The sequence below is a fragment of the Caballeronia fortuita genome, assembly GCF_001544835.2.
Taxonomy (GTDB): Bacteria; Pseudomonadota; Gammaproteobacteria; order Burkholderiales; family Burkholderiaceae; genus Caballeronia; species Caballeronia fortuita.
In genome coordinates this window covers 57,134-172,476 of the sequence record NZ_FCNX02000016.1, presented here as the reverse complement: position 1 = coordinate 172,476, position 115,343 = coordinate 57,134, and the positions used below count along the sequence as shown (strand labels likewise).

98 protein-coding genes, 3 tRNA genes and 2 pseudogenes (2 of these 103 running past the window's edge) are annotated in these 115,343 nt (G+C 63.5%); 51 read left to right on the top strand and 52 right to left on the bottom strand.

Translation table 11 applies throughout. The features are described from left to right. The 5 genes from AWB77_RS27190 to AWB77_RS27170 form a co-directional block, all read left to right on the top strand. Window positions 1-449, top strand: partial view of an ATP-binding protein gene (locus AWB77_RS27190; RefSeq protein WP_061137589.1) — the 3' portion only. 1,924 nt of this gene lie to the left of the window's left edge; the window shows 449 of its 2,373 coding nt (coding positions 1,925-2,373); its start codon lies beyond the left edge, outside the window; it ends in the stop codon at window positions 447-449. Next, window positions 442-906, top strand: coding sequence for a response regulator (locus AWB77_RS27185; protein ID WP_061137558.1), 465 nt, complete (start codon window positions 442-444; stop codon window positions 904-906). Before AWB77_RS27190 ends, AWB77_RS27185 begins: the two co-directional genes overlap by 8 nt. A gap of 74 nt (window positions 907-980) precedes the next feature. Continuing rightward, window positions 981-2,918, top strand: a complete 1,938-nt coding sequence (locus AWB77_RS27180) for a hybrid sensor histidine kinase/response regulator (RefSeq protein ID WP_061137557.1) — start codon at window positions 981-983, stop codon at window positions 2,916-2,918. A gap of 156 nt (window positions 2,919-3,074) precedes the next feature. Beyond that, complete coding sequence (locus tag AWB77_RS27175) at window positions 3,075-3,545, top strand: VOC family protein (RefSeq protein ID WP_061137556.1); 471 nt, start codon at window positions 3,075-3,077, stop codon at window positions 3,543-3,545. Window positions 3,546-3,574: 29 nt separating this feature from the next. After that, window positions 3,575-4,051 carry a VOC family protein gene (locus AWB77_RS27170; RefSeq protein ID WP_061137555.1) on the top strand — a complete coding sequence of 159 codons (477 nt, stop codon included), beginning with the start codon at window positions 3,575-3,577 and terminating at the stop codon, window positions 4,049-4,051. A 34-nt stretch (window positions 4,052-4,085) separates the two neighbouring features. Here AWB77_RS27170 and AWB77_RS27165 read toward each other — a convergent pair whose 3' ends face one another. Together AWB77_RS27165 and AWB77_RS27160 are read right to left on the bottom strand one after the other, a co-directional pair. Then, window positions 4,086-4,901, bottom strand: a complete 816-nt coding sequence (locus tag AWB77_RS27165) for an ABC transporter permease (RefSeq protein WP_061137554.1) — start codon at window positions 4,899-4,901, stop codon at window positions 4,086-4,088. Further along, a complete protein-coding gene (locus AWB77_RS27160) occupies window positions 4,898-5,620 on the bottom strand; it encodes an ABC transporter ATP-binding protein (protein WP_061137553.1) in 723 nt (240 codons plus the stop codon). Before AWB77_RS27160 ends, AWB77_RS27165 begins: the two co-directional genes overlap by 4 nt. 78 nt (window positions 5,621-5,698) lie before the next feature. On the opposite strand from AWB77_RS27160, the gene AWB77_RS27155 reads away from it, so the two are divergent. Beyond that, complete coding sequence (locus AWB77_RS27155; protein WP_061137552.1) at window positions 5,699-8,071, top strand: AsmA family protein; 2,373 nt, start codon at window positions 5,699-5,701, stop codon at window positions 8,069-8,071. A 26-nt stretch (window positions 8,072-8,097) separates the two neighbouring features. Here the strand turns inward: AWB77_RS27155 and AWB77_RS27150 are convergent, their stop codons facing one another. The 7 genes from AWB77_RS27150 to AWB77_RS27120 form a co-directional block, all read right to left on the bottom strand. After that, window positions 8,098-10,185, bottom strand: a complete 2,088-nt coding sequence (locus AWB77_RS27150) for a TonB-dependent receptor family protein (RefSeq protein WP_061137551.1) — start codon at window positions 10,183-10,185, stop codon at window positions 8,098-8,100. 167 nt (window positions 10,186-10,352) lie between these two features. Next, window positions 10,353-10,754 (bottom strand): DUF2946 domain-containing protein, encoded by a 402-nt coding sequence (locus tag AWB77_RS27145; RefSeq protein WP_061137550.1) that lies wholly within the window; start codon window positions 10,752-10,754, stop codon window positions 10,353-10,355. A gap of 489 nt (window positions 10,755-11,243) precedes the next feature. After that, a complete protein-coding gene (locus tag AWB77_RS27140) occupies window positions 11,244-11,486 on the bottom strand; it encodes a DUF2795 domain-containing protein (protein WP_061137549.1) in 243 nt (80 codons plus the stop codon). Between the two features lie 38 nt (window positions 11,487-11,524). Further along, entirely contained in the window at window positions 11,525-11,791 is a 267-nt protein-coding gene (locus tag AWB77_RS27135; protein WP_061137548.1) for a hypothetical protein, read from the bottom strand. A gap of 227 nt (window positions 11,792-12,018) precedes the next feature. Next, complete coding sequence (locus AWB77_RS27130; protein WP_061137547.1) at window positions 12,019-13,755, bottom strand: ClcB-like voltage-gated chloride channel protein; 1,737 nt, start codon at window positions 13,753-13,755, stop codon at window positions 12,019-12,021. Between the two features lie 156 nt (window positions 13,756-13,911). Further along, window positions 13,912-14,715 carry an aldo/keto reductase gene (locus AWB77_RS27125; RefSeq protein WP_061137546.1) on the bottom strand — a complete coding sequence of 268 codons (804 nt, stop codon included), beginning with the start codon at window positions 14,713-14,715 and terminating at the stop codon, window positions 13,912-13,914. 26 nt (window positions 14,716-14,741) lie between these two features. After that, the gene (locus tag AWB77_RS27120) at window positions 14,742-15,476 is read right to left on the bottom strand and encodes a glutathione S-transferase (protein WP_061137588.1); all 735 of its coding nucleotides are present in this window, start codon (window positions 15,474-15,476) and stop codon (window positions 14,742-14,744) included. A 193-nt stretch (window positions 15,477-15,669) separates the two neighbouring features. Between AWB77_RS27120 and AWB77_RS27115 the strand changes: the two genes are divergently transcribed. Next, window positions 15,670-16,911, top strand: a complete 1,242-nt coding sequence (locus AWB77_RS27115) for a cystathionine gamma-synthase family protein (protein ID WP_061137545.1) — start codon at window positions 15,670-15,672, stop codon at window positions 16,909-16,911. A 21-nt stretch (window positions 16,912-16,932) separates the two neighbouring features. Here AWB77_RS27115 and AWB77_RS27110 read toward each other — a convergent pair whose 3' ends face one another. The 4 genes from AWB77_RS27110 to AWB77_RS27095 form a co-directional block, all read right to left on the bottom strand. Next, window positions 16,933-17,871, bottom strand: a complete 939-nt coding sequence (locus AWB77_RS27110; RefSeq protein ID WP_061137544.1) for a dimethyl sulfoxide reductase anchor subunit family protein — start codon at window positions 17,869-17,871, stop codon at window positions 16,933-16,935. 19 nt (window positions 17,872-17,890) lie between these two features. Next, complete coding sequence (locus AWB77_RS27105) at window positions 17,891-18,607, bottom strand: 4Fe-4S dicluster domain-containing protein (RefSeq protein ID WP_061137543.1); 717 nt, start codon at window positions 18,605-18,607, stop codon at window positions 17,891-17,893. A gap of 11 nt (window positions 18,608-18,618) precedes the next feature. After that, entirely contained in the window at window positions 18,619-21,549 is a 2,931-nt protein-coding gene (locus AWB77_RS27100) for a molybdopterin oxidoreductase family protein (RefSeq protein WP_061137542.1), read from the bottom strand. Window positions 21,550-21,624: 75 nt separating this feature from the next. Next, window positions 21,625-22,698 carry a YeiH family protein gene (locus AWB77_RS27095; protein ID WP_061137541.1) on the bottom strand — a complete coding sequence of 358 codons (1,074 nt, stop codon included), beginning with the start codon at window positions 22,696-22,698 and terminating at the stop codon, window positions 21,625-21,627. A gap of 115 nt (window positions 22,699-22,813) precedes the next feature. On the opposite strand from AWB77_RS27095, the gene AWB77_RS27090 reads away from it, so the two are divergent. The 8 genes from AWB77_RS27090 (at window position 22,814) to AWB77_RS27055 (ending at window position 31,120) form a co-directional block, all read left to right on the top strand. Continuing rightward, entirely contained in the window at window positions 22,814-23,704 is an 891-nt protein-coding gene (locus tag AWB77_RS27090; protein ID WP_061137540.1) for a LysR family transcriptional regulator, read from the top strand. 139 nt (window positions 23,705-23,843) lie between these two features. Continuing rightward, window positions 23,844-24,653 carry a sugar phosphate isomerase/epimerase family protein gene (locus AWB77_RS27085; RefSeq protein WP_082852765.1) on the top strand — a complete coding sequence of 270 codons (810 nt, stop codon included), beginning with the start codon at window positions 23,844-23,846 and terminating at the stop codon, window positions 24,651-24,653. A 71-nt stretch (window positions 24,654-24,724) separates the two neighbouring features. Next, the gene (locus AWB77_RS27080) at window positions 24,725-25,726 is read left to right on the top strand and encodes a sugar kinase (protein ID WP_061137538.1); all 1,002 of its coding nucleotides are present in this window, start codon (window positions 24,725-24,727) and stop codon (window positions 25,724-25,726) included. A gap of 65 nt (window positions 25,727-25,791) precedes the next feature. Next, entirely contained in the window at window positions 25,792-27,075 is a 1,284-nt protein-coding gene (locus AWB77_RS27075) for an MFS transporter (protein WP_061137537.1), read from the top strand. 689 nt (window positions 27,076-27,764) lie between these two features. Continuing rightward, window positions 27,765-28,733, top strand: coding sequence for a 2-hydroxyacid dehydrogenase (locus AWB77_RS27070; protein ID WP_061137536.1), 969 nt, complete (start codon window positions 27,765-27,767; stop codon window positions 28,731-28,733). A gap of 99 nt (window positions 28,734-28,832) precedes the next feature. Next, window positions 28,833-29,924, top strand: a complete 1,092-nt coding sequence (locus tag AWB77_RS27065) for a LacI family DNA-binding transcriptional regulator (RefSeq protein WP_061137587.1) — start codon at window positions 28,833-28,835, stop codon at window positions 29,922-29,924. Continuing rightward, window positions 29,925-30,716, top strand: coding sequence for a YhfC family glutamic-type intramembrane protease (locus AWB77_RS27060; protein WP_061137535.1), 792 nt, complete (start codon window positions 29,925-29,927; stop codon window positions 30,714-30,716). A gap of 38 nt (window positions 30,717-30,754) precedes the next feature. Beyond that, on the top strand, window positions 30,755-31,120 hold the full coding sequence (locus AWB77_RS27055; protein WP_061137534.1) for a DUF3022 domain-containing protein: 366 nt from the start codon (window positions 30,755-30,757) through the stop codon (window positions 31,118-31,120). A gap of 7 nt (window positions 31,121-31,127) precedes the next feature. On the opposite strand, the gene AWB77_RS27050 is transcribed toward AWB77_RS27055, so the two are convergent. After that, the gene (locus AWB77_RS27050; RefSeq protein ID WP_061137586.1) at window positions 31,128-31,556 is read right to left on the bottom strand and encodes a PGDYG domain-containing protein; all 429 of its coding nucleotides are present in this window, start codon (window positions 31,554-31,556) and stop codon (window positions 31,128-31,130) included. A 117-nt stretch (window positions 31,557-31,673) separates the two neighbouring features. Next, complete coding sequence (locus AWB77_RS27045) at window positions 31,674-32,192, bottom strand: Spy/CpxP family protein refolding chaperone (protein ID WP_061137533.1); 519 nt, start codon at window positions 32,190-32,192, stop codon at window positions 31,674-31,676. Window positions 32,193-32,351: 159 nt separating this feature from the next. Here AWB77_RS27045 and AWB77_RS27040 point away from each other — a divergent pair, with 159 nt between their 5' ends. From AWB77_RS27040 to AWB77_RS27030, 3 genes are all read left to right on the top strand, one after another. After that, entirely contained in the window at window positions 32,352-33,242 is an 891-nt protein-coding gene (locus AWB77_RS27040) for a LysR family transcriptional regulator (RefSeq protein ID WP_061137532.1), read from the top strand. Window positions 33,243-33,391: 149 nt separating this feature from the next. Further along, the gene (locus tag AWB77_RS27035; RefSeq protein ID WP_061137531.1) at window positions 33,392-33,847 is read left to right on the top strand and encodes an Lrp/AsnC family transcriptional regulator; all 456 of its coding nucleotides are present in this window, start codon (window positions 33,392-33,394) and stop codon (window positions 33,845-33,847) included. A 150-nt stretch (window positions 33,848-33,997) separates the two neighbouring features. Next, the gene (locus tag AWB77_RS27030) at window positions 33,998-35,107 is read left to right on the top strand and encodes a saccharopine dehydrogenase family protein (protein WP_061137585.1); all 1,110 of its coding nucleotides are present in this window, start codon (window positions 33,998-34,000) and stop codon (window positions 35,105-35,107) included. Here AWB77_RS27030 and AWB77_RS27025 read toward each other — a convergent pair. Further along, on the bottom strand, window positions 35,089-35,682 hold the full coding sequence (locus AWB77_RS27025; RefSeq protein ID WP_074168974.1) for a P-loop nucleotide/nucleoside kinase family protein: 594 nt from the start codon (window positions 35,680-35,682) through the stop codon (window positions 35,089-35,091). The genes AWB77_RS27030 and AWB77_RS27025 overlap by 19 nt on opposite strands. Before the next feature lie 31 nt (window positions 35,683-35,713). Further along, window positions 35,714-37,027, bottom strand: a complete 1,314-nt coding sequence (locus AWB77_RS27020; RefSeq protein ID WP_061137529.1) for a cation:proton antiporter — start codon at window positions 37,025-37,027, stop codon at window positions 35,714-35,716. Window positions 37,028-37,288: 261 nt separating this feature from the next. Between AWB77_RS27020 and AWB77_RS27015 the strand changes: the two genes are divergently transcribed. Then, entirely contained in the window at window positions 37,289-38,671 is a 1,383-nt protein-coding gene (locus AWB77_RS27015) for an FAD-containing oxidoreductase (protein ID WP_061137528.1), read from the top strand. Between the two features lie 667 nt (window positions 38,672-39,338). On the opposite strand, the gene lysM is transcribed toward AWB77_RS27015, so the two are convergent. The 4 genes from lysM to gcl form a co-directional block, all read right to left on the bottom strand. Then, window positions 39,339-39,833, bottom strand: coding sequence for a peptidoglycan-binding protein LysM (gene lysM / locus AWB77_RS27010; protein ID WP_061137527.1), 495 nt, complete (start codon window positions 39,831-39,833; stop codon window positions 39,339-39,341). Between the two features lie 304 nt (window positions 39,834-40,137). After that, complete coding sequence (locus AWB77_RS27005; protein WP_061137526.1) at window positions 40,138-41,046, bottom strand: 2-hydroxy-3-oxopropionate reductase; 909 nt, start codon at window positions 41,044-41,046, stop codon at window positions 40,138-40,140. Window positions 41,047-41,073: 27 nt separating this feature from the next. Then, complete coding sequence (hyi, locus tag AWB77_RS27000; protein ID WP_061137525.1) at window positions 41,074-41,874, bottom strand: hydroxypyruvate isomerase; 801 nt, start codon at window positions 41,872-41,874, stop codon at window positions 41,074-41,076. 69 nt (window positions 41,875-41,943) lie between these two features. Further along, the gene (gene gcl, locus AWB77_RS26995; protein ID WP_061137524.1) at window positions 41,944-43,719 is read right to left on the bottom strand and encodes a glyoxylate carboligase; all 1,776 of its coding nucleotides are present in this window, start codon (window positions 43,717-43,719) and stop codon (window positions 41,944-41,946) included. A gap of 168 nt (window positions 43,720-43,887) precedes the next feature. Here gcl and AWB77_RS26990 point away from each other — a divergent pair, with 168 nt between their 5' ends. The 8 genes from AWB77_RS26990 to AWB77_RS26955 all read left to right on the top strand — a co-directional run bounded on the left by AWB77_RS26990 (window position 43,888) and on the right by AWB77_RS26955 (window position 49,821). After that, window positions 43,888-44,829 carry a LysR family transcriptional regulator gene (locus tag AWB77_RS26990; RefSeq protein ID WP_061137523.1) on the top strand — a complete coding sequence of 314 codons (942 nt, stop codon included), beginning with the start codon at window positions 43,888-43,890 and terminating at the stop codon, window positions 44,827-44,829. A gap of 128 nt (window positions 44,830-44,957) precedes the next feature. Next, window positions 44,958-45,329 (top strand): 30S ribosomal protein S6, encoded by a 372-nt coding sequence (gene rpsF / locus AWB77_RS26985; RefSeq protein ID WP_061117413.1) that lies wholly within the window; start codon window positions 44,958-44,960, stop codon window positions 45,327-45,329. A 30-nt stretch (window positions 45,330-45,359) separates the two neighbouring features. After that, window positions 45,360-45,659, top strand: a complete 300-nt coding sequence (priB, locus tag AWB77_RS26980; protein ID WP_061137522.1) for a primosomal replication protein N — start codon at window positions 45,360-45,362, stop codon at window positions 45,657-45,659. Window positions 45,660-45,661: 2 nt separating this feature from the next. After that, entirely contained in the window at window positions 45,662-45,937 is a 276-nt protein-coding gene (gene rpsR, locus AWB77_RS26975; protein WP_007000150.1) for a 30S ribosomal protein S18, read from the top strand. 28 nt (window positions 45,938-45,965) lie between these two features. Then, window positions 45,966-46,421 (top strand): 50S ribosomal protein L9, encoded by a 456-nt coding sequence (gene rplI, locus AWB77_RS26970; RefSeq protein ID WP_061137521.1) that lies wholly within the window; start codon window positions 45,966-45,968, stop codon window positions 46,419-46,421. Between the two features lie 123 nt (window positions 46,422-46,544). Beyond that, a complete protein-coding gene (locus tag AWB77_RS26965; protein ID WP_061137520.1) occupies window positions 46,545-47,933 on the top strand; it encodes a replicative DNA helicase in 1,389 nt (462 codons plus the stop codon). A 139-nt stretch (window positions 47,934-48,072) separates the two neighbouring features. Next, entirely contained in the window at window positions 48,073-48,699 is a 627-nt protein-coding gene (locus tag AWB77_RS26960) for a DUF47 domain-containing protein (protein ID WP_061137519.1), read from the top strand. A 111-nt stretch (window positions 48,700-48,810) separates the two neighbouring features. Further along, the gene (locus AWB77_RS26955) at window positions 48,811-49,821 is read left to right on the top strand and encodes an inorganic phosphate transporter (protein WP_061137518.1); all 1,011 of its coding nucleotides are present in this window, start codon (window positions 48,811-48,813) and stop codon (window positions 49,819-49,821) included. A 39-nt stretch (window positions 49,822-49,860) separates the two neighbouring features. Here AWB77_RS26955 and AWB77_RS26950 read toward each other — a convergent pair whose 3' ends face one another. From AWB77_RS26950 to AWB77_RS26895, 12 genes are all read right to left on the bottom strand, one after another. After that, entirely contained in the window at window positions 49,861-50,667 is an 807-nt protein-coding gene (locus AWB77_RS26950) for an SDR family oxidoreductase (protein ID WP_061137517.1), read from the bottom strand. Window positions 50,668-50,725: 58 nt separating this feature from the next. After that, entirely contained in the window at window positions 50,726-51,730 is a 1,005-nt protein-coding gene (locus AWB77_RS26945) for a C40 family peptidase (RefSeq protein WP_061137516.1), read from the bottom strand. A gap of 192 nt (window positions 51,731-51,922) precedes the next feature. After that, complete coding sequence (locus AWB77_RS26940) at window positions 51,923-53,788, bottom strand: PhoH family protein (RefSeq protein ID WP_061137515.1); 1,866 nt, start codon at window positions 53,786-53,788, stop codon at window positions 51,923-51,925. 396 nt (window positions 53,789-54,184) lie between these two features. Continuing rightward, complete coding sequence (locus AWB77_RS26935) at window positions 54,185-54,646, bottom strand: peroxiredoxin (protein ID WP_061137514.1); 462 nt, start codon at window positions 54,644-54,646, stop codon at window positions 54,185-54,187. A 96-nt stretch (window positions 54,647-54,742) separates the two neighbouring features. Further along, window positions 54,743-55,639, bottom strand: a complete 897-nt coding sequence (locus AWB77_RS26930) for a polysaccharide deacetylase family protein (protein WP_061137513.1) — start codon at window positions 55,637-55,639, stop codon at window positions 54,743-54,745. 9 nt (window positions 55,640-55,648) lie between these two features. Then, entirely contained in the window at window positions 55,649-56,695 is a 1,047-nt protein-coding gene (locus AWB77_RS26925) for a bifunctional UDP-4-keto-pentose/UDP-xylose synthase (RefSeq protein ID WP_061137512.1), read from the bottom strand. Further along, window positions 56,692-57,678 (bottom strand): formyltransferase, encoded by a 987-nt coding sequence (locus AWB77_RS26920; RefSeq protein WP_061137511.1) that lies wholly within the window; start codon window positions 57,676-57,678, stop codon window positions 56,692-56,694. Before AWB77_RS26920 ends, AWB77_RS26925 begins: the two co-directional genes overlap by 4 nt. After that, window positions 57,675-58,712, bottom strand: coding sequence for a glycosyltransferase (locus AWB77_RS26915; RefSeq protein WP_061137510.1), 1,038 nt, complete (start codon window positions 58,710-58,712; stop codon window positions 57,675-57,677). The genes AWB77_RS26920 and AWB77_RS26915 overlap by 4 nt, the downstream gene beginning before the upstream one ends. Before the next feature lie 29 nt (window positions 58,713-58,741). After that, the gene (locus tag AWB77_RS26910; protein WP_061137509.1) at window positions 58,742-59,899 is read right to left on the bottom strand and encodes a DegT/DnrJ/EryC1/StrS family aminotransferase; all 1,158 of its coding nucleotides are present in this window, start codon (window positions 59,897-59,899) and stop codon (window positions 58,742-58,744) included. Window positions 59,900-59,941: 42 nt separating this feature from the next. Next, window positions 59,942-60,313 carry an SMR family transporter gene (locus AWB77_RS26905; RefSeq protein ID WP_061137508.1) on the bottom strand — a complete coding sequence of 124 codons (372 nt, stop codon included), beginning with the start codon at window positions 60,311-60,313 and terminating at the stop codon, window positions 59,942-59,944. A 97-nt stretch (window positions 60,314-60,410) separates the two neighbouring features. After that, window positions 60,411-62,084 (bottom strand): glycosyltransferase family 39 protein, encoded by a 1,674-nt coding sequence (locus AWB77_RS26900; protein ID WP_061137507.1) that lies wholly within the window; start codon window positions 62,082-62,084, stop codon window positions 60,411-60,413. Window positions 62,085-62,452: 368 nt separating this feature from the next. Beyond that, a complete protein-coding gene (locus AWB77_RS26895; protein ID WP_061137506.1) occupies window positions 62,453-62,827 on the bottom strand; it encodes an Mth938-like domain-containing protein in 375 nt (124 codons plus the stop codon). A gap of 432 nt (window positions 62,828-63,259) precedes the next feature. Here AWB77_RS26895 and AWB77_RS26890 point away from each other — a divergent pair, with 432 nt between their 5' ends. From AWB77_RS26890 to AWB77_RS26875, 4 genes are all read left to right on the top strand, one after another. Then, window positions 63,260-64,498 carry a pyridoxal phosphate-dependent aminotransferase gene (locus AWB77_RS26890; protein WP_167354184.1) on the top strand — a complete coding sequence of 413 codons (1,239 nt, stop codon included), beginning with the start codon at window positions 63,260-63,262 and terminating at the stop codon, window positions 64,496-64,498. A gap of 25 nt (window positions 64,499-64,523) precedes the next feature. Next, the gene (locus AWB77_RS26885; RefSeq protein ID WP_061137504.1) at window positions 64,524-65,846 is read left to right on the top strand and encodes a homoserine dehydrogenase; all 1,323 of its coding nucleotides are present in this window, start codon (window positions 64,524-64,526) and stop codon (window positions 65,844-65,846) included. 9 nt (window positions 65,847-65,855) lie between these two features. Next, on the top strand, window positions 65,856-67,301 hold the full coding sequence (gene thrC / locus AWB77_RS26880; protein WP_061137503.1) for a threonine synthase: 1,446 nt from the start codon (window positions 65,856-65,858) through the stop codon (window positions 67,299-67,301). Window positions 67,302-67,481: 180 nt separating this feature from the next. Next, the gene (locus AWB77_RS26875; RefSeq protein WP_061137502.1) at window positions 67,482-69,074 is read left to right on the top strand and encodes an ABC-F family ATPase; all 1,593 of its coding nucleotides are present in this window, start codon (window positions 67,482-67,484) and stop codon (window positions 69,072-69,074) included. Between the two features lie 68 nt (window positions 69,075-69,142). Here the strand turns inward: AWB77_RS26875 and AWB77_RS26870 are convergent, their stop codons facing one another. The 3 genes from AWB77_RS26870 to AWB77_RS26860 all read right to left on the bottom strand — a co-directional run bounded on the left by AWB77_RS26870 (window position 69,143) and on the right by AWB77_RS26860 (window position 72,143). Further along, window positions 69,143-69,346, bottom strand: a complete 204-nt coding sequence (locus AWB77_RS26870) for a DUF1289 domain-containing protein (RefSeq protein ID WP_061137501.1) — start codon at window positions 69,344-69,346, stop codon at window positions 69,143-69,145. Window positions 69,347-69,418: 72 nt separating this feature from the next. Beyond that, on the bottom strand, window positions 69,419-70,687 hold the full coding sequence (locus tag AWB77_RS26865; protein ID WP_244158663.1) for a phospholipase A: 1,269 nt from the start codon (window positions 70,685-70,687) through the stop codon (window positions 69,419-69,421). A 124-nt stretch (window positions 70,688-70,811) separates the two neighbouring features. After that, complete coding sequence (locus tag AWB77_RS26860) at window positions 70,812-72,143, bottom strand: Nramp family divalent metal transporter (protein ID WP_061137500.1); 1,332 nt, start codon at window positions 72,141-72,143, stop codon at window positions 70,812-70,814. Window positions 72,144-72,734: 591 nt separating this feature from the next. Here AWB77_RS26860 and AWB77_RS26855 point away from each other — a divergent pair. The 4 genes from AWB77_RS26855 to AWB77_RS26840 all read left to right on the top strand — a co-directional run bounded on the left by AWB77_RS26855 (window position 72,735) and on the right by AWB77_RS26840 (window position 76,833). Next, window positions 72,735-73,826 carry a polyamine ABC transporter substrate-binding protein gene (locus tag AWB77_RS26855; RefSeq protein WP_374728720.1) on the top strand — a complete coding sequence of 364 codons (1,092 nt, stop codon included), beginning with the start codon at window positions 72,735-72,737 and terminating at the stop codon, window positions 73,824-73,826. A gap of 114 nt (window positions 73,827-73,940) precedes the next feature. Beyond that, window positions 73,941-75,113, top strand: a complete 1,173-nt coding sequence (locus AWB77_RS26850) for an ABC transporter ATP-binding protein (protein WP_061137498.1) — start codon at window positions 73,941-73,943, stop codon at window positions 75,111-75,113. Further along, window positions 75,110-76,018, top strand: coding sequence for an ABC transporter permease subunit (locus tag AWB77_RS26845; protein ID WP_061137583.1), 909 nt, complete (start codon window positions 75,110-75,112; stop codon window positions 76,016-76,018). The genes AWB77_RS26850 and AWB77_RS26845 overlap by 4 nt, the downstream gene beginning before the upstream one ends. Beyond that, complete coding sequence (locus AWB77_RS26840) at window positions 76,018-76,833, top strand: ABC transporter permease subunit (protein WP_061137582.1); 816 nt, start codon at window positions 76,018-76,020, stop codon at window positions 76,831-76,833. The genes AWB77_RS26845 and AWB77_RS26840 overlap by 1 nt, the downstream gene beginning before the upstream one ends. 106 nt (window positions 76,834-76,939) lie before the next feature. On the opposite strand, the gene AWB77_RS26835 is transcribed toward AWB77_RS26840, so the two are convergent. The 4 genes from AWB77_RS26835 to mfd all read right to left on the bottom strand — a co-directional run bounded on the left by AWB77_RS26835 (window position 76,940) and on the right by mfd (window position 85,773). Beyond that, the gene (locus AWB77_RS26835) at window positions 76,940-78,523 is read right to left on the bottom strand and encodes a hypothetical protein (RefSeq protein WP_061137497.1); all 1,584 of its coding nucleotides are present in this window, start codon (window positions 78,521-78,523) and stop codon (window positions 76,940-76,942) included. Between the two features lie 788 nt (window positions 78,524-79,311). Further along, a complete protein-coding gene (locus AWB77_RS26830; RefSeq protein ID WP_061137496.1) occupies window positions 79,312-80,334 on the bottom strand; it encodes a threonine/serine dehydratase family protein in 1,023 nt (340 codons plus the stop codon). A gap of 8 nt (window positions 80,335-80,342) precedes the next feature. Further along, complete coding sequence (gene argE, locus AWB77_RS26825) at window positions 80,343-81,569, bottom strand: acetylornithine deacetylase (RefSeq protein WP_061137495.1); 1,227 nt, start codon at window positions 81,567-81,569, stop codon at window positions 80,343-80,345. 730 nt (window positions 81,570-82,299) lie between these two features. Then, on the bottom strand, window positions 82,300-85,773 hold the full coding sequence (mfd, locus tag AWB77_RS26820) for a transcription-repair coupling factor (protein WP_061137494.1): 3,474 nt from the start codon (window positions 85,771-85,773) through the stop codon (window positions 82,300-82,302). 138 nt (window positions 85,774-85,911) lie between these two features. Between mfd and ispD the strand changes: the two genes are divergently transcribed. Together ispD and ispF are read left to right on the top strand one after the other, a co-directional pair. Further along, window positions 85,912-86,634 carry a 2-C-methyl-D-erythritol 4-phosphate cytidylyltransferase gene (gene ispD / locus AWB77_RS26815; protein ID WP_061137493.1) on the top strand — a complete coding sequence of 241 codons (723 nt, stop codon included), beginning with the start codon at window positions 85,912-85,914 and terminating at the stop codon, window positions 86,632-86,634. A 26-nt stretch (window positions 86,635-86,660) separates the two neighbouring features. Continuing rightward, window positions 86,661-87,152 carry a 2-C-methyl-D-erythritol 2,4-cyclodiphosphate synthase gene (gene ispF / locus AWB77_RS26810; protein ID WP_061137492.1) on the top strand — a complete coding sequence of 164 codons (492 nt, stop codon included), beginning with the start codon at window positions 86,661-86,663 and terminating at the stop codon, window positions 87,150-87,152. On the opposite strand, the pseudogene AWB77_RS26805 reads toward ispF, so the two are convergent. From AWB77_RS26805 to ompR, 4 genes and pseudogenes are all read right to left on the bottom strand, one after another. Then, window positions 87,134-87,400 (bottom strand): annotated as a pseudogene (locus AWB77_RS26805) (carboxymuconolactone decarboxylase family protein); the annotation flags it as partial. The gene ispF and the pseudogene AWB77_RS26805 overlap by 19 nt on opposite strands. 98 nt (window positions 87,401-87,498) lie before the next feature. Further along, window positions 87,499-88,047, bottom strand: coding sequence for a peroxiredoxin (locus AWB77_RS26800; RefSeq protein ID WP_061137491.1), 549 nt, complete (start codon window positions 88,045-88,047; stop codon window positions 87,499-87,501). A gap of 93 nt (window positions 88,048-88,140) precedes the next feature. Then, a complete protein-coding gene (locus tag AWB77_RS26795) occupies window positions 88,141-89,505 on the bottom strand; it encodes a two-component system sensor histidine kinase GluS (protein WP_061137490.1) in 1,365 nt (454 codons plus the stop codon). 62 nt (window positions 89,506-89,567) lie between these two features. Beyond that, a complete protein-coding gene (gene ompR / locus AWB77_RS26790; RefSeq protein ID WP_008349770.1) occupies window positions 89,568-90,293 on the bottom strand; it encodes a two-component system response regulator GluR in 726 nt (241 codons plus the stop codon). Window positions 90,294-90,538: 245 nt separating this feature from the next. Between ompR and AWB77_RS26785 the strand changes: the two genes are divergently transcribed. Together AWB77_RS26785 and AWB77_RS26780 are read left to right on the top strand one after the other, a co-directional pair. Beyond that, window positions 90,539-90,910 (top strand): hypothetical protein, encoded by a 372-nt coding sequence (locus AWB77_RS26785; protein WP_061137489.1) that lies wholly within the window; start codon window positions 90,539-90,541, stop codon window positions 90,908-90,910. A gap of 16 nt (window positions 90,911-90,926) precedes the next feature. Continuing rightward, a complete protein-coding gene (locus AWB77_RS26780; RefSeq protein ID WP_061137488.1) occupies window positions 90,927-91,775 on the top strand; it encodes a DUF1501 domain-containing protein in 849 nt (282 codons plus the stop codon). On the opposite strand, the gene AWB77_RS26775 is transcribed toward AWB77_RS26780, so the two are convergent. Both AWB77_RS26775 and AWB77_RS26770 read right to left on the bottom strand, forming a co-directional pair. Then, window positions 91,772-92,614, bottom strand: a complete 843-nt coding sequence (locus AWB77_RS26775; RefSeq protein ID WP_061137487.1) for a squalene/phytoene synthase family protein — start codon at window positions 92,612-92,614, stop codon at window positions 91,772-91,774. The two genes, AWB77_RS26780 and AWB77_RS26775, sit on opposite strands and share 4 nt — an antisense overlap. Window positions 92,615-92,793: 179 nt before the next feature. Next, window positions 92,794-92,880: transfer RNA gene (locus AWB77_RS26770), tRNA-Leu, on the bottom strand. Between the two features lie 274 nt (window positions 92,881-93,154). Between AWB77_RS26770 and AWB77_RS26765 the strand changes: the two genes are divergently transcribed. After that, window positions 93,155-93,526 (top strand): DUF2946 domain-containing protein, encoded by a 372-nt coding sequence (locus AWB77_RS26765; RefSeq protein WP_061137486.1) that lies wholly within the window; start codon window positions 93,155-93,157, stop codon window positions 93,524-93,526. A 166-nt stretch (window positions 93,527-93,692) separates the two neighbouring features. Beyond that, window positions 93,693-95,132 carry a PepSY-associated TM helix domain-containing protein gene (locus AWB77_RS26760; RefSeq protein ID WP_061137485.1) on the top strand — a complete coding sequence of 480 codons (1,440 nt, stop codon included), beginning with the start codon at window positions 93,693-93,695 and terminating at the stop codon, window positions 95,130-95,132. Window positions 95,133-95,147: 15 nt separating this feature from the next. Here AWB77_RS26760 and AWB77_RS26755 read toward each other — a convergent pair whose 3' ends face one another. Next, entirely contained in the window at window positions 95,148-96,296 is a 1,149-nt protein-coding gene (locus tag AWB77_RS26755; RefSeq protein ID WP_061137484.1) for a glycerate kinase, read from the bottom strand. 527 nt (window positions 96,297-96,823) lie between these two features. On the opposite strand from AWB77_RS26755, the gene tig reads away from it, so the two are divergent. The 8 genes and pseudogenes from tig to AWB77_RS26715 all read left to right on the top strand — a co-directional run bounded on the left by tig (window position 96,824) and on the right by AWB77_RS26715 (window position 106,025). Further along, window positions 96,824-98,170, top strand: coding sequence for a trigger factor (gene tig / locus AWB77_RS26750; protein ID WP_061137483.1), 1,347 nt, complete (start codon window positions 96,824-96,826; stop codon window positions 98,168-98,170). A 139-nt stretch (window positions 98,171-98,309) separates the two neighbouring features. Then, complete coding sequence (clpP, locus tag AWB77_RS26745) at window positions 98,310-98,963, top strand: ATP-dependent Clp endopeptidase proteolytic subunit ClpP (RefSeq protein ID WP_008349755.1); 654 nt, start codon at window positions 98,310-98,312, stop codon at window positions 98,961-98,963. A gap of 176 nt (window positions 98,964-99,139) precedes the next feature. Beyond that, window positions 99,140-100,411: an ATP-dependent Clp protease ATP-binding subunit ClpX gene (clpX, locus tag AWB77_RS26740; RefSeq protein ID WP_008349753.1), complete on the top strand. Its 1,272-nt coding sequence runs from the start codon at window positions 99,140-99,142 to the stop codon at window positions 100,409-100,411. A gap of 186 nt (window positions 100,412-100,597) precedes the next feature. Beyond that, a complete protein-coding gene (gene lon, locus AWB77_RS26735; RefSeq protein ID WP_061137482.1) occupies window positions 100,598-103,021 on the top strand; it encodes an endopeptidase La in 2,424 nt (807 codons plus the stop codon). Window positions 103,022-103,296: 275 nt separating this feature from the next. Further along, window positions 103,297-103,581, top strand: a pseudogene (locus AWB77_RS26730) (HU family DNA-binding protein); the annotation flags it as partial. 75 nt (window positions 103,582-103,656) lie between these two features. After that, a tRNA-Val gene (locus tag AWB77_RS26725) sits at window positions 103,657-103,732 on the top strand. 25 nt (window positions 103,733-103,757) lie between these two features. Then, window positions 103,758-103,834: transfer RNA gene (locus tag AWB77_RS26720), tRNA-Asp, on the top strand. A gap of 268 nt (window positions 103,835-104,102) precedes the next feature. Next, a complete protein-coding gene (locus AWB77_RS26715; protein WP_061137480.1) occupies window positions 104,103-106,025 on the top strand; it encodes a SurA N-terminal domain-containing protein in 1,923 nt (640 codons plus the stop codon). A 101-nt stretch (window positions 106,026-106,126) separates the two neighbouring features. Here AWB77_RS26715 and AWB77_RS26710 read toward each other — a convergent pair whose 3' ends face one another. After that, complete coding sequence (locus tag AWB77_RS26710; protein WP_061137479.1) at window positions 106,127-106,468, bottom strand: hypothetical protein; 342 nt, start codon at window positions 106,466-106,468, stop codon at window positions 106,127-106,129. Between the two features lie 125 nt (window positions 106,469-106,593). Then, window positions 106,594-107,262, bottom strand: a complete 669-nt coding sequence (locus tag AWB77_RS26705; RefSeq protein WP_061137478.1) for an arylesterase — start codon at window positions 107,260-107,262, stop codon at window positions 106,594-106,596. Between AWB77_RS26705 and AWB77_RS26700 the strand changes: the two genes are divergently transcribed. Next, window positions 107,219-107,962, top strand: coding sequence for an ABC transporter ATP-binding protein (locus AWB77_RS26700; protein WP_374728719.1), 744 nt, complete (start codon window positions 107,219-107,221; stop codon window positions 107,960-107,962). The two genes, AWB77_RS26705 and AWB77_RS26700, sit on opposite strands and share 44 nt — an antisense overlap. A 47-nt stretch (window positions 107,963-108,009) precedes the next feature. Here AWB77_RS26700 and pgi read toward each other — a convergent pair whose 3' ends face one another. From pgi to AWB77_RS26685, 3 genes are all read right to left on the bottom strand, one after another. Continuing rightward, entirely contained in the window at window positions 108,010-109,644 is a 1,635-nt protein-coding gene (pgi, locus tag AWB77_RS26695; RefSeq protein ID WP_061137476.1) for a glucose-6-phosphate isomerase, read from the bottom strand. Between the two features lie 203 nt (window positions 109,645-109,847). Next, entirely contained in the window at window positions 109,848-111,410 is a 1,563-nt protein-coding gene (locus tag AWB77_RS26690; RefSeq protein WP_061137475.1) for an NAD(P)H-hydrate dehydratase, read from the bottom strand. Between the two features lie 75 nt (window positions 111,411-111,485). After that, entirely contained in the window at window positions 111,486-112,778 is a 1,293-nt protein-coding gene (locus AWB77_RS26685) for an FAD-dependent oxidoreductase (protein ID WP_061137474.1), read from the bottom strand. 461 nt (window positions 112,779-113,239) lie between these two features. On the opposite strand from AWB77_RS26685, the gene purL reads away from it, so the two are divergent. Next, window positions 113,240-115,343, top strand: partial view of a phosphoribosylformylglycinamidine synthase gene (gene purL, locus AWB77_RS26680; protein WP_061137473.1) — the 5' portion only. 1,934 nt of this gene lie beyond the right edge of the window; the window shows 2,104 of its 4,038 coding nt (coding positions 1-2,104); its start codon is at window positions 113,240-113,242; its stop codon lies beyond the right edge, outside the window.

The window sequence follows — 115,343 nt, the reverse complement described above, 5'->3', positions numbered from 1 at the left end:
GCTCGGGGCGCCGCATCGAATGGGTGATCGGCGCGCTGCCGCGCGTGACCGGCGATGCGGCTTTCCTCCAGCTTGCGGTGCGCAACCTGATTTCGAACGCGGTGAAATATACGCGGACGCGGGAATCGGCGAAAATCGAGATATTCGCGACCCGTAGCGGCGATGAACACGTGATCGGCGTGCGCGACAACGGCGTCGGCTTCGACATGAAGTACGGCGCGAAGCTGTTCGGCGTGTTCCAGCGGCTGCATCGCGCGGAAGAGTTCGAGGGCACGGGCATCGGGCTCGCGAACGTGCGGCGCATCATCGAGCGTCATGAAGGGCGCACGTGGGCCGAGGGGCGGCTGGGAGAGGGCGCGGTATTCTATTTCTCCCTGCCGGTCGTGTTCCGCAATGCGAATGGAACGCAGGGCGCGCCAGGTACAAAGTCAAGAAGAGACCATGCTTAAACCGATACTGCTCGTCGAAGACAATCCGAACGATCTCGAGCTCACGCTCGTCGCGCTCGACAAGAGTCAGCTTGCCAACGAAGTGATCGTGGCGCGCGACGGTCAGGAAGCCATCGACTATCTCACCTGCGAGGGCGAGTGGAAGGAACGCGCGCCCGGCAATCCGGCTGTCATCCTGCTCGATCTGAAGCTGCCGAAGATCGACGGCCTCGAAGTGCTCGACATGATCCGCTCGAATGCGTCGCTGAAAAGCGTGCCGGTCGTCATGCTGACGTCCTCGCGCGAGGAACAGGATCTGATACGCAGCTACGAGCTGGGCGTAAACGCCTACGTGGTGAAGCCGGTGGAATTCGCCGAGTTCGTCGAGGCGATCAGCGATCTCGGCGTGTTCTGGGCCGTGCTCAACGAGCCGCCGCCGGGCTCGACGCGCTTTCGCCGTCCGCCGCCCGCGCAATGACCGCAGCGCCCATGCTCACGCAACCGCTCAATCCGCCGCGCCCGCAGGCGCCCTTCGAAGAGGGCGCCTGAATCATGCAGCCTCTGCATCTGCTTCTCGTCGAAGACAACGCACTCGATGCGGAGCTCACGATCGCCCAGCTCGAACGCGCCGATTACGCGGTGGAAGCGTCGATCGTCTATGACTCCGCGGCGTTCATCGCCGAGCTGGAGAAGAAGCGCTTCGACGTGATCCTCGCCGATTTCGTCATGCCGACGTTCTCGGGCATCGAAGCGCTGACCATCGCGAGCGAGCGCTCGCCCGACACGCCGTTCATCTTCGTGTCGGGCCTGCTGGGCGAAGAGCATGCCGTCGACATGCTCAAGCGCGGCGCGACCGATTACGTGCTCAAGCAGCGCCTGCAACGTCTGCCCGCCGTCGTGCGCCGCGCGATGCGCGAGAGCGCCGAACGCGCGCAGCGCATCGCGGTCGAGCGCGCGCTGCGCGAAACGGAGACGCATTTCCGCCTGCTCATCGATGCGCTGAAGGATTACGCCGTCATCACGCTCGATCCCGAGGGGCGCATCCGCACGTGGAACGCGGCGTCCGAGCGCATTCTGGGTTTTCCGGCGCAGGACGTGCTCGGCCAGTCCGCGAACATCTTCTATGCGCAGGAAGATCGCGAGGGCGGCGTGTTCGAAGCGGAACTGGAAACGGCACGGCGCGAAGGCAGCGCAAGCGACGACCGCTGGCTCTGGCGCAAGGACGGCCATTCGTTCTTCGCCTCGGGCGTGACGACGGCGATCCGCAGCGAGCACGACGAGCTGATCGGCTTCTCGAAGATCGTGCGGGACGCGACCGACGCGCACATGGCCGCCGACGCGCTGCGGCTCGCGAAGGATCAGGCCGAATCCGCGAATCGCGCGAAGGACCATTTCCTGGCGGTGCTGTCGCATGAGTTGCGCACGCCGCTCACGCCGATTCTCGCGGCCGTGCGTCTGCTCGAAATGAAGCATTCGCTGCCGCGCGAGGCGCATCCGACGCTCGATCTCATTCGCCGCAATGTCGAACTCGAAGCGCGTCTCATCGACGATCTGCTCGATCTCACGAGCATCGCGCGCGGCAAGCTCTCGCTCAATTTCGCGAGCGTCGCGCTCGATACCTTGCTCACGAGCGCGCTCGACATGTCCGAGGCCGATCTGCGCACCAAGAACCTCACGCTCGAAACGCATTTCGATGCGGCGCGGATCATCGTGCTCGGCGACGCCGCGCGGCTCCAGCAGATCGTCTGGAATCTGATGAAGAACGCGGTGAAGTTCACGCCGGCGGGCGGGCGCATCGACGTGCGCACGTGGAATCCCGATCCGGCGACGATCGCGGTGTCGGTGACGGACAGCGGCATCGGCATCAGCGCGGAAGCGTTGCCGCGCATTTTCTCGGCGTTCGAACAGGCCGACGATTCGATCACGCGCTCGTTCGGCGGCCTCGGACTCGGGCTTGCGATCGCCAGCACGCTCGCGCAGAAGCACGGCGGCACGCTCTCGGCGTATAGCGAAGGGCGCGACGCGGGCGCGCGCTTCACGCTCACGCTGCCGCTCGCGAAACTGCAGCCCGCGCACGAAGACGCGCCGCTCGTGGAAGCCGCGCGCGACGAGCAGGGACGTGCGTTGAAGGTGCTGCTCGTCGAGGACAACGAGCAGACTTCGTCGGCGATGGCCGAAGTGCTCGAAATGCTCGGCCACGAAGTGACGGTCGCGGTGACCGTCGGCGAAGCGCTCGAACGCGCGAAGAGCGGGCCGTTCGATCTGCTGGTGAGCGATATCGGCCTGCCGGACGGCAGCGGGCTCGACATCGCGCGCGCGTGGCAGAACCTGCAGCCCGACAAGCCGTCTGTTGCGATCACCGGTTACGGCATGGACGAGGACATCCGCCGCTGCCGCGATGCGGGCTTTCGCGATCATCTGACCAAGCCCGTCAATTTCTCGCGGCTCGAGGCGCTGATTCAATCGCTCGCGGAGCAGCATTCGAAATAAGCTATTTGCGCGACCGTACGCAAACGCGGGTCGAGAACGCGGCTACAAAAAATTTGACAGCCGCGTGAGGCGCGATGTCGATCGACGGCCGCCCCGTTCGTTGTAGGGTATGAGCTGCGCCGACCCGGCGCGCTTCATTCACTACACGGAGCCGATATGTCCAATTCCGCCGTCAAGCCGATTCCCGAAGGCATGCATTCGCTGACCCCGCATCTCGTGTGCGCGGGCGCGGCCGAAGCCATCGAGTTCTACAAGCGCGCGTTCAACGCCGTCGAACTGGGCCGCATGCCCGGTCCGGACGGCAAGCTCATGCACGCGATGGTGAAGATCGGCGATTCGACGCTGATGCTCGTCGATGAATTTCCGCAGTTCGGCTCGGTCGGTCCGAAGGCGCTGAACGGATCGCCAGTCACCCTTCACCTCTATGTCGAAGACGCCGACGCCACCGTCAAGCAGGCCGAAAGCGCCGGCGCGAAGGTGACGATGCCCGTCGCCGACATGTTCTGGGGCGACCGCTACGGGCGTCTTGAAGACCCGTTCGGTCATCAATGGTCGGTCGCCACGCACAAGCGCGACATGACGCCCGAAGAAATGAAGCAGGCGATGGGACAGCAGCCGTGCGCCTGACGCGCGCAACCAGAAACGGAGACACGCACATGCACAAGATTTCGCCCTGTCTGTGGTTTCAAGGCGGCAACGCCGAAGAGGCCGCGAATTTCTACGTCAGCACGTTCAGGAACGCGCGCATCAAGGACATCATGCGCAGCACGGAGTCGGGGCCGAGCCCGGTCGGCAGCGTCATCGCGGTGATGTTCGAGCTCGAAGGCGAGGACTTCCTAGCGCTGAACGGCAATCCGGAATTCAAGTTCTCGCCCGCGCTTTCGATGTTCATCAAATGCGAAACGCAGGATGAAATCGATCACTACTGGGATGCGCTGCTCGAAGGCGGACAGTCGATGGCGTGCGGCTGGCTCACGGACCGCTTCGGCGTGACGTGGCAGATCGCGCCCACGCGGCTGCTCGGCATGTTGCAGGACCCGGACAAGGCCAAAGCCGATCGCACGATGAAAGCGATGCGCGACATGATCAAGCTCGATCTCCCGGCGCTCGAGCGCGCGTACAAAGGCGACTGAGCGGCGAATGAGCGGCGGATGACTGGCGCATGAGCTACGCGGCGCGTTTGCGTGCCTTTCGTTCGACGAGCTTCGACGCCATGAACCGATGGTCCCGCGAAAACAGCCGCCGATACGTCAGCACGACCGCGCCGACCACGCCGAGCCCCGAGCCCGCCGCGATCAGAAACATGATGACGATCTGATAGCGCACCGCCTGCAAAGGCGACTGCCCGGCGAGCACCTGACCGGTCATCATCCCCGGCAGGCTGACGAGGCCGACCACGGCCATCTGATTCAAAGTCGGGATCATGCCCGCGCGCACGGCTTGGCGCGCGGGCCCCTGCGCCGCTTCCCAGCGCGACGCCCCGAGCGCGAGCGACATCTCGACCGCCCCGCGTCCCGACGTCAGTTCCTCCGTCATGCGCTCGATGCCGAGCGATACACCCGTCAGGCAGTTGCCGAGGATCATGCCGAGGATCGGAATCGCGTATTGCGGCTCGTACCACGGATGGATCCGGATCACGACGAAAAGCCCGAACGCGCCGATCAGCCACGAACTGCCCCAGATCGACACGATGCTGTCCGCGCGCTGTCCGGCATACGTGCGCCGCCCGCGGTCGGACGCGGCGAGTCCGGCGATGACCGTCATCAGCGCCATCAGCGGCAGCACCACATACCAGCGATCGAACGCGAACACCCAGCCGAGCACGTAGCCGATCAGCAGCAGTTGCACGATCGTCCGGATCGCGGCGATGAAGAGCTTGCGCTCCAGCCCGAGATCGAGCGCGACCGACAAAGCGCCGTTCACGACGATCAGCGCGGCCGCAAGCCCGATATCGAAGAGACTGAGATTCTGATAGCCGCTCATTGCGTGTCCTCGCCGAGTACGCCCGCGTTCATCGTCAGGTGACGCGTCGCGACGCGCGCCGCCTGTTCGGGATCGTGCGATACCCAGATGCACGCGCGCGCCGCATCGGCGTCGAACCATGCGGAAACGAGCGCTTCGATCGAACGCGCCGATGCAGGATCGAGCGATGCGGTCGGTTCGTCGAGCAGCAGCACGTCGGGCGCAAGTTGCAGCACGCGCACGAGCGCCGCGATCTGCGCCTCGCCGCCCGACAGATCGCTCGCGAACTTGTCGAGGAAATCCGCGCCGCGTCCGGCGGCCTGCGCGAGTCGCATCGCGATATCGCGATCGAAATGCGTGTCGTGATAACTCTTCAGCGAAAAGGGATAACGCAGATTGTCCTCGACGGTCCCGTCGAGCATCGCGGGCCGTTGCGCGATATACGCGACGCGCCGCCGGTACGCCGGAATCTCCGCTCGCGCGATGCGCTCGCCGCGCCAGCTCACGTAGCCCGCGTCGCACGCATCGAGCAGCGCGAGCGTGCGCAGAAAGACGCTCTTGCCGGAGCCCGAAGGACCGGTGATCGCCGCGCGCTGGCCCGAGCGCAGCGTGAAATCGGCGGGATGCAGGAGCACCGTTCCGCGCACGGCATCGCGGCGCTCGACGCCGTGCGCCGCGACGAGTTCGGTCGATGCCGCATCGGGCAAGGTGCTTGTGGGTATCGTTATTTGAGTGGCCATGAATGACGTCGGACGTGAAACTGGCGGGCACACTATGTGCTGCCGCAATCATAATCAGAAAAAATGGATGGAGCCGTCATGGCGCAGGCCCGAACGACCGGAAAAATTGGAAGGATCGTCGCATGGATTTTTGCTGTTCTGGCGGTTCTGATTGCAATTTTGGTGGTGATCTTCCTGACGTTCGACTGGAACCGGCTGCGGCCCTGGGTGGATGACAAGGTATCGGAAGCGATCGGCCGCCGCTTCGAGATCACGGGCGATCTGAAAGTCGGCTGGCATCGGCCGCCGAACGAAACCGGCTGGAAGCGCTGGGTGCCGTGGCCGCGTTTCTCCGCTGAGAAAATCACCATCGCGAATCCGGACTGGGCGCGCCAGAAAAACTTCGCGACGCTCGACGAGATCGACTTTCAGGTGGCCGTGCTGCCGCTGCTTGCGCACGACATCGTGATTCCGACGATCAATCTCGTGAACCCGTCGATCGATATCGAGCGGCTCAAGGACAATCGCAACAACTGGACCTTCAAATTCAAGCAATCGACCGAGCCTTCTACGTGGAATCTGAAGCTCGGCGACATCTCGCTCGCGAAGGGCACCGTCGACGTACACGATGAAGTCACGAAGGCGGAGATGAATGTCGTCATCGATACGCTCGGGCAGCCCGTGCCGATCGGCGAGGTCATGAAGCAGCAGGAGTCGGCGTCGGCGAAGTCGTCGGCGGAGATGGTCGGCAAGAACGGCGCGGCAAAGCTCAACAAGCAGGCCGATGCAGCGGCGGCGTGCGAAGCGTCGGCGGCATCCGCTGCGTCGGCAGCGGCCGCGGCGAACGCATCGGCGCCGAATCCGGCGAGCACGTCGGCCAATACCAGCATCACGACCAAGGAAGGCCCGAAGCCGCCGGTTCCGCCTTACGCGTTCGGCTGGACCGTGAAGGGCACGTACAACAACGGCAAGGTCTCGGGCAACGGCAAGCTCGGCGGCGTGCTCGCCGTGCAGGACGCGACGCGCCCGTTCCCCGTGCAGGCGGACGTGCGTCTCGGCGATACGCACATCGCGTTCGTCGGCACGGTTACCGATCCGGCGCATCTCGCCGCGCTCGATCTGCGCCTGTGGGTTCAGGCGGTGAGCATGGCGCATCTTTATCCGTTCACGGGCGTCACACTGCCCGAGACGCCGCCGTTCGCAACCGAAGGGCGGCTGACCGGCCAGTTCCGCGAAGACGGCAACGTGTTCCATTACGAGAATTTCACCGGACGCGTGGGCGGCAGCGACATCAACGGATCGCTCGTCTATGCGGGCAAGAAGCCGCGTCCGCTGCTGCAAGGCGAACTCGTGTCTCATCTGCTGCAGTTCAAGGATCTCGCGCCCATCATCGGCGCCGATTCGAACGCGAGCAAGGCAAAGCGCGGCGAGACGGAGAAGCAGCCGTCGTCGAAGGCGCTGCCGACCGAAGAGTTCAAGACCGATCGCTGGAAGGCCATCGACGCCGACGTGAAGTTCACCGCCCAGCGCATCATCAAGGATCCGGATCTGCCGATCACCGATCTATACACGCACGTCATCATGAAGGACGGCGTGCTGTCGTTCGAGCCGCTCAAGTTCGGCGTGGCGGGCGGCTCGCTCGCATCGAACATTCATCTCGATGGCAGCGCCGCGCCGCTCAAGGGCCGCGTATCGGCGCAGGCGCGGCATCTGAAGTTGAAGCAGCTTTTCCCGACCGTGAAGACGATGCAATCCGCGCTCGGCGAGGTCAACGGCGACGCCGCGCTGTCCGCCACCGGCAATTCGCCCGCGGCGCTCGCGGCGACTTCGAACGGCGAGGTCAAGGCGCTCATCACGCAAGGCACCGTCAGCCGTCTGTACATGGAAGCGGCGGGTTTGAACGTGGCGAACGTGGTCTACGAAAAGCTCTTCGGCAAGCGCGACGTGAACATCAACTGCGCGGCGGCGGATTTCGTCGTGACCGATGGCGTGCTCGATTCGCGCGTCTTCGCGCTCGATACCGACGACGCCGTCATCAACGTCGACGGCACCATCAATCTGAAGACCGAGGACATGGACCTCGGCATCCATCCGCATACGAAGGGTCTGCGCATCTTTTCGCTGCGCTCGCCGCTTTACGTGAAGGGCACGTTCAAGGACCCGCACGTCGGCGTGAGCCCGGTGCTCGCGCTGCGCGGCGCGGCCGCCGTGGGCCTCGGGCTCATCAATCCGTTCGCGGCGCTGATTCCGCTCATCGCGCCGAGCAACAACAAGCCGCTGCCTTGCCAGCAGATGCTCGCCGATATCGGCAAGCCGCCGACCGCGCCGCCCGCCGGGCAGAAGCAGAAGGCGAAGGCGGCGCCGGCTTATATGTCGTCCGATGCCGCAGCGAGCGGCGCGGCGAAGGACAAGAGCACGAAGAAGCCGGCGGCGCCGGCGCCGGCCAGCGCCGCGCAGTATCGCGGCAGCTAAGGTGCTGTCGCGGCGCTGACAACGCGTTAGAACGCGTAGCGCATGCCCGCGAAGATGCTGCGTCCTTCGCCCGGATAGAAGATCGCCGTCGACGATGCGGTCCGCGCATCCGCGATCGTGCTGATGTCGCTCACGTAGCGCTTGTTGGTCAGATTGCGCGCGTCGAGAAACACCGAGAGGCCGTTGCGAAAGTCCATCCCCGCCTGCACGCCGAGGAGCGTGTAGCCCGGCACGCGCAACGTGTTGGCGTCGTCGGCCCATGCGCCCGCCGGCACCCAGTCGACCGATGCCGATACGTGAAAGCCGTTCGGCCGCGAATAGCCGAGCATCGCGCGGATCACGTTCACCGGCACGCCCGCGATGCGGTTGTTGCCGTACTGCGGATCGTCCTTGAAGCGGAAGTCGCTCAGGTTCCACACGCCCGAGAGCGTCAGCTTGTCGCCCGCGCCCGCGCGCGTGATGTCGCGCCATACATCGACCGACACGCCCGCCTCGATGCCCTGCAGCACCGTCTTGTTCGCGTTGAACGTCGATGCGGGAATGTCGGGATTCGTCGTGTACTGAAGCAACTGATCGCGCACGAGCGAGCGATACGCGCTCACGTCCCAGCTCACGCGATCGCGCGTGCCGCGTGTGCCGAGTTCCAGCGTCCACGCGTGTTGCGATGCGAGCGGCGTGAATTGCGTCGTGGTCGGAAACGTCTGCGTGAGATCGCCGAAATCCGGCACGTCCTGGCTGCGCGTGATGTCGACATACGCCTGAATCTCGCGGTTCGGTTGCCACATCAGGCCGAGCTTCGGATTCACGCCGCTGAACGTCTGGCTCGCCGACTTGTAGTTCGGATCGGCCGCGAGCCCGCCATGATCGACATACTTGCGCACGTCGCGCAACGCCTTGAAGCCCGCCATCAGCGCGACCGTCGGCAGGAAGAAGAGACGGTCCTCGACATACGCCTCGTAGTTATAGGCGCTTTGCGTCGAATCGAGCGTCTGCGTGCCTTCGTTGCCCGACACGTTGACGTACTGGCGCGCCTGCGTGTTGCCGCCAAAGAAGCGCGCGCCCGCGATGACGTCGTTGCGCATGCCGCTCACGTTGAAGGTCGCGGTATAGCGCGGCGCGAAGCCGTAGGTCCAGCCGTCCTGATCGATGACCTGAAAGATCGGGTGATAGAGACTCTTGTGGATCGCCCACGTGACGATGTCGAGCTGGCCGACATCGAGCTTCACGGTCGTCTTGTTGGCGATGCGTTCGGTGCGCGTGTCGCGCGCCTGGTCGCCTGCAAGCGCGCTCGCGGATGCCTTCGTCGGATTGTTCAACGCATCGCTCAGACTCAAGGTGCCCGGAAGCTGCTGATCGACGATATACGCGCCGAGATAGAAGCGCGTCTCCACATCCGGCGAGAACCGATAGCCGATATTTGCGTTGAACTGCTCGTACTGGCCGCGCTCGTGATCGCGGTAACCGTTCGCATGATTCACCGAGAACGTGCCGATGAAATCGAGCGGGCCCATCACGCGCGAGAACTGCGCGCTGCCTCGTACCGTGCCGAAGCTGCCGCCTTCGAGCCGCAGGATGTTGGGCGCATCGGCGGTGTAGGCGGAGGGCGTGACGAAGTCGATCGCGCCGCCCATCATCGACGATCCGTACGCGAGGCCGTTGCCGCCCTTGTACACATCGACCGATTGCAGCGCGAGCGGATCGATCTGATAGTAGTCGCCGCTGCCGTCGGCGAGATTGGTCGGAATGCCGTCCTGCAGGATCTCCAGTCCGCGCGTGTGATAGCCGCGCGCAAGGCCCGAGCCGCGAATGGACAGGCGCAACTCCTGTCCGTAGCGGTTCTGCACGAATACGCCGGGCACGTTCTTGAGTACGTCGCGCAACGTGAAGGCGTAGGTGTTCTGATAATCGGCGCTGTCGACGAAGCCGACGGAGCCGACCGTCGCATCGAGCGCGCGCTTCTGATTAGCGACGTTCTGCGACGTCAGCGAATGGTCCGCCTGTCCCTGCACGATGACGGCGGGCAGTGTCGCGGGCTCGCTCTGCGCGAACGCGCGTGTCGCGACGAGCGCGGTGATGCCCGTCACGAGGGCGCTTTGCCTGGCGAGCCGCTTCATGGCAGCGTCCTCGCGTGAAGGCGTGCGGGTAAGGGCGACAAAGGGCCGCCACGTGCTGAAAGAGTGAGCATGGTTCTTCTCGAAGTCGTGATGAATGGGCGTGACGCGGCTTTATCGACGCGCGACGCCATCCGATGCCGCGATGGCATCGATGTTTTCGGACGAAATCAGACGAGAACCGGAGGCGCGCGCGGCTGCGCGTGCGTGAAGGGAGAGGCGGGACGCTCGACGCGAAGCAGCTCGACAGCGACGCTGCGCCGCACGGGGACATCGAGCGTTGCGGGGGCGCGTACGTCGGAGATCGCGGGCGCGTGGGCGAAGAAGTGACAGTAGCCGCAAGCCTGATCGTCGAGGTGCGCGAGCGCTTCTGTCGAATGCGTCGAAGGCGTCGAATGATGAGCGCCAGAACGCTCGATCGCCGGCGCATGCGCCGAACACAGCTCGGCGGTCAGTTCCTCGGGCTGCGCGTTTGCCGCGAGCAGTTGCGAGACCATCGGCGCGAACGTGATCAGCAGCATTGCGAGCAATGCCAGCAGTGAACCCGTTCGTCGATGGAAGCGACCGCGCATGAGTACGATGTTTTGCAGATTCCGAGTGCGGGGATTATGCCCGGCTTACTTGGTATTACAAAGCAAAGCGGACATGAATTCCCGGAATCAGCGTCCGGGCATACGGCGGCCGGTTATCCCCAGGAACTGGGGAGCACCCTGTTGAAAACGCACCGAAAAGTCTGCTAAACGATTGACGTTCAAGGGAAAGTCAGGCGCGCTCGACGTTGCATCGGCACGCGCCGACACTTGCATAACTTATCCCCAGCGCACGGGGAAAGGGTTGTGGAAAACCGCTTGGCGACTCATCTAATTTCTTGATTTCGCGCGGAAAACGCCTTGCGGCGCGGATCGCGCCACTTTCTTGATGTCGATGAGCGCCTTCGCCCGATGCCCGACTTATCCACAATTTCTGTGGATAGAAGTGTTGAAAAGGCGCGCGTACCTTCATTAAGTGTTTGATGAACAACGATTTGTACGACCTGACTGCGCGCGTTCGCGCTGCGGCGGTCAGATCGATATGCCGGGGCCGCCGTTGCTGCCGAGCAGTTGCTCTACCGAATCGGCATCGTTGTAGTCCTGTTCCGGCAGTGCGTCGAACACCGTGATGACGTCGTTGGAGACGCCCGCGTCGCGCGCCGCATCGACGATTGCGTCCTTGTTCGCGGGATACTTCACGAGACGGAGAACCTGCGCGATCTCGTCGTTGATCGGCTCATCGTTCAAGGCGTGTTTTGCGTTCGTGTCGGTCATTCCGAGGTCCGTATGAAGTCGGTGAACGAGGAGGGCGCTCAGGTCTGCACCTGGATCGTCTGGCTCGCCATGCCGTGGCTCGGCGCGCGCGACTTCGGCAGCGGAACGTGTCGCCAGCGGGCGTGATCGAGATCCTGCGCCGATATTTCCGGCGCGGGCGGCGAGACGGGCGCGGCGTTCACGCGCAGCGCGGCGCGCGTCGCGGCAACGGCGGCGACGGAGCTATCGGTCGAACTCGTGTGCAGCGGCGCGGCGTAGCACGAGACGGACACCAGAGCCATCGACAACAACGTTGAGGTCTTCATCGGGCAGCCCTCCTCACGTAGGCAGCGAAGAGCATCTAGCAAAGCCTATGCCGATGAATCCCGACGCTAGCCGCCGTGCGCGCGGTCCGTGCGAACCGTTCACGCACGGGCGCGACGAGCGGGCGTCGCGCGAACGTACTTCGAGTGAATTGTGAAGTCGATCCGGCTCGCGCAACGCATATGCGCGCGCATTGGCGCGCGCCGCGAAATTGCACGGCTGCGCAGTTTCAGCGCGAAGCCGGATTCAAACGGAAGTATGCGTCGAGAAGCGACGTTTTGTACACGACGCCAAGCAGGAGCGGCTGCGTCTTTTTTTCGATGACCGGAAGGCGTTCGCCCTGGAACGCGAGGAAGTGCTGAAGCGCTTCGCCGAGCGACATGTCGGGTGTGAGCACGTCGAATTCCGGCTGAAGATAGTCGGCGGCGGTCTTGGATGCGCAGGTCTTGTCGTCGAGCAGATCGGACGTGATGTTCTTCAGCGCGACTACGCCCTGAAAGCGCCCGGCTTCATCGACGACATACAGATACTTCACCGGATATTCGAGGAACACGCGCGTCATGTCCTTGATGTTCGCGGTGAGCGGCACGACGGTATCGGCGGGCTTGACGAGCTCGCGCATCTGCGTCGCGGCGAGACGCAGGCGCTCTTTCTCCTCACGATTGCGGCGCAGCGTGACCTCGTACATCGACGTCTGCTCGGACGTGCGCGCGATGAAGTAGGCGATCACGCACGACACCATCAGCGGCAGCATGACCTGATACGAAAGCGTCATCTCGAAGATCATCAGGATCGCCATGAGCGGCGCGTGCGTGGCGGCGGCGAGAAACGCACCCATGCCGACCATCGCGTATGCGAAGGGCGCGGAGGTGGCGTCCGGCCAGATCGAATGCACGCCGATGCCATAGAGACAGCCGAGCACCGCGCCGACGAAGAGCGTTGGCGTGAAGATGCCGCCGACCGCGCCCGAGCCCGCCGTGGCCGCCGTCGCGATGATCTTGAAGACGAGCACGGTGAGGAGCGCGGTCCACGTCCACGGTTCGTGCAGGAGCGAGTTCACGACTTCGTAGCCGTTGCCCCAGACCTCGGGCCACCGGATCGAAATGATGCCGACGATCAGGCCGCCGAGCGCGAGACGCACTGGCAAGGGCAAGGGCAGCGTGGCGAAGCGCTTTCTCGACGCCGCGAGCAGCCGCAGGAAGTGCGGCGCGAGCACGCCGCAAAGCAGCCCGAGCACGACGAACAACAGCACTTCGATGCCGGTGACGGTCGGAAAGACGGGCATCTCGTACGGCGGCCTGTAGCCGGCGAATTCGCGCATCGTGATGTTGGCGACGACCGACGACACGACGATCGGCCCGAAGCTTTCCATCGCCATCGAGCCGAGCACGAGTTCGGTGACGAAGAACGCGCCCGCGATCGGCGCGTTGTATGCCGACGTGATACCGGCCGCCGCGCCGCACGCGACGAGCAGACGCAGGCGCGGCGGATCGAAGTGGACCCAGCGCCCGATCAGCGACGACACGAGCGCCGCGAGCTGCACCATCGAACCTTCGCGGCCGATCGAGCCGCCGCTCGAAATGGTGATGAGCGAACTGAGACTGCGCCACACGCTCTGCCACACCGGCACGACGCCATCGCCGATGGTGACGGCTTCCATGTAATCGGTGCTCGCGTTCCTGCTCGCACGCTTGCGCGCGATCAGGAGACAAACGCCCGCGATGAGACCGCCCGCCGCCGGCAACAGCACGCGCACCGGCCACGGCAGGCTGCGCGCGAGCGCGACGAGCCCTTCCGAATGATTGCCCAGCAGCCGTTGCAGCATCTCGATGCCTTCGCGAAACACGGATGTGGCGAACGCCCCGGCCACACCGACGACGACCGCCCAGACGAGCATCGTATGCGAGTCCGACAGACGGAAAACGCGTTGGGCGCGTGTGCGGAGCTTGAGCAGGAATGAGAGCACTTTTGCGAAATCGTGGAAAGCTTAGAAGCAAATGGAATAAAGGACTCGCAAGGATAGCATTGCGGCGCGGCGGCGGAACGCGGCAATGCATGCGGAATGGACGAAAAAAAAGCCCGGCGCGCGTTCGGGCCGGGCTCTTTATCGGAAAGGCTGTCGCTACCACTTCGGCGCGAACGGCGGATTCGCGTTGCGCTTGCCTTCGTCGAGCGCGTCGATCTTCGAGATGTCGTCGGCGTCGAGTTCGAGTTTTTGCGCGTCCCAGTTGGCCTTTTGATGCTCCGGATTCGTCGATGCCGACAGCACCACGATATCGCGCGACAGGAGCCAAGCGAAAGTCACCTGCGCGGGCGTCGCGCCGTGCTTCTTCGCGATCGCTTCGAGCGTCGCGTCGGTATGCGCGCGGCCTTCGCCGAGCGGCATGTATGCGGTCACCTTGACGCCGAGCTTCTGCGTCGCATCGACGAGCGCGCGGTTCGCGAGGAACGGGCTCACTTCGATCTGGTTCGTGACGATCTCCTTGCCACCGGGCGCGTTCAGCGCATCTTCGAGCAGCGGCGCGGTGAAATTCGACACGCCGTAATGACGGATGAGGCCGAGCTTCTGCGCTTCCTGCAACGCTGCGATCGTCTCCGCGATAGGCACCGCGCCATCGGGCGACGGCCAGTGCACGAGCGCGAGATCGATCGTGCCGATGTCGAGCTTCGCGTGACTGTCCTTCAGGCTCGCGACGAGGGCATCGCGGGAGAGCCTCTCCCACCAGACTTTGGTCGTCACCCAGATGTCGTCGCGCGCCACGCCCGATTCGCGCACGCCCGCGCCAACGGCCGCCTCGTTGTTGTAGTACTGCGCGGTGTCGATATGCCGGTAACCGGTCTGCAATGCGCTTTTCACGGCGTTCGTGGTCTTCGCGGCGTCGACGCGAAACGTGCCGAGACCGAATGAAGGAATCGTTTCTACCATGCTGGCTCCTGTTGAGTGTCGAGGTATCAAGCGTCCTGATCGAGTTCGGGATAGTGCCTGAAAATGCCCGACTCGTTGAACGGAATGCGTCTGTCCGAATCGACATAGGCGGCGATGTTCGGCCGTTGCAGCACCGCGTCGTGAAGCGCCGCGACACGCGGATACTGCGCGCGGAACCTGCTCATCGCGCGCGGGAAGGCGTAATGCAGGCCATCGACGATCTGAAAGATGGACAGATCGACGTACGTCGCCGTATCGCCGATCGTTTGGGTGTCGCCCTGCGGATTCTGCTTCAGCACGCGCTCGAAGTAGTTCATGAACTTCGGTACGCGCTTCTCCAGAAAATTCTGCGTGCGGATCTTCGCCGCATCCTTCTGATCCTCGTAGTACAGATCGGTTGCGAGCGGATGATGCGTGTCGTGCACTTCCGCGACGAAATCAGCAATCGTCAGTTGCAGGCCATGCGCCACATAGCGCAAGCCTTCGTCCTTCGGCGCGAGTTTCAGTTTCGGCCCGAGATAGAGAAGAATGTTCGCGACGTGCGGCACGATCAGTTCGCCGTCTTTCAGAAACGGCGGTGCGAACGGGATATGCGGCTCGGTCTTGCTGTTCAGGACTTTCATCATCGCGTCCATGCCGTATCCGCTTTTCTTCGATTCGCGCGCGACATCGACATATTCGGCGCCCGCATCTTCGAGCGCGAGCCGCACGAATTCGCCGCGGCCCTGCAATCCGTCCCAGTAGTAGAGTTCGTAAGCCATGAGAAAGGGCTCCTCGTCGGGGCATGCCGCATCGGCGGCAAAAGCGTGAGTGTGCGCGTTTTTCGCTTGCCGTTGAAACGCGCGGACGAGGAAGCGGGCGAGCAACACGCGTTCCTGTTTCGCGTGCGCGCCATGAACGGGCGCGAATCGTGCAAAATCGATGTTTTGCGTTTTCGACGTAAGCGGAGAAGGGATGGACAAGCAAGGTTTCACTACAGGCATCGTTCACGGCGACCGGACCGTGGGCGTCGAGCACGGCGGCGTGCGCCAGGCGATCCACACATCGGTCCAGTACGGATTCGAGCGCGTGGAAGATCTGATCGGCGTCTTCCAGGGCACGAAAAAGGGCGGCTTCAATTACGCGCGCCAGGGCACGCCGACAACGGCCTCGCTCGAACGCAAGATCACGAGCCTCGAAGCGGGCGTCGGCACGATCTGCTTCAGCACCGGCATGGCGGGCATATCGGCCATCTTTCTGACCTTGCTGCGCGCGGGCGACCATCTCGTGTCGAGCCGTTACGTGTTCGGCAACACGAACAGTCTTTTCGGCACGCTGCGCACGCTCGGCATCGAAGTGACGATGGTCGACGCCACGTCCGCCGACAACGTCGCGAACGCGCTCAAGCCGAACACGCGGATGGTGTTCGTCGAGACCATCGCGAATCCGGGCACGCAGATCCCCGATCTCGAAGGCATCGGCGTGCTGTGCGGCGAGCGCGGTCTCGCGTATGTCGTCGACAACACGATCACGTCGCCGGCGCTATTCCAGCCGAAGACGGTCGGCGCGAGCCTCGTCGTCAATTCGCTGACGAAGACGATCGCGGGACACGGCGCGGCGCTCGGTGGCGCGGTGACGGACACGGGACGCTTCGACTGGAGCGCGTATCCGAATATCGCCGATGACTATCGCAAGTCGCCGTCGAAGGAGCAGGGCCTGCTGCAAATCCGCAAGAAGGGGCTGCGCGACATGGGCGCTTCGCTGTCGTCGGAGCAGGCGCATTCGATCGCGATGGGCGCTGAAACGCTGGCGCTGCGCGTCGCACGATGCAGCGAGAATGCGCTCGCGCTCGCGCAGTTTCTGGAGCAGCACGAGGCCGTCGGACGCGTGTTTTATCCGGGGCTTGAGAGCCATCCGCAGTACGGGATCGCGCAGTCTCTGTTCAGGGGCGCGTCGTGGCTGCTGTCGTTCGAACTGCGTAACGCGGATCGCATGATCGATGTCGTCAACGCGCTGCAATTGCCGGTGAAGGCGACAGGATTGGGCGACACGCGCACGCTCATCATTCCCATCGCGCCGACGATCTTCTTCGAAGCCGGCCCCGAAGTGCGCAAGTCGATGGGCATTTCGGACGGTATGTTGCGACTGTCCGCGGGTATCGAGGATACCGACGATCTCATCGCGGATTTCGAGCAGGCGTTGAAGCTTGCGGTGTGAGGGGAGCGCGCGCCTCGTGAACTACGAGGCACGCGCGTAGTAGATATTCTGCGGATGCCGCGCCTCCGCAAAGAAGAACCACCGCTCGGCAACGAGCCCCAGATACTGCGTAAGCGCCGCGAGACAAAAGAGCGCGAAGGACTGCGCGCCGATCCCGATCAGCATCAGCACGAACGGCACCCCGAACGCGCCGGCGAGAAACGTCCACTTGATACGCTCGATCGCTTGCGGCGATCGTCCGTGAAAGAACTCGCGCAGATTGAACGCGCCCGCCGTGAAGCCGCGCGATTTCTGCACGACGTTCGGCCCCTTGATGCCCGTCGCGCTTTGCACTGTCGATTTCGGCCGCAGCTTCGCATTGCGTTTCAACGCGGCGACGCGCGTGGCGCAACCCGCGAGCGTGAGCGTGCACGCGCAGGCAGCAAGACCCGCCGCGAGCGATGGCGCGAGCCAGGCGGCGCACGCGGTCGCGAGCGTGAACCCGGACGCGCAGCCGAGCAGCACGAAGTTGACCATCGTGAGCGGCGTCGCCCATTCCTGCAGGAAGCGCAGGCAAGCGTAGATCATCGCGGTGCAGACGAACAGCGCCGCCGATGCGATCACGCCCACCGCACCGATCGCAAGCGACCACGGCGCGCCGATCCAGTGCGCGAAGCCATACGAAGCGGCGCACGCGAGAAACGCGGGCAGGCACAGGCATTCGCGCGACAGCCACGAGGTGCGCCACATCGCGATCGCGCGCCACGCGCGTTCCGGGTGCCCGAGATGGAAGAACGAAGCGACGAGCCCGAGCGCGCCCAGCACGACCGACAACGCGGCTCCGGCGACGAACAACATCTGCGAGGGCGACGCGATCACACCGAGCTTCGCGAGCGTTTCGATACCGACGAGCGCGATCAGCAAGCCTTGCGCGGCGCCGCTCAATGTCGTGAGAAACACGACGGAAAACGCGGGTTTCATGTTCGAGCTCCGATGAGAGTCAGACGCGCACGGCCATCGATGCGAGATTGAGTTCGCCGTGCGCATCGGATGTATCGGCGTCTTGCGACTGACAGCCGCACGCGCCGCTGCCGCACGCGTTCACGGGACGTCGCGGCAAATAATGATTCGCGGGCTTCGTATCCCATTCGGGCATCAACTGATAGCCGCCGCGCTCCTGAATCGCCTTCGATACGACCGACTCCGGATCGTGGATATCGCCGAAAAGCCGCGCCGATGTCGGACACGCGAGCACGCACGCCGGCTTGCGATCGCGCTCGGGCAGCGCCTCGTTGTAGATGCGATCGGCGCATAGCGTGCACTTCGTCATCTCCTTGCGCTCTTCGTCGAGCTCGCGCGCGCCGTACGGACATGCCCACGCACAGTACTTGCAGCCGATGCACTTGTCGAAATCGACGAGCACGAGGCCGTCTTCCTTGCGCTTGTAGCTCGCGCCGGTCGGACAGACGGGCACGCACGGCGGGTCCTCGCAGTGCAGGCACGACTTCGGAAAGTGGATCGTATCGGCAAGCGGAAATTCGCCCGCTTCATACGTCTGCACGCGATTGAAGAACGTGCCGGACGGATCGGCGTCGTAAGGGCGCTGGTCCGCGAGGCTGCCCGCTTCACCGGACGTGTTCCACTCCTTGCAGCTCGTCACGCAGGCGTGGCAACCAACACAAACGTTCAAATCGATCACGAGGGCCATTTGAGTCATGACGGTCTCCTTCAGTTCTTGGCGTCGCGCTTGATGACGTTGCGCAAGCGCGCCGCGAACTCGCCGCGTCCCGCGAAGTACGTCTGCACGGCGCGTTGAATCGATCCCGTCATGCCGGGCGACGGATGCATCGGCGCGAATTGCGGCAGCGTGTGATCGGCATCGTGTTCGGCGGGATAGACGCGCACGCGCACGTCGTACCACGCGGCCTGTCCGGTGATCGGATCGGAGTTGGAGAAGCGCATGCCTTCTCGCGCGGACGCGGGCAGTTCATCGGTGATGAGGTGATTGAGCAGGAAGCCGCGCTGCGATTCGTTCGCGTCGGGACCGAGGCTCCACGCGCCCGATGCCTTGCCGATCGCGTTCCACGTCCAGACGGTGCCCGGCTCGACCGCTTCGCTGTATCGCGCCATGCAGCGCACCTTGCCCCATTGCGATTCGACGTAGATCCAGCCGCCGTCTTCGATGCCGTTCGCTTTCGCCATGCGCGGATTCATGTACAGCAGGTTTTCGCCGTGAATTTGCCGCAGCCACGCGTTCTGCGAGTCCCACGAGTGATACATCGCCATCGGGCGCTGCGTGACGGCCGCGAGCGGATACCGCGCGAGATCAGTCGTATCGAGTTCGAGCGGCGCATACCAGAACGGCAGCGGATCGAAATACTGTTCGATGCGTGCGCGCAAATGCGCAGGCGGCTGTCTGCCTTGCGTGCGTCCCTGTGCGGCAAGGCGAAACTTCTGCATGACATCGGAATAGAGCTGGATCAGGATCGGCTCGTTGAACTTGCGAAAGCCTTTATCGACGGCGAATTGCAGATACGGCCCGTTCTGGCCGCGCATGTATTGCAGTGCTTCGGGCAGCGTGTAGTGATAGACGCAATCGTGCTTCGCGTACTCTTCCCACTGATTCGGATTCGGCTCGCCGACGAGCGCATCGCGGCCGTCCTTGCCGCGCCAGCCGATCAGAAAGCCGACACCCGAACCCGGCGCCGTCTGATGATTGACGATGAAATCCGGATAGTCGCGATACTTGCGCGTGCCTTCGGGCGTCGTGAACGCGGGCAGTTTTAGACGGCTGCCGAGTTCGACGAGCACTTCCTGAAACGGGCGGCATTCGCCGGTGCGCGGCACGACCGGCACGCGCACCGAATCGACGGGACCGTCGAACTCGGAGATCGGTCGATCGAGCATCGACATCGCGTCGTGACGTTCGAGATAGGTCGTGTCGGGCAGGATCAGATCGGCGAACGCGGTCATCTCCGACTGGAACGCGTCGCACACGACGATGAACGGAATCCTGTATTCGCCGGCCTCGTTTCTGTCCGCGAGCATCTTGCGCACTTCCATCGTGTTCATCGACGAATTCCACGCCATGTTCGCCATGAAGATCATCAACGTGTCGATGGGGTACGGATCGCCGCGCCACGCGTTCGTGATGACGCTGTGCATCACGCCGTGAACCGCGAGCGGATACTCCCACGAGAACGCCTTGTCGATGCGAACCGGCGTGCCGTCGTCGTGGATGAAGAGGTCTTCGGGTGCGGCGGGCCAGCCGAGCGGACCGCTTGCGAGCGGCGTGTTCGGCTGCACCTGATCGGGATGATTCGGCGGCTTCGCCGATGGCGGCACCGCGCGCGGAAACGGCGACTTGTGACGGAAGCCGCCGGGCCGGTCGATCGTGCCGAGCAGCGACATCAGCACGGCGAGCGCGCGGATCGACTGGAAGCCGTTCGAGTGCGCGGCGAGTCCGCGCATCGCGTGAAAAGCGATCGGGTTGCCAGTGACCGTGTCGTGCTGCTTGCCCCAGCAATCGGTCCATTGAATCGGCAGCGTGATCTTGTGATCGCGGCTCACGTCGATCATTTCGGCGGCGAGGCGCTCGATCGTCGCGACGGGAATGCCGGTGATGTCCGCGGCCCATTCCGGCGTGCACGATGCGACTTGCTCGCGCAAGAGCGCGAAGGACGGCGCGACCGGCGTGCCGTCGTCGAGCGTATAGCGGCCATCGAGCGCGGGCTCGGCGTCGTCGGCATGATGGGCGACCGCGCGATTGCGCTTCGTGTCCCACCACAGATGATTTTGCGGAAAGAGCGGGTTCGATTCGCGCGCGTTTTCGTCTTTCACGAAAAGGCCGAACGTGTCGCTCGCTTCGTTCATGTCGAGCAATTCGGCCGCGTTCGTGTAGCGCGTGACGAACTCGTGATCCCAGGCATTGGCGGCGATCAGCTCGTGGATCAGCGCCATGAAGAGCGCGCCGTCGGTGCCGGGGCGGATCGGCACCCATTCGTCGGCGATGGCGGCATAGCCCGTGCGAACCGGATTGATCGCGATGAAGCGGCCGCCCGCGCGCTTGAATTTCGATATCGCGATCTTGAGCGGATTCGAGTGATGATCCTCCGCCGTGCCGATCATGAAAAAGAGCTTCGCGCGGTCGAGGTCCGGACCGCCGAATTCCCAGAACGAGCCGCCGATCGTATAGATCATGCCCGCCGCCATGTTCGCCGAGCAGAAGCCGCCGTGCGCCGCATAGTTGGGCGTGCCGAAGTTCTTCGCGAAGAGGCCGGTCAGCGCCTGCATCTGATCGCGTCCGGTGAAGAGCGCGAATTTCTTCGGATCGGTGGCGCGAAGGTGCGCGAGGCGTTGTTCGAGCGTATCGAGCGCGGCCTCCCACGAGACCGGCTCGAACTGCGCTTCGCCGCGCAGTGCGCCGGGTTTGCGCATGAGCGGTTGCGTGAGACGCGCGGGCGAGTACTGCTTCATAATGCCCGACGCGCCTTTCGCGCAGATCACCCCTTGATTGAGCGGATGGTTCGGATTGCCGTCGATGTATCGGACTTCGCCGTCGCGCAGATGTACGCGGATGCCGCAGCGGCACGCGCACATGTAGCACGTCGTGGTCTTGACATCGAGCTTCTCGTTCTGGGTGCGAGCGCCGTGTTCCATGAGTGCTCCTTCTGAAGCTTTCTTGCGTGACGGGGACGTTCACGCGATCGGTACTTCACTGCATCGTCGAGCCAATCACCCGAAAAAACGTTCGACGCCGATCGTGATCGCCAGGCCGCCGCCGACGAGCCACGCATACAGGATCGCGCCGGTCGCGAGCGCACGCGGACCCGCCTGACGAATCTGCGCGATGCGCGTTTCCATGCCGAGCGCCGTCATGGCCATCGTGAGGGCGAAGGTATCGAGCGTGTTGATCGTGCTGGTGGCGGCATCGGGCAAAACGTGCAACGAATTCACGACGACGAGCGCGAGAAAGCCGAGCGCGAACCAGGGCACCGCGATCTTGCCTTTGCCCTGCGCCGCACTTTCCGCCGACGCGTTGCGCGACCGGTTGATCCAGAAGCCGATCACGAGCAGCACCGGTACGAGGAGCATGACGCGCGTCATCTTGACGATGGTCGCGATATGCGTCGCCTCCGGGCTCACATTGCTCGCCGCGCCGACGACCTGCGCCACTTCGTGAATCGTGCCGCCGAAGAAGAGGCCCGCGCCGAGCGTATCGAGATGCAGCCAGCCGGCGTTGAGCATCAGCGGGTAAAGGAACATCGAGAGCGTGCCGAACAGCACGACGCTGCCGACCGCCATCGCGCTCTTGTGCGGCTTCGACTGCAACGTCGATTCGAACGCGAGCACTGCCGCCGCGCCGCAGATCGCGCTGCCGGCCGCCGTGAGAAGTGCGGTGTCGCGATCGAGTTTCATCAGCTTCATCCCCGCCCACGTGCCGATGACGAGCGTGCTCACCACGACCAGCACAGACACCGTGAATCCCGGCACGCCCACTTGCGCGATTTCCTGAAGACTCACGCGCAGCCCGAAAAACGCGACCGCGATGCGCAACAGCTTGCGCGCCGAGAAGTTGACGCCGGCAGCCCAGCTTTCCGGCATCCCGTGACGCAACGCGTTACCGTAGATCGCCCCGGCGACGATGCCGACGATCAGCGGGCTGATCCCAAGGCCGGAAATGGCGGGCACGGACGCGATGCGCATGACGGCCGCCGCGAACAAGGCGACGAAGAGAATGCCGTTGAGTTGCCCGCGCGTGGACGACGCGGCTGGCGCCAGAGTTTGAGCGGACGGAAGCGTGGACATGGAAGAACCCGTTGTAAATTGAGTGATGCGATGGACTAATCCTATTCTCGATATATGAATATGAAAAATCGTGATTTAGAATGAGAAGTATCGGTTAAATTGATACTTGACGTGCATGACCCCGGAACAGCTTATAACCTTCGCAACAGTTGCGGAGCACGGCAACATCAGCCGCGCGGCGGTGGCGCTGCATCTGTCGCAGCCCGCCGTCTCCGGCCAATTGAAGCTGCTGCAGGACGAGTTCGGCGAGCCGCTGTATCAGCGCGACGGCCGCGGCGTGCGTCTCACCGCAGCCGGCGAACAACTGCTCGGCCACGCGGAACGCCTGCGCGAGACCTTCCGCGCGGCGCACGCGCTGCGCGACGCGTTGCGCGGACTGGAGCGCGGCACGTTGCGCATCGGCGCGAGCACGACGCCCGCGAGCTATTTGCTGCCGTATCTGATCGCGGCGTTCCACAAGCGCTTTCCGGACGTGCTCGTCACTACCATCGACGGCAATACGGCCGATATCGTCGCCGCGCTCGGCACGCTCGATATCGCGCTGGTCGAAGGTTCGCCCGGTCACGATCTGCCGCTCGGAACGACGGTCACGCCATGGCGCGAGGACGAGATCGTCGCGATTCTGCCTAACGGCCATCCGCTCGCCGACGGGCGCGATGCTGTCACGCTCGACGAACTCGGCACGCATCCGCTCGTGCTGCGCGAGCCGGGTTCGGGCGTGCGGCAGGTCGTCGAGCGCGCGTTCGCCGATTGCGATGCGCCGATGCGCGTCGCGCTCGAGATCGCGGGCGTGGAGGGCGTGAAAGAGGCGGTGCGCGCGGGCATGGGTATCGGCTTCGTGTCGGCGATGTCGATACGTCATGAAGACAGCGCGCTGCGGCGCGTGCGTATCGCGCCGCAGCCGCTTACGCGGCGCTTTTCGATCCTGTTGCCACATGCGGCGACGCCATCGCGTGTCGCGGCCCGGTTTCTCGAGTTGTGCGACGAAGAGGGGCTGTTCGGCTAGGGATTTCCACTATGGCGCGTCGACGGCGCCCTGACGCACCATTCGTTCTCGACACAGGCGCTGCGGCGTCTTTTTTGAAATTTCGTTATGGAACCGGTTCCAACGGTTTTCATCAGCAGAAATTCGAGGTGTGAAGCAAGTGAGCGAGATTTCCCGGACAGTTGAGCATCGCGCCGACATCGTGATCGTCGCGAGCGCGTTCGGCGCGGACGCAATCCGTCGCGATGGCCACGCCGTGTGGGCCGCAGCCGCAGCGCGCGCGGGGGCGGACGGTTTCGAGGTGCGCCGCGAACTGTTTGCGAGCGACGCCGATGCGCAACCCGAAGCGCTCGCGCAGCTCGGCCAACGGATTCGCGCGCACGGCTTGTGGTCCGTCTACTCGACGCCCGCGATGCTTTTCCGAGACGACGGCGCGCTCGATGCCGCCGCGCTTTCGCTCGCGATCGACGAGGCATCGGCGCTCGAAGCGCGCATCGTCAAGCTGCAACTGGGCGGTACGGAAAGCGGCGTCGCGACCGATCCGGCGGCGCTCGACCGGCTGATGTCAGGCATTGCGGCATCGAGTGCGCGGGTCGTCGTCGAGAACGGACAACTGAAGGCTGGCGGCACGATCGCCGCGTTCGCCGCGCTCTTCGCGGCGCTGCCTGCGCAAAGCGGTCTCGCGATGACCTTCGACACGGGCAACTGGCATTGGGCGGAGCAAGACCCGCTCGACGCGGCGAAGCGCCTTGCGCCGCACGTCGGCTATGTCCACTGCAAGGCGGTGATGGGCGAGGGCGCGCGCCGTTTCGCCGTCGCGCCCGCCAATGGCGATGCGCGTTTCGCTACGCTGCTCGCGCACCTGCCGGGCGATGTGCCGCGCGGCATCGAATATCCGTTCATTCCCGGCGCCGACGTTTCGCTCGACGCCGACGCCGCGCGCCAGGTCGCCCGTGTTGCGGCATTCTGAATTGCGACATTTTGAATGCCAATTTGAATAATGCATTTTGCATTCAGCATTCATCTGGAAAGGAAACCGACATGCATGCCAAGCCCGAAGCCCTCGACGTCGTGACCTACGGCGAAGCGATGACGATGTTCGTCGCCGCCGTCACCGGCGATCTCGCGAAGGCCGGTCAATTCACGAAGCGCGTCGCGGGTGCGGATTTGAACGTCGCGATCGGCCTGTCGCGCCTCGGCTTCAAGGTTGGCTGGATGAGCCGCGTCGGCAACGATTCGTTCGGCCGATACGTGCTCGATGTCCTCGCGTCCGAAGGCATCGACGCGCGCCGCGTGACGATCGACGAGCGTTATCCGACCGGCTTCCAGCTCAAGGGCAGATGCGACGACGGCAGCGATCCGGCGGTCGAATATTTCCGCAAGGGCTCGGCGGCGAGCCATCTGTCGCTCGACGACTACTGCGCCGACTACGTGCTTGGCGCGCGTCATCTTCATCTGACGGGCGTTGCGCCGGCGATCTCGGCGACGTCGCGCGAACTTGCTTTCCACATGGCCCGCGAAATGCGTGCGGCGGGCAAGACGATTTCGTTCGATCCGAACCTGCGCCCGACCTTGTGGCCGTCGCGCGAGGCGATGGCGGCGTCGCTCAACGCGCTCGCTGCGCTGGCCGACTGGGTGCTGCCGGGCGTGTCGGAAGGATTGACGTTGACGGGCTATGCGAAGCCCGAGGACATCGCGGCGTTCTATCTCGATCGCGGCGCGAAAGGCGTAGTCGTCAAGCTGGGCGCGCACGGTGCGTACTTTCGCACGGCCGGCGGCGAGCAGGGCATCGTGCCGGGCGTGCCGGTCGAGAACGTCGTCGATACGGTCGGCGCGGGCGATGGCTTCGCGGTCGGTGTCGTGAGTGCATTGCTCGAAGGGCGCGACGTGCGTCATGCGATCGCGCGCGGCAACCGTATCGGCGCGCTGGCAATTCAGGTGATCGGCGACAGCGAAGGTTTGCCGACGCGCGCCGCGCTCGATCTGCTCGAAGTACGGGATTTCAACGACAAGACGGCCAAAGCCGCAATCGATCTGGCCTGAGGCCATCAGCCCGGACTCAACCAGTAATCAACCGGGACCTAACCGATTTGCGTTCGGAGACAACCATGCAAAGTTCTTCCACACCCACGCTGGCCGTGCGCCGCTGGTGGGCGATCATGCCGATCGTGTTCATTACGTACAGCCTTGCCTATCTCGACCGCGCGAACTATGGCTTCGCGGCTGCGGCGGGCATCAATCAGGATCTTGGCATCAGCAAGGGGCTGTCGTCGTTGATCGGCGCGCTGTTTTTTCTGGGCTATTTCTTCTTCCAGATTCCGGGCGCGATCTACGCCGAGCGGCGCAGCGTGAAGAAGCTCGTGTTCTGGAGTCTTGTTTTGTGGGGCGGATGCGCGACGCTGACGGGCATGGTGAGCAACATACCGTCCTTGATGGCGATTCGTTTCGTGCTCGGCGTCGTCGAGGCGGCGGTGATGCCGGCGATGCTCGTCTTCATCGCGAACTGGTTCACGAAGTCCGAGCGCTCGCGCGCCAATACGTTTCTGATTCTCGGCAATCCGGTGACGGTCTTGTGGATGTCGGTTGTGTCGGGCTATCTCGTGAATTCGTTCGGCTGGCGCCACATGTTCATCGCGGAAGGCTTGCCTGCGGTGGTATGGGCGGTGATCTGGTGGTTCATCGTGAAGGACAAGCCCGCGCAGGTGAGCTGGCTCACGGAGCAGGAAAAGAACGATCTCGATGCGACACTGCGCGCCGAGCAGGCCGCGATCAAGCCGGTGAAGAACTATCGCGAGGCGTTCAAGTCCCCGGCGGTGATCAAGCTGTGCGCACAGTATTTCTGCTGGAGCATTGGGGTATATGGTTTCGTGCTGTGGCTGCCGTCCATTTTGAAGAGCGGTTCGACGCTCGGGATGGTCGAGACGGGATGGCTTTCGGCGGTGCCGTATCTTGCCGCGACGATCGCGATGCTGCTGGCTTCGTGGGCCTCCGACAAGCTTCAGGCGCGCAAGGCTTTTGTGTGGCCTTTCCTGCTGATTGGCGCGGTGGCGTTTGCGGGATCGTATCTGCTGGGTTCGACGAACTTTTGGGCTTCGTATGCGTTGCTCGTGATCGCGGGGGCGGCGATGTATGCGCCTTATGGGCCGTTCTTTGCGATCGTGCCGGAGTTGCTGCCGAAGAATGTCGCCGGCGGGGCGATGGCGCTCATCAATAGCATGGGTGCGTTGGGGTCGTTCGTCGGGTCGTATTTCGTGGGGTATCTGAATGGGGCTACCGGGTCGCCGGCTGCTTCTTATGTTTTCATGAGCGTCGCTCTTTTGCTCGCTGTTTGGCTTACGTTGGCGGTTAAGCCGCAGGCTGGGGTTCGGGGTGGGGTTGTGGTTAGGTCTTGAGGGTTTTTTTATCGCCGGATCCCATTTTGTTATCGGTTTATTAGCGTTGCCCCTGTGCGGGGCGGCAGTCACTTTCTTTGCTGCTGCAAAGAAAGTAACCAAAGAAAGCAGCTTTTCAGGCCCGCGGTCACACGCAGTTTGGGTAGTTTTCTCGTCCCAAGTGGCACTCGCCTAAGTGTCGCGCTCATAGGCCCAATCGTGCTTGGATCGCGCACGGTCTGACAAGCCAGGAGTTTTAGGACGCTGGTTCAGCACGAAATAGTTCCAGCACTGCGCTGCGCGCTGCCGTGGAGTACGCGAGGGAAACCGATGGTGCGCGTGCGCGGTGAGATGGTGGCTTCAGGTAGAAGCACATGCACACCGATTGACCCATCGGCCGCGAAGCGGGGCCGGCGCTATTTGGTGCTGAACCAGCGCCCTAAAACTCCTGGCTCGTCAGACCGTGCGCGATCCAAGCCCGGTGATTGTGATGAGGGCACACGTAAGGCGAGTGTCACGGAGGACGAGAGAACTACCCAACGTGCGTGTGACCGCGGGCGTGAAAAGCTGCTTTCTTTGGTTACTTTCTTTGCAGCAGCAAAGAAAGTGACTGCCGCCCCGCACAGGGGCAGAGCCAATAGACCGACAAGACAGCAGGATTCCATAGCAGCCCAAAGTAAAACGTCGAACCAAACGAGAAACTCAAAACCATGCCCAAAAAAATCGTAGCCTATAAAGCGTTGCCAAGCGACATAGAAGCCTACCTCCGCACCCACGCGGAAGTGGAAGCGGTGGACCCGAAAGACCACAAGGCCTTCGTGCAAGCACTAAAAACAGCCGACGGCGCGATCGGCGCAAGCATAAAGATAACCCCCGACATGATCGAAGGCGCAACCCGCCTGAAAGCACTGTCGACGATCTCAGTAGGCTTCGACCAGTTCGACGTAGAAGACCTCACGCGCCGCGGTATCGTACTCACGCACACACCCGACGTGCTGACGGAGTCAACCGCCGATACCGTCTTCGCATTGATCCTCGCAAGCGCGCGCCGCGTCGTCGAACTCGCGGAATGGGTCAAGGAAGGCCAATGGAAAGCAAGCATCGGCGAAGCGCATTTCGGTGTCGACGTGCAAGGCAAGACGCTCGGCATCGTCGGATTGGGACGCATCGGCGGGGCGGTCGCACGGCGCGCGGCGCTCGGCTTTCGCATGAACGTGCTCTACACGAACCGCAGCCCGAACGAACAGGCCGAAAAGGAGTACGGCGCAAAGCGCGTCGAACTCGATGAACTCCTCGCGCAATCCGACTTCGTCTGCCTGCAAGTGCCGCTCACGCCGCAAACGCGCGGTCTAATCGGCGCAAAGGAGTTGCAGAAGATGAAACGGTCCGCGATTTTGATCAACGCCTCGCGTGGCCCGACCGTCGATGAACACGCGCTCATCGAAGCGCTGCAAAACGGCACGATTCGCGGCGCCGGCCTCGACGTCTTCGAGCAGGAACCGCTGCCCGCCGACTCGCCGCTGCTCGCGATGAAGAACGTCGTCGCGCTGCCGCATATCGGCTCGGCCACGCACGAAACGCGTCATGCGATGGCGCGCAACGCCGCCGAAAATCTCATCGGCGCACTGGACGGCACGCTCACTGCGAACATCGTCAATCGCGACGTGCTCGCGCGCTGAAAACCGTGGGTCGCGCGGGCATGCGCTAACATGCGCGAGGAGAACGATAATGACGGCATCGCGCCGCGCCCCGAGGCGAAGCGCGCGCCCACGACCACTATGTCCGACGATCCCACACTGACGAACCGCCCGGGCGCATTCGGCACACGCCGCGCGACGATCACCGATGTCGCCCGCGAAGCCGGCACGGGCAAGACGAGCATCTCGCGCTATCTGAACGGCGAAACGGGCGTGCTGTCGCCCGATCTGCGCGAGCGTATCGAGGCGGCAATCGCCAAGCTCGACTATCGGCCGAATCAGATGGCGCGCGGCCTGAAGCGCGGGCGCAACCGGCTGATCGGCATGCTGCTCGCCGACCTCACGAATCCGTATTCCGTCGAAGTGCTGCAAGGCGTCGAAGCCGCGTGTCACGCGCTCGGCTATATGCCGCTCATCTGTCACGCGGCCAACGAAATCGACATGGAGCGGCGCTATCTGCAACTGCTGACGACGTATCGCGTCGAAGGCGTCATCGTCAACGCGCTCGGCGTGAAGGAGGAACTGCTGCAAGGCTTCGCGCGCGGCGGCATTCCGGTCGTGCTCGTCGATCGCTCGGTCGAAGGCTTCGTCACCGACATGGTCGGGCTCGACAATCCCGCCGCCGTGCAGATCGCGACGCGTCATCTCGTCGATGCAGGTTTCGACGAACTGCTGTTCATCGTGCAGCCCGTCACGCATGTCAGCTCGCGGCGCCTGCGCGAGAGTGCGTTCCGCGAGACCGTCGCGGCGCTGCGTGCGAGCGGCTCGACGCTCGTGATCGATCTCGCCGATGCCACGCCCGCGCTCGCCGAACTCGATGCGCGCGTGGCGGCGGCCAAAGCGGCGGGCAGGCGCGTTGCGCTTTTCGCGGCGAACGGGCCGGTCGCGTTGCGCGTCGCCGTGCATCTGAAGGAACATCATGGCGTGGACTGGCAGGCGAGCGTCGCGTTGATGTCGATCGACGATTCCGAATGGGCGCAGCTCGCCGGCATGACGACGGTCCGTCAGCCAACTTACGATATCGGCCGGCGCGCGGTCGAATTTCTCCACGAACGTCTCGGCGGCGCCGCGATGTCCGCGCGCGAATGTCTGCTGCCGGGCGAACTCGTCGTGCGCGCATCGACGACGCGCGCCCATCACGACGACACACAACCTGCATCACAAGGAATCTGAATGGTCAGTGTCACGACGTTGCTGAGCCTCGCGCTCGCGACGCTCATCATCGCCGCAATGCCCATCGTGCTTTACAGGAAGCTGCGACCGCGCTTTGCGCTCGTGCCGCGCTACGCGATTCTCGGCATCGCGGTGTTCGCGCTGTTTGCGATGGTTATCGAACGGGCGCTGCACGGTTTCATGCTGAGCAATCCGGCGACATCCGCCTGGCTCGCGAATCCGGCGGTATTCGTGATTTACGGCGCGATCGCGGCGGGCCTGTGCGAAGAAGCCGGACGCTTTCTCGCGATGAAGTGGCTCATTGCGCGCGAGCCCGGCGCGCTCGAGCGCCACGGGCCCGCGCTCGGTTACGGCATCGGGCACGGCGGGGCGGAAGCGTGGATCGTCGGCGTGCTCGTGCAGACGCAATGGATCGTCTATGCGGTGCTCGCGAATCGCGGCACGCTCGACGCGCATTTCGCGACCGCGCCGCTCGAAGCCATTGCGCGCATTCATCTCGTGCTGATGAGTTTGTCGCCGGTGTCGGCGGGCATCTTTCTCGTCGAGCGCGCGAGTGCGTTCGTGCTGCAACTCGGCTTTTCCGCGCTGATGTGGCAACTGCTGCGCGAACGCTCGCGCCATGCGCTTGCGTTGCTCATCGCGGCGCATGCGCTCGTCGGCTTGCCTGCTGCGTTATTTCAGGCGCGGCTCGTGCCGCTCATCGCCGCCGACGCGGTGTATCTCGTGCTCGGCGTGATCGTCGCGGTGGCGCTCGTGCGCTACTATCGGCGGGCCGCCGTGCAGAATGCATGACGCAATCGAGCAGCGCATCAATCGACTATCGACATCGAATGGACGACTATCAATACGACTGTCCGAGCGCGGATATCGACATGCTCGCGCATGTGATCTGCGATCTCTTTCCCGAGCAGACGCAATTCGCCGAGCGCCGCGACGATGAAGGCCGCACCTCGCTCGTGATTCATTATGTCGCGATGCGCTTCGGTTCGAGCGCGCGGCGCATCACGATCGACGTGCGCTTCGATCCCGCGGCGCTCGCGCGTTATCGCGCGCTGCCGCCGCGCATGCACGCGCGCAGCTATGCGGTGCTGCGTGCGTATGTGGAAGCGACGCTCGGATCGCTCGAAGAGATGTACGCGGACGGGCAGACGGTGCCGCGTGAAGTGCAGATCGAAATGGGCGAGGACTTCGCCTGAGCATCGCTCAGACGATGCGATAGACCTTCGCGAAGCGCGCCGCCTTCACGACGCCGTAGTCGCCCGGCGCGTATTGCATGACCCAGTCGCCTGCGTCGCCGGTGAGGATGTCGCCGGCAGCGGACCGCGCGATCGAGAATGGCTCGTGCATCTCCCTGGCGAGCACGACGCTCGGACGATTGCGATACGTGCCCGCCACGCCATGCGCGATGCCGCCTTCCGGCACGTACTTCGCATCGAAGCGTTCGCGCGACACGACCCAGCGTTCGCCGCCGCTGCCGGTGACGATCGCATCGCCGCTCGCATAGCGGTTCGGCCCTTCGAGGCTCATGAGTTCGCCCGGGGCGGCCGCGAATTCGACGGCAACGGCTTCGTCCTTCACGACGCGGCGAGCGTCGGGGTCGGCCGCGAGATCGAGTTGTGAAAGCTGGAGCATGGTGTAATCCGCGATGGCTTCGGGGAGCGGGATCGTAACGGGATTCGCGTCATTTTGCACCGGTAAAAACAAAAAAACCCGCATCGCGCGATGCGGGTTTCCGGTTTCGACGCATGCTCAGGGCTTCGTCGCCGATGCCGCGTCCGCGCCCGACGCACGCGGACTACGATGCGCGCTCGCGTGACGCTTCTTGCCGTGCTCTGAGCGGAAGCTCGTGTCGGCCAGCTTCTTCTGCTCGGGCGAAAGGCTCGTGTAAAGCGGCTCGAAAGCTTCGACGAGACGCTTCGTGCCGTCGGCGTTCGCTTGCGTGATCTGCTCGTATTGCTTCATGTCGTCGAGCGCGGACATCGTGTCGCGCTGCGCGATGCGCTGGCGGTAGAGATCGGCCATCGTGCGGCCGTTTTCGCGCATCACGTCGGCGAACTTCGCCCACTGTTCTTCCTGCTGCGGCGTGATCTTGAGGCTCGAATGCAGTTCCGCGATACGTTCCTCGACGCGGGCCTCGCGCTTGTTGGCGGCCGGCGCGGATGCCCCGGCCTGTGCTGCCGGCGCGGATGCCGCCACGGGCGACGACGACTGAGCGAAAACCGGACTGAGTGCGCAGAATGCGGCCAATGCAACGAGTGTTCTTTTCATTCGGTATACCTTCGGTCGATATGGGAAGCGGCGTGCATCGTCTGCGTTGAAAGTCATGCGACGATCACGCCATCGGCGGATATTAGTATCACGATTGCATGCGGATTCGCCCGCATTGCGACAACTGCTTACATTAGAAACGTCTCTGGAAAAAACGCAGTGGATACCTTGTTGAGCATGCGGGTCTTCGTCGCCATTGTCGAAGCGGGCAGTCTGAGCGCCGCCGCCGAGCGTTTTTCGATCTCCGCGCCGATGGCGGGCAAGCATCTACAGGCGCTCGAAGCTCGGCTCGATGCACGGCTCATCGTGCGCACGACTCGCCGTCAGAGCCTGACGGAAATCGGCCGCGAATACTACGAGCGCTGCCGCCGCATTCTCGCGGAAGTCGATTCGGCCGATTCCCTTGCCGAATCGATGAGCGCGACGCCGCGCGGCACATTGCGCGTCACTGTGCCGCTCACGTACGGCGCGCAGTTCGTCACGCCCGCCGTCACCGAATTCCTCGCGGCGTTCGCGCAGATCACGGTCGAGCTCGATCTGACGAACCGCATGGTCGATATCGTGGAGGAAGGGTTCGATGCAGCCGTACGCATCGGTGCGCTCGCCGATTCGAGCTTCGTCGCGCGTCCGCTCAAGCCCTACGCGATGACGGTGTGCGCGTCCCCTGATTACCTCGCGCGCGCGGGCACCCCGGCCACGCCGGCCGATCTCGCGAGCCACGAGTGCCTGGGCTTCGTGCATCTGGGACGCGAAGCGGGCTGGCGGCTCGAAGGCGAAGACGATGCGATGCACGCGCGCCGTACGCAATCCGCGCGCTTTCGCGCGAACAACGGGCAGGCGTTGAAAAAGGCCGCGCTTGCCGGCTTCGGCCTCGTGCTTCAGCCGCACGCCCTCGTCGAAGATGAACTGGGCAGCGGCGCGCTCGTCGCCGTTCTCGCGGACTGCTTGCCGAAGCCGTCGCCGGTGCATTTGGTCTATCCCCGCGACACGCGTGCGACGCCCAAGCTCGCGAGTTTCGTCGAATTCATGGTGAATAAGCTCGGCGTGTGAGCAGGCGTTTTTCGCTACGTCTCGGCGATAATGCGAAACACGAGAACCGCACGACGCACCACGCACGACGTGCGCAATGCAGAATGCAAGATGCCGGATGGCATTCAAAACGCATAACGCAAAACACAAAATTCAAGGACGACGCCCCTATGAGACCGCCGCGCCTCGATCAGCTCGATGACATCGATCGCAATCTCGTCGCGCTCCTGCAAATGAACGCGCGCGAGAGCGTGGCGAACCTGGCGCGCCAACTGGGCATCGCGCGCACGACGGTCATCGCGCGCATTGCGCGGCTCGAAAAGAACGACGTGATCGCGGGCTACGGCGTGAGGCTAGGCCAGGACGTGCTCGATGCCAGTATTCAAGCGTATGTCGGCATCAAGCTCATGCCGAAGTATGGCCGCGACCTGCAGAAGCGCTTCGCGCGTATGCCCGAGATTCAACTGCTGTGCGCGGTGAGCGGCGAATTCGATTATGTTGCGTGGCTGCGTGCCGATTCGCCCGATCGCCTCAACGATCTGCTCGACGAGATCGGCGCGCTGGAAGGCGTCGAGCGCACGACGACGTCGATCATTCTCGCGCGCAAGATCGACCGCGCCGGATAACCGCCGTTCGCTACGATTTGCAGCATTGCATCGTCGAAACGACGAAAACCCTCGTCGAAGCGCATCATTTTGCTTCTAGGATCAGTATTCGTGCGCTCCTAAACTGTGTGGAGATGGTCTCGGCCAAACCCGCACATAAAGGAGATGAAGATGAAAGTGGCCCTCGTCGGCGCCGGATTGATCGGTCAGAGCATTGCCCATTTGCTGCGTGAAACGGGGGATTTCGACGTCGTCGCGTTCGATCGCGACGAGCACGCGCTCGCGCTCATCGACGCGCAAGGCATCCCGACGCGCCGCGTCGATTCCGCCGATACGCCCGCGCTGCGGCAGGCGCTCGTCGGCTTCGACGCACTCATCAACGCGCTGCCGTATTACCTCGCGATCAACGTCGCGTCGGCGGCGAAAGCGGCGGGCGTACATTATTTCGATCTCACCGAAGACGTGCGCGCGACGCATGCGATCCGCGCCATCGCCGACGATTCGGAACTCGCGTTCATGCCGCAATGCGGTCTTGCGCCGGGCTTCATCGGCATCGTCGCGCACGATCTCGCGAAGCGTCTCGACGATGTGCGCGAAGTAAAAATGCGCGTTGGCGCGCTGCCCGAGTTTCCGACCAACGCGCTGAAGTACAACCTCACGTGGAGCATCGACGGCCTCATCAACGAGTATTGCCAGCCGTGCGAAGCGATCCGCGAGGGGCGCACGCAATGGGTGCAGCCGCTAGAAGGCGTCGAGCATTTTTCGCTGGATGGCATCGAGTACGAGGCGTTCAACACGTCGGGCGGACTCGGCACGCTATGCGAGACGCTCGCCGGCAAAGTCGAAACGCTCGACTACAAGTCGGTGCGCTATCCGGGGCATCGCGATCTGATGAAGTTCCTGCTCGACGATCTGCGCATGTCCACCGATCGCGATGGTCTGAAGACGATGCTGAAGCGCGCGGTGCCGTCGACGGCGCAGGACGTCGTGCTGATCTTCGTCACGGTGACGGGCATGCGACGTGGTCAACTCGTGCAGGACGTGTTCACGCGCAAGATCTTCGCGAAGGATGTATGTGGCGTGCCGATGAGCGCAATACAGATCACGACCGCCGGTGCGATCTGCGCCGAGCTCGATCTCTTCCGCGAAGGCGTGCTGCCGCAAAGCGGTTTCGTGCGTCAGGAGCAGGTGCCGCTCGCCGCGTTTCTCGACAATCGCTTCGGCAAGCTGTACGAAGGCGCGAACGCGGTGGCAACGGCGCGTCAGCTCGCGGCGGCCTGAGCGGTCAGGCGCGCGAGCAGCTTGGCGCGCGCTTCATCGGACGGCGCGGTGTTATCGAACATCACGAGCGTGCGCGCGAGCGCTTCGTCGGGAACGAAGAGGCGCTCGCGATACTTTTCCCAATGCGCGAGCTTGTATGCATCGTTCGGATCGTTCCGCGCGACGATGCGCTCGCGCGCCACATCTTCCTCGACGTGCACCCACACGACGCTAATGTCGACATCGTCATCGATACCGAGCCACGCTCGATCGAAAAGACGCGCATTGCGCACTTCACGCGTAAGCGGCGCGACGATCACGACACTCACGCCGAGCGCGAGATTTTCAGCGGCGGTATCGATCAGACAGCGATACTCGGGATCGCGGAAATGCTCGATGAAAAGCGGGCTGTCGCGATCGTGCGGATCGCCGGTCAGCGCGCCGATCGCGGCCGCGCTGTACGCGCCGTAGAGCGTGTCCTTGTCGAGCAGGCAGAAGGGCGCGCCGCTCGCCTGCATGAGTGGCGCGAATAGCTCCTTGGCGAGCGTCGTCTTGCCGGTGCCCGCATGTCCGCAGAAAAAAATCAGTTGCTTCACGCTTGTCCGGTCCTCGATGAGAGTTGCATCGCTAGTCATCGGATCGCGTGCGCTGATAACGATTCATGAGCGGCGTCGCGGTGATGCCGTGCACGACGACCGAAGCGGCGATCGTCGCGATGACGAGCGGAACGAGCGGCGCGGCGACGTCGCGCGGCGCGTGTTCGAGTGCATAGAGCAGATAATAGAACGAGCCGACGCCTCGCATGCCGAACCAGCTCATGAGCCGTCTTTGCGCGCCGCTCGCATTCGATCCGATCAGCGATGCCTCGACCGCCGCGGGCCGCAACACCAGAAAGAGCGCGACGATCAGCGCGATCGCGCGCCAGGTGAAGAGATCGCGCCACAACGTCGCGAGCACGGCGCCGACCATAAGCATGATCGCGGCTTCGGCAATGCGTTCCAGTTCGATCGTGAAGCCGTGCACGCGCTCGGCCACGAATGCGTGCGCGCGTTCGGGATCGGCCGCCGCGGCGCCGACGTCGTCCGCGTCGATCTTGCCGACCGCCTGGCGCGCGGATTTGTCGCCACTTGCCTTTTGTTCGACGCGGCGCATCGCGAGACCCGCTGCGAACACCGCGAGGAACGCGTATGTGTGCAGCAATTCGGCGACGCCATAGGACAACGCGATGAGCCCGAGCGCATAGAAGCCTTCGGGCCCGAGCGCCTGACCGTGGCGCGTGCGCAGATACGCGACGAGCCGCACCGACAGCGCGCCGAGCAGCCAGCCGCTGACGAGCGCGCCTGCAATGCCCCATATCGCCTGTAATGCAAAATTCCAGTGCAGTGCTTCACTTGGCGTCGCCTCGAAGCGGCACACGGCGATGCCGAGCAGCGCGATCGGCAGCGCGATGCCATCGTTGAGACCGCCTTCGCCGGTCAGCGAGAAACGCAACAGGTCGATGTCGCCGGGTTTTTCCACTTGCACGTCGTGAGCGAGTACGGGATCGGTCGGTGCGAGCATCGCGGCGAGCAGCAGCGCCGGTCCCCAACTGAGCCCGAGCACGTACGCGCCGAAGAGCGTGAGCAGAACGACGGTGAATATCATCGCGACGAGGCCGAGGCGGATCGGCAGGATCCAGATGCGGTCGGTCGGCGGCACGCGCAGCCTCAGACCGATCGCGAACAGCGATACGAGCATCGCGACTTCGGTGATGCGCCTGAGGACGGTGGCGTCGGTGGCGAGGTCGAGCGTCAGTAGATTGGCTGCGGCTGGACCCATGGCGAAGCCGATCGCGAGATAGCACATCGCGGTGCTGATCGGCAGACGCTTGAACGTCGAACTGGCGAGGCCCATGAAAATGAGCACGCCGCCGACGACGAGAAACCAGATCGTCTCGGTCATGTATGCCTTAGGGCTTCTTTATGCGTGTTGGTGTGTGGGCGCTTGGTCGATCGTGCCGCGTGGCGCGATGACGCGGGTCGTTCGTCAGAGAAACAGCACGCGCCATGCCTGTATTGGAGCGCGCGACGAACACGGGCACGGCGTCTGCCTTTCCATTGAGTTGCGCGTAAGATGCATTTCGATCCGGCATTGCATTCCTCATCCGCTTCATTCGCATGGCATTTTGCGTTTTGAACGCAAAATGCCGGGGAGAAAACGAGCATGTCACAGCACTTCGATGCGGTCGTCATCGGTACGGGGCAGGGCGGCTCGCCGCTTGCCGTACGGCTTGCGGAAAGCGGCAGGCGCACTGCCGTGATCGAGCGGCATCTGTTCGGCGGCACGTGCGTGAATGTCGGCTGCACGCCGACGAAGACCTATGTCGCGAGCGCGCGCGCCGCGCATGTTGCGCGCACGGCGGCGCAATACGGCGTGATGATCGGCGGCGATATCACCATCGACATGGCGCGCGTGAAAGCGCGCAAGGACGAGGTGATCGAAGGATCGCGCACGGGCATCGAGAAGTGGCTGCGCGGGACGAACAACCTTACCGTGTTCAACGGACATGGGCGCTTTACCGGGCCGCGCGCACTATCGATCGAGGCAAGCGACGGCTCGACGCAGGCGATCAACGCCGATCTCGTCTTCATCAACACGGGCACGCGCGCGGTGGTGCCGGACATCGACGGGCTCGAGCGCGTGCCGTATCTGACCAATTCGACGATTCTCGAGTTGACGGAAGTGCCCGAACATCTGGTGATCGTCGGCGCGAGCTATATCGCGCTCGAATTCGGTCAGATGTTCCGCCGCTTCGGCAGCCGCGTGACATTGCTCGTGCGCGGCGATCGTATTTTGACGCGCGAGGATGAGGACGTTGCTCGCGCGATGCAGGATGTGTTCGTGCGCGAGGGCGTCGAGTTTCGTTTTGGCGCGCAAATTTCGCGCGCGGAGCCGTCGGCGCGCGGTGTGCGCGTGGTCATCGGCGATGAGGTGATCGACGCATCGCATGTGCTCTTCGCGACGGGCCGCACGCCCAACACGGACGACCTCGGTCTTGAGCGGGCGGGTGTGGCTGTGAACCGGCACGGCATGATCGATGTCGACGGCCAGTTGCGGACCAATGTGGAAGGCATCTATGCCTTGGGCGACGTGAATGGGCGCGGCGCGTTCACGCATACGTCGTGGAACGATTACGAGATCATCGCTTCGAACCTGATCGATGGAGAATCGCGCAGTGTCGATACACGCATCATGGCGTATGCGGTGTTTGTCGATCCGCCGTTTGCTCGTGTGGGGATGAGCGAGGAAGAGGTGAGAAAAGATGGACGCGAGGCGCTCATCGCGACGATGCCGATGTCACGCGTGGGGCGCGCTCGGGAACGCGGGGAAACGGATGGCTTCATGAAGGCGCTGGTCGATGCGCGCACGCAGCGGTTTTTAGGGGCGGCGATTTATGGCATCGAAGGGGATGAGGCTATTCATACGTTCATCGATATCATGAATGCGGATGCGCCTTATGGGACCTTGCAGCGGGCTATGCATATTCATCCTACGGTGAGTGAGTTGATTCCTACTTTGCTTGAGGGGTTGAGGGAATTGGAGTGAGTCTTTCGCCGGATCCCGTTTTGTTTTTGGTCTATTAGCGTTGCCCCTGTGCGGGGCGGCACCTACTTTCTTTGCTGCTGCAAAGAAAGTAGGCAAAGAAAGCAGCTTCTGTTACGCCCGCGGTCACACGCACGTTGGGTAGTCCTCTCGTTTACCGTGGCACTCGCCTAACGTGTGCCCTCATCACAATCACCGGGCTTGGATCGCGCACGGTTTGACTCGCGAGTCCGTTTAGCGCGCGGGTTCAGCACGATATAGCTCCAGCCCGCTGCGCGGCCGATGGGTCGATCGGGTTTGCAAGTGCTTTTTCTTCGATGGTTTCCCTCGCATACCCGACGGCAGCGCGCAGCGCTGTGCCGATGCTCTTTCGTGCTGCACCAGTTCGTTATGTGGTGCGATGTGGCGGACCGTGCGCGAGCCAAGCCCAGTTGGGCCTATGAGGGCGACACTTAGGCGAGTGCCACCGAGGACGAGAGTACTACTCAACCTGCGTGTGACCGCGGGCCTGAAAAGCTGCTTTCTTTGCTTACTTTCTTTGCAGCAGCAAAGAAAGTAAGTGCCGCCCCGCACAGGGGCAGCGCTAATAAACCACAAAGAAACCGGGATCCGGCGCGAAAGCAAAAAAACGCGAACCACAAAGCCCGCGTCCCGAAACCAAGAAGAGAAATCAGCTAACCGCAGGAATCCGCAAAACCTGCCCGGGATAAATCTTGTCCGGACTCTTCAACATCGGCTTGTTAGCCTCGAAAATCACATCGTTCTTCGAACCGTTCCCGTAATACTTCTCAGCAATCTTCCAAAGATTGTCACCCGACACCACAGTGTAGTACTGCGATTCAGGCTCGCTATTCGGCACGGTCATTTGATCGTCGACCTTGTCGACATGCTGCACATTGCCCGCCGCGACGAGGATCTTCTCCTTCGTCGCCTGATCCGGCGCCTGACCCGACACCGTCACCGTATGCGACGCCCCGTCATATTTGACATCGAGGTTATCTGCGTTGAGGCCTTGCGAGCGAAGGTACGTCGCGATAGCCTCGCCCGCTTTCTGATTGAGAGCGGCGACATCGACCGGCGCGGCAGCAGAAGCCGCCTGCGCGCTCGGCGCGGCTGCGCCGAAGAGTTTCTCGCCCGCTTCCTTGATAAAGCTGAGAATTCCCATTGTTCAACTCCTTGATTAACGGTGGTGTGACGGCCCGCGAAGTCTAGGCAGATTAGTCGCGATCACCACCGGATAGTTCTGAGTTTCAACAAAAGGATTTGTAGCACCGCTCATGCTTCAGCGGTAGGACGCAAACTGCAACAATCCGACGCGGACACCCGACGACAAACCGTCTGACCGACCAAGGCTTACCCGGCGCACCGCCGGGTGCCGCTTCTCGGACCCCACTTGCCGCCCTCAGCCCAGAGCGGCATTTGTCCCGCGTGCCCATACGCGGGACGCCCCACGGTTCAGATGACGCGAATCACGCAGCAGCTTTGCTCTGCTGCGGCTCCTCGGCCACCTGGAAGTTCGACATGATCTCGAGCGCGCGCACGAGCGCCGAGTGATCCCACGCACGGCCGCCGTTCGCCGCGCACACGCTGAAAAGTTGCTGCGCGCTCGCGGTGTGGGGCAGGGCGAGGCCCATCTTGCGCGCGCCATCGAGCGCGAGATTCAGGTCCTTCTGATGCAGTTCGATGCGGAAGCCCGGATTGAACGTGCGCTTCGTCATGCGCTCACCGTGCACTTCGAGAATGCGCGACGATGCAAAACCGCCCATCAGCGCTTTGCGCACGCGCTCCGGATCGGCGCCCGAACGCGCGGCGAAGAGCAGCGCCTCGCCGACCGCCTCGATGTTCAGCGCGACGATGATCTGGTTGGCGACCTTGCACGTCTGACCCGCGCCGTTATCGCCGATGAGCGAAATGTTCTTGCCCATCAGTTCGAACAGCGGCTTCGCGATGTTGAACGACTTCTCCGGGCCGCCGACCATGATCGTGAGCGTCGCTTCGCGCGCCCCGACCTCGCCGCCGGACACCGGCGCATCGAGATAATCGCAGCCGAGCGCGTTGATCTTCTTCGCGAACTCCTGCGTCTCCAGCGGCGCGATCGAGCTCATGTCGATCACGAGCTTGCCCTTCGTGAGACCCTTCGCGACCCCGTCATCGGCGAACAGCACATTGGCGACATCGGGCGTGTCGGGCACCATCGTGATGACGATCTCGCTTTCCTGCGCGACCGCGGTCGAATCCGCGACGACCTGCGTCTGCGCGCGGATGTCGTCCGGCACCGGAAACTTGCCGTTCACGACGAGCTTGTGGCCGCCCTTGATGAGATTGCGCGCCATGTGCGCGCCCATGATGCCGAGGCCGATGAAACCGATGGTTGCCATACTTGATGCTCCTCCTTGTGTCTCTCGTTAAGCCGTGGCGCGCTGCTGCACGCCGCCGATCGATTGAAGCCAGCCGAGACCCGCTTCCGTGCCGTTGAGCGGCTTGTATTCGCAGCCGATCCAGCCTTGATAGCCGATGTCGTCGAGCAGCGCGAACAGGAACGGATAGTTGATCTCGCCGGTGCCCGGTTCATTGCGGCCGGGGTTGTCGGCAAGCTGGATGTGCGCGATCTTCGGCAGGTTCTTCTTGATCGTCGCGGCGAGTTCGCCTTCCATGCGCTGCATGTGATAGATGTCGTACTGCAGGAACAGATTGTCCGAACCGACCGCCTGGATCACGTCCAGCCCTTCCTTCGAACGATTCAGCGCGAAGCCCGGAATGTCGTAGGCGTTGCACGGCTCGACGAGCAAGCGGATGCCTTCCTTCTTCAGCGCGTCGGCCGCAAAACGCAGGTTTTCGACGATGGTCGCGCGCGCCTGATCCACCGATACACCCGCCCCCGGAATGCCGACGAGGCAATTCAGTTGCGGCACGTTCAGCGCCTTCGCATATTCGATCGCGCGCGGCACGCCTTCACGGAACTCCGCGACGCGGTCCGGCAAGCACGCGATGCCGCGCTCGCCCGCTTCCCAGTTGCCGGCGGGCAGGTTGTGCAGCACGATCCGCAGGTCGTTGTCCTTCAGGCGCTGCTGGATATCGCTGATCGAGAACGCGTACGGAAACAGGAACTCGACCGCCTTGAAACCCGCGTTCGCGGCCGCGGCGAAGCGATCGAGAAACGGGACTTCGTTGAACAGCATGGTCAGGTTCGCGGCAAATTTCGGCATTGTTCTTTCCTGATGGTCGGTCAGTGGATTCGCGCCGCGCGTACTCGACGAACGCGCGGCGGCGATGCTTCAGTCGAGCGGCGTGACGGCGGTCGGCGCATCGGCCTTGCTTTCGGCGAGTTCTTCGAACTCGTTGATCGCGTCGATCTCGGTGCCCATCGCGATGTTGGTCACGCGCTCGAGAATCATCTCGACGACGACCGGCACCTGATGCTCCGCCGCCAACGCCTGCGCCTGCTTCAGCGCTCCGGCGATGTCTTCCGGCTTGAACACGCGCAGCGCCTTGCAGCCGAGGCCTTCGGCAACCGCGACGTGATCGACGCCGTAGCCTTCGAGTTCGGGCGCGTTGATGTTGTCGAACGCGAGCTGCACGCAGTAGTCCATGTCGAAGCCGCGCTGCGCCTGACGGATCAGCCCGAGATACGAGTTGTTCACGACGACGTGCACGTACGGCAGCTTGAATTGCGCGCCGACCGCGAGCTCTTCGATCATGAACTGGAAGTCATAGTCGCCCGACAGCGCGACGATCTTGCGTTGCGGATCGGCCGCACGCACGCCGAGCGCGGCGGGGATCGTCCAGCCGAGCGGGCCGGCCTGGCCGCAGTTGATCCAGTTGCGCGCCTTGAACACATGCAGGAACTGGGCGCCCGCGATCTGCGAAAGACCGATCGTCGTCACGAAACACGTATCGCGATCGAACGCGAGGTTCATCTCTTCGTAGACGCGCTGCGGCTTCATCGGCACATTGTCGAAGTGCGTCTTGCGCTGCATCGTGCGCTTGCGCTGCTGGCAATCCGCGACCCACGCGCCGCGGTCCTTCAGCTTGCCCGCCGCCTTCCATTCCTTCGCCACTTCCACGAACAGTTCGAGCGCGGCCTTCGCATCCGACACGATGCCGAGATCCGGTCCGAACACGCGGCCGATCTGCGTCGGCTCGATATCCACGTGCACGAACTTACGGCCCTTGGTGTAAACCTCGACGCTGCCCGTGTGGCGATTCGCCCAGCGGTTGCCGATGCCGAGCACGAAATCGGAAGCGAGCATCGTCGCGTTGCCGTAGCGGTGCGACGTTTGCAAGCCGACCATGCCGGCCATGAGCGGGTGGTCGTCGGGGATCGCGCCCCACGACATCAACGTCGGAATGACGGGCACGCCGAGCGTCTCCGCGAACTGCACGAGCAGGTCTTCCGCCGCCGCGTTGAGCACGCCGCCGCCCGAGACGATCAACGGCTTTTGCGCGTCGTTGAGCATCGTCAATGCTTTTTCGATTTGCGCGCGCGTCGCTTTCGGCTTGTAGACCGGCAGCGGCTCGTACGTGTCGATGTCGAATTCGATTTCGGCCAATTGCACGTCGATCGGCAAATCGACCAGCACCGGACCCGGACGGCACGAGCGCATCAGATGGAAAGCCTGCTGGAACACGCGCGGCACGAGCGCCGGTTCGCGCACGGTGACGGCCCATTTCGTGACGGGCTTGGCGATCGATTCGATATCGACGGCCTGGAAATCTTCCTTGTACAGACGCGCGCGCGGCGCCTGTCCGGTGATCGCGAGAATGGGGATCGAGTCGGCCTGCGCCGAGTAGAGGCCGGTGATCATGTCCGTGCCCGCCGGACCCGACGTGCCGATACACACGCCGATATTGCCCGGCGCCGCGCGGGTATAACCTTCGGCCATGTGCGATGCGCCTTCGACGTGGCGCGCGAGCACGTGGCTGATGCCGCCCGACTTCTTCATCGCGGAATAGAACGGGTTGATGGCCGCGCCCGGCACACCGAACGCGGTATCGATTCCTTCTTTTTCCAGCACGAGGACGGCTGCGTCGACGGCTCTCATCTTGGGCATGGTTGTCTCCTTCCTGGGGTCTCTATCCGAAATCGCTGTCTGCATTCAAGCAGGGTTCCGTTGCACTTTAAGTCTGTGAAAAAGGTTTGATAAGATCAGCGACAGTCGTTTTTTTCCAAACAAAAAGTATCGAATGCCGGCGTGACGGGGCATTGGCGGGAGACACGCATGGACCGCTTCAAGCAGATAGAAACCTTCGTGCGCGTGGCCGAGGCGGGCAGTCTCGCGGCGGCGGCACTTGAAGAGGGCGTATCGCCCGTGATTCTCGGACGGCGCATCGACGCCCTCGAAAAGCGCATCGGCGTGAAGCTGATGTATCGCTCGACGCGGCGGCTAGTCGTGAGCGAAGAGGGCGCGGCATTTCTCGACCGCTGCAAGAACCTGCTCGCGGATTGGGATCAGGCGGAAAACGAGCTTGCAGCGGGACGGCGCGCGGTGGGCGGGCATCTGATCGTGTCGGCGCCGGCGGCGTTCGGGCGCATGCATGTCGCGCCGCATGCGCCGCCGTTCGTGCGCGACAAGCCGGAACTGCAGATGTCGTTCAATCTGACCGACCGCGTCGTCGATCTGGTGCGCGAGGGCTATGACCTGTCGATTCGCATCGGCGGGGCGGTGGACCCGAATTTCGTCGCGGTGAAGCTCGCGAGCAACCGGCGCGTCGTGTGCGGCACGCCCGCGTACTTCAAGAAGCATGGACGCCCGAAAACGCTCGAGGACCTGCCGAACCACAACTGCCTTGCGTTCAACCTGCAAGGCGGACAGAACCGCGGCTGGTATTTCCGGCGCAACGGCAAGGTCGTGACCGTGCGCGTGACCGGCAATCTGGATTGCAACGACGGCGAATTGCTGCATCGCTGGGCATCGGAAGGGCTTGGGCTCGGCTGGCGCTCTACCTGGGAAATCCAGCGGCAACTCGAATCGGGTGAACTCGAAACCGTGCTCGACGACTTCGAGCTTCCCGACTACGACATCCTTGCGGTCTATCCGCAGCAGCGCTATGTGCCGGCGCGCGTGCGCTATTTCATTGATTATCTTAAGGAAATTTATACGCAGCCGGGTTACTGGAGCCGCCCGCTCACGTTGCCCGGCGAGACGCACTCTGTGGGCTAAGTGCTTGAAAAAGCAGCCAAAGCCTTGCACGAAGATACCCGGCAGGTATATACTCTCGGGCTTCTCACTTGCCGCACCGGTCCGACGCCCGGGCGGCTTCTATCCAAAAGTTCGCACAAGGAGTGAATATGCGTCATTACGAAATCGTCTTTATCGTGCACCCCGATCAAAGCGAGCAAGTGCCCGCGATGATCGAGCGCTACAAGAGCACGATCACGTCGCACGGTGGCCAGATCCACCGCATCGAAGACTGGGGCCGTCGCCAACTGGCCTACATGATCGAGAAACTCGCGAAGGCTCACTACGTCTGCATGAACATCGAATGCGATCAGGCTACGCTCGAAGAGCTGGAGCACGCGTTCAAGTTCAACGACGCCGTTCTGCGTCACCTCATCGTCAAGATGAAGAAGGCCGAAACCGGCCCGTCGCCGATGATGAAGGAAGTGCAGCGCGAAGAAGCCAAGAAGGCGGCCAGCCAGCCGTCCGAAGCGCAGGCTTAACGACAGTTCGATACTGTCAAGCCACCAGGAATGAACCGGCTGCAACTGACAGCAAGCGTCGTGGAACGCGAACCGGTGCGGTATTCGCCCGCCGGCATCCCGATCGCAAGCTGCACGTTGCAACACGCGGCAGAAGTCGTCGAAGCGGGCATCGCCCGGAAAATCGAACTGACACTGCAGGCGGTGGCGGCCGGCGAAGCGAGCGGCAGACTGGAAAGTTGTCCGATGGGCGTCGAAACACGCTTCACCGGCTTTCTGGCGAAGAAAAGCCGTAACGCGCGAACCCTGGTGTTTCACATCACAGAATTGCAGGACATTGGAAAGGACTAATCATGCCCCGCCCGACTGGTAAGAAATTCGACAAGCGTCGTCAGCAACAAAACCCGCTCTTCAAGCGCAAGAAGTTCTGCCGTTTCACGGCAGCCGGTGTCGAGTACATCGACTACAAGGACACGGAAACGCTGAAGGACTTCATCGGCGAAAACGGCAAGATCACGCCGGCTCGTCTGACTGGCACGAAGGCGCACTATCAGCGCCAGCTCGACACGGCAATCAAGCGCGCGCGTTTCCTCGCGCTCCTGCCGTACACCGACCTGCACAAGGCCTAATCAGACGACGCACTAAGGAAAGCCAAAAATGCAAATCATTCTTTTGGAAAAGGTCGTCAACCTGGGCAACCTCGGCGATATCGTCAAGGTCAAGGACGGCTACGCACGTAACTTCCTGATCCCCGGCAAGAAGGCTCGCCGCGCGACCAAGGACGCAATCGCCGAATTCGAAGTTCGCCGCGCCGAACTCGAAAAGGTCGCTGCCGAGAAGCTGAAGGCTGCCGAAGCGCAAGGCGAAAAGCTGAACGGCTTCACGGTTCAGATCTCGCAGAAGGCTGGCGTCGACGGCCGCCTGTTCGGTTCGGTCACGAACGCGGACATCGCTGACGCGCTGAAGAAGCAAGGCTTCGCGGAAGTGGAAAAGGCGCAAGTGCGTCTGCCGCAAGGCCCGATCAAGATGGTCGGCGACCATCCGGTTCAAGTGGCGCTGCACACGGACGTGCTGGTCGACGTCACGGTGTCGGTGCTCGGCGAGCACGCGTAAGTTTCACGCGGGGCGTCACGCCTCGCGGCGCAGGAAAGAAGGGCAGGAACCGTCGAGGTTCCTGCCTTTTTTATTTGTCTGAGCGTTGTTCCTACGCGCCGAATTCATCGATAATTCCACCCCATGAACGCTCCGTCCAAAGACCCGCAACTCGACGCGCTGAAAGTCCCGCCGCATTCGATCGAAGCCGAACAATCCGTGATCGGCGGCTTGCTGCTGGATAACGCTGCATGGGACCGCATCGCCGACGTGATGCATCAAAGCGATTTTTATCGCTACGACCATCGCATCATTTATGAGCACATCGGCAAGTTGATCGCGGCGACGCGCCCCGCGGACGTCATCACCGTCTACGAAGCGCTCACGATGGCCGGCAAGGCCGAGGAAGTGGGCGGGCTCGCGTATCTGAACGCGCTCGCGCAGAACACGCCGAGCGCGGCGAACATTCGGCGCTACGCGGAGATCGTGCGCGATCGCGCGGTGCTGCGCCGCCTCGTGTCGGTGGCCGACGAAATTTCCGCCGATGCCTTCAATCCGCAGGGCAAGGAAGTCCGCCAGATTCTCGACGAGGCGGAAGCCCGCGTGTTTTCGATCGCCGAAGACGGCGCGCGCGGCACGCAGGGTTTTCTGGAGATCGGACCGCTTCTCACGCAGGTCGTCGAGCGCATCGACACGCTGTATCACACGGCCAATCCGAGCGATGTGACTGGCACGCCGACAGGCTTCGTCGACCTCGATCGCATGACTTCGGGCATGCATGGCGGCGAACTGATCATCGTGGCGGGGCGTCCGTCGATGGGTAAGACGGCTTTCTCGATGAACATCGGCGAATACGTAGCGGTGGAGTACGGCCTGCCCGTCGCGGTGTTCTCGATGGAAATGCCCGGCACGCAACTCACGATGCGTATGCTCGGCTCGGTCGGCCGGCTCGATCAGCATCGCATGCGTACCGGGCGTCTCACCGACGAGGATTGGCCGAAGCTCACGCATGCCGTGCAGAAAATGAGCGAGGCGCAGCTTTTCATCGACGAAACGGGCGGCCTCAACCCAATGGAACTGCGCTCGCGCGCGCGGCGTCTGTCGCGGCAATGCGGCAAGCTCGGGCTGATCATCGTCGATTATTTGCAGCTCATGTCCGGTTCGGGCGGTGGCGAAAACCGCGCCACGGAAATCTCGGAAATCTCGCGTTCGCTCAAGAGCCTCGCGAAGGAACTCGACGTGCCGGTGATCGCGCTGTCGCAGTTGAATCGCGGACTGGAGCAGCGTCCGAACAAGCGGCCGATCATGTCGGACCTGCGCGAATCGGGCGCTATCGAACAGGACGCGGACGTGATTCTTTTCATCTATCGCGACGAAGTCTACAACCCGGACAGCCCCGACAAGGGCACGGCCGAAATCATCATCGGCAAGCAGCGTAACGGTCCGATCGGCCCGGTTCGCCTGACTTTCCACGGCCAGTACACGAAGTTTGACAACTTCGCCGGAGCGCAGAACTTCTACGGCGGCGAATAAACGTCCGTCGCTTCCATTGTCGATTCCTCGCGACATTGGCCTTCGTGCGACAGGCACGCGCGGTGCGCCCGGTAGTGCGCGCAGGTACAATATGTCAGTTTGATGTCTGTCTCAAATTGACCCATTTAGCGGGAAATTCATGTTCGGTCGTTTCATGCCCACCGAGGGCAAATTCTTCGAGATTTTCAACGCGCACGCGAAGTGCATGGTTGATGCGAGCCGCGAGCTCGAATTGCTGATCGACAACCTCGACGAAGCCGAGGTCCACAAGCAGAACGTGCAGGCGAACGAAAAGCGCGCCGACAAGCTCACGCACGAAACCATCGATCTGCTGCACAAGACGTTCATCACGCCGCTCGACCGCGACGAAATCCACAAGCTCATCACGACGATGGACGACATCCTCGACCTGATGGAGGACGTCGCCACGGCCATCTCGCTGTACGACGTGCGCGCGGTGACATCGGAGGCGAGCCAGCTCGCGCATATCTGCACCGGCACGGTCACGCGCGTGCAGAAGGCCGTCGAATTGCTGGCGGACATGAAGCGCGCGAGCGAGATCCTGAAGATCTGCGAGGAAATCGACCGTCTGGAGTCCGACGCCGACCGCGTGCTGCGCTCGGCCATGTCGAAGCTCTTCCGCGAGGAAGACGACGTGAAGAATCTCATCAAGCTGAAGGCGATTTACGAGCTGCTCGAGACGATCACCGACAAGTGCGAAGACGTCGCGAACATCATCGAAGGCATCGTGCTGGAAAACGCCTGACCACGCCGTCCAAGCCCCCGGCGCGCGGCAGGCCCGCGCGCGGCGGGACACGAGAAACCGGGACGACAAACCGGCACCGCATTTCAAGACCGGTCAAAACAACACCAACCGATGCATTCGATTCAACTCGCCATCTGGGCAGTCGCCTTGCTCGTCATAGTCGCGCTCGCGTTCGACTTCATGAACGGCTTCCACGACGCCGCCAACTCCATTGCCACCGTCGTCTCGACGGGCGTGCTCAAGCCGCAACAGGCGGTCGCCTTTGCCGCCGCGTTCAACGTCATCGCGTATTTCATCTTTCATCTGAAAGTCGCCGCGACGGTCGGCAAGGGCACGATCGATCCCGAAATCGTCGATCACTACGTCATTTTCGGCGCGCTCGTCGGCGCGATCGGCTGGAATATCGTCACGTGGATTTACGGCATTCCATCGAGTTCGTCGCACGCGCTGATCGGCGGTCTAGTCGGCGCGGCGCTCGCGAAGTCGGGCTGGGCCTCGCTCAACTGGGACGGGCTGCTCAAGACGGTCGCGTTCATCTTCATCTCGCCGCTGCTCGGTTTCGTGCTCGGCTCGTTCTTCATGCTGCTCGTGTCGTGGCTGTATTTCCGCACGCCGCCTTCAAAGGTCGACCGGCGCTTTCGCCGCATGCAGCTCGTCTCGGCGGGCCTGTATTCGCTTGGGCACGGCGGCAATGACGCGCAGAAGACCATCGGCATCATCTGGATGCTGCTGATCGCGACCGGCTACGCGTCGGCCAGCTCCGAAGCGCCGCCCGTCTGGGTCATCGGTCTTTGCTATCTGTCGATGGGGCTCGGCACGCTGTTCGGCGGCTGGCGCATCGTGCGCACGATGGGTCAGAAGATCACGAAGCTGAAGCCCGTCGGCGGATTTTGCGCGGAAACGGGCGGGGCGATCACGCTGTTCGTCGCGTCGTTTCTCGGCATTCCTGTTTCGACGACGCATACGATCACCGGCGCGATCGTCGGCGTCGGCGCGACGCAGAAGTTCAGCGCGGTGCGTTGGGGCGTCGCGGGCAATATCGTGTGGGCGTGGATTCTGACCATTCCCGCATCCGCCGCGCTCGCCGCAGCCGGCTGGTGGATCGGCCACCGCTTCCTCTGATTCGTGCCGCCGGCGGGCTTTCTCCGAGCCCGCCGCGCGTCAGATGATCGGCGACGACACGCCGTCCATCGGAATGATCGCGCCCGACACGTAACTCGCACGCCGGCTCGCCAGAAAAAGGGCGACGTCGGCAATCTCCTCCGGCTTTGCGTAGCGCCCGAGCGGCACGTTGGCCTGGCTCTCGGCGAGCACCTGATCGCGCGTCACGCCTTGGCGTTTCGCCTCCAGATCGAGCGCCTCCTCGACGCGCTCCGTGAGCGTCGCGCCCGGATTGATCGCGTTGATGCGGATGCCGAGTTTCGCGTAGTGATGCGCGAGTCCGACCGTATTGAGCATCAGCGCCGCGTTGGCCGCGCCGCCCGCAATGTGGATGTCCGTCGCGATTTTCCCGCCCATTCCAACGATATTGACGATCGCGCCCGGCTCGACGCCCGGATCGTTGCGCAGGCGCTCGGCCATGCGCTTGAGCACGACTTGCTGCGGATAGACATACGAGAAGTACTTCGCGTCCATGGCCGCCCTGTAGGCCGCGGCGTCGAGCGTGTCCGGGTCATAGCGGCGCGCGGCGCCGGCGCTGTTGATGAGGATATCGATCGGACCGAGCGCGGCGCTTGCTTCCTCGACGACATCTTCGGCGCTGTGCGCTTCGTGCAGGTCCGCGCGCGCGAGATGCACATGGTGTCCGGCGCTCGCCAGTTGTTCGCGGGCGCGGGCCAGATTCGCGGCATCGCGCGAGACGATCGCAACCTTCGCACCTTCGCTCGCGAACGCTTTCGCGCATGCAAATCCGATTCCCTTGCTGCCGCCCGTGATGAGGACGACCTTGCCCGCGAGTCCCAAGTCCATGGTGATGCGCTCCGTCGACGAATGATCGGAACACGATAGCAGAGACGCGCAATGCGCGTCAGTTCGTGCCGGTTGCGAAGCGGGCGATGGGATCGTCGTTCTGCGCGGGGCGCGGGGCGGAAAGCAAGCCGGTGGACGCGCGCATCACGCGGACAGGCGGTTCGGCGGGGTCGTCGGCGGCTTGCGCGTTGCGCGCTTGCTGGCGTGCTGCTGTCGATGTCGGCGGCGGCGGTTCGAAAGCGTCGGCGACGGCCTTGATCGGATCGGGCGACGCGCTGATCGCCGCGACGCTCGGCGTCGTCGCGCCTGCAGCCTGGGATTGACGTTGCGCCGCGGTGAGTGACGCGGGCGGCGGCTCGAAAGCGTCGGCGGCCGTTGGCGCGCGCGCTGGCGCGGTCACGGGCGGTGCGGCATAGGCCGTTCCGGGCGCAGGCGTTGTCACGGGCGCGGCGACATAGGCCGATGCGGGCGCCGTGGTTGTCGCGGGCGATGCGATGTAAGTCGGCGCATCGAACGGCGTGGGCGCGGCCTTCGGTGGCGCGACGCGGCGAATGCCGTCGAACCGCTTTGCCCAATACGGGTTCGTCAGATAGTCGAGACGCACGGTGCCGCCCGTCGACGGCGCATTCACGAAACGCAGCTTGCCGACATAAATGCCGACATGCGAATGCGGCCGCCCGGTGGTGTTGAAGAAAATCAGGTCGCCGGGCGCGATCTCGTCCGGCTCGATCGAATCGCCGCGCGAGCTCATATCGGCGGTCGTGCGCGGCAGATTGACCGACGCCGCGCGATCGACCACATAACGCACGAGCCCGCTGCAATCGAAGCCCGCATCGGGCGTATTGCCACCCCAGCGATACGGCACGCCGACGAGCGACATCGCCTGAATGGAGATTTCCTCGCGCCCCACGCTGTGATCGACGAAATTCGGAAAGCCGGGCGGCGCTTTGTAGGTGCGGTTTGCATTCGTGCTGGCAGCGGGCTTGCGTGCCGTCTGCTGCGGCGCGGTTCCACACGCGGCGAGCAGTACGGTGACGAGAAGCAGCAACCAGATTCGATGCATTGCAAAAGGCGAGCGACACTCGCCAGGAAGGGCAGTGTGCCGATACTAGCGCGCCGAACGGCCGTGCGACAAGAAGTCTTCAGGATCTACATGAAGTTTATGCCGTAAGTGTTGCAGTCGCGGAACGTTCAGACGAAAAGAAACGGCCCGGCAAATCGCTTCGCCAGGCCGTTCATCGCGATAGACGCGCGCTTACAGAATGTCGGACGCGTAATCGGCGAGACGCGAGCGCTCACCGCGTGCAAGCGTCACATGACCGCTGTGCGTCCAGCCCTTGAAGCGGTCGACGACGTACGTGAGCCCAGAACTGCCTTCGGTGAGATAAGGCGTGTCGATCTGCGCGATATTCCCGAGGCAAATGATCTTCGTGCCCGGACCCGCGCGCGTGACGAGCGTTTTCATCTGCTTGGGCGTCAGATTCTGCGCCTCGTCGATGATCACGTATTTGTCGACGAACGTGCGTCCGCGCATGAAGTTCATGCTCTTGACCTTCAGGCGCGAGCGAATCAGTTCCTGCGTCGCGGCGCGGCCCCATTCGCCGGCGGCGTCGTCGGTCTTTTGCAGGACTTCGAGGTTGTCGTCGAATGCGCCCATCCACGGCTGCATCTTTTCTTCCTCGGTCCCCGGCAGAAAGCCGATGTCTTCACCGACCGGCACCGTCGCCCGCGTCACGATGATCTCGTTGTAGCGCTTGTCGTCGAGCACTTGCGCGAGACCGGCGGCGAGCGCCATCAGCGTCTTGCCGGTGCCGGCCTGCCCGAGCAGCGTGACGAAGTCGACTTCCGGGTTCATCAAGAGATTGAGCGCGAAGTTCTGCTCGCGATTGCGCGCCGTGATGCCCCACACGTTGTTCTTGTGATGACCGTAGTCGCGCAGCGTCTGCAGGAGCGCCGTCTTGCCGTTGAGTTCGCGCACGACCGCATGAAACGACGGCTCGCCGTTCTGCGGCTCCAGATAGACGAATTCGTTCACGAGCATCGACGGACACAGCGGCCCGGTCACGCGGTAATACGTCGTGCCGGTTTTCGTGTCTTGCCAGCTCTCCATGCCCTTCGCGTGCTTGACCCAGAAATCCTGCGGCAGCGCGCGCACGCCGGAGTAGAGCAGATCCTTGTCTTCGAGAACCTGATCGTTGAAATAGTCTTCGGCGGGCAGGCCGAGCGCGTGCGCCTTGATGCGCATGTTGATGTCTTTCGACACCAGCACGACCTGGCGATCGGCACGTTCCTTCTGCAGCGCGCGCACGACACCGAGAATCTGATTGTCCGCCTTGCCGACGGGCAGGCCTTCGACCGGCTCGATGTCCGTGAGCGTCGTCTGGAAGTAAAGGCGGCCGAGCGCGTCGCGGTTGCCTTGCGCGGCGAGCGGAATGCCTTCGGTCATCTTGGCGGCGTTGCCCGCGTGCGCGACGAGCGCATCGAGCGTGCGGCTCACCTGACGCGCGTTGCGCGCCACTTCCGACATGCCCTTCTTGTGGTTGTCGAGTTCTTCCAACGTCATCATCGGCAGATAGACGTCGTGTTCCTCGAAGCGGAAGAGCGAGCTCGGATCGTGCATCAGCACGTTGGTGTCGAGCACGAAGAGCTTGCGCAGTTCGGCTTCGGCCGCTGCGCTCTTGCGGCGTTTGTTCTGCGCGCGCGGGTCTTTTGCCGCGGCCGGCGCGGGCGTTTCGGTCGCCACCGGCGTTTCGACGCGCTCGGTGCGCGCTTCGACCGCTTCCGGTGCGGTGCGCGCGCCCGGTGCCGGCTGCAGCAGGGCCGCGGTCTGTTTCGATTTTCGGCCGCGCGTGGGCACGGTGCCCGGCGCGGGCGGCGGCATGGCCGCTTCCGTGTGCGGTTCGGCCGGAATCGGGGTCAGCACTTCGCTCGCGATCGAGCGCAGCGTGTGCGCGGCGTTCGTGGCGGGACGCTCGGCGGCGACGGTCTCGACCGCGCCGTACGCGTCGTCATCGCTCGCCGCGGCTTGTTTCTTCGACTGCTTCGAAGGCCGGGCTTTGGCCTTGTATTCTTCGGCCGGAAGGAGATGGCCGAGCTTGGCCGGGGCGGTAGGCAAAGGCATGGTGTTCCCTCGAAAGGAATCGGGTCTGTATCGTGCGCCGCCTGTCGCATCCTGCTCGTCCGCCCTCGAAGCGATACGAATCCAGCAGTTTGCGCCCGGTGGCGCGCTTCGTTGTCGAAATCGCCGGTTCGCCTAGGTTTCGATCTGCTCCTTGGAGGTTGCGTGCAACACGCCGCGCACGAGCCGATGATCCGTGGCTTTACGCGACGCCAAATAAAAAAGCCGCCGTTCCGACTACCGGAACCAGCGGCTGACTTCTGCCGGCGAGCACCTCTCCCTTGCAAGCCCCACATAGCCCGGGTCCATGCCGGCCGTACCGGCCGGTACACGGCGGCTCGCGCTAAACCAGATGGAATGGGGAGGACAGGCGCTCATTGCGAACCAATATAACGTGCCTCAAATCGCTTGTACAGCCTCGACGATCGCCTCTACGTGGCCTGGCACCTTGACGCCGCGAAACTCCCGCCGCAGCACGCCTTGAGCGTCGACGAGAAAGGTCGAGCGCTCCACGCCGCGCACTTCCTTGCCATACATTTTCTTCATCTTGATGACATCGAAGAGCGAGCAGATCGCTTCGTCGCCGTCCGAAACCAGCGTGTAAGGCAACTCGAGTTTCGCCTTGAAGTTGTCGTGCGATTTCACGCTGTCGCGCGAGATGCCGATGATCTCGGCGCCCGCCGCCGTGAACTGATCGTAGTGGTCGCGAAATTGCAGGCTTTCGGTCGTGCAGCCCGGCGTGTTGTCCTTCGGGTAGAAGAAGAGCACGACCTTCTTGCCGCGCAGGCTCGAAAGCGTGAACTCGCCACCCGTCGCGGGTGCGGTGAAGTCGGGAACGGGCTGATCGACTGCGACTGACACGTAGGTTTCTCCGGTTGTTCTGGTTTATCGGTGAGAAAAAAACGACGAGAAAAGCGACGAGAAGAAGACGAGATTCGAAAGCGGCCACGCGCCGCTTCAGCCCGGCTGGACAATGAGTTCGCCCGCGCGGCCCGGAATCTCGCCCCACGTCACAGGGTACGTGGGGAGCGTCGCGCGGTCCAGCGCAGCATGGTAGTCGCCCATCGTGGCGAAGCTGTGTCCCTGCGCGCGCCAGCCGGCGAGCAGTTGCTCGAACACCGGCGCGAGCTTCTGGCCTTCGAGTTCGGCGTGCAGCGTGAACACCTGATCGTGCGGATTGTTCGCCGTATGGCGCAGCACGTGCGCCGCGACGTTGCTTTCATCGACGCCGTCGACGCCGAGCACTTCGTCGAGCGTCGGCAGCGTGGTCGGCATCTGGATGTGGTTCAGCGTGCGGCCATCGAGCACGGGAATGTACGGCGTGTGGCCGCGCCCGTCGGACGCATAGCGCATGCCCCACGCGTCGATCTGCTCGAACGCGTAGCCGTTCATCTGCCAGCCGGCCGCGCCGTGCGTGACGGGCGGCGCACCAAAAATTTCGATGAAGCGCGCATGGCTCTGCCGCATCTGCGCGACGGTCCATTCGCGATCGCGCCCGCGCACGTTGTCCTGCCAGTAGACGTGATCCCACGTATGGATGCCGCATTCGAAGCCGGCCTCGTGGATCGCGCGCATTTCCGACACCGCTTCCCGCCCGATGTCCGGCCCCGGCAGCAGCACGCCGTACATGAGCGTCTTCACGCCGTAATGCTCGACGACCGACGTGCGCGACACTTTCTTCAGAAAGCCCGGCCGGAACACGCGCCGCAGCGCCCAGCCGGTGTGGTCCGGGCCGAGGCTGAAAAGGAAGGTCGCGCGGGCGCTGTACTTGTCGAGAAGCCGCCTGAGGTTGGGCACGCCTTCGCGCGTGCCGCGCAGCGTATCGACGTCGATCTTGAGGACGATGCGAGCCACGCGCGCGCCTTACGACTGTTCGACCAGCTTGCGGGCTTCGCCCACATGGCCGCGATAAGCTTCGAAGATCTTGCGCAGCGCGTCGTCCATCGAGGCTTGCGGCGCCCAGCCGAGTTCCTGCATCGTGTTCTCGATCTTCGGCACGCGGTTCTGCACGTCCTGATAACCGTTGCCGTAGTACGCACCCGACGAGGTCTCGACGAGCTGCACCTTCTTCGCGCTGTCCGAATACTCGGGAAACTCGTTCGCGAGCGCGAGCATCTTGTTCGCCAGTTCGCGCACGGAGAAGTTGTTCGTCGGATTGCCGATGTTGTAGATCTTGCCCGACGCGACGCCGCCCTTGTTCTCGATGATCTTCATCAGCGCGCCGATGCCGTCGTCGATATCCGTGAACGCGCGCTTCTGCGCGCCTCCATCGACGAGGCTGATGTTCTCGCCGCGCACGATATGCCCGAGGAACTGCGTCACCACGCGCGACGAACCTTCCTTCGGCGTATAGATCGAGTCGAGGCCCGGGCCGATCCAGTTGAACGGACGGAAGAGGGTGAAGTTGAGGCCTTCCATGCCGTAGCCCCAGATCACGCGATCCATCAACTGCTTCGAGCACGCGTAGATCCAGCGCGGCTTGTTGATCGGGCCGTAGGAGAGCACCGAGTTTTCCGGATCGAACTGCTCGTCGGTGCACATGCCGTACACCTCGGACGTCGACGGAAACACGAGATGCTTGCCGTACTTCACGGCCGAACGCACGATCGGCAGATTGGCTTCGAAGTCCAGCTCGAACACGCGCAGCGGCTGCTTCACGTAAGTCGCGGGCGTGGCGATGGCCACGAGCGGCAGGATCACGTCGCACTTCTTGACGTGATACTCGACCCACTCCTTGTTGATCGTGATGTCGCCTTCGAAGAAATGCATCCGCTCGTGATTCGCGAGGTCGCCCAGGCGGTCGGTTTGCATGTCCATCCCGAAGACTTCCCAGTCGGTGGTTTCGAGGATGCGCTTGGACAGGTGATGGCCGATGAAGCCATTGACACCCAGGATCAGAACTTTTTTCATGAATGACGAGAGGATTGAGTGATTCGGCTGAATTCGGAAGGATCGACGGTGCGCGCTTCGCCCGACGATTGCGCGCCGGCGTTCGCGGGCCGATGACGCAATTCGTGGATCGCGACGACGCGGCCATCGCCGCAGACGCCGAACAGCGCATTATCCGCCACCGTCAGGCCCGGCGGCAAACTCCGCAACTCACCGAGCCTTTCGGGAGAGACGCCCGGCGCGCCCGTTTCGGGCACGAGCCGCGCGCGCGCAACGATGAAACGCTCCGCGCCGACATCCGTAAATGCGCCCGGATACGGCGGCGCGACCGCGCGGATCAGGTTGTAGACGCGCTGCGCCGGCTGCGACCAGTCGATACGGCCATCTTCCGGCTTGCGCCCGCCGTAATAGCTGCCCGCGGCCAGATCGTTCGGCAGATGCGGCGCTTCGCCCGCAAGCAGCGCCGGCAGCACGCGCCAGAGTGTCTGCTCGGCGGCGACGACCGTTTTGTCGAAGACTTGCGCGGCGGTATCGTCGGGGAGAATCGGCACCGGCGTCTGGGCGAGAATCGCGCCGGCGTCGGGCTTTTCCGCCATTTCGTGCAGCGTCGCGCCGGTTTCGGTTTCGCCGTTGATGACGGCCCAGTTCGTCGGCACGCGCCCGCGATACTTCGGCAGCAGCGAGCCGTGCATGTTGTATGCGCCGCGCCGCGCGAGCGAAAGCAGCGCGACGGGCAGCATGTGCCGGTAATAGAACGAGAAGATGAAGTCAGGCGCGAGCTTTTCGACGATGTCGTACAGCTCGGGCGATTTCGGATCGGCGGGCGTGATCGTTTCGATGCCGTGCTCCGCCGCGACCTGCGCGACGCTGCCGAACCAGATGTTCTCGCTTGCGCTGTCTTCGTGGGTGACGACGAGCGCGACATCGACGCCGCGCGCGAGCAGCACTTGCAGACAGCGCACGCCGACGTTGTGATAGGCGAAGACGACCGCGCGCGGTTTCATCGGTCGCTCTCCTCGCGCGTGACGGCGACGATCTGCTGCACCGAATCCTGCAGCGGCCGCGCGGCGACCGAGAGCCCATCGCGCTGTTCGAGGATCGTCTGCACGAGATAGCGTGGCCGCGCGCGCACCTGCTGATAAATGCGCCCGATATATTCGCCGAGCAGCCCGAGCGCGAAGATGATGACGCCGAGCATGAAGAACGTGATGGCGAAGAGGGTGAACACACCCTGGACTTCCGCGCCGAACATGAAGCGGCGAATCAAAAGCAGCAGGAACAGGCCCGCCGAGCCGACCGACAAGATCACGCCGATGAACGACAGCCACTGCAGCGGCACGACTGAAAAGCCGGTGACGAGATCGAAGTTCAGGCGAATCAGGCTGTAGAGCGAATATTTCGATTCGCCCGCGAAACGCTCTTCGTGCGCGACATCGACTTCGATCGGGTTCTGCGCGAACGTGTAGGCGAGCGCGGGAATGAACGTGTTGATCTCGCCGCAGCGGTTGATGGTATCGATGATATGGCGGCTGTACGCGCGCAGCATGCAGCCCTGGTCGGTCATCTTGATCTTCGTGATGCGCTCGCGCAGACGGTTCATCGCGCGCGACGCCTTCTTGCGCCACAGGCTGTCCTGCCGCTGCTGGCGGATCGTGCCGACGTAGTCGTAGCCCTCGCGCATCTTGCCGACGAGCTTGCCGATCTCCTCGGGCGGATTCTGCAGGTCGGCGTCGAGCGTCACGACGATCTCGCCGCGCGACTGCTCGAAGCCCGCGAGAATCGCCATGTGCTGGCCGTAGTTGCCGTTGAGCAGAATGACGCGCGTCGTGTCGGGCCGCACGTGGAATTGCTGCGCGAGCAGCGCGGCCGATTTGTCGCGGCTGCCGTCGTTGATGAAGATCACCTCGTACGACGCGCCGAGCGCATCGAGCGCCGGATAGAGGCGCTGGAAAAGGGCGGCCAGGCCGTCCTCCTCGTTGTAGACCGGAATGATCACCGAAAGCTCGGGCGACGTCGCCGGAAAATCCATTTGACTCATGTTGCGCTGGTTGTCCTTGATGGTCCGTGTTAGCCGTTATGTCCGAACTGCTCGCAGATTTCGTCGATCGATTTCACGACGTGCGTCACGTCTTCGGCGCTCATGCCCGGAAAGAGCGGCAGCGTCACGTTCGACGCGCCATACCGCTCCGCGTGCGGGAACATGCCTTCCTTGAAACCGCGCGCGCGATACAGCGTGAAGAGATGCAGCGCCGGATAGTGAATGCCGCTGCCGACCTGGCGCTCCTTCAGTTGCGCCATGAATTCCGCGCGCGTGAGCCGGAGCTTGTCCAGCGGCAGCGCGATCTGGAACATGTGCCAGTTGTGGTCCGTGAAGTTCTCGACCGGCAGGCCGACGCCGAGCTTCACCGCCGCGCCGCCTTCGAAGGCATCGAAATAGAGGCGCGCGAGTTGCCGGCGCTGTTCCGTGATGGCTTCGGTCTTGCGCAGCGAGCCGAGCCCGACGCGCGCCGCCACATCCGTCAGGTTGTACTTTCCGCCGAGCACGTCGCAGTCCATGCCGTCGAAGCCCGTGCGCGTGATGCCCTGGAGCCGGTACTTGCGCGCGAGTTCGGCTTCGTCCTCGTCGTTCAGGACGAGCGCGCCGCCTTCGATCGACGTCACGTTCTTGTTCGCGTGGAAGCTGAACGACACGATATCGCCGATCGCGCCGATACGCTTGCCGTTCCAGCTCGAGCCGAACGCCTGCGCGGCATCTTCGATCACGCGCAGCTCGTGGGCGCGCGCGATCTCGTAGAGCTTGTCCATGTCGACGGGCAGACCCGCCAGATAGACCGGCATGATGGCCTTCGTTTTCGGCGTGATCGCGCGTTCGAGCAGGCTCAAGTCGATGTTGCGCGTCGCCGGGTCGATATCGACGAACACCGGCGTCGCGCCCACTTCGAGGATCACGTTGGCGGTCGACACCCAGGTCATCGGCGTGGTGATGACTTCGTCGCCCGCGCCGACGCCCGCGATCCGCAAGCCGATCTCCATCGTGCAGGTGCCTGAGTTGAACGCGCGCACCGGGCGGCCGCCCACGAAAGCCGACAACTCGGCCTCGAACTGCTGGTTCTGCGGGCCGGTCGTGATCCAGCCGGAGCGCAGCACCTCGACCACACCCTGAATGGTTTCTTCGTCGATGTCCGGCTTCACGAAAGGCAGGAACGGCCGCTTTGTTTCAGTCATGGATTAGGCGTTTAAAAGATTGAATGGATCCGGTTGCGCGAATCAGCCGCGCGCGAGCACCACGACGCCGATCAGAATGATGCCGATGCCGATGAGCCGCTGCATCGACAGTACTTCGCCGAACAGGTACCACGCGGCGAACGCGTTGACGACGTAGCCGAGCGAGAGCATCGGATAGGCGATCGACACATCCACGCGCGACAGCCCGACGATCCACACGACGACGCTCAGCACATAGCACGCGAGGCCGCCGATGATCGGCCATTGCGTCGCGATCTTGATGCCGACCGGCAGAATGTTGGCGGGCGTCATGTCGAAATGGCCCACCGCGTTCACGCCGGCTTTGAGCAGGAGCTGGGCGCATGCGTTCAACGATACGCCGATGACGATGCAAATAAAGGAAATCGGGTTCATCGCGCGTTTTTCAAATGCGAAACAAGGATACTCGGTTCATCCCGGAATGCCGAACGCTCGTGCGCCGCAGCATTGCCGGGAAGGTAAGCGGCGCTGCTCACGGCTGTGGCTTCTCGACGATTACACGGCGTTCGTCGCGCGCGATGAGCTGCATCGGGACGTGGCGTGCCATGAGTTCGTCGTAGCGGGACGGCGGCATCAGCGCGAGCGCGTAATGTTCGGCGTCCCATCGACGGATCCACTCGTCGATGCTCGGCACCCATTTCTGCGGCTCGGTTTGCACGCCGAACGTCAGCTCGTCGGCTTCGCCGACCATGATCATCGTGTGGCCGAGGTAGAAGGGCATCGTGTGATCGAGCTTCGCGATCGAATAGAACGGCGTGTCGGGCGGCAGCTTCGCCATCGCGGCCTTGACGGCCGGCACGAGCGGCACGCCGGAACTCTGCGTGCCGAAGACGTCGTGGCCCGAACCCGCGATCGTGCCGAGCAGCAGCCACGCTGCGCCGAGGCCCGCGGCGCCCGCGAGCACGCTGCGGCGGTTCAGCCAGAGCGCGAGAATCGTCACGGCAAACGCAACGCCGAGGCCCGCGTAGACCCAGATCTGAAATTCCCGATACAGCGCGTTCGGCGTGTTGGCGCTGCCCGCCCGGCCGATGAAGATCGCGCCGAACGCCGCGGCGATCAGAAACACCGCATAGCCGATCAGATGCCTGCGGTACTGCGCCTTCGTCAACGACGGCAAATAAAGCGCGAGGACGAGCGCGAGCGCGGGCGCAATCGGCAGGACGTAGGAAATGAGCTTCGAGTGCGACGCGCTGAAGAACAGGAAAATGAACGCCGACCAGATCAGCAGCATCGTGACCGGCGCGAAGCCGTTGGGCTGGCGCGGCGTTTTCAGGCCGTGGCGCACGCTTTGAAACGCGATCGACAGCCACGGCAGGAATCCGACGATCAGCACCGGCACGAAGTAATAGAACGCGCCGGGGCGATTCTGCTCGGGCGTCAGATAGCGCTTGAATTGCTGGACGATGAAGAAGAAGTCGAAGAACTCGGGGTTCTTCATCTGCACGAGCGCGAACCACGGGCCGGTGACGATCAGGAAGACGATCAGCCCGCTGCCGATATAGAGCCGCTTCCAGAGCGCCCAGTCGCGCGCGACGATCGAGTACAGCACGAGCACCGCGCCCGGCAGGATCAGCCCGACGAGGCCCTTCGAAAGCACCGCGGCGCCCATTCCCGCCCAGCAGAGCCACATCCAGAGGCGCACCTCGCGCGTGGGCAAGCCTGGGCGCTGCGCGAGCAGGAGCGCGCACAGCGTCAGCTGCATCCAGAACGACAGGCCCATGTCGAGCGTGTTGAAGTGGCCCATCAGGTTCCAGTACGGGCACGTCGCGAGGATGACGGCGGCGGCGAAGCCGGTCATCGCGTTGAACACGCGCGTGCCGGTATAGCCGACGAGCAGCACGCCCGCGAAACCCGTGAGCGCCGTGTAGAGCCGCGCCTGCCATTCGCCGATGCCGAACCACGCGAAGGTGAGCGCGTTCGCCCAGGTTTGCAGCGGCGGCTTCTCGAAATATTTGTAGCCGTTGTAGCGCGGCGTGATCCAGTCGCCGGTCACGAACATCTCGCGCGCCATTTCGGCGTACCGGCCTTCGTCGCTCGGCACGAGATGGCGAAAACCGAGCGGCGCGAACCAGACGATCGCGAGCGCGAGTACGAGAAGAATGAGCGAAAGACGCGTGAGCGGTAGCCGGGTAGGCGTATCGTTCATGAAGTCGACCTGTCCGATGCCGCAATGCGCGGCGCTAATGAAACGAAATGAGCGATGGGTGCGCGCAAGGCGTGCGGGCCGCGCGCATGCTCAGGCACGCATTTCCGATGCAAGTTCGCGCGATTGCGCACGCTTGGCGCGTTACCGGCACCATTCCGGCGAATGCCCGTCCGATGCGCCGCGCCCGGCGTGTCCCGCAAAGACGGACGCCGGGCGGGAGTGTAGCGCACGGCTGGCGGGCATTCGTCAAATTTGACGCAGGTCAGGCATCGGCGCGCGCCGGAATCGGACAGGCGGCGGGAGTCTGCCAGCGCTTCCTTAGCGTTGCCTTGGCTCTTGCGGCGCTGCCGGGCATCGCGCTGGCGATCTCAGGCCTCGATCAGCAGCGCGGCGGCCACGCGCCGGCCTTCGGACATCAGAATGTTGTACGTGCGGCACGCCGCGCCGAAATCCATCGTCTCGACACCGATGCGATGCTTTGCCAATTGCGCCGTGAGACGCGGATGCGGAAAGCGCAGCCGCGAGCCGCTGCCGAAGATCACCACTTCCGGCGCCGCCTGAACGAGCGCCTCGAAGTGCTCGGGCGTAAGCGCCTCGAACGACGACACCGGCCAAGCCGCGACGGGCGCTTCCGGCATGACGATCACGCTGCCTTCGTGCCTTTCGAGATTGATCGCCACGAAACCGTCTCCGTAGCTCGTGATGGTATTGAGCGCGTTATTGGATTCCTGGTGCAGTTTCAAAACAATGATCCGGCAAAGGGAAAGTGAAGGGCCCGGTGCGCCTGTGCAACACCGTCTGCGCCCATTCCGGCGCGTTCGATTGGTGCATTGCGGAACTGAGCCATAATCAGTAAATTATAACTTTTTGGCTGCCGGGCTCGCTCGTGCGCCGCCCGTTGCGCTCGCGTGCCGCCACAAGCCGCCTCCGACACGCAATCCGGTCCGCATCGCCCGTGCCTTACCTGGCACGGCGTCTAAAATGCATCGTTCGGCGCTCGGGATGGCGCGAGTCGTCCGGGCGAGCCGCCTTCAGGTTTCACCTCGGTTCAAATCGGCACGTCCGTTCGCGGCCCGTACGCGGCGCGCCGTCCGACACTTCGAAACACCAAAACGCACCTGACCGGCATCACGAAAACACCAGTCCGCATTCACACCCGACCCAGAGCGCCAGCCGTGAAACCGATTCTCAAATCCAACAAGCTGCAAAACGTCTGCTACGACATTCGCGGGCCCGTGCTCGAACACGCGAAGCGCCTCGAAGAGGAAGGCCATCGCATCATCAAGTTGAATATCGGCAATCTGGCGCCGTTCGGCTTCGAGGCGCCAGACGAAATCATTCAGGACATGATCCGCAATCTGCCGGGCAGCTCGGGTTATTCGGATTCCAAGGGTGTGTTCGCCGCGCGCAAGGCGATCATGCATTACACGCAGCAAAAGGGCGTGACGGGCGTCGAACTGGACGACATCTACATCGGCAATGGCGCGTCCGAGCTGATCGTCATGGCGATGCAGGCGCTTCTCAACGACGGCGACGAAGTGCTGCTGCCCGCCCCGGACTACCCGCTCTGGACGGCCGCGGTCAGCCTTTCGTCGGGCACGCCGCGCCACTACATGTGCGACGAGAGCAACGGCTGGATGCCCGATCTCGACGACATCCGCGCGAAAATCACGCCGAACACGAAGGCGCTCGTCGTCATCAACCCGAACAATCCCACGGGCGCGCTGTACTCGGACGAACTGCTGCGCGATCTGATCGCGATCGCGCGCGAGCACGGCCTCATCATTTTCGCCGACGAGGTCTACGACAAGATCGTGTACGACGGCCAGACGCATACGGCAATGGGCGCGTTGTCCGAAGACGTCATCACGGTCACGTTCAACAGCCTCTCGAAAAGCTATCGCTCGTGCGGGTATCGCGCGGGCTGGATGGCCATTTCCGGCCTGATCGAAGAGAACCGCCGCCGCGCGAAGGACTATCTGGAAGGGCTCGGCATTCTCGCGTCGATGCGCCTGTGCCCGAACGTGCCCGGCCAGTACGCTATCCAGACGGCGCTCGGCGGCTATCAGAGCATCAACGATCTGATCGTGCCGGGCGGGCGCCTCTTCAAGCAGCGCGACCTCGCCTACGACATGCTCACGGCGATTCCCGGCGTCACCTGCGTGAAGCCGCAGGCCGCGCTGTACATGTTCCCGAAGCTCGACCCGAAGATGTACCCGATCCAGGACGATCAGCAGTTCATCACCGACCTCCTGCTCGAAGAGCGCGTGCTGCTCGTGCAAGGTACGGGCTTCAACTGGCCGACGCCGGATCATTTCCGCGTGGTTTTCCTGCCGAACGTCGACGACCTCGCGGATTCGATCAACCGCATCGCGCGTTTCCTCGACGGCTATCGCAAACGACATTCCGCTTAATCTCTCTTTCAAAGACTCGCGCTGCATGGAACCGATCAAAGTAGGACTCTTGGGCTTCGGCACGGTCGGCAGCGGCACCTTCACGGTGCTGCGCCGTAACCAGGAAGAAATCAAACGACGCGCGGGACGCGGCATCGAAATCGCGCGCGTCGCGGTGCGCACGCCGTCGAAGGCCGAGGCCGCGGAGCAGGAAGGCATCGCTGTGACGGACGACTTCAACGCCGTCGTCGACGATCCTTCCATCGACATCGTGTGCGAAATGATCGGCGGCACGGGCTTCGCGCGCGAGCTGGTGCTGCGCGCGATCGCGAACGGCAAGCATGTCGTCACGGCCAACAAGGCGCTGCTCGCGGTGCACGGCACGGAGATTTTCGAGGCCGCGCGCGCAAAAGGCGTGATGGTCGCGTTCGAAGCGGCGGTGGCGGGCGGCATTCCGATCATCAAGGCGCTGCGCGAAGGGCTGACGGCGAACCGCATCGAATACATCGCGGGCATCATCAACGGCACGACGAACTACATTCTTTCGGAGATGCGCGACCGCGGGCTCGACTTCGCGACCGCATTGAAGGCCGCGCAGGAACTCGGCTACGCGGAAGCCGATCCGACCTTCGACATCGAAGGTGTCGACGCTGCCCACAAGGTCACGATCATGAGCGCGATCGCGTTCGGCGTGCCGGTGCAGTTCGATCGCGCTTACGTGGAAGGCATCAGCAAGCTCGCGGCCATCGACATTCGCTACGCGGAAGACCTCGGCTATCGCATCAAGCTGCTCGGCATCGCGCGGCGCTCGGAGAAGGGCATCGAGTTGCGCACGCATCCGACGCTGATTCCCGCGAAGCGCCTGCTCGCGAACGTGGAAGGTGCGATGAACGCGGTCGTCGTGCACGGCGACGCGGTCGGCACCACGCTCTACTACGGCAAGGGCGCAGGCGCGGAGCCGACGGCGTCCGCGGTGGTCGCCGATCTCGTCGACGTGACGCGCCTGCATACGGCCGATCCGGAGCATCGCGTGCCGCATCTGGCGTTCCAGCCGGACTCGCTCTCGAACACGCCCATTCTGCCGATCGACGAAGTGACGAGCGGCTATTACCTGCGCCTGCGCGTCGCGGACGTGACGGGCGTGCTCGCCAACATCACGCGCATTCTCGCGGACAAGGCCATTTCCATCGACGCCTTGTTGCAGAAGGAATCGGAAGAAGTCGACGGCGCCAACAAGGGCGAGACCGACATCATCCTCATTACGCACGAGACGCTCGAAAAGAACGTGAACGCGGCGATTGGCGAGATCGAGGCGCTGTCCACGGTCGTGTCGAAAGTGACGAAGCTGCGCATGGAAGCGCTCAATTAAGGACGCACGATGAATTACATCTCGACGCGCGGCGCGGGCGCGAATGAGCGCCACACGTTTTCCGACATCCTGCTCGGCGGCCTCGCGAAAGACGGCGGGCTGTATCTGCCGGCGGAGTATCCGAAAGTCGGCGCCGACGAACTCGCGCGCTGGCGCACGCTGTCGTATGCGGATCTCGCATTCGAAGTGCTGTCGAAGTTCAGCGACGACATTCCCGCCGACGCGCTGCGCTCGCTCACGCGCAAGACCTACACCGCACAGGTGTACAGCAACGTGCGCCACGAAGAGAGCGCCGTGCAGATCACGCCGCTCAAGACGCTCGGCGAGGAAAACGGCACGACGCTGTCGCTGCTCGAACTCTCGAACGGCCCGACGCTCGCCTTCAAGGACATGGCGATGCAACTGCTCGGCAACCTGTTCGAGTACGCGCTCGCGAAGCACGGCGAGGAGCTGAACATTCTCGGCGCGACATCGGGCGACACGGGCAGCGCCGCCGAATACGCGATGCGCGGCAAGACCGGCGTGCGCGTGTTCATGCTGTCGCCGCACAAGAAGATGAGCGCGTTTCAGACCGCGCAGATGTTCTCGCTGCAAGACCCGAACATCTTCAATCTGGCCGTGGAAGGCAATTTCGACAACTGCCAGGACATCGTCAAGGCCGTGTCGAACGATCACGCGTTCAAGGCGAAGCACAAGATCGGCACGGTCAATTCGATCAACTGGGCGCGCGTCGTGGCGCAGGTCGTGTACTACTTCAAGGGCTATTTCGCCGCGACGAAGAGCAACGACGAGCGCGTGTCGTTCACGGTGCCGTCGGGCAACTTCGGCAATGTGTGCGCGGGGCATATCGCGCGCATGATGGGCTTGCCGATCGATCAGCTCGTCGTCGCGACCAACGAAAACGACGTGCTCGACGAGTTCTTCAAGACTGGCGTGTATCGCGTGCGCGGCGCGGCGGAGACGTACCACACCACCTCGCCGAGCATGGATATTTCGAAGGCGTCGAACTTCGAGCGTTTCGTGTACGACCTGCTCGGCCGCGATCCTGCACGCGTGCTGCAACTGTTCCGCGACGTCGAGGAGAAGGGCGGATTCGATCTCGCGGCGAGCGGCGATTTCGCGCGCGTGAAGGAATTTGGCTTCGTGTCGGGCAAGAGCGGCCACGGCGACCGCGTGCAGACCATCCGTGACGTGTTCGAGCGCTATCACACGATGATCGACACGCACACCGCCGACGGCGTGAAGGTCGCGCGCGAAAACCTGAAGCCCGGCGTGCCGATGATCGTCCTGGAAACCGCGCAGCCGATCAAGTTCGGCGAGACGATCCGCGAGGCGTTGCATCGCGAGCCGGAGCGGCCGTCGGCGTTCGTCGGACTTGAAAAATTGCCACAGAGGTTCGATATCGTTCCGGCAGATGCGGGCGTCGTGAAGGCGTTCGTCGCGGAGCGCACGTAAGAACGGGGCGCGTCCGCCTCGTGCGGATCAAATTCGATGCACGAGGGCGCGGCCGCACTGGCCGCGCCCTTTTTTTCTGGCGCGGATTCGGCGTTCTGGCGCGCCCGGAGCGCAATAAATCCCGTCAAAAGCTGCTAAAATCTCAGGTTTTTCGTCGTACCCCATTCAAAAGGACGCGCCGTGCTGTCTACCGCCAATATCACCATGCAATTCGGGCCTAAGCCCCTCTTCGAGAACATCTCGGTCAAGTTCGGCGAAGGCAATCGCTATGGACTGATCGGGGCGAACGGCTGCGGCAAGTCGACCTTCATGAAAATTCTGGGCGGCGATCTGGAGCCGAGTTCGGGCAACGTCATGCTCGAGCCGAACGTCCGTCTGGGCAAGCTGCGCCAGGACCAGTTCGCGTACGAAGACATGCGCGTGCTCGACGTCGTCATGATGGGTCACACGGAAATGTGGGCCGCAATGACCGAGCGCGACGCGATCTACGCGAACCCCGACGCGACCGATGACGACTACATGCGCGCCGCCGAACTCGAAGCCAAGTTCGCCGAATACGACGGCTACACCGCCGAAGCGCGCGCGGGCGAACTGCTGCTGGGCATCGGCATCGACATCAACGATCACAATGGCCCGATGAGCAACGTCGCGCCGGGCTGGAAGCTGCGCGTGCTGCTCGCGCAGGCGCTGTTCTCGAAGCCCGACGTGCTGCTGCTCGACGAGCCGACCAACAACCTCGACATCAACTCGATCCGTTGGCTGGAAGACGTGCTCAACCAGTACAACTCGACGATGATCATCATCTCGCACGATCGACACTTCCTGAACCAGGTCTGCACGCACATGGCGGACATGGACTACGGCACGCTGAAGGTCTGGCCGGGCAACTACGACGACTACATGCTCGCCTCGACGCAGGCGCGCGAACGTCAGCAGGCCGCGAACCAGAAGGCGAAGGAGCGCGTGGCCGATCTGCAGGACTTCGTGCGCCGCTTCTCGGCCAACAAGTCGAAGGCGCGTCAGGCGACGAGCCGCCTGAAGATGATCGACAAGATCAAGATCGAGGAATTCAAGCCTTCGTCGCGTCAGAATCCGTTCATCCGCTTCGAGTACGAGAAGAAGCTGCACAACATCGCGGTGGTCGCGGAAGACATCACGAAGAAGTACGACCGGACCATCTTCCAGAACTTCAACCTGAGCGTGCAGCCGGGCGAGCGTATTGCGATCATCGGCGAGAACGGCGCGGGCAAGACGACGCTGCTCAAGTCTCTGCGAGGCGCGCTCGAGCTCGATCACGGCACGGTGAAGTGGGCTGAGAACGCGAACGTCGGCTACATGCCGCAGGACACGTACGAAGAGTTTCCGAAGGACGAGACGCTCACCGAGTGGATCGATCAGTATCGCAAGGAAGGCGACGACGAGCAGATGATGCGCGGCACGCTCGGCCGCCTGCTGTTCAATGCGGACGACATCAAGAAGAACGTCAAGGTGCTGTCCGGTGGCGAGAAGGGCCGCATGATCTGGGGCAAGCTGATGCTCGGCCGCCACAACGTGCTGCTGATGGACGAGCCGACGAACCACATGGACATGGAGTCCATCGAATCGCTGCAGATCGCGCTGGACAAGTTCGAAGGCACGCTGATCTTCGTGTCGCATGACCGCGAGTTCGTGAGCGGGCTGGCGAACCGGATCATCGAAGTGAAAACCGATGGCACGCTGCGCGACTTCGGCGGCAATTACGAGGACTTCCTGACGAGTCAGGGCATTCAGTAACCTCCGCTATCGCACGCGACGCGAAAAAACGGCCCGTCTCGAAAAGAGCGGGCCGTTTTTCATTGCGCTCAAAGTCTGTCGTTGCGAAACCGCATCGCCGTGCCTTCGCGCGTGATGCGTTCCCAGATCGCGCGCTTTTCCTCGTCGCTCAGGAACACCCAGTTGGACACTTCGCCGGCGGTGCGGCCGCAGCCTTTGCAGACTTCGTCGAAGAGCGTGGAGCACACGCCGATGCAGGGGCTGTCGGGCAGGTCGTGAAGGTTCGAAGACATTTGGGCAAGCTAGTGGCCGCATCGGCGCCGGGAAAGAGGGCGGCAACGCGGCGTTCGGAATCGTAAAAAAACTCAACGCGCGATACTGTAGCCTATCCGCGCGATCCAGTGATGCCGCTGGTTGTAATCGAGAATGTCCTCGCCGTATCCGTTGAAATAACTGACGAAGAGATAGCCGCCCCACGCGCTGCCGATCAGCTTCGCGAGCGGATACGTCAGTTGCGAATCGACGCTCCCGTACCAGTGCTTCGTGCCTTTGCGCAGCGTCGTCGCGAGCTGCCAGCCGTCGGGGCTGCCGTACTTCACGAGAAAATCGACGTAACCGCGATAATCCGCGATGTCCTGGTTGCCCGACTTCGACAGGTAGTAATAGAACTTCGGCGACAGCGTCAGGTGATTGGCGTTCAGATCGCCGAACTCCCACGTCGGACGCACGAACGCGATGTTGATCGCGCGCGAATCGTCGCCGCTCTTGCCGTTCGATTCATGCCCGATGCCCGCCGCCACGCCCATGCGCGTAAAGAGCGGGCTTTTCCAGCCCGTGTCCTGCACGTAGTAGAACAGTTGCGGCTGGAAGCTGATGTCGCGGAACGGCACGGACTCGGCGGAGAGATTCCATATCGCCGTCTGCGTGTAGCCGAAGTAGAGGTTGTCGAGAAAGCCGAGCGAGCGGGGATCGTCGGGCAGATGCAGCCGGTACTTGAAGCTGAACTGGAACTTCGCGAGGTTGTCGCCGTTCTTGCCGTCCGCGAAATAGATCGGCTCGAAGGTCGAAAAGCGGCCCGAGAGCAGGGTATCGGTGCTGGAAGCCGGCGGCACGGCGGTGTTCGCGGCGGCGGACGCACTCGCGAGCTGCTCGGGCGTCGTCGCCTGCGACTCGCGCTTTTCCGCCGCGACGACTTGCGCCTGCGTGTCGCCGCGATTGATCGTGACGAGCATCGGCGACGCATCGAAGCCGACCGGATCGATCTTGACCGTGCCGCGCGCCGCATCGGGCCAGGGCGCCGAAAAGCGCACGCGGCGGTATTGCCCCGGCGCAAGGCGCAGATGGTCGGGCACTTTGGGATCGCGTTCGAGCGTGAGCGGCGCGGGCGGCAGATCGCCGTTCGTCAGGTTCACCGTCAGTTGCTTCGGCACCGTGACGGTCAGGGCTTTCGCGTCATCGTCGGTGTAGAGCAGCGTCAGTTCGAGCGGCCGCGAGGCGGCGGCCTCTCGCGCGGGCTGCAACACCGCGACGGTCGCGTGCGCGGCTTCAGTCGCGCAAATACCGAGGAAGACGAGCGCGAACGCGCGTAAGCCGCGGGCGTCGAGCAGGAAAAATGGTCGGGGGCCGTGGGCCATGTAATTCGTGTCCTTATCGGGCAATGACGGGCGATATCGGGCGATGGGGCAATGCGGGCAAACGAGAGCAGTGTGACAGCACACACCGCGCCACGATCCCGAGATTCGGCGAGAATTGGCCTTTTTAGCCCGAAAAAACCGTCTGCCAGAGCATCGCGCCGTTCAGCGCGATGATCACCCCCGCGCACGCCCACGCCAGCGCGAGCGGCACGCGTGCGACGCGCCAGCGGCCCATCAGCCCGGCATCGGAGGCGAAGCGCACGAGCGGAATTACCGCGAGCGGCAATTGCAGACTCAGCACGACCTGCGTCGCGACCAGCAGCGCGTTCGAGCCGTGCTGGCCGAAACTCGCGACCGCGACGAGCGCCGGACCGATCGCGAGGCCGCGCGTCAGAAGCGCCCGCGCCCAGCGCGCCATCTTGATGCGCAGAAAGCCCTCCATCACCGCCTGACCGGCGAGCGTGCCGGTGACCGTCGCGTTCAGTCCGCACGCGAGCAACGCGGAGGCGAAGACGACGCCCGCCCAATGGCTGCCGACGAGCGGCTCAATCAGCCGATGCGCATCGGCGAGATCCTCGACTTCCGTGTGTCCGTTCGCGTGGAAGACCGCGGCGGCGACCACGAGCAGCGAAGCATTGACGATGAACGCGATCCCGAGCGAGGCGAACGTGTCGATGTTCACGCCGCCCAGCGCGCGCCCGATGGCGGCATCGTCGCCTGCGCGCGCATGTTCCTTGACGAGCGCGGAATGCAGATAGAGATTGTGCGGCATCACGGTCGCGCCGAGCACGCCGGCTGCGAGCCAGAGCATGCCGGCGTCGCGCAGCAGTTCGCGCGATGGCGCGAGGCCGCGCATCGCCTCGCCCCACGACGGATGCGACAGCGCCAGTTCGATCACGAAGCAGAAGCTCACGAAGAGGATCAGCGCCGTCACCGCGCGCTGGAGCGGGCGCTTGCCGCGGCTTTGCAGCGCAAGCATCGCGAACGTTCCGACCGCCGAGATCAGCACGCCCGTCGTGAGCGAAAAGCCGAAGAGCATCTGCAAGGCCACCGCGCTGCCGACGACCTCGGCGACGTCGCACGCGATGATCGCGATCTCGCACGCAATCCAAAGCAGGAACGTCGTGCGCCGGCTGTAGCGCTCGCGGCAGAGTTGCGCGAGATCGCGCCCGGTCACGACGCCCACACGCGACGCGACCCATTGCAGCAGCATCCCCATCAGGCTGGCGAGCAGAACGACGAAAAGCAGCGAGTAACCGTAACGCGCGCCGCCCGCGAGCGCGGTCGCCCAATTGCCGGGATCCATGTAGCCCACGGCGACGAGCGCCCCGGCGCCGGCGAACGAATACCAGCGTCCGCGCGGGCGCGGCCCTCGTTCATCGCGGCTTGCCGCGGACGACTGCGCGTCGGATTTCGCGGCTGAAAGCTGGGCGAGCGCGGACGGATTGGTATTCATGCGGGATGCGGCCTCGAATAGCGATGCAACGGCGGCGTGTCAGTCGTACGCGTGCGTTGCCGGTTCAGATGACGCCGCGTTGTGCGGCGCATGTCGAATTGGCTCGCAACAACTGTTCCGCTGGCTATTCGTCAGGCTCGGAAAGCCCGGTTCATCCCGCATTTGCCGCTTTCGTCCGACCGGCGAAACGACGGCGCGAAGGGGATGCGGGCAGTCGATCACGAATAATGACATTGCAGCGGGCTTACGCTTGCACGTCACTTTGACGAGTGTGGTTTTATCAGGTGCCGCCGCAGCCGATTAGAGGCTAAAATGCGCGCTCTTTCCGGCTGCCCGCGCGTGGTGCGAAGCCGGACTGCGCCCCGTGCGGCAAGACCGTGGCCGCGCGGCGCCAGGGCGTGTACATTTTGCGCGACAAGCGGCGCATTATTTTTTGTCGCGCTCGCGTTTAATGGTAGTTTTCGGGGTTTTAGGGGAGTCGCGGGCGGACCGGCCATGGGACGATCGACGATGCACCGGGCCCGTACGGCACGACGCCGCGACAAGTCGGAACAAGGGAGAATCGAGATGAACGAGAAACTGGCGAGCCGCATGGCCAAGCTGGCGGGCGCCCTGACATGCGCCGCGATGTTGACCCCGCTCGCGGTATCCGCGAAGGACACGCAGTTGAACGTGTACAACTGGTCCGACTATATCGCGAAGGACACGATCCCCAACTTCACCAAGCAGACCGGCATCAAGGTGAAGTACGACAACTACGACAGCGACGACACCCTTCAGGCCAAGCTGCTCACCGGCCGCTCCGGCTATGACATCGTCGTGCCGACCAGCAATTACGCCGGCAAGCAGATCGCCGCGAACATCTTCGCGCCGCTCGACAAGTCGAAGCTGCCGAACCTCAAATATCTCGATCCCGACCTGATGAAGCTCGTCGAGGGCGCCGATCCGGGCAACAAGTACGTGGTGCCCTGGGCCTACGGCACGACCGGCCTCGGCTACAACGTCGACAAGGCGAAGCAGATCCTCGGCCCGAACGCCGAACTGAACAACTGGGACATCCTCTTCAAGCCCGAGAACATCTCGAAGCTGAAGGCGTGCGGCGTGTCCGTGCTCGACGCGCCCGACCAGATGTTCGCGGCCGCGCTGCATTACATCGGCAAGGATCCGATGAGCACGAACCCGGCTGACTATCGCGAAGCGCTCGCGATGATGAAGAAGATCCGCCCGTACATCACGCAGTTCAACTCGTCGGGCTATATCAACGACATGGTCGGCGGCGACATCTGCTTCACCTACGGCTGGTCGGGCGACGTCGTGATCGCGAAGCATCGCGCCGTCGACGCGAAGAAGCCGTTCAAGATCGAGTACTACATTCCGAAGGGCGGCGCGCCCGTGTGGTTCGACGTGATGGCGATTCCGAAGGACGCCAAGAACAAGGACGCGGCGCACGAGTGGATCAACTACATCGAGACGCCGCAGGTCCACGCCGCGATCACGAACGCCGTGTACTACCCGAGCGCGAACCTCGAAGCGCGCAAGTACGTGGACAAGGACGTGGCGAACGATCCGGCCGTCTATCCGCCGCAGGACGTCATCAAGACGCTGTTCCTGCTGAAGCCGTTGCCGCCGGAAATCCAGCGCCTGCAGACGCGGCTCTGGACGGAATTCAAGTCCGGCCGCTGAGTTGCGCGAAGCCGATTTTCCTTGAACTGACGAAGCCCCTGGACCGCCGGGGGCTTTGTTCGTGGCGAACCGAAGCCACGGGATGCACTGGATGCAGGAGTCGAACAGGCAATCATGAGTGAGCAGTCGAGCGCGTTGAAGGCAGCGCCTAATCCCGGACGGCGCGAGCCGGGCGGTTCCCTATCGGAGCAGGGCACGGACGAGAACTTCGTGCGGATCGTCGATGTCGTGAAGAAGTTCGGCGAGACGACGGCGGTGCGGGGCGTCAACCTGTCGGTGAAAAAGGGCGAGCTGTTCGCGCTCCTCGGCAGTTCGGGCTGCGGCAAGTCGACCCTTTTACGCATGCTCGCCGGGCTCGAGTCCGTCACCGAAGGGCAGATATTGATCGACGGGGAAGATCTCGCGAAGATGCCGCCGTACAACCGGCCGGTCAACATGATGTTCCAGTCCTACGCGCTCTTTCCGCACATGAGCGTGGAGTCGAATGTCGCGTTCGGACTGAAGCAGGAAGGCGTGAAGGGCGGCGAACTGAAAGATCGCGTGCACAACGCGCTCCAGCTCGTGCAGATGGCGCAATACGCGAAGCGCAAGCCGCATCAGTTGTCGGGCGGCCAGCAGCAGCGCGTCGCGCTCGCGCGCAGCCTCGTGAAACGTCCGAAGTTGCTGCTGCTCGACGAGCCGATGTCCGCGCTCGACAAGCAGATCCGCCAGCGCACGCAGATCGAGCTCGTCAATATTCTCGATCAGGTTGGCGTCACCTGCATCATGGTGACGCACGATCAGGAAGAGGCGATGACGATGGCCAATCGCCTTGCCGTAATGAGCGAAGGGCAGATCGTGCAGCTCGGCACGCCGCACGAAGTCTACGAGTATCCGAACAGCCGCTTCTCGGCGCAGTTCATCGGCTCGACGAATCTCTTCGACGGCAATGTCGTGGAAGATGAGCCGGATCACATCTTCGTCGAATCGACGGACTTGCCCGTGCGCCTCTACGTGAGCCACGGCATCACCGGGCCGCTCGGCATGCCGGTGACCATTTCCGTGCGTCCCGAGCGCATCGCGCTGACGCGCAAGCCGCCCGAAGGCACGTACAACTGGGGCCGCGGCCGGGTGACGAACATCGCGTATATGGGCGGCTACACGCTTTATCATGTGACGCTCGAATCAGGCAAGGTCGTGGTCGCGAATCTGTCGAGCCTTGCGATCGGCGAAATCGACTCGCCCACTTTCGACGACGAAGTCTACGTGCGATGGAGCGCGTCGGCAGGCGTGGTGCTGACGGCATGATGACGAACTGGCTCAAGCGCATGGGCGTTTCGGGACGCACGCTCGTCATCGGCGGGCCGTATCTGTGGCTGCTGCTGCTGTTCTTCGTGCCGTTCCTGCTCGTCGTCAAGATCAGCTTCGCGGACAGCCAGCTCGGCATTCCGCCGTACACCGATCTCGTGACGATGGAAGAAGGCGTGATGCACATCGCGCTCGATTTCGCCCATTACGCGTTCCTCGTCAAGGACAGCCTGTACTTCGCGACCTACATGAACTCGCTCCTGGTCGCGGCGGTATCGACGGTGCTGTGTCTGTTGATCGGCTATCCGATGGCGTACTACATCGCGCGCTCGAATCCGGCCTCGCGCAATGTCCTGATGATGGCCGTGATGCTGCCGTTCTGGACGTCGTTCCTGATTCGCGTGTACGCGTGGATCGGCATTCTCAAGAACAACGGCCTGCTCAACAACTTCCTGATGTCGATCGGCCTGCTGCATTCGCCCATCGAGCTTTATCACACGAACATCGCGGTCTATATCGGCATGGTGTATTCGTATCTGCCGTTTCTCGTGATGCCGCTCTACGCGCATCTCGTGAAGATGGACCTGACCTTGCTCGAAGCGGCCTACGACCTCGGCGCGAAGCCGTGGAAGGCGTTCGTGCAGATCACGTTGCCGCTGTCGAAGAACGGCATCATCGCGGGCTGCCTGCTCGTCTTCATTCCGGCGGTGGGCGAGTACGTCATCCCCGAACTGCTCGGCGGCGCGGACACGCTGATGATCGGCCGCGTCATGTGGAACGAGTTCTTCAACAACGCCGACTGGCCGATGGCCTCCGCCGTCACCTGCGCGATGGTCCTCTTGCTGCTCGTGCCGATGGCGCTCTTCCAGCACTTCCAGGCGAAGCAACTGGAGGAACGGCGATGATCAAGGTAAGCCGTCCGTTGCAAGTCACGGCGCTGGGTCTCGGGTTCGCGTTTCTGTATATCCCGATCCTGAGCCTCATCGTTTATTCGTTCAACGATTCGCCGCTCGTCACCGTCTGGACCGAGCCATCGCTCAAGTGGTATCGCGCGCTCGTCAACGACGACGAACTGATCAACGCGGCGTGGCTGTCGTTGCGCATCGCGTTTTTCACGGCGTGCGCGTCGGTTGTGATCGGCACGTGGGCGGGCTTCGTGCTCGCGCGCATGGGCCGCTTCAGGGGCTTCACGCTCTACGCGGGCATGATCAACGCGCCGCTCGTAATTCCCGAAGTCATTCAGGGCATTTCGCTGCTGCTGCTGTTCGTCGAAATGGCGAAGCTCATCGGCTGGCCGGATCGCGGCTTTTTCACGATCTGGATCGGGCACGTAATGCTGTGCATCTCGTATGTCGCGATCATCGTGGAATCGCGCGTGCGGGAGCTCAATCCGTCGCTGGAAGAGGCCGCGCTCGATCTCGGCGCAACGCCCTTGCGCGTGTTCTTTTCGATCACGCTGCCGCTGATCTCGCAGGCCCTCGTGGCGGGCTGGCTGCTGTCGTTCACGCTGTCGATCGACGATCTCGTGCTGTCGGCGTTCCTGTCCGGTCCCGGCTCGACGACGCTGCCGCTCGTCGTGTTCTCGCGCGTGCGTCTCGGCCTGAATCCCGAGATGAACGCGCTCGCGACCTTGTTCATCGCGCTCGTGACCGTCGGCGTAATTGCGGTGAACGCTTTCATGCTGCGCAGCGAGCGCAGAAAGCTCGCGAGCGTGACCTGATCGCGGAAAGCCGGTTGCACAAGCGCGGCCGGCGCGCTGCAAACGCCGAAGGGCCATTGCGACACACGCGCCGCAATGGCCCTTCGTTGCGTTCAGTATCCGCCGCTTACTTCGCTGCGGCGTGCTTCAGAGCGATACGCGTCGGCCCGCCAATGCTGTTGAAGAGCAGGTCGCCGTTGGACATGTACTGAATGATCGCATAGGCGCCGTTGCCCAGATTGCTCTTTCCGAACGACACGCGGTGCACGGTCTTGCCAGTGTTCCAGTCCAGGCCGGTGACTTCCCATCCGCTCTTCGGATAGTAGCCGTTCACGAACACCATGTTCGACGCCGAACTCGTGCTCGGCACCATGCTGATCGAAACGATGTCGTTACGCGTCCACACCGAGCGCCACGCGTGCTTCTTCGGATCCCACTCGAGACGTTCCGCGCCCGATGCCGGTTTGTTGACTGGACCCAGCGAAAGCACGTCGACGAGCTTGTCCGGATGGCCCTTTTCGGCCACGTTGTTTACGACGAACGCGCCATAACCGTTAACGACGACCGACTGTTCGCTCTGAACGAACTTCGGCGGATGCCTGAGTCCCGCCGTTATGCCGATCTGACCAGCAATGCGCGGCGACTTCGTGCCCGGTATCTGCGTCCAGCCCGTGGGAATCTGATCGCGCCAGAAGGCGACGAGGTGCATGCGGTTCGCGCCGTCGGTGATGACGACGAGCTTGTCTTCGTCGTCGCCGAAGCCCATGAGCGTCGGCGTGGAGCCGGTGCCGTCGCCGAATTTGACCGCGGGCGGCTGAACGCCGTGCTCATATTCGGCCTTCCAGGCGCCGTCGGCTTCTGCTTCGGACAGCTTCGCGCCGGTCCAGACGACCTTGTGCATGACGCGGTTCGACGCGATATAGATGCCGCCTTTTTCATCGATCGCGAACGAGTTGCTTACGATCTCGCCCGGCGCGAAGCGGATCGTCTGCGGCTGGCCTTCGAGCGAACGGTCGAACACGCTGATCGACACGTTGGACGCGACGACGAACTTGCCGTCATACGTGATGCCCGTGCCGATGAGATGCGCCTTGCCCACGATCGGTTTCATGTCGACCGTCTTCATGACCTTGATGCCGGCCGCCGGATTCTTCTCGTCGACGAGACCGAACATGCTGATCCGGCCGTCCTGACCGTTGTAATAGACGTGGTTATCGTTGTCCACTACGGAGTAGATACCGTTGACCACGCGCGTCCAGTCGAGGCCATAGGTCTTGAACACGGCGTCTTCGGCCTGCTTGATGCTTGTGATGCGTTCGCCGAGCACCTTCTCGTGCAGCGCAGCCGGAACGATCTTGTTGCCCGGCGCCGCCGCGCGCGCGACCTCCCTGAAGCCGCCGTTCGACACGTCGATATAAGTCACGCCTTCGCTGGACACGCCCCACATGAAGTTCGGCGACGTCGAAGCGAGCGTCATGATGTTCACCGGACCATTGACAACGCGCGGCGCGTTCCTGATGTCGACGTTGAAAAAACCGGGCTTGACCGCATACGGAAACGCGTCGCTCTGCGATGGATCGAAATGTGTGATCGCATATTTTTCGGCGGCGAGAAACGGATTGCGCGCCGGTTGATTCGCTTCCACCGCATGGGCGGCCGTGCCAGCGGCGAGGAGAAGCGCGGCCATCGCGCCGATACAGGGTTTCCTCATGGGTGCTCCTTCTCGAGTTCATATCGAGCGCAAGCGCTGCGGTCGTCATGGAACTGCTGATGCTCTTGATCCGGTTCGTGCTCGTCATGCTCCGCACCCGGCGCAATCTGACGGCATTGGGATACTTGTTGCGCATCTTGGTGTCGTAAGTGTCGGTCGCCGTCGGCAAACTTCTTCGGGGCCCCCGATCGGGCGTGAAGAGCGGAGCGTGCTGATAGCTGGCCGCGTCTGGGCGTGCAGAAGTGCAAGCCAGCGACAGCGTCGCACTTGCATTCCTGCTGCGGAGCGAGCTTCGTGAAGGATCATTGCGGCACGAACACCCCGCTGCTCGGACTCATACGGGCACGCGCGTGCGAGCCGTAGCGGCCGGTCGCATGCAGACATCGAAGCCGAGCGCGGTTTGATGCAGTCGAAAGAACGGCGGATCAGCCAAGTTGACTACAATGCTGCTCAATAGGCACGCATTCTCTGCAGAGCGAAACTGACGCGGGCGGCACTTGCCAGAACAGCTTTCAGATACCGCGTGAATCCACTTCGAAGGCCGGTTCGAAACCTGGCACTCCCGCTAATCGACCTGGTTGTGCTGCCCGAACGTTCCTTATGACAGTAGCAGCGCATGCGCGAGCGCACAAGCATTGCCGACCGGTTGGCAAACTATGCGCGAAACTCAACTATTCGTCGAAATATCGCGATTTATGAAATCTGCAACGTAAGTCTGCGCACGAATATGGCCCGGAGCGCGCGCTGCGCTCCGACGAAGATTTGCAGCGCCCAGTTGCCGGATTGAATCAGCGGCTCGACGATTCGATTGCGTTCGCCAGATGCTTCGCAAACGTGGCCGGATCGGTATTCGTGCCGCACAACAGCACGCCGACGCGCTTGCCTTGCAGGCGTTCGCGCAACGGCCCGAGCAGGGCGGCGGTGGCGGCGGCGCAGGCGGGCTCGACCGCGAGCTTCAGTTCGCCGAATAGCTGGAGCATGCCGTGGCGCAACTCGGCATCTGACACGGTGACGATCTCGTCGATATGCCGGCGGCACAGCTCGTAGCTGTACTGCTCGGTGTGCGGCGCCATCAGCGAATCGGCGATGCCGTGCATCGCGCCCATCTTGATCGTGTGATTCGCCTCGAAGCTGCGCCGCATCGCGTCCGATCCTTCCGGCTCGACGCCATACACATGCAGGGATGGATTGGCGAGACGCATCGCCGTCGATACGCCCGCGGCCAGACCGCCGCCGCCGATCGGCAGGATCACGGCGTCGAGATCGGGCGCTTGCGAGGTCCATTCATAGCCGAGCGTCGCCGTGCCGAGCACCGTGCGATAGCCGTTGAACGGATGAATGAACACGCGTCCTTCTTCCGCTTCGACGCGCCGCACGACTTCGAACGCTTCGGCAACGTTCTCCGCGAACACGACTTCCGCGCCGAATCGCCGGCACAGCGCGACGCGCGCCGGGCTCGCGCTCTTGATGATGACGACCTTCGCGCTCACGTCCATGCGCTGCGCCGCGTAGGCTACCGCGACCGCGTGATTGCCCGCCGATACGCACGTGACGCCCGCCGAACGCTCGCTGTCGGTGAGCGCGAGGATGTTCGAGAACGCGCCGCGCGCCTTGAACGTGCCGCTCGCCTGGAGCAATTCGAACTTGAAGGTGATCGGCGTGCCTTCGAGCGTCGGAAAATCGTGGCGCTCGAAAGTCGGCGTGCGCGCGACCCACGGCGTGAGCGCCATGTGCTGCTCGGCGATGTCGTCGAGTGTCGGAATGGGCGTGCCGTCGATCGTGTTGTCGGTGTGCTGGTCGGACGTGGACATGGGATGAGTCAGCGGGTTTGAGCTTCGACGGACATGCTGTGGATGAACTTGCCAAGAAACGCCTCGCACTGGACGAGCTGTTCGAGCGACACATATTCGTTCGCCTTGTGCGCCTGTTCGATGTTGCCCGGTCCGCACACGATGCTCGGCACGCCCGCGTTGGCGAAGAGACCCGCCTCGGTGCCGTAGGCGACCTTGTGCTTGTCCTGGTTTTGCGTGAGCGCGCGCACGAGTTGCGTGATCGCGGCCTGTTCGGTGGCGTCGAGTCCGGGTGCGGACGCGAGCTTCCTGAATTCGATCGCCGCGTTGCCGTGTTCCTTGAGCATCTTCGGCAGCAGCGTGTCGCGCGCGTACGATTCGATGCGGCTGAAGATCTGGTCGGGATCGATCGTCGGCAGATTGCGGAACTCGAACTCGAAGTTGCATTCGGCGGGCACGGTGTTGATCGCGTTGCCGCCTTTGATCGTGCTGGTCTGGCCGGTCGTGAAGGGCACGTCGTAAAGCTCGTCGAACGGACCTTGCGCGCGAAACTCGTCGACGAGATCGCGGATATGGCATATGAGCCGTGCCGCGTACTCGATTGCGTTCAGGCCCTTGGGCGTGAGCGACGAATGCGCAGCGAAGCCGCGCACGCAGCAGTGATACGTGTTGATGCCTTTATGCGCAATGATCGGGCGCATCGACGTCGGTTCCCCGACGATGCAGCCATCGGGTTTCAGTCCGCGCTTTTGCAGATCGGCGATCAGCAGCGGCGCGCCGGCGCAGCCGACTTCTTCGTCGTAGGAAAGCGCGAAGTGGATGGGCTTGGCGAGCTTCGTCGCCTGCATTTTGGGCAGCATGGCGAGCGCCGCGCCGATGAAACCTTTCATGTCGCACGAGCCGCGGCCGTAGAGCAGGCCGTCGCGCACTTCGGGCTTGAATGGATCGCTTTGCCAGTCCTGGCCGTCGACTGGAACCACATCCGTATGACCCGATAACACGATGCCGCCATTGGTCGCGCCGTCGTGCGCCGGGACCGTGGCGAAGAGATTTGCCCACTGGCCGCGCGGATCGTTGGTGATGGTCGCTTCGATGCCAGACTTGCGCAGTTCGTCGCGGACGGTTTCGATCAGGCCGAGGTTCGGATTACGGCTGACGGTATCGATCGATACGAGGCGCTCGATCCACGGCAGCGAGAGGGGCTTTTCGGCTTTCGATCGGGCTTCGGGATGCGCCGCATCGGCGGGCTGTGACATGTTTTGACTCCTTGCCGGTAGGGGTTGATCATAGCCCAAATGTTTTGTGCTGGCCGCATGGGCTTTTTTTGGTGTTTTTTCGCTGTTTTGCGGTTGGTCCCGTTTTCTTTGTGGTCTATTAGCGTTGCCCCTGTGCGGGGCGGCACTTACTTTCTTTGCTGCTGCAAAGAAAGTAAGCAAAGAAAGCAGCTTCTGTTACGCCCGCGGTCACACGCAGTTTGGGTAGTTCTCTCGTCCTCCGTGGCACTCGCCTAACGAGTGCCCTCCAAGGTCTAGCGGGGCTTGGCTCGCGCACGGTCTGCCACATCGCACCACGGAACGAGCGGGTCCAGCACGAAAGAGCGCCGGCACAGCGCTACGCGCTGCCGTTGGGTATGCGAGGGAAACCGATCGTGCGCGTGTGTGGTGAGGTGGCGGCGTTCGAAGCGCGCGCAAACCCGATTGACCCATCGGCCGCGAAGCGGGCCGGAGCCATTTTGTGCTGAACCAGCGCGCGTAACGAACTAGCTAGTCGGACCGTGCGCGATCCAAGCCCGCTTGGGTGTTTGAGGGCACTCGTTAGGCGAGTGCCACCTCCGACGAGAGAACTACCCAAACTGCGTGTGACCGCGGGCGTAACAGAAGCTGCTTTCTTTGCTTACTTTCTTTGCAGCAGCAAAGAAAGTAAGTGCCGCCCCGCACAGGGGCAGTGCTAATAGACCAATAACGAATCGGGACCAAGCGAAAAACCTCACCTGACAACAGCCGCAGTCCTCACCGGCCCACCCAGCGCCCGCAACGTTTCCTTGACAGTAGAAATCCGCACAGCAAGATCAGGACTACGCGACTCGATGCGCAACTTATCCTGCCCCGCGAGCTTGATGTGCTTATGCTTCTGCACCATCTCGATGATCCTCATGCCATCCACAGGCGGATTGGGCACGAACTGCAGCGAGATCGACTGCTCGCCCGCATCGATCTTCGATATACCCAGCGGCTTCGCGGCCAGTCGTAACCGATGCGTCTCCACCAGCGCATGCGCCTGCGGCGGCAGCTTGCCGAAGCGATCGACGAGTTCTTCGAGAATGCCGTCGATCGCATCGCTCGATTCGCAATTCGCCAGGCGCTTGTACAAGGACAAACGCTCCTGCACGTCACCGCAATAATCAGCGGGCAGTATCGCCGGCGCATGAAGATTGATCTCGGTCGTCGCGGCAAGCGGCGCGTTCAAGTCCGGCTCGCGGCCTTCGCGCAGCGCGCGCACGGCATCGTTCAGCATGTCCGTGTAAAGCTGAAAGCCGATCTCGTGAATCTCGCCCGATTGCTTGTCGCCGAGCACTTCGCCCGTGCCGCGAATTTCAAGATCGTGCATCGCGAGATAGAAGCCCGATCCAAGTTCCTCCATCTGCTGAATGGCTTCGAGCCGGCGCTGCGCCTGCTTCGTCAGCGACTGCGGATCATGCACCAGCAAATACGCATACGCCTGATGATGCGAACGCCCGACACGCCCGCGCAACTGATGCAATTGCGCCAGACCGAACTTGTCCGCGCGATGCATGAGGATCGTGTTGGCGCTCGGCACGTCGATGCCCGTCTCGATGATCGTCGTGCACAGCAGCACATTCGCGCGCTGCCCGACGAAATCGCGCATCACGCGCTCCAGCTCGCGTTCGTGCATCTGTCCGTGCGCCACCGCGATGCGCGCCTCGGGCACGAGCGCCTCGAGCATCGTGCGCCGATTCTCGATCGTCTCGACTTCGTTGTGCAGAAAGTACACCTGGCCGCCGCGCTTGAGTTCGCGCAGCATCGCCTCGCGGATCACGCCGTCTTCCTCGCGGCGCACGAACGTCTTGATCGCAAGGCGCTTCTGCGGCGCAGTCGCGATCACGGAAAAATCGCGCAGGCCTTCGAGCGCCATGCCGAGCGTGCGCGGAATCGGCGTCGCGGTGAGCGTGAGCACGTCGACTTCGGCGCGCAACGCCTTGAGCGCCTCCTTCTGACGCACGCCGAAGCGATGCTCCTCGTCGATGATCACCAGCCCGAGACGCTTGAACTTCACATCGCTCGACAAGAGCTTGTGCGTGCCGATGACGATATCGACCGAGCCCTCGTTGATCTGCTGCACCGCCGTCGACACTTCCTTGCCGGTCTTGAAGCGCGACAGCTCCGCGATGCGCACCGGCCAATCGGCGAAGCGATCGGTGAAGGTCTGCGTGTGCTGCTCGGCGAGCAGCGTCGTCGGTGAAAGAATCGCGACCTGCTTGCCCGCCATCACCGCGATGAACGCGGCGCGCAACGCGACTTCCGTCTTGCCGAAGCCGACATCGCCGCACACGAGGCGGTCCATCGGCTTGCCGCTCGTCATGTCGCCGATCACGGCTGCAATCGCCGCCGCCTGATCCGGCGTCTCCTCGAAGCCGAAGCTCTCCGCGAACTTGGTGTAATCGCGCGGTTCGAGCTTGAACGCATAGCCTTCGCGCGCCGCGCGGCGTGCGTAGAGGTTGAGCAGTTCGGCAGCTGTGTCGCGGATCTGCTGCGCGGCCTTGCGCTTGGCCTTTTCCCACTGGCCGGAGCCTAGCGTGTGCAAGGGCGCGCTTTCCGGGTCCGCGCCGCTGTAGCGCGAGATCACGTGCAATTGCGCGACCGGCACGTACAACTTCGCTTCGTTGTGATACTCCAGATGCAGGAATTCGGTTTCGCCTTCGCCGAGGTCCATCGACACGAGACCCATGTATCGGCCGATGCCGTGCTGCGCATGCACGACCGGATCGCCGACCTTCAGCTCGGCGAGATCGCGCACCATCGAATCGACGTTGCTCGCCTGTTCCTGACGACGCCGTCCCGCGCGGCGCGCGAGTGGTCCGTAGAGTTCGGTCTCGGTGACGATCGACAGCTTTTCCGCCGGCAGCGAAAAGCCGTTCGCGAGCGGCGCGATGCCGAGCGTGAACTTGCCGTCGGCGCTCAGCCACTCCTGGAACGTGTCGCGCAACTCGCCGCGCAGGCCGTTATCGGCTAGCAGTTGCTGGATCGTCTCGCGCCGTCCCGCCGATTCCGCGACGAGCATCACGCGATTGTCCGTCTGCTCCAGATAATGTCGCAGCGCGAGCAAGGGCTCGTCGGCGTGGCGGTCGATCGCGAGTCCCGGCAGCGGCACGGCCCAGCCGCCTTCGGGTGTCGCGGGAAACTTCAGTTGCGCGAACGGTTTTGCGAACGTGAAAAAGTCGTCGTCGGTGAGAAAGAGCCGGCGCGGTTCGAGCAGGGGGCGCTCGCGATCGTGCGAAAGGAAGTCGAAGCGCTGCTTCGTGTCGTGCGTGAAGCGCTTGATCGCCGCGTCCATGTCGCCGACGAACGCCAGTTGCGAGCCTTGCGGCAGGTAGTGAAAGAGCGTCGCGGTTTCATCGAAGAAGAGCGGCAGATAGTATTCGATGCCCGCCGACGGCACGCCGTTGCCCATGTCCTTGTAAATCTGCGAACGGCTCGGATCGCCCTCGAAGACTTCGCGCCAGCGGCTGCGAAAGGCGGTGCGCGCGGCTTCGTCGAACGGAAACTCGCGGCCCGGCAAGAGGCGCACGTCGCGCACCGGATAGAGGCTGCGCTGTGTGTCGGTATCGAACGCGCGGATGGAGTCCACCTGATCGTCGAACAGGTCGAGGCGATACGGCAGCGCCGAGCCCATCGGATACAGATCGATCAGCGAGCCGCGCACGCAGTATTCGCCCGGCCGCACGACCTGGCTCACATGCTCGTAGCCCGCGAGCGTCAACTGCGCCTTGAGCTTCGCTTCGTCGAGCCGTTCGCCCTGCGTGAACGAGAACGTGTAGGCCGCGAGGAACGAGGCGGGCGGCATGCGATACAGCGCCGTCGTTGCGGGCACGATCAGGATGTCGCAGCGGCCTTCGCCGAGATCGTGCAGCGTCGCGAGCCGTTCGGAGACGAGGTCCTGATGCGGCGAGAACGTGTCGTAGGGCAGCGTTTCCCAATCGGGCAGAAGGCGCACGCGCGCGTCGGGCGCGAAGTAGGGGATTTCGGCGGCGAGGCGCTGGGCATCGACGGCGCTCGCGGTGACGACCGTCAGCAGCGGCACGCTCTCGCGATACGCGGCGTGATAGCGCGCGATGGCGAGCGCATCGGCGGAGCCGGACGCGCCGTCGAACACGAAACGCTGGCCCGCTTTCACGAGCGCGATGGGAGAACTGGACTGCGCGGTGACGGCTTTGGAAGGCATAAGGTGTGCATGGAGCCGCCCGGCGAACGCGGGTTCGAAGAATCGAACCGGCATGCGCGGGACGTGGTAGCGATTGACCTATTATAAAATCCGGGCTTCAACTTTGACTTGTTCACCTCAACTGCCCGCTCAATTGCCGTGACTTCGCGCCTGTTCTCACTGATTCCCTGTGCCGGCACCGGCAGCCGCTCCGGCGCGCCGATGCCCAAGCAATACCAGACGGTCGCGGGCCGCCCGATGCTCGCATACACGCTCGCGGCGTTCGACGCGTGCTCCGAATTCTCGCAGACGCTCGTCGTGCTCGCACCGGACGACCATCACTTCGACGCGCGCCGCTTCGCCGGATTGCGCTTCGCGGTCGATCGCTGCGGCGGCGCCTCGCGGCAGGCGTCGGTGTACAACGGCCTGATCGCGCTCGCCCGATTCGGCGCGCGCGACGACGACTGGGTGCTCGTGCACGACGCCGCGCGGCCCGGCATCACGCCTACGCTGATTCGCAAGCTCGTCGCGGAACTGCGCGATGATGCGGTCGGCGGCATTCTCGCGCTGCCGGTCGCGGACACGCTGAAACGCGTCGCACCGAACATGCCCGATGTGCTCACGGACGATGTCCGCATAGCACGCACCGAATCGCGCGACGGGCTCTGGCAGGCGCAGACGCCGCAGATGTTCCGCCTCGGCATGCTGCGCGAAGCGATCGAGCGTGCGCGTCACGACGGCCACGACCTGACGGACGAAGCGAGCGCCATCGAATGGCTCGGGCACTCGCCGAAGCTCGTGCAGGGCAGCTTGCGCAACTTCAAGGTGACGTATCCGGAAGATTTCGCGCTCGCGGGCGCGATGCTTTCGGTCGACGCCTGACTCACACTCAACAAAGGTTTGCATCGATGGATTTCAGAATCGGACAAGGATACGACGTCCACCAGCTCGTCGAGGGCCGCCCGCTCATCATCGGCGGCGTAACGATCCCTTATGAACGCGGACTGCTCGGGCATTCCGACGCCGACGTGCTCCTGCACGCCATCACCGACGCGCTTTTCGGCGCGGCGTCGCTCGGCGATATCGGCCGTCATTTTCCGGACACGGCGACCGAATTCGCCGGCGCCGACAGCCGCGTGCTGCTGCGCGAGGCGTTCCGGCGCGTGTCGGAAGCAGGCTTTGCGATCGCGAACGTGGACAGCACGATCATCGCGCAGGCACCGAAGCTTGCGCCGCATATCGATGCGATGCGCGAGAACATCGCCGCCGATCTCGATCTTCCGATGGATCGCGTGAACGTGAAGGCCAAGACGAATGAGAAGCTCGGCTATCTCGGCCGCAAGGAAGGCATCGAGGCACAGGCCGCGGTGCTTTTGCGCCGCACGTCGATCGACGGGTAAAGCGCGGCGAAGACGTTGTTCATGCCCATCAGCGCGGCGGCGGTGAGCGCGGCATGCGTCTCTTCAGGCGAGAGCACGCCCGCGTTACGAATGATGCCGACCAGCTCGGTCGCCTTCGCGGCAAACGCGGCGGCGAGCGCGACGCCGACCGCATCGTTGCCTTCGAGCGATGAACGCGCGATCGTGCCGTCGACGTTTGGGCGGAAGTTCTTCGCGTAGTCGGGCACGCGTTCCTTGATCGCGGACACAAGGTCCGTCGGTTACGCCTTTTGGGTGGCATCGAAAAGCCCGCTCATCGCTCAATCATGCCCGGCTCGATGGCGGCCTTTGCGGCACTTGGAAACGCTTACAGCGTCGAGCCGCCGACCGCGCGGTTGCACGGGCATAGTTCGTCGGTTTGCAGACCGTCGAGAACGCGCAGGACTTCTTCCGGGCTGCGGCCCACGTTCAGATTGTTCACCGACACGTGCTGAATCACGTTGTCGGGATCGACGATGAAAGTCGCGCGCAACGCCACGCCGGCTTCCTTGTCGCGCACGCCGAGCTGATCGATGAGTTCGCCTTTCACGTCGCCGAACGCGTAGTGGTTCAGCTTGTTCAGGTCTTTATGCTCGCGTCGCCAGGCGAGCTTGACGAATTCGTTGTCGACGCTGCCGCCGAGCAGAACCGCGTCGCGGTCCTCGAAATCGTTCGCGAGCTTTGCGAACTCGACGATCTCCGTCGGGCAGACGAACGAGAAGTCCTTCGGATAAAAGTAGATGATCTTCCACTTGCCCGGAAAGGACTGCTCGGTGATTTCCTCGAAAGCGGACTGGCCGTTTTCCTCGTGATGGTTGAAACCTGGCTTCGCTGCGGTGACGGTGAATGCTTCGACTTTATCGCCAACGGTCTTCATGCGGACAACTCCTGTGGATTCGTTGAGAGCACATACTCCGACCACGCTACCGGATCGTCGCAACGCTTGCGTGACACGTCCTTGCAGAGGGTTTCAGGCGTCGAAGCGCGGGCCGCCTTTCATCGGCGGGAAATCGATGGTCACTTCGAAGCCGGGCAGCGGCGTGCGGTTGCGCAGGCGCAGCGTGCCGCGCTGCCGCGTGACGAGCCGCTGCACGATCGCCATGCCGAGACCCGTGCCGTTCGCCTGCGTGCGCGCCGTATCGACGCGATAGAACGGACGCGTGATCAGCGCGACCTGATCGTCGGGAATGCCGCGGCCTTCGTCCATCACCGAGAGTTCGACACGGCCATGCGCAACACGCGTTTGCAGCGTGATGCGCGCGATGTCGTCGTGTTCGCTGCGGCCGTACTTGCGCGCGTTTTCGAGCAGGTTGCCGACGACGCGGCGCGCATCGGTCGGATCGCCCTCGATGATCGCGCCTTGCGCGAGATCGGTGCGCATCACGACGCCGTCGTCGGCCTGGAAGCGGGCGGCGAGCTCGCCTGCGATCATCGAGAGATCGACGGCTTCGGGCATGCGCTGCATCGGCCGCGCATAGTCGAGGAAGCGGCCGATGATCATGTCCATCTGCTCGATGTCGTCGATCATCGCGAGCTTGGTCGCTTCGTCCGACGGGCTCATTTCCGTCTCCAGCCGAAGACGCGCGAGCGGCGTGCGCAGATCGTGCGAGATGCCTGCGAGCATCAGCGCGCGGTCCGCTTCGAGCTGCTCGAGGTCCTGCACCATCTGATTGAAACTTCGATTCGTTTCGGCCGCGACGCCCATGCCGCGCTCGGGCAGGGGTTCGGGCGATTGCCCCGAGCCGACCTTGCGCGCCGCGAGCGCGAGGCGCGCGAACGGCCGGTTCACGAGACTCGTGATGAACGCCGCGCCGAACAGCGAGAGCGCGAGCGCGAACACGCCCCAGCCGGCCCACTGAAGGCCGGTGACGGTGTCGAGCTGATCGCGGTCGAGCGCGACCCAGTAGTCGTCGTCGTCGATCTTGAAGCTGATCCAGACGCCGGGAATATCGTTCACCGATTGCGCGATGATCGTCTCGTTGCCGAGCCGCCCGCGCACGTCGCGCTCGATCAGCCGGTTGAGCGATTCGTCGGGCTGGAGCTTGTACTTGTCGGTGGTTTCGCGCGGATACACGCGCACGCCTTCGTTGCTCTCAAGGTCCTGAAGCAGCGCGCGGCGCAGATCGGGATCGGAATAGAGCAGGGCGGTGCGCGTGAGCTTGACGACCGCGACGAGCTGAAGCGCGACGCGTTGCGCACGCGGCTCGCGCTCGATGACCCGGAAGCTCTGGAACCATGCCGTCAGACTGACGGCGATGAGCAGCGCGATCAGGGCGAAGGTTCGCCAGAACAGGCCGCCGAACGCGAGCGCCAGTAGCCGCCTGTCGATGCGCATGGGTCTGTCGGGTTCGGCTCGGTGAAGGGGAGAAAGCGTGACCAAACTCGCTCGAAGACCGATCAGGCTGCGCCGTCGGGAATGAAGACGTAGCCGAGGCCCCAGACCGTCTGGATGAATCGCGGACTGCTGGGATCGGGCTCGATCAGCTTGCGCAGACGCGAAATCTGCACGTCGAGACTGCGGTCGAACACTTCGTATTCACGGCCGCGCGCGAGCTCCATCAGCTTTTCGCGCGATAGCGGCTGGCGCGGATGACGCGCGAACACCTTCAGCACCGAGAATTCGCCGGTGGTCAGCGGAATTTCCTGGCCGTTCTTCGTGAGCGTGCGTGTCGCGAGATTTAGCGCGAACTCGCCGAACTCGAAGACTTCGGTGGTTTCGGACGGCGCGCCAGGCAGTTCGGACGGCGTCTGGCGGCGCAGCACCGCATGAATGCGCGCGACGAGTTCACGCGGATTGAACGGCTTCGGCAGATAATCGTCCGCGCCCATTTCGAGGCCGACGATGCGATCGACATCTTCGCCCTTCGCGGTCAGCATGATGATCGGCGTGCGATCGTTGCTGCCGCGCAGACGACGGCAGATGGAAAGACCGTCCTCACCGGGCAGCATCAGATCGAGCACGAGCAGGTCGAAACGCTCGCGCACCCAGAGCTTGTTCATCGACGGCGCGTTTTCCGCGACATACACGTTGAAGCCCTGCTCACCGAGATAACGCCGCAACAGATCGCGCAGGCGCGGATCGTCGTCGACGACGAGAATTTTCGAAGGGTTCTTGGTTTCCATGGCGGCATCTTAGCGCGTTTGATCAAACGCCGAGTTTGTAACAAAAGGGAGTGTAACAGTTCGTTACAAAATTTACGGGGCCTGTGGCACGGCCTTGGGCTTTGGTGCGTACACTGCTTTACCTAAGCCCGCCATTCGGTAGATACTCCATTAGACCAAGCGCGTCGTGCGGCCCGACCAAGCCCTTGCCAGACGCGCGTGAAAAGACTGAGGCTGTCCGGTTGTCGAGCAACGAAGGGAACAACATGAAGGGAGCGCGGCAGCGCGGACCCGTGCGCACCGAGCGCATCTTCAGAAAGACACTTCTTGCCAGTGCGCTCTACGCAGTACTGAGCACGCCTCACGCCTATGCGCAGTCGACCAGTTTCGATCGCGGCTTCGCAAGTTCCCCGAATCGTTTCGATGGCCGGATGATCCGCGCGCAGCAGCGCGTCAGCAAGGGCGCGACCTCGTCGAGCCGGGAGCACGATCCGAAAGCGCCGGCCATGCAGCCCATCCAGCAGGTCGATCAGGCGCCGCCCGCGCGTCCGCCGCGCCACACGGTGATGACCGCCGACGAGCGGCGTCTTCTGCGGCAGCACATCGAAGAAGCGGTGCGCGACCTCTACAAGCGCTAAGCGGCGTTTGCGCTCGATGAACCGACGTCAATTCCTCTCGGTTGCCGGCGCGTTCGCGGGAAGCGCGGCGAGCGCGAACGAAGCGTTCGCTATCGCGCGGGCCGGTTCTGCATCGGCTATTCAATCGCTCGTCCTCGTCGATCTAGAAGGCGGCAACGACGCGCTCAACACCGTGATCCCGATCGCCGATCCGCGCTATCGCGTGTTGCGCCCGACGCTCGCGATCCCGAAAGAGCGGGCGTTGACGCTCGACGAAAAGACAGCTTTGCACCCGTCGCTCGCGCCTTTGATGAGCGCGTGGCGCGCGAAAGAACTGGCGATCGTGCAGGGCGTAGGCTACGACGCGCCCAATCGCTCGCATTACCGCTCGCGGCAAATCTGGGACACGGCGTCGCATGTGGACGAATATCGTGCCGATGGCTGGCTCGATCGCGTGGACGTGGAAGTGACGCACATCGCGCTGCACGGCTTCGATACGCACGAGGCACAGTCGCGCCGGCATGCGGCGCTGCTGAGTGCGTTGGCCGAGCGTCTCGCATCGTTGCGTGCGCGGCTGATCGCGTCGGGCGCATGGCGCAAGACGCTCGTGATGACGCGCTCGGATTTCGGCCGCGCCGTGCGGGAGAACATCGCGGGCGGCACGGATCACGGCGCCGGCGCGGCGCATTTCGTGATGGGAGGAAGCGTGCGCGGCGGACTCTACGGCACGCCGCCTCGGCTCGATCGGCTCGATGCGGACGGCGGCTTGCCGGTCGGCGTCGACTTCAGAAGGCTGTATGCGACGGTGCTCCGCGCGTGCGGCCAGAGCGATGCATCATCGATTCTCGGCGCGCGCTTCGAGCCGCTGCCGATGCTGCGCGTCTAACGCGTTTTCCACGTGATCCACAGCTTGCGGATCGGCGTGAGCGCAATGCGCTGATGCAGCACCTGGAAGTTCTCCCGCTCGATCTCGTCGAAGCGCGCAAGCGACAGCGCGGCCTGCGCGCGCAGCACGCGTTGCGTCGCGCGTTCCGCAGCGGGAATCGCGTCGAGCGCACGGGCGAGCGTCTCGCGTGCGCGTCCGGTCTGAAAGCGCATGAGGTCCGTGAACGCGTCGCCGTACTTGCGATTGATGATGTCGGCGGCCGTCACGTTGAAGCGCTGCAACTCGTCGATCGGAATATAGATGCGGCCGTTGCGCGCATCGTCGCCGATCTCCTGAACGCGCTCGGCGAGCAGCAACGCCGAACCGAGCGGCGCTGCCCATGTCGCGGCCGACTGCGGATCGCGGGCGCACGCGCGAGCCAGCGCCGTCGCGAACGCGCCGCCCGTCTGATCGAGATAGCGTTCGAGGCCGGGCCAGTCGAGATAGCGCGCCTGATCCAGATCCATGCCGAAGCCGTCGACGACCGTCGCCAGCGCCGTGCGTCCGGCGTCGTCCAGAACGGGATGCGCGGCATCGCCCGCGTGCGTCCGCAACGCCTTCGTCACCGGGTGCGTGGGCTCGCCGCCATCGAGCCGGACAAGCTCGCTCTGCCACCACGCGTGTTTCGTACGGCCGATGGTCGGATCGCTGGTCTCCTTCACGGTCTCTTCGAGCTCGCGATAGAACGCGTAGAGCGCGGTCAGAAGCGGCTGCTGCGAAGCCGGCGCGCGTCGCAGCGCGTAGTACGTGCCGGATCCTTCGGGAGCGGCCTTTTGCTGGCAGTAGTCGTCGAAATTCACGAATGGGGCTTGTGGGTGTGCGGGAAGGCGGCGTCGATTTTAGTCGTGCGGTTGCGCCACGCGGGCGACCATTTTATCGGGCGACGCGCGGCTGCGCTGCGAACAGGTGACATCGGCCAGGACGCTATCATCCGGCCGCAAAAACAAAAAACCCCTTTGCCGATGAAAGGGGTTTCGTGTGGTGCGAGGAGCGGGACTCGAACCCGCACACCCTTGCGGGCGTCAGGACCTAAACCTGGTGCGTCTACCAATTTCGCCATCCTCGCAGCGTGGCACGCCGTGGGCTGATGCGGGCGATGCCCGTGCCCCGCGATGCCGCCGCGTCCGGCACCGGTCCACTGTGCCAAGCCGGAGATTCTAACCCATTCATCTGGCGATGTCTGCGAAAATGCGTCAATGCTCCCGGCCGCGCGACGCGATATGCGAAACGCGCGCGCGGGCGTAAATCGGCGCCGATCTTCGGCATACGCGGCGGGCGATTGCGGCATGCTCATCGGCTGCCTACAATCTCGTTCACATTTCCCGCCTCGCCATTTCCTCATGACTCGCACCGCGCGCAATCGCATCGTCGCATGGCTCGGCATCGCCGCCATGTGGCTTGCCATCGTTGCGCCGGTCGTCAGTCAGACGCTCGCCGCGCGCGATATCGCGGGCGATCCGCAAGCGCTGCTCTGCGCGGTCGATGCCGCCGCAGCCGATGCGCACGCCGGCCATCACGACGCCGCGAAGCATTTCGACGCGTGCTCGTACTGCGGACTGCTCGCGCACGATCTGCCGGTCGTCATGCGCATCGCGCACGAGCTCACGCTGACCGAGCGCGTCGCGCGCGCGTCGGTATCCGTGAACGTCGTCACGGCAGCGGCGAAATCCTTCAACGCGGCAAGACCGCGCGCGCCGCCCGCGTTCGTCTAGAGCCGTCTACAGCCGTCCTTCGTCCGAGCGCCGGGAATATGCCCGCGACGCTCGCGGTACGTTCATCGGCACCAATACGAATCCGTTCATCGCGTTTCGTATCGAACGACGCATCGCGCATCCAATGCGCCTTCCGTCCAAACGCACACACTCAACGAGAATCGCCATGCTTGCACCCCATCCGAACGCCGCGGCGGCGGCGTCGAACGCGGAGGTCATCGCGCATCGACGCACGCTGTGGCGCTGGCACTTCTATGCAGGGCTCTTCGTGATGCCGCTGCTCATCGTGCTCGCGATCACCGGCACGCTGTACTGCTTCCAGCCGCAGATCGAACCGCTGCTTTACCGGGACAGAATGGTCGTCGCCGATACCCACGGCCCGCGACTGTCGCGCGACATCCTGCTCGCGAAGGCCGCCGCGAGCGAACCGCCCGGCGCGGTGCCGGCGCTCGCGCAGATCGAAACCGATCGCACGCGCAGCGCGGAATTCGTGTTCCGCCTGCCTTCGGGCGAGAGCGAAAGCGTGTACGTCAATCCGTACGACGGCGCGGTGCTCGGCACGCTGTCCGTCGAACATCGCTTGATGAAGCAGGTTCGCAATCTGCATCGCGGCCTGATGCTCGGCAAGACCGGCGAGCTGCTGATGGAACTCGCGGGCTGCTGGACGCTCGTCATGATCGGCACGGGCGTCGCGCTGTGGTGGCCGAGCCGGTCGAATGCGAGGAAGGGCGGCGTGTGGCTGCCGCGTCTGTCGCTGCAAGGCCGCGCGTGGTGGCGCGATCTGCATGCGGTGGGCGGCGTGTGGCTCGCTATCGGCGCGCTCTTCTTCGTGCTGTCGGGCTTGCCGTGGTCGGGATCGTGGGGCAAGCAGTTCAAGGCGCTCGCGACAACGGCGTCGCTCGGTTATCCGAAGGGCGCGTGGGGCGAGGCGCGCGTGCATTCGACGGCGCCCGCGACGGCGCGCAACGAGCACGACATGCACGCGATGCACGGCATGGAGATGAAGATGGACGATCTGCCACTCCATCAGACGCCGTGGGCCGTCGGCGCGACGACGGTGCCCGACAGCGCGAATGCGGCGGCATCGGCTGCGCGCATGCCGATCGACGACGTCGTTGCGCTGGCCGCGAGAAACGGTATCGAAGCCGGCTACGGCATCGCGCTGCCCAGCAAGCCGACGGGCGTGTACACAGTGTCGTATTTCCCCGCCGATCCGCGCGCCGAACGCACGCTGCACATCGACCAGTACAGCGGCCGCGTGCTGTCGGATATCGGCTACGCGAGCTATGGCGGCGTCGCGAAAGTCATCTCGTACGGCACGTCGCTGCATATGGGACGTTACTTCGGGCTCGCGAACCAGATCGTCTGCTCGGCGATCTCGCTCGGGCTTGCGGCGCTGGCCGTGACGGGCTTTGTCATGTGGATGAAGCGCCGGCCCGCTCGCGAACTCGGCGCGCCGGCACGGCCCGTCAGGCGTGCGCCGATGCGCGCATGGCGTGGCAGTCTCACGCTGCTCGGCGTGATTTTCCCGCTGATGGGCGCGACGATGCTCGCCGTCTGGTGCTTCGACCGGCTCGCGTTCGGCGCGCGGCGCGCAGCTGCGTGACGCGCCGGGCGGGAGTCAGCGGGAGCCGAAGCGAAGCCGCGTGAGCTGCTCGGCTTCGTTCGCGAGCAGGCGCGCGGCGTCGCGGATCGCGGTATCGAGCGTAATCGGACCCGGCGCCGGCGAGAAGCAGCCGCTGAAGAATTCGGAGAGGCGCGGCAGCGCGGCCGAGTCGACGGCGCCCGACAGCAGCGTCGCCGGCACGCCCTGATCGCGCGCGTGCTTGCAGGCGATGAACGGCGCCTTGCCGTGCAGCGTCTGCACGTCGGAGCGGCCTTCGCCCGTGATGAGCCAGTTCGCGCCTTCGAGCGCCGCGTCGAGGCCGATCTCGCGCGCTACCACTTCCGCGCCTGTCTCGAAGCGCGCGCCGAGCATGTGCAGCGCGAAGCCGAGTCCGCCCGCCGCGCCCGCGCCGGGTTCGTTGCGTTTCGCGACGCCCATCGCGGGTTCGAGCAGATCGGCGAAATGGGCGAGGGCGGCGTCGATCGTCGCAATCTGCTCGGGCGTCACGCCCTTTTGCGGGCCGAAGACGGCGGTTGCGCCGTGATCGCCGGTGAGCGGATTGTCGACATCGGACATGCCCACGAAGGACGCGTCCTTCACGCGCGGGTCGAGCCCCGATGCGTCGATGCGCGCGACCTGCGCGAGCGCCGACGGCACCGGGTCGAGTTCGTTGCCGGCCGCATCGAACAGTTTCAGCCCGAGGCCGACGAGCAGGCCGGCGCCGCCGTCGTTGGTGCTGCTGCCGCCTAGCGCGACGTAGAACTTGCGCGCGCCCGAGTCGAGCAGCGCGCCGATCGCCTCGCCCATGCCGAGCGTGCTGCGTTGCGCGACGGGCACGGCCATGCCGTCCGGATCGGTGATGCCGACGACTTCCGCTGTCTCGATGATCGCGGCGCCGTCGTCGAGCAAGCCCGTTGCTGCGTCGCGGCGCGCGGATGCCGCGCCGCGCACGTTGAGCATGCGGCGCTCGCCGCCCGCCGAAAGCATCGCGTCGAGCGTGCCTTCGCCGCCGTCGGCCATCGGCCGGATGCGGATGTCGGCGTCCGGCCGCGCGCGCCTGATGCCTTCCGCGATGGCGTTCGCGACGCCTTGCGCGGAAAGCGATCCCTTGAACGAATCCGGAGCGATGACAACTACGGGAGCAGCAGACGTGGCGTTAGGCATGGTGTCTCGAATGTTCTGGTGTAGATGGAGCGATTGAAAAGCCGCGGCGCGTCCTTATCTATGCGTTTGTTGCATGCGCCCGATGCGTCGCGGCAATGGATTGCGCGATGCCCGGCTTCGTCGCGTGAATCATGCGCCGGCAAGCTTAGCAGCGCCGCGCGCGACGCAAAATAGCGCCGCGCCGATATCCGGCATTGTGCGCGGGCGTGTCTCTTCGGCAAACGCGGATTTACGCCGAAATCCGCCCCGAATCGGGGCATTTTTTCGAGCAAATCAGCTGCAAACGGTCTGTTGACCGAATTCGTCGGACGGGCCGCCCGCAATAGTTTGCTAAAATAACCGGCTCTGTTGACTGACACCGTGTCGGGCGACGTTCGGCACTCTCGCGAGAGGCGTTTTCTCGCATCCTCCGGTGCCAGGCGTCGATTCCGGCCGGCTTGCGCAGAGCTCGCATCCGGACCCGCGCCTTTAGAACCGCGGAAGAACCGAACACCGAATTTACGATTTACTTTAGGACGATTTCAGCCATGGCTAACGTAGTTGAGAACCTCGGCAAGCTCGAACGCCGCGTGACCATTTCCCTGCAGAAGGACACGGTGCAGAAGGAAGTCGATTCGCGCATCCGCCAGTTGGCCAAGACCGTGCGCATGCCGGGCTTCCGTCCGGGCAAGGTGCCGCTCAAGATGGTGACGCAGCAGTACGGCGGCCAGGTCGAGGCGGAAGTGCTGAGCGACAAGGTCGGCAAGGAATTCTTCGACGTCACGCGCGCCGAGAACCTGCGCGTCGCGGGCCAGCCGAGCTTCGCGCCGAAGGCCGAGGGCACGGAAGAACAGTACGCATTCGACGCGACCTTCGAGGTCTATCCCGAAGTGAAACTGGGCGACGTGGCGAACGCTGAAATCGAACGCACGGTCACGACCATCTCGGAAGCCGAAGTCGACCGCACGCTGGACATCCTGCGCAAGCAGCGCGTGCATTTCCACGCGCGGGGCGAAGCGGGCGAGCACGGCGACGGCGGCCCGAGCACGGCAGCGGCCGACGGCGACCGCGTGACGCTCGATTTCGTCGGCAAGATCGACGGCGTCGCGTTCGAAGGCGGCAGTGCAGAGGATTTCGCGTTCGTGCTGGGCGAAGGCCGCATGTTGCCGGAATTCGAGCAGGCGGCAACGGGCCTGAAGGTCGGCGAAACGCGTGAATTCGACCTCAAGTTCCCGGACGATTACCACGGCAAGGACGTCGCGGGCAAAACCGCGCAATTCACCATTACGATCAAGAAGATCGAATGGCCGCATCTGCCGGAAATTAACGCCGACTTCGCGAAGTCGCTTGGCATCGAAGACGGCGACCTCGGCAAGATGCGCACCGAGATCAAGGACAACCTGGAGCGTGAAGCGAAGCGCCGCACGCAGCAGATCGTGAAGAACCAGGTTATGGACGCGCTCCTGAAGATTTCCGAGCTGGACGTGCCGAAGGCGCTGATCGAGCAGGATCAGCAGCGTCTGGTCGAAATGGCTCGTCAGGATCTGCAGCAGCGCGGCGTGCCGAATGCGGCCGACGCCCCGATTCCCGCCGAAATGTTCGCCGAGCAGGCCGAGCGCCGCGTGAAGCTGGGCCTCGTGCTGGCGGAACTGGTGAAGGCAAACGAACTGCAGGCGAAGCCCGAACAGATCCGCGCTGAAGTGGACGAATTCGCCAAGAGCTACGAAGACCCGAAGGAAGTCGTCCGCTGGTATTATTCGAACCAGCAGCGCCTCGCCGAGATGGAAGCGTACGTCGTCGAAAGCAACGTCGTCGATTTCGTCCTGGGCAAGGCCAAGGTGACCGACAAGGAAGTCAGCTTCGAGGAACTGGCCAGCGCAACGGCGCAAGCCTGACGCGGTTGGCAAGGGGCGTGCGGAGTCGTCGGATTGACGGCTCGCACGCCTTTTTTGCATTAAAGTTTGGGCGTTTGCATGCCGTTCTTGTGGATGTTCCTTTGTCGTTCAGTACCCTTATTCCGAACAAGGAAATTGCATGACCTTTCGCGCTGAATTGCTCGACACGTTGGCGTCCCACGCACCGCGGGATTTCGAAGCCCAGGCGCTCGGCCTCGTTCCGATGGTCGTGGAAACGAGTGGCCGCGGCGAGCGAGCCTATGACATTTATTCGCGCCTCCTCAAGGAGCGCGTGGTGTTTCTCGTCGGTGAAGTGAACGACCAGTCGGCGAATCTCGTCGTCGCACAGTTGTTGTTCCTCGAAAGCGAGAATCCCGACAAGGACATCAGCCTGTACATCAACAGCCCCGGCGGCTCGGTTTCGGCCGGCATGGCGATCTACGACACGATGCAGTTCGTGAAGCCCGACGTCTCCACGCTGTGCATGGGCCTTGCCGCGAGCATGGGCGCGTTCCTGCTGGCGGCGGGCGCGAAAGGCAAGCGTGTCGCGCTGCCGAATGCGCGCGTGATGATCCACCAGCCGCTCGGCGGAGCGCGCGGCCAGGCATCGGACATCGAGATTCAGGCGCGTGAAATCCTGTACCTGAAGGAACGTCTGAACCAGTTGCTGTCGCATCACACGGGGCAGCCGGTCGAGCGCATCGCGCGCGATACCGACCGCGACAACTTCATGTCGGGCGACGATGCGCAGGCTTACGGCCTCGTCGACCAGGTGCTGCACAAGCGTCCCTGAAGGCGTCCGGAGTGGCGCCGCGCCGGCCTTCGAAGACGAACGCCGGCCGGGAGCGCGGAGTCGCGCACGGGGCGCCACGCCAAAAACGCGCTTCGTTCGGCCGCGCAGGTGGGAATCTGCGTCGGCGAATCGAAGGGCGTATCATGTAACAAGAGTGTCCGGAGGCTTACACTTTTATGGCGGACAAAAAAGGTTCCAGTAGCGAAAAGCTGCTGTATTGCTCGTTTTGCGGCAAAAGCCAGCATGAGGTGAAGAAGCTCATCGCTGGGCCGTCGGTATTCATCTGCGATGAATGCATCGACTTGTGCAACGAGATCATTCGTGACGAGGCAGCCGGTGCGGCGGAGGAGGCCGGGTTGACCAAGTCCGACCTGCCGAGCCCGCAGGAAATCAGCGATATCCTCAATCAGTACGTGATCGGCCAGGAACGCGCGAAGAAGATTCTCGCGGTGGCCGTGTACAACCACTACAAGCGGCTCAAGCATCTCGACAAGAAGGACGACATCGAGCTGTCGAAGAGCAACATTCTCCTGATCGGGCCGACCGGCTCGGGCAAGACGCTGCTCGCGCAAACGCTCGCGCGCATGCTGAATGTGCCGTTCGTGATCGCGGACGCAACTACGCTGACCGAAGCCGGCTATGTCGGCGAGGACGTCGAGAACATCATTCAGAAGCTGCTGCAGAACTGCAACTACGAAGTCGACAAGGCGCAGCGCGGCATCGTCTATATCGACGAAATCGACAAGATCAGCCGCAAGTCGGACAACCCGTCCATCACGCGCGACGTGTCGGGCGAAGGCGTGCAGCAGGCGCTTCTGAAGCTGATCGAAGGCACGATGGCGTCGGTGCCGCCGCAAGGCGGGCGCAAGCATCCGAATCAGGATTTCATCCAGGTCGATACGACCAATATCCTGTTCGTCTGCGGCGGCGCGTTCGACGGACTCGAAAAAGTCATCACGGATCGCACCGAGAAAACCGGTATCGGTTTTGGCGCGAGCGTCAAGAGCAAGCAGGATCGTGACGCCGGCGAAGTGCTGCGCGAAGTCGAGCCGGAAGATCTGATCAAGTTCGGTCTGATTCCGGAGCTGATCGGCCGTCTGCCGGTCGTGGCGACGCTCGGCAAGCTCGACGAAGCCGCGCTGGTCAAGATTTTGATCGAACCGAAAAACGCGCTCGTGAAGCAATATCACAAGCTCTTCGCGATGGAACGCGTGGAACTCGAAATCCGTCCGGCGGCGCTCCAGGCGATCGCGCAAAAAGCGATTCGCCGCAAGACCGGCGCGCGCGGCCTGCGTTCGATTCTGGAACAGGCGTTGCTCGACGTGATGTACGAACTGCCGACCATGAAGGGCGTTTCGAAGGTGATCGTCGACGACAACACGATCGACGGCGACGGAAAACCGCTGCTCATCTACGAAGACGCACCGAAGGTAGCAGGATCGAACTGAAGCAGGCTGTGTGTCGGCGAAAGGCCGTTCATGGCGACGTGAACGGCTTTTTATTTTTTTCGGTTTATCTTGTGGACGTGACTGACGCGATCTTTGACTACCGACTTTTCCCTTCCGATAAAGGCTTGCAATAGCTCTGAACGGCCTTACTTACGACTGAACTGATTCCACTCATGGGGAAATGAAATGTCAGGAACCCAACTCCTCCCGCAGGAACGCATTACGCTGCCGCTGCTCCCGCTGCGCGACGTAGTCGTTTTCCCGCATATGGTGATTCCGCTCTTCGTCGGGCGGCCCAAGTCGATCAAGGCCCTCGAAGCCGCGATGGAAGGCGGCAAGCACATCATGCTCGTCGCCCAGAAGACGGCGGCGAAAGATGAGCCGACCGAAAAGGACATGTACGAAGTAGGATGTGTCGCCAACATCCTGCAAATGCTGAAGCTGCCCGACGGCACGGTGAAGGTGCTCGTCGAAGGTCTGCAGCGCGCGAAGACGCTTTCGATCGAAGAACAGGAAACGCAGTTTTCCTGCGATGTGATGCCGCTCGAACCGGATCACGCCGATAGCGCCGAAACCGAGGCGCTGCGCCGCGCGATCGTTTCGCAGTTCGATCAGTACGTGAAGCTCAACAAGAAGATTCCGCCGGAGATCCTGACGTCGCTGTCGGGCATCGATGAAGCGGGTCGTCTTGCCGATACCATCGCCGCGCATCTGCCGCTCAAACTCGATCAAAAGCAGCACATCCTCGAGATGTTCCCTGTGATCGAGCGCCTGGAACATCTGCTCGCGCAACTCGAAGCCGAAATCGACATCCTTCAGGTCGAGAAGCGCATTCGCGGCCGCGTGAAGCGCCAGATGGAAAAGAGCCAGCGCGAGTACTACCTGAACGAACAGGTCAAGGCGATCCAGAAGGAACTGGGCGAAGGCGAAGAGGGCGCGGATCTCGAAGAACTCGAGAAGCGCATCGCCGCCGCGCGCATGCCGAAGGAAGCCAAGAAGAAGGCCGATGCCGAGCTCAAGAAGTTGAAGCTCATGTCGCCGATGTCCGCGGAAGCGACCGTCGTGCGCAACTACATCGACACGTTGATCGGCTTGCCGTGGCGCAAGAAGAGCAAGGTCAACAACGACCTGTCGAACGCCGAGCGCGTGCTCGACGAAGACCACTTCGGTCTCGAGAAGGTGAAGGAACGCATTCTCGAGTATCTCGCGGTCCAGCAACGCGTCGAGAAGGTGAAGGCGCCGATCCTGTGCCTCGTCGGGCCTCCGGGTGTCGGCAAGACCTCGCTCGGGCAGTCGATCGCGCGCGCAACGAACCGCAAGTTCGTGCGTATGGCGCTGGGCGGCGTGCATGACGAGTCCGAGATTCGCGGTCACCGCCGCACGTACATCGGTTCGATGCCGGGCAAGATTCTGCAAAGCCTCGCGAAGGTTGGCGTGCGCAATCCGCTCTTCCTGCTCGACGAAGTCGACAAGATGGGCATGGATTTCCGTGGCGATCCGGCTTCGGCGCTGCTCGAAGTGCTCGATCCGGAACAGAACCATACGTTCGCGGACCACTACATCGAAGTGGACTTCGACCTGTCCGACGTGATGTTCGTCGCGACGTCGAACTCGCTGAATATCCCGCCGCCGCTGCTCGACCGGATGGAAGTCATCCGTCTGTCGGGCTACACGGAAGACGAGAAGGTCAGCATCGCGACGCGTTACCTGCTGCCGAAGCAAAAGCGCAACAACGGCTTGAAGGACGGCGAGATCGATCTCACCGAACAGGCGATCCGCGACATCATTCGCTACTACACGCGTGAGGCGGGCGTGCGTTCGCTCGAGCGCGAAGTGTCGAAGATCTGCCGCAAGGTCGTGAAGATGCTGCTGCTGAAAAAGGCCGAAGGCGCGGTGAAGGTCGACGGTTCGAACCTCGACACTTTCCTCGGCGTGCGCAAGTACGACTTCGGTCTCGCGGCGAAGGAAAACCAGACCGGTCAGGTTACGGGCCTCGCGTGGACGGAAGTCGGCGGCGATCTGCTGACGATCGAAGCGGCGGTGATGCCCGGCAAGGGCGGCGTGATCCGCACGGGTTCGCTCGGCGACGTGATGAAGGAGTCCGTCGAAGCAGCGCGCTCGGTCGTGCGTTCGCGTTCGCGGCGTCTCGGTATCACGGATGAATCCTTCGAGAAGAAGGACATCCACATCCACGTGCCGGAAGGCGCGACGCCGAAGGACGGTCCGTCCGCCGGTATCGCGATGACTACGGCGCTGGTGTCGGTGCTGACGGGTATTCCGGTTCGCGCGGATGTCGCAATGACGGGCGAAATCACGCTGCGCGGCGAAGTGCTGCCGATCGGCGGGTTGAAGGAGAAACTGCTGGCGGCTCATCGCGGCGGCATCAAGCTCGTGCTGATTCCCGAGGAAAACACGAAGGATCTGGCCGACATTCCCGACAACGTGAAGAACGCCATCGAGATCGTGCCGGTTCGCTGGATCGATCGCGTGCTGGAACTGGCGCTCGAACGCGCGCCGGAGTCGTTGCCTGAGGAAGAGGCAAAGGCGGCGCCGGTCGCGGCCGAGCAGCAGAAGGACGCGCCTGCATCGGGCGAAGTCGTGAAGCACTAAGCGTATCTCGCCGCGCGGCCTGTTCGACGCGTAGCGTGATCGAAGCTAAGAACCCGCGGGCATGTGCCCGCGGGTTTTTTTATGCACGCAGCATTCCGAACACTTCTTCTAAAGCGCGCGAAACCCGCGTCGAATAAGGCTCAACCCTCGTTGACACGGCGCTTTCGGCTAAGTTAAATGAGCGCCGCATCCATTCATATCGAGATGCGAGCCGTATCGATGCCGATGCTGCCATCGATGCCGGACCAGAGCGATAACAACGTGCCAATACTGATTCGGGGACCACAATGAACAAGACGGAACTGATCGACCATATCGCGCAGCAAGCCGATATCTCCAAGGCCGCTGCCGGGCGCGCACTCGAAGCGGTGATCGGCGGCGTGAGCGCAACGCTCAAGAAGGGCGGCACCGTGACCCTTGTCGGCTTCGGCACCTTTGCCGTCGGCAAGCGCGTCGCACGCATTGGACGCAATCCGCGCACCGGCGACGAGATCAAGATCGCGGCCGCCAAGGTGCCGAAATTTCGCCCTGGCAAAGCGCTGAAGGATGCGCTAAACTAGCGGACTCGCTGGATACGGCAATTCGCAAGACGAAGGCCATTTCAGCGCGGCGCAAACCGAATGAATTGCGGACTTGGGTGCTTAGCTCAGTTGGTAGAGCGGCGCCCTTACAAGGCGTAGGTCGGGAGTTCGAGCCTCTCAGCACCCACCAGGTTCCAGTTCATTGCGCGCTACCCGGAGCGGTAGTTCAGTTGGTTAGAATACCGGCCTGTCACGCCGGGGGTCGCGGGTTCGAGTCCCGTCCGCTCCGCCAGATTCATCAAGTATCCCGTAAGCCTCGCGGCCTGCGGGATTTTTGTTTTGGCGCGCGCTCGTTAAGAATGCTAACGATTGTATCGGCGCAATGAATGTCGGCTGAAAGCAGGCTTCAACACGAAACGCCGAACCCGAAAATGTCGTTCATTGTGCAAAGGCGCCGCGACAATTTCGCGTTCAGGAATGCAATTCCTGCCCGCCTTTCGCCTTTTCCCCGCCCGCTGTTGTAATATCGAGCGTTTTGTTATAACCACGCAGCGCAACGCATGCTCGACTTCTTCCGTAATCACCAGCGCCTGATGATGGCTCTGCTGATCCTGATCATCGTGCCCGGGCTGGGCATGGTCGGGATTCAGGGCTTCAGCAACTATTTCGACGAAAGTTCTTACGTCGCCAGCGTGAATGGCCACAAGATCACGCGCGCCGAATTCGACAGCGCCTTCCGGCAACAGGTCGACCGCGCGCGCTCGATGCTCGGTGCGCAGTTCGACGCCAAGATGTTCGATACGCCCGAGGCGCGCGCCGCGATGGTCGACAGCCTCGTGCAGCAACGCGTCATGGCCGACGAAACGCAACGTCTGCATCTGACCGCGTCCGATGACGCCGTGCGCCGCGCGCTGCTCAACGATCCCGTGATCTCGTCGCTGAAAAAGCCCGATGGCAGCATCGACCTCGATCGCTACAAGCAACTGCTCGCGATGCAGGGCATGACGCCCGCGCAATACGACGAGCGCATGCGCTATACGATCGCGACCGAGCAGATTCCGGGCAGCATCCAGGCGACGTCGTTCACGTCGAAGTCGCTGGCGCAAAGTCTGACCGAGCTCGCGGAGCAGAAGCGCTCGGTGCAGGGACTGTCGCTGCGCAGCGCCGATTACACCGCGAAGGTCCAGCCGACCGACGCGCAGCTCACCGCGTACTACGAAGCGCATCGCAATGACTTCGCGACGCCCGAAACCGCGACGATCCAGTACTTGCTGCTGTCGCCGTCGACGCTCGCGGGCGCATCGAAACCGGGCGATGCCGACCTCAAAAAGTACTACGACGACAACATCCAGCGCTATCGCACGGAAGCGGAAGTGCGCGCGAGCCACATTCTCGTCAACGCGCCGAAGGATGCGAGCGCGGCGGATAAAGCCAAGGCGAAGCAGAAGGCCGAAGATCTGCTCGCGCAAGTCAAGGCGCATCCGGACCAGTTCGCGCAGATCGCGCAGAAGAATTCGGACGATCCCGGCTCGGCGAGCAAGGGCGGCGATCTCGGTTATTTCGCGCGCGGCCAGATCGCGGGCGGCAAGGCTTTCGACGACGCCGCGTTCGGCCTGAAGAAGGGCGAGGTGAGCAATATCGTCGAGTCGGACTTCGGTTACCACATCATCCAGGCGACCGATGTGAAGCCGTCCGTCACGAAGCCGTTCGACGAAGTGAAGGATTCGATCGCGAAGGACTACGCGGCCCAGCAAGGCACGAAGGGCTTCGCCGAAAACGCGCAAGGTTTCACCGACCTCGTCGACGAAAAGGCCAAGTCGCTGCAACCCGCCGCGGACAAGTACAAGCTGACGGTCCAGAGCGCGACGGTCGGCCCGAAGCCGAATCCGCAGCTGCCGCAGGACAATCCGCTCAACAATCCGAAGTTCCTCGCGGCGGTGTTCGCGCCCGACGCGGTGAAGGATCGCAACAACACGCAGGCCATCGACGTCGGCAACAACACGCTGATCGCCGCGCGCGTCACCGACTACAAGGCGTCGACCGTTCCGGCGTTCGATGTCGTGAAGGAGGACGTGCGCAAGAAGGTCGTCGCGCAAATGGCTGCAGCGATGGCGAAGAAAGAAGGCGAAGCGAAGCTCGCGGATCTGCAGAAGTCGAAGTCGACCGATGGCTTCACGTCGCCGGTCACGGTCTCGCGCAATGATGCGCAAGGCCTGCCGCCTGTCGCGCTGAGCGCGATCTTCAAGGCGGATGCGTCGAAGCTGCCGTCGTATGTCGGCGTCGATCTCGGCACGGAAGGCTATGCGATCTATCGCGTCAACGGTATCGAGAAGGCTGCGCCCGTCGCCGCCGATCGCCTCGCCGGCGCACAGCAACAAGTCGCGCAGGTGTACGCGCAAGCCGACATGGAGGCGTACGTCAACGCACTGAAGGCGCGCTCGAAGGTGAAGCTCAGTCAGGCGCCGGCGCCGTCGTCGAACTGATCTGGCTGTACGCGTAAGAAAGCCCCGCATTCGAAGAGAATGCGGGGCTTTTTGTTTTGGCTATGCCGTCGAGAGACGTCAAGCGGGCGGTCCAGCCGTGCTTACAGGCACGCCTGAATGTCGCCTGTCGCCTGGCTGCCGGCGCCGCCCGAAGCGCGGAAACCGACCCACGTACCCGAACCCGTCAACGCCGGGCGGACGATGGCCGCAGCGCCGGTCGGCGGCTGCTGACCGGGAACGTAGACGTCGACGGCCTGATCGTTCGCGAGCGTGTCCTGCGAGACGACCTGTTGCTGCGACGCGTCGGCCCACTTCTTGGCGACGCATTGCGCAACGGCCTTCGGCGCCTGCTGGCTCGTACCGACTTGCTGCACGCCGGCGGGCGGCTGGGCGGCACAGGCAGAAATCGCGACGGTCATGGCGATGAGAGGGATAAATTTCACGTGACCTCCTTGTAGAGTCGCTCCTGGAACGAGCGGGTTATAAGAGTTACGCGAAAGTCTCAGAGATCTGAATCTTGGCCGTGCTCCGCGTGAGGTTGCTAAAGCTGTCGCGTCCGTCGTCTTGTTCAATGCGACGCACTGGCGCCCAGCAAGGGTTTCAAGGTTGGCCAGACGTTTTCCAATAGCAAAGGCTGGGCCTGCACCGTCGGATGAATCTGGTCCGCCTGGAACATGGCGGGCTTGTCGGCGATACCGGCGAGCAGGAAAGGCACGAGCGGCACGTTCCTGTCTTTCGCGATGCGCTCGTAGACCGCGTGGAACTTTTGCGTGTAGTCCGGGCCGTAGTTGGGCGGAACATACATGCCGATGAGTAAAACCTTCGCGTGCGCGGCCTGCGATGCATCGACGATGCCGCGCAGGTTCGTCTCCGTCGTCGCGAGCGGCACGCCGCGCAGCGCATCGTTCGCGCCGAGCTCGACGATCACGACGGCCGGCTTGATGCGCGCGAGCATGGCGGTGAGGCGTGCGCGCCCGCCGCTCGTGGTGTCGCCGCTGATGCTCGAATTGGCGACGCTATAATCGAAACGCTCTTTCGCCAGCTTCTCGCGCAACAGATTGACCCAGCCCGTGTCGCGCGGCAAACCGTACTCGGCCGACAGGCTGTCGCCCAGCACGACGATCGCGGGCTTTTGCTGCGTAGCTGAATCGGCATTGGCCGCGTGCGCCGCGAACGTCGCCGCCATCAACGCCATCGCGGGCAAGACGCCGCGCCAGGTCTTTTTCAAAGTGTCCATGCAAAACAATATCGAGCCGGTCATCGAAGTACGGGGATTAAGCAAGCGAGTGAAGGACGCAACGGGCGAGCTGACTATTCTCGACCGGATCGACCTGTCGATCGCGAAGGGCAGCAGCGTCGCGATCGTCGGGGCATCGGGCTCGGGCAAGTCGACTTTGCTCGGACTGCTCGCCGGGTTGGACAGCGCGAGCGAGGGCTCGGTTCGTCTGCTGGGCAAGGAGTTGTCGAGTCTGAACGAAGACGAGCGCGCGGCGCTCCGAAGCGGCGCGGTCGGCTTCGTGTTTCAGTCGTTCCAGTTGATGCCGCATCTGACCGCGCTCGAAAACGTGATGCTGCCGCTCGAATTGCGCGCCGAGATGCCGCACGCCGATATCGCGTCGCGCGCGCGCTCGCTGCTCGATCAGGTCGGACTCGCGCAACGCACGGGACATTATCCGAAGCTGCTCTCCGGCGGCGAACAACAGCGCGTCGCGCTGGCGCGCGCGTTCGTCACGCATCCGGCTGTGCTCTTCGCCGATGAACCCACGGGCAGCCTCGATGCCGCCACCGGCTACGCGATCATCGACCTGATGTTCGAGATGAACCGCCGCAATGGCGCGACGCTCGTGCTCGTCACGCACGACGCCGAACTCGCCGAACGCTGCGACGCGACGGTGACGATCGAAGCGGGGCGGCTCGTCAACGGCATCGGCGTATAAAAAAGCCCGCATCGCTGCGGGCCTCGACGACATCAACGCATCAACGCTCAGCGCTTCAACGCCTCGCGCGCACGCGCGATCAACGCCGACGTCGACGAATCATGCTTGGCCGGATCGGCGCTCGCGGCGGTGATATCGGCTTCGACGACCTTGCCGAGAATCTTGCCGAGTTCCACGCCCCACTGGTCGAACGAGTTGATGTCCCACACCGTGCCTTGCACCAGCACCTTGTGCTCGTAGAGCGCGATGAGCGCGCCGAGCGTTTGCGGCGTGAGCGCATCGAGCATGATCGTCGTGGTCGGACGGTTGCCGGGAAAGCTCAGATGCGTCGCCAGTTCTTCCTTGCCCGGACCCGCGACCTTCTTCGCTTCTTCCAACGTGCGGCCGAGCATCAGCGCCTCGCTCTGCGCGAAACAGTTGGCGAGCAGCTTCGCGTGATGATCGACGAGCGGATGCTCCGGCGTCAGCACCGCGATGAAGTCGATCGGGATGATCGTCGGCCCTTGATGCAGCATCTGGAAGAACGCGTGCTGGCCGTTCGTGCCCGGCTCGCCCCAGATGACAGCGGCGGTCGGGTAGTCGACCATCTTGCCGTCGAGCCGCGCCGACTTGCCGTTGCTCTCCATTTCGAGCTGCTGGAGATACGAAGGCAGATAGTGCAGCGCCTGCGAATACGGCGCGACGAGATCGCTTTGCGAGCCGAAGAAGTTGCGATACCAGATGCCGATCATGCCCATCAGCACGGGCAGGTTTCTATCGAGCGGGGCGGTGCGGAAATGCTCGTCCATCGCGGCGGCGCCTTGCAGCAACGCGTCGAAATTCTGCGGGCCGACCGACAGCATGATCGACAGACCGACCGCCGACCACAGCGAGTAACGGCCACCGACCCAGTCCCACATTTCGAACACGTTTTCTTTCGCAATGCCGAACTTGACCACCTCGGCCGGATTCGCCGACACGCCGACGAAGTGCTTCGACAGTTGATCTTCAGGACAGCCGGACTTCAGGAACCAGTCGCGCATCGAGTGCGCGTTGGTCATCGTTTCGAGCGTCGTGAAGGTTTTGGAGACGACGATCGCAAGCGTCTCTTCGGCGTCGATTTGCTGAAGCACGTTCCAGAGATCGGCGCCATCGACGTTCGATACGAAATGCGTGTCCAGATCCTTCGATGCCAGATGATGCAGCGCGTGCACGACCATCTTCGGCCCGAGATCCGAGCCGCCGATGCCGATATTCACCACATGACGGATGCGCTTGCCGCTATAGCCTTTCCACGAGCCGTCGCGAACCTTGTCGGAGAAGGCGGCCATCTTCGCCTTTTCCTTCTGCACCTGTTCGTAGAAAGGCGCGTCGGGCGACTGTGCGCGCAGCGCGGTATGCAGCACGGCGCGATGTTCGGTGATGTTGACGATATCGCCACGGAACATCGCATCGCGCCGTTCGGTAACCTTGGCCTGTTGCGCGACTTCGACGAGCAGTTTGAGCGTCTCGTCCTTCACGCGGTTCTTGGAGAAGTCGATTGCGAGGCCGCCGCCCGCGAAAGTCAGGCGCTCGGCGCGCGTCGGCGCGGTGTCGTCCTGCGGCGCGAACCAGTCGCGCAGGCGCTCGCCGGAGATGGCATCGTAATGCGACTGGAGCGCCGACCAGGCAGGAAGCGAGTTGAGCATCGAGTTTTGGGTCATGAGCGGTCCGTTAGTCTGAAGGTGACAGAGGAATACGTTCGTGCGATTGCGGCTCGTCTTGCGTGTGCGCCCTGTCTGGTGAACGCGACTGAGACAAGGTGAGCGGCCGCGGTTGCCCGAATCAGAAAGGAGTATAGCGACGATGCATGAACGGATGCTTGCAACGCGTCACGGCGTCATTGCAAGCGGCCGTCCGAGCGCGATCAGCTTTGCGCGTGCTCCGCGTAGAAGCGGCGGTTGATGAGACCGCGCACGGCGGGCGCGAGTTCGCCCGCGGTCAGTCCGGCCGGGCCGGTGCCGGCGTCGGTGAGCGTCTGCGCGGCGAGGCCGTGCAGGAAGACGCCCGCGAGCGCGGCCTCGTAAGCGGGCAATTTCTGCGCGAGCAATGCTCCGATCAATCCGCCGAGCACGTCGCCGGTGCCGCCCGTCGCGAGTCCTGCGTTGCCGGTCGGATTGACGGCGACGCGGCCATCGGGCGAAGCGATCACGGTGCCCGATCCCTTCAGCACGGCGATCGCCCGATAGCGCGCTGACAACTGGCGCGCAGCGGCGATGCGATCGGCCTGCACCGTCTTTGCGTCGCTTTGCAGGAGCCGCGCCGCTTCGAGCGGATGCGGCGTCAGGATGCACGGATCGCCCTCTGCGCCGCGTGCGGCCACGGCGAAGGCGAGCGCGTCGTCTTTCGCGACGAGATTGAGCGCGTCGGCATCGAGCAGCTTGGGGACGTCGAGATTGAGCGCGTCGGTCAGCACCTTTTTGGCGTGCTCGCTCGTGCCCATGCCGCAACCGATCGACAGCGCGTCCATCTTGCCGAGCGCGAAGCCGTCGGCGTGATGGAGCATCAGTTCGGGATGCGGCGCATCGTAAGGCGGAAAGCCTTCGCCCAGGAACGCGACGTGAACCTTGCCCGCGCCGCCGTAGAGCGCCATGCGCGCGGCGAGGATCGGCGCGCCGCACATGCCCGTGTCGCCGCCGATCACCGCGAGCGAGCCGAAGGTGCCCTTGTTGGTCGCGTTCTCGCGCGGCGGCATGCACGCGGCGAAAAGCGCGGGGGCATTGAGCACGATCGACGGCGCGGCGCTCGGCTCGACATCGAGCGTCGATACGAAAAGCCGTCCCGTCAGATCGCGCCCGAACGAGGTGAAATGCCCTGGCTTCGCGCCGATGAACGTGATGGTGTCGCTCGCGCGCACGGCCTCGCCGCCGTTCACGGGCGCGCCGGTGTCGCTGTTCAGGCCGCTCGGGACGTCGAGCGCGAGTACGCGGCCCGATGCGCGCGAGCGGCGCGACAGGCGCGCGGCGATCTCCGCGAAAACGCCTTCGAGCGGCCGCGTGAGACCGATGCCGAACATGCCGTCGACGAGCCAGCCGAAATCGTCGAACGATGCGGGCGGCTTATCGTCGATCGCCACGCCCGCCGCGCGCGCCGCGTCGAGCGCCCAGCGCGCGTCATCGGGTTTCACGCCGACGGGCATGCACACGCGCACCGCAATGCCCGCACGATGCAGCCGCTCGGCCATCACGAGCGCGTCGCCGCCATTGTTGCCCGGGCCCGCCGCGATCCATACCGGCCGCGCGCGGGAATCGGGATCGTGCGCGAGCGCATCGGTAAGGCAAAGCGCCGCCGCCTCGCCCGCGCGCGCCATCAGCGTGTGCGGCGGCAGTGCGGCCGCGGCGCGCGCTTCGAGCAAGCGCAACTCGGCGAGCGTCAGCAGCGCGAGAGGATCGTCTTTGGGCGTGAAATAGGGCGAGCGGGCAGCGGTCATGGCGGCGGAAGGTGTCGAAAACGGGTCGTTCGAAGACCCGGCGTCCGCAGCATTCGTGCCCGTCGCGGCGCTCCGCTAGAAGCGTTCGGGGCTCAGCGCGGCGAGGGTGTCGGCGGGAATGTCGGGCGTCGTGCCGGAGACGAGGTCCGCGATCACTTTAGCAGAGCCGCACGCAAGGCCCCATCCGGCCGGGCCGTGCGCGGCGTTCACGAAAAGGCGCGGATGACGCGTCGCGCCGACGAGCGGCAGGCCGTCGGCGGTAATGAGCCGCAGCCCGTTCCACGCGCGCGCGGCGGACACGCGCGCCGCGCCGGGAATCCAGTCGTGCGTGCCCTGACCGAGCAGGTCGAGCGCGCGGCGCGAGAGCGTGGCGTCGAGCGGCTTGTCCGCCTTCGACGCGCTCTGGAACACGCCCGCGCCGCCGACGCGCAGCCGCTGGTTGATGCGCGTCATCGTGATGCGCTTGGTCGAATCGACAACCGTCAGATGGGGCGCGCGCTCTTCGTAAGCGACGGGCGCGGTCAGCGTATGCAGCCGCAGCGGAAAGAGCGACGACGCCGATCTGATGCCGCCTGTCAGTTGCGGCGTGCCCGTGCCCGCCGCGACGACGATCGCGTCCGCCGTGATGAGTTCGACATCGGCGCTGCGCTTCTTGCTCTCGTTCGGATCGGCGAGTTCGATCGCCGCGCGCTCGCCGTCGAGCCGCACCGATGCGACCGCACGATGCATGCGAAACTGCACGCCGCCGTCTTCGAGAATCTGCTTCAGTTGCTTCGTGAAATGCGGACAGTTTGCGGTGCGCTCGTCGGGCAGCAGCACGCCGCCCGCGAATTCCGGATGGTCGGGCACGGATGGCTCGACAGCGACACATTCCTCGGGGCTGAGAAGCCGGTACGGCACGCCGCACGCCTTCAGCAGATCGATGGCCGGCTGCGCGTCCTCGAGTTCGCGCGCTTGCCGGAATACGTGCAGGATGCCTCGCCGCTGCTCGAAATCGAGCTCCAGCCGGCTTTCGATGTCCGCGAGCACGCGCCGCGACACATCGACGAGCGGCTGCAAACGCGCGAACTGCGCGGCGAACGCGTCGGGATCGCGCAGCGTCGCGAGTTGCTTGAGAAAATCGCGCGAGGCCGAATCGAACCCGGTCTTGACCACCATGCCGCTTAGCTTCGAGCGGCTCGAACTCATGAAGGTCGGCCCGAACCAGACATCGAGCGGCGAGGGCAGGAGGGCGCCGCCCTGGCCGTAGGTGGCGCCTTGCGCGACGGTCGCGTGACGCTCGACCACGCAGACGCGATGACCTGCGGCATGAAGCTGATAAGCGGTGGCGATGCCGGCGATTCCTCCGCCGATGACGATGACATCCATGACTTTTTGTGCCCGAAGGCGCGAGATTGCGATGCGGCGTGATGTCCGGGCGCCAGCGCCCGGCTGCTGCCTTGACGGTGAAACGACGGTCCGGACGGCGTGATTCGGCGTGTGCCGGACCCGAAGAAAGCGCGCCATGATAGCGCCAAAATCGTTTGCGGGGGACGGCTTGCCGCAGTGCGATGAGGCCCGCGTCGCGCACGAGCGCGCACGGCCGGGCGGGTGCGCCGCGATTTCGGGATGGACAGGCGCGCGTCCTGTCTCGCGGGCTCGCCGTCCCCGCGCCGCCCGCACGGATCGGCCCGGCCGATTTCGAGACGCTTCCGGGTTATAATCGCGGTCTTCTTTTCGCCTCACGCCGTTTTGCGTGCTCCAATCCGAATTTGCGAATTTCCGGATTTGCAAAGAACCGGGCGAGCGTCGCGCGAGCGGCACACAGACGTCATCGACGCACCGTCACAATGGCCCACTTCTCGTGTTTCCCCGGCGCTTCGGCCCTCTCCGATTTCCGTCAGACCCGTCTCCTCGAAACGCTTGCCCGCATCGACGCGAACATCGTCGGCGTGCGCGGCCAGTTTCTGCACTTCGTCAACGCATCCGAGCCGCTCACCGATGATGACAGCGGCCGCATCGCCGCGCTGATGCACTACGGCGCGCCGTTCGAGGAATCGAAGGAGCGCGGCCATGTCGAGACGTTCATGGTCGTGCCGCGGTTCGGCACCGTGTCGCCGTGGGCGAGCAAGGCGACCGACATCGCGCATCACTGCGGGCTCGAGAAGGTGCGGCGCATCGAGCGCGGCGTCGAATATTCGGTCATCATGAAAAGCGGCTTTCTCGGCGGCAAGAAGGCGCTGTCGGACGAAGCGCGCGCGGCCGTCGCCGATGCGCTGCACGACCGCATGACGGAAAGCGTCGCGGCATCGCGCGATCAGGCGCTGCATCTCTTCGACGAGCTGCCCGCGAAACCCTTGCAGACCGTCGACATCATCGGCACGGGACGCGCGGCGCTCGAAGCCGCGAACAGCGAGCTCGGCCTCGCGCTCGCGGAAGACGAGATCGATTACCTCGTGAATGCGTTTCAGGCGCTGGAGCGCAATCCGACCGACGTCGAACTGATGATGTTCGCGCAGGCCAACAGCGAACATTGCCGTCACAAGATCTTCAACGGCGAATGGACTATCGACGGCGAGAAGCAGGACATGTCGCTGTTTCAGATGATTCGCAATACGGAAAAGCTGAATCACGCGGGGACGATCGTCGCGTATTCCGACAATTCCGCGATCATGCAGGGCGGCGTCGCGGAGCGCTGGTTTCCGCGCGGCCGTGACGAGCAGTATCAGCGTCATGTGGAAATGACCCACACGCTGATGAAGGTCGAAACGCACAATCACCCGACCGCCATTTCCCCGTTCGCGGGCGCGGCGACGGGCTCCGGCGGCGAAATCCGCGACGAAGGCGCGACGGGGCGCGGCGCGCGTCCGAAGGCCGGGCTCGCGGGCTTCACCGTGTCGAACCTCGATCTGCCCGATGCGCGCGAAAAGTGGGAAAACGATCGCGATTCGGCGGTTCCGCTGACGCAGCGCAATCCGGGCGATAAGCACGAGCCCTACGGCCGGCCGGACCGCATCGCGTCGCCGTTGCAGATCATGATCGACGGGCCGATCGGCGCGGCCGCTTTCAACAACGAATTCGGCCGACCGAACCTCGGCGGCTATTTCCGTACCTACGAGCAGAACGTCGCGGGCCGCGTGCGCGGCTATCACAAGCCGATCATGATCGCGGGCGGCATCGGCAATATTTCGGATCAGCACACGCACAAGCTCGACCTGCCGGCCGGCACGCTCTTGATCCAGATCGGCGGGCCGGGCATGCGTATCGGCATGGGCGGCGGCGCGGCATCGTCGATGGCGACGGGCGCGAACACCGCCCAGCTCGACTTCGACTCGGTCCAGCGCGGCAATCCGGAAATCCAGCGGCGCGCGCAGGAAGTCATCAATACGTGCTGGCAACTGGGCGAGGGCAATCCGATCCTGTCGATCCACGACGTCGGCGCGGGCGGCATTTCGAATGCGTTCCCGGAGCTCATCGATGGCGCGGGCAAGGGCGCGCGCTTCGAGTTGCGCAAGGTTCAGCTCGAGGAAAGCGGTCTGTCGCCGCGCGAAATCTGGTCGAACGAGGCGCAAGAGCGCTACGTGCTGGCCATCGCGCCCGCCGATCTGCCCGCGTTCCAGGCGATTTGCGAGCGCGAACGCTGCCCGGTGGCAGTCGTCGGCGTGGCGACGGAAGAGCGGCAACTGAAGCTGATCGACGACGCCAACGAAGGCCAGGAACCCGTCGACATGCCGATGGACGTGCTGCTCGGCAAGCCGCCCAAGATGCATCGCGATGTGAAGCGTGAGAATGCGCAATTCACGCCCGTCGACGTGACGGGTCTGTCGCTGTCGGAAGTCGCTGTCGACGTGCTCAAGCATCCGACCGTCGCGAGCAAGTCGTTCCTCATCACGATCGGCGACCGTTCGGTCGGCGGCACGACCGCGCGCGACCAGTTCGTCGGTCCGTGGCAGG

Bases quoted from the DNA above. Each gene is read 5' to 3' on its own strand.
- AWB77_RS27185 (WP_061137558.1), top strand. From the start codon at position 442: ATGCTTAAACCGATACTGCTCGTCGAAGACAATCCGAACGATCTCGAG.
- AWB77_RS27180 (WP_061137557.1), top strand. From the start codon at position 981: ATGCAGCCTCTGCATCTGCTTCTCGTCGAAGACAACGCACTCGATGCG.
- AWB77_RS27175 (WP_061137556.1), top strand. From the start codon at position 3,075: ATGTCCAATTCCGCCGTCAAGCCGATTCCCGAAGGCATGCATTCGCTG.
- AWB77_RS27170 (WP_061137555.1), top strand. From the start codon at position 3,575: ATGCACAAGATTTCGCCCTGTCTGTGGTTTCAAGGCGGCAACGCCGAA.
- AWB77_RS27165 (WP_061137554.1), bottom strand. From the start codon at position 4,901: ATGAGCGGCTATCAGAATCTCAGTCTCTTCGATATCGGGCTTGCGGCC.
- AWB77_RS27160 (WP_061137553.1), bottom strand. From the start codon at position 5,620: ATGGCCACTCAAATAACGATACCCACAAGCACCTTGCCCGATGCGGCA.
- AWB77_RS27155 (WP_061137552.1), top strand. From the start codon at position 5,699: ATGGCGCAGGCCCGAACGACCGGAAAAATTGGAAGGATCGTCGCATGG.
- AWB77_RS27150 (WP_061137551.1), bottom strand. From the start codon at position 10,185: ATGAAGCGGCTCGCCAGGCAAAGCGCCCTCGTGACGGGCATCACCGCG.
- AWB77_RS27145 (WP_061137550.1), bottom strand. From the start codon at position 10,754: ATGCGCGGTCGCTTCCATCGACGAACGGGTTCACTGCTGGCATTGCTC.
- AWB77_RS27140 (WP_061137549.1), bottom strand. From the start codon at position 11,486: ATGACCGACACGAACGCAAAACACGCCTTGAACGATGAGCCGATCAAC.
- AWB77_RS27135 (WP_061137548.1), bottom strand. From the start codon at position 11,791: ATGAAGACCTCAACGTTGTTGTCGATGGCTCTGGTGTCCGTCTCGTGC.
- AWB77_RS27125 (WP_061137546.1), bottom strand. From the start codon at position 14,715: ATGGTAGAAACGATTCCTTCATTCGGTCTCGGCACGTTTCGCGTCGAC.
- AWB77_RS27120 (WP_061137588.1), bottom strand. From the start codon at position 15,476: ATGGCTTACGAACTCTACTACTGGGACGGATTGCAGGGCCGCGGCGAA.
- AWB77_RS27115 (WP_061137545.1), top strand. From the start codon at position 15,670: ATGGACAAGCAAGGTTTCACTACAGGCATCGTTCACGGCGACCGGACC.
- AWB77_RS27110 (WP_061137544.1), bottom strand. From the start codon at position 17,871: ATGAAACCCGCGTTTTCCGTCGTGTTTCTCACGACATTGAGCGGCGCC.
- AWB77_RS27105 (WP_061137543.1), bottom strand. From the start codon at position 18,607: ATGACTCAAATGGCCCTCGTGATCGATTTGAACGTTTGTGTTGGTTGC.
- AWB77_RS27100 (WP_061137542.1), bottom strand. From the start codon at position 21,549: ATGGAACACGGCGCTCGCACCCAGAACGAGAAGCTCGATGTCAAGACC.
- AWB77_RS27095 (WP_061137541.1), bottom strand. From the start codon at position 22,698: ATGTCCACGCTTCCGTCCGCTCAAACTCTGGCGCCAGCCGCGTCGTCC.
- AWB77_RS27090 (WP_061137540.1), top strand. From the start codon at position 22,814: ATGACCCCGGAACAGCTTATAACCTTCGCAACAGTTGCGGAGCACGGC.
- AWB77_RS27080 (WP_061137538.1), top strand. From the start codon at position 24,725: ATGCATGCCAAGCCCGAAGCCCTCGACGTCGTGACCTACGGCGAAGCG.
- AWB77_RS27075 (WP_061137537.1), top strand. From the start codon at position 25,792: ATGCAAAGTTCTTCCACACCCACGCTGGCCGTGCGCCGCTGGTGGGCG.
- AWB77_RS27070 (WP_061137536.1), top strand. From the start codon at position 27,765: ATGCCCAAAAAAATCGTAGCCTATAAAGCGTTGCCAAGCGACATAGAA.
- AWB77_RS27065 (WP_061137587.1), top strand. From the start codon at position 28,833: ATGTCCGACGATCCCACACTGACGAACCGCCCGGGCGCATTCGGCACA.
- AWB77_RS27060 (WP_061137535.1), top strand. From the start codon at position 29,925: ATGGTCAGTGTCACGACGTTGCTGAGCCTCGCGCTCGCGACGCTCATC.
- AWB77_RS27055 (WP_061137534.1), top strand. From the start codon at position 30,755: ATGGACGACTATCAATACGACTGTCCGAGCGCGGATATCGACATGCTC.
- AWB77_RS27050 (WP_061137586.1), bottom strand. From the start codon at position 31,556: ATGCTCCAGCTTTCACAACTCGATCTCGCGGCCGACCCCGACGCTCGC.
- AWB77_RS27045 (WP_061137533.1), bottom strand. From the start codon at position 32,192: ATGAAAAGAACACTCGTTGCATTGGCCGCATTCTGCGCACTCAGTCCG.
- AWB77_RS27035 (WP_061137531.1), top strand. From the start codon at position 33,392: ATGAGACCGCCGCGCCTCGATCAGCTCGATGACATCGATCGCAATCTC.
- AWB77_RS27030 (WP_061137585.1), top strand. From the start codon at position 33,998: ATGAAAGTGGCCCTCGTCGGCGCCGGATTGATCGGTCAGAGCATTGCC.
- AWB77_RS27020 (WP_061137529.1), bottom strand. From the start codon at position 37,027: ATGACCGAGACGATCTGGTTTCTCGTCGTCGGCGGCGTGCTCATTTTC.
- AWB77_RS27015 (WP_061137528.1), top strand. From the start codon at position 37,289: ATGTCACAGCACTTCGATGCGGTCGTCATCGGTACGGGGCAGGGCGGC.
- lysM (WP_061137527.1), bottom strand. From the start codon at position 39,833: ATGGGAATTCTCAGCTTTATCAAGGAAGCGGGCGAGAAACTCTTCGGC.
- AWB77_RS27005 (WP_061137526.1), bottom strand. From the start codon at position 41,046: ATGGCAACCATCGGTTTCATCGGCCTCGGCATCATGGGCGCGCACATG.
- hyi (WP_061137525.1), bottom strand. From the start codon at position 41,874: ATGCCGAAATTTGCCGCGAACCTGACCATGCTGTTCAACGAAGTCCCG.
- gcl (WP_061137524.1), bottom strand. From the start codon at position 43,719: ATGCCCAAGATGAGAGCCGTCGACGCAGCCGTCCTCGTGCTGGAAAAA.
- AWB77_RS26990 (WP_061137523.1), top strand. From the start codon at position 43,888: ATGGACCGCTTCAAGCAGATAGAAACCTTCGTGCGCGTGGCCGAGGCG.
- rpsF (WP_061117413.1), top strand. From the start codon at position 44,958: ATGCGTCATTACGAAATCGTCTTTATCGTGCACCCCGATCAAAGCGAG.
- priB (WP_061137522.1), top strand. From the start codon at position 45,360: ATGAACCGGCTGCAACTGACAGCAAGCGTCGTGGAACGCGAACCGGTG.
- rpsR (WP_007000150.1), top strand. From the start codon at position 45,662: ATGCCCCGCCCGACTGGTAAGAAATTCGACAAGCGTCGTCAGCAACAA.
- rplI (WP_061137521.1), top strand. From the start codon at position 45,966: ATGCAAATCATTCTTTTGGAAAAGGTCGTCAACCTGGGCAACCTCGGC.
- AWB77_RS26965 (WP_061137520.1), top strand. From the start codon at position 46,545: ATGAACGCTCCGTCCAAAGACCCGCAACTCGACGCGCTGAAAGTCCCG.
- AWB77_RS26960 (WP_061137519.1), top strand. From the start codon at position 48,073: ATGTTCGGTCGTTTCATGCCCACCGAGGGCAAATTCTTCGAGATTTTC.
- AWB77_RS26955 (WP_061137518.1), top strand. From the start codon at position 48,811: ATGCATTCGATTCAACTCGCCATCTGGGCAGTCGCCTTGCTCGTCATA.
- AWB77_RS26950 (WP_061137517.1), bottom strand. From the start codon at position 50,667: ATGGACTTGGGACTCGCGGGCAAGGTCGTCCTCATCACGGGCGGCAGC.
- AWB77_RS26945 (WP_061137516.1), bottom strand. From the start codon at position 51,730: ATGCATCGAATCTGGTTGCTGCTTCTCGTCACCGTACTGCTCGCCGCG.
- AWB77_RS26940 (WP_061137515.1), bottom strand. From the start codon at position 53,788: ATGCCTTTGCCTACCGCCCCGGCCAAGCTCGGCCATCTCCTTCCGGCC.
- AWB77_RS26925 (WP_061137512.1), bottom strand. From the start codon at position 56,695: ATGAAAAAAGTTCTGATCCTGGGTGTCAATGGCTTCATCGGCCATCAC.
- AWB77_RS26920 (WP_061137511.1), bottom strand. From the start codon at position 57,678: ATGAAACCGCGCGCGGTCGTCTTCGCCTATCACAACGTCGGCGTGCGC.
- AWB77_RS26915 (WP_061137510.1), bottom strand. From the start codon at position 58,712: ATGAGTCAAATGGATTTTCCGGCGACGTCGCCCGAGCTTTCGGTGATC.
- AWB77_RS26910 (WP_061137509.1), bottom strand. From the start codon at position 59,899: ATGACTGAAACAAAGCGGCCGTTCCTGCCTTTCGTGAAGCCGGACATC.
- AWB77_RS26905 (WP_061137508.1), bottom strand. From the start codon at position 60,313: ATGAACCCGATTTCCTTTATTTGCATCGTCATCGGCGTATCGTTGAAC.
- AWB77_RS26900 (WP_061137507.1), bottom strand. From the start codon at position 62,084: ATGAACGATACGCCTACCCGGCTACCGCTCACGCGTCTTTCGCTCATT.
- AWB77_RS26885 (WP_061137504.1), top strand. From the start codon at position 64,524: ATGGAACCGATCAAAGTAGGACTCTTGGGCTTCGGCACGGTCGGCAGC.
- thrC (WP_061137503.1), top strand. From the start codon at position 65,856: ATGAATTACATCTCGACGCGCGGCGCGGGCGCGAATGAGCGCCACACG.
- AWB77_RS26870 (WP_061137501.1), bottom strand. From the start codon at position 69,346: ATGTCTTCGAACCTTCACGACCTGCCCGACAGCCCCTGCATCGGCGTG.
- AWB77_RS26865 (WP_244158663.1), bottom strand. From the start codon at position 70,687: ATGGCCCACGGCCCCCGACCATTTTTCCTGCTCGACGCCCGCGGCTTA.
- AWB77_RS26860 (WP_061137500.1), bottom strand. From the start codon at position 72,143: ATGAATACCAATCCGTCCGCGCTCGCCCAGCTTTCAGCCGCGAAATCC.
- AWB77_RS26855 (WP_374728720.1), top strand. From the start codon at position 72,735: ATGGCCAAGCTGGCGGGCGCCCTGACATGCGCCGCGATGTTGACCCCG.
- AWB77_RS26850 (WP_061137498.1), top strand. From the start codon at position 73,941: ATGAGTGAGCAGTCGAGCGCGTTGAAGGCAGCGCCTAATCCCGGACGG.
- AWB77_RS26845 (WP_061137583.1), top strand. From the start codon at position 75,110: ATGATGACGAACTGGCTCAAGCGCATGGGCGTTTCGGGACGCACGCTC.
- AWB77_RS26835 (WP_061137497.1), bottom strand. From the start codon at position 78,523: ATGAGGAAACCCTGTATCGGCGCGATGGCCGCGCTTCTCCTCGCCGCT.
- AWB77_RS26830 (WP_061137496.1), bottom strand. From the start codon at position 80,334: ATGTCCACGTCCGACCAGCACACCGACAACACGATCGACGGCACGCCC.
- argE (WP_061137495.1), bottom strand. From the start codon at position 81,569: ATGTCACAGCCCGCCGATGCGGCGCATCCCGAAGCCCGATCGAAAGCC.
- mfd (WP_061137494.1), bottom strand. From the start codon at position 85,773: ATGCCTTCCAAAGCCGTCACCGCGCAGTCCAGTTCTCCCATCGCGCTC.
- ispF (WP_061137492.1), top strand. From the start codon at position 86,661: ATGGATTTCAGAATCGGACAAGGATACGACGTCCACCAGCTCGTCGAG.
- AWB77_RS26800 (WP_061137491.1), bottom strand. From the start codon at position 88,047: ATGAAGACCGTTGGCGATAAAGTCGAAGCATTCACCGTCACCGCAGCG.
- AWB77_RS26795 (WP_061137490.1), bottom strand. From the start codon at position 89,505: ATGCGCATCGACAGGCGGCTACTGGCGCTCGCGTTCGGCGGCCTGTTC.
- ompR (WP_008349770.1), bottom strand. From the start codon at position 90,293: ATGGAAACCAAGAACCCTTCGAAAATTCTCGTCGTCGACGACGATCCG.
- AWB77_RS26785 (WP_061137489.1), top strand. From the start codon at position 90,539: ATGAAGGGAGCGCGGCAGCGCGGACCCGTGCGCACCGAGCGCATCTTC.
- AWB77_RS26780 (WP_061137488.1), top strand. From the start codon at position 90,927: ATGAACCGACGTCAATTCCTCTCGGTTGCCGGCGCGTTCGCGGGAAGC.
- AWB77_RS26765 (WP_061137486.1), top strand. From the start codon at position 93,155: ATGACTCGCACCGCGCGCAATCGCATCGTCGCATGGCTCGGCATCGCC.
- AWB77_RS26760 (WP_061137485.1), top strand. From the start codon at position 93,693: ATGCTTGCACCCCATCCGAACGCCGCGGCGGCGGCGTCGAACGCGGAG.
- AWB77_RS26755 (WP_061137484.1), bottom strand. From the start codon at position 96,296: ATGCCTAACGCCACGTCTGCTGCTCCCGTAGTTGTCATCGCTCCGGAT.
- tig (WP_061137483.1), top strand. From the start codon at position 96,824: ATGGCTAACGTAGTTGAGAACCTCGGCAAGCTCGAACGCCGCGTGACC.
- clpP (WP_008349755.1), top strand. From the start codon at position 98,310: ATGACCTTTCGCGCTGAATTGCTCGACACGTTGGCGTCCCACGCACCG.
- clpX (WP_008349753.1), top strand. From the start codon at position 99,140: ATGGCGGACAAAAAAGGTTCCAGTAGCGAAAAGCTGCTGTATTGCTCG.
- lon (WP_061137482.1), top strand. From the start codon at position 100,598: ATGTCAGGAACCCAACTCCTCCCGCAGGAACGCATTACGCTGCCGCTG.
- AWB77_RS26715 (WP_061137480.1), top strand. From the start codon at position 104,103: ATGCTCGACTTCTTCCGTAATCACCAGCGCCTGATGATGGCTCTGCTG.
- AWB77_RS26705 (WP_061137478.1), bottom strand. From the start codon at position 107,262: ATGGACACTTTGAAAAAGACCTGGCGCGGCGTCTTGCCCGCGATGGCG.
- pgi (WP_061137476.1), bottom strand. From the start codon at position 109,644: ATGACCCAAAACTCGATGCTCAACTCGCTTCCTGCCTGGTCGGCGCTC.
- AWB77_RS26690 (WP_061137475.1), bottom strand. From the start codon at position 111,410: ATGACCGCTGCCCGCTCGCCCTATTTCACGCCCAAAGACGATCCTCTC.
- AWB77_RS26685 (WP_061137474.1), bottom strand. From the start codon at position 112,778: ATGGATGTCATCGTCATCGGCGGAGGAATCGCCGGCATCGCCACCGCT.